Genomic DNA, 115,343 nt, shown 5'->3' with positions numbered 1-115,343 from the left:
ATGGACTACCTGCTGGGCCGCAACGCCCTGGACCGCTCCTACGTCTCGGGCTACGGGGAGCGGGCCTCCGAGAACCAGCACCACCGGTTCTGGGCGCACCAGAACGACGCCTCGCTGCCGCACCCGCCGGCCGGCTCCTTCGCGGGCGGCCCGGACGCCGCCCTGGAGGACCCGGTGGCGAAGGAGCGACTGGCGGGCTGCGCACCGGCGGCCTGCTACGTCGACGACATCGGCTCGTACTCGACCAACGAGGTCGCGATCAACTGGAACGCCTCGCTGGCCTGGCTGGCCGCGTTCGCCGCCGAGCGACGGACGTCGGCGCCCACGGCGTCCTGCTCGGTGGCGTACGCGATCGACAACGCCTGGGGCACCGGGTTCACCGCCACCGTGACCGTGCGGAACACCGGCACCTCGACCGTCTCCGGCTGGACGCTCGGCTGGAGCTTCCCGGGCGACCAGCGGATCTCCACCGCCTGGAAGGCGACGGCGAGCCAGTCCGGCACCGCCGTGACCGCGCGGGACGCCGGCTGGAACGGCACCCTGGCGCCCGGCGCGGCGACGAGTTTCGGCTTCCAGGCGACGTACTCCGGCGCCAACCCGGCACCGGCCCGGTTCACCCTGAACGGCGCCGACTGCGCCTGAGCCCGACCCGACCCGGCTGCCCGCCGCACCGTGGGGGTGCGGCGGGCAGACCGGCGCCGGGGACGGGGCCGGGTGGTGGTGGGACTCCGTCACGACCGGGCGGTCGCAGCCGGGCGCGCGGGGAGTCGCGCGCCCGGTGTCAGCCCAGCTTCCACTGCTGGTTGCCGCCGCCACTGCAGGTCCACAGCTGGACCGGCGTGCCGTCGCCGGTGGCCAGGCCGGCCACGTCCAGGCAGAGCCCCGACTGCACCCCGGTGACGGTGCCGTTCGGGTTCAGCTGCCACTGCTGGTTGGCCTGGCCGTTGCAGGACCAGACGATCGCCTTGGTGCCGGGGCTGGTGCCGTGCCCCTCGGCGTCCAGGCACAGCGTGCTGCCCCCCACCGTCACGGTCAGCTGGTTGGACGCCGTACGGGTCCAGGTCTGGTTCGCACCGCCGTTGCAGGCGTGGATCTGCTGCTGCGTGCCGAGCGTCGCGCCGTTGGCGTCGGTGAGGCACTTGCCCGCGGCCACCGCCTTCAGCGCGCCGGTGGTGCCGCCGCCGGACGTCCCCCCGTCCAGGCCCATGAAGTGGACCGCGGTGGCCGCCATGGCCGTCCCCTGCACCGGCAGTTGGTGCCCGGCCCCGGCGATGCTGTAGGCCTCGACACGGGTGACTCCGGCGCTGTCGGCGTACCGGGTGCGGTTCCAGTTCGCGGCGGGGGTGTCGGTGGCCGAGGGGGTCTGGCTCACGCCGAGGACGTCGGTCCACTCCTTGATCTCCTCACCGAGGTTGTGGGGGCTGAGGATGGTGTCGGCCGTCCCGTGCCACAGCTGCACCCGGGGGCGCGGACCGGTGTAGCCGCGGTCGGCCGCGCGCACCAGGCCGCCCCACTGCTGCGGGCTCATGGAGACCTGGCCCTGGGCGCAGGGGCCGTTCCAGCCGCGGACGGTGCCGGTGTAGAAGCAGTGGTACGGCACGCCCATGAACGCCGCGCCCGCCTTGAACACGTCGGGGTAGTCGGCGAGCATCACGTTCGTCATCATCCCGCCCGACGACTCCCCGGTCACGTACACGGCGTCGGGGTTGCCGCCGTAGTGCTGCTCCGTGTACGTGATCATCGACATCAGCCCGACCGGGTCACTGCCGCCGTTGCGGGTCAGCGCCTGGTCGGAGGAGACGTCCCAGCAGCTCCCGCCGGGGTTCGTCGAGGGGTAGATGACGAGGAACCCGTAGCGGTCGGCCAGCGACCCGAAGTCGGTGCTGGAGTACATGTACGGTCCGCTCCCCTGGCACCCGTGCAGGGCCAGCAGGATCGGCGGGTTGGGCCTGACGTTGTTCGGCACGTACAGGTGCATCAGCAGACCCGTCGGGTTGGTGCCGAAGTTCGTGATCTGGGTCAGCGACGCGGCGGCGGCCTGCGGGGCCGCCTGCAGGCCGAGGCCGAGGGTGAGGCCGAGCGCGGCGAGCAGTCCCAGTAAGCGGGACGTGAACGAGCGGAAGCGGAACACGGGCTCTCCGTTCGGGTGTGTCGTGGGTGGGAAGGTGCGTACGGTGCCATCACCTGCGGTGCGCACCCCCGGGGGTGCGCACCCCCGGGGGTGTCCGGGTCAGGCGGGGTGGAACGTCGGGTGCAGGCGCCGGGTGTGGTCGAGGACGCGGACCGGCCCCTCCAGCCGGACGGTCGCGGTGAGCCGGATGTCGGTGCTGGAGGCGGCGACGCGCAGCTCCAACTCCCCCGGCTCGACGATCCGTCGCCCGTCGCGCCCGGTGAAGGACGCGAGGTCCGCCGGGACGCCGACCCGGAGCCGGGTCCGCGAGCCCGCGGGGAGGGTGATCCGCCGGTAGCCGATCAGCCGCTGCACCGGCTGGACCACGCTGGCGACCGGGTCGTGCAGGTAGAGCTGGACGGTCTCGCTGCCGGTCCGGCCGCCGGTGTTGCGCAGGGTGAAGGCGAGGCCGACCGCCCCGTCGGTCGTGGTGACGGCCTGCTCCACCTCCAGGTCGGTCCAGGCGAACGTCGTGTAGCCGATGCCGTGCCCGAATCCGAACGCGGGGGTGGGGTCGGTGCTGGACACCTCGCTCGGACCGGCCAGCCGGGCGGCGAGGTAGGTGGAGGGCTGGACGCCCGGACGGGCCGGGATGCTGACGGGCAGTCGGCCCGAGGGGTCGGTCCGTCCGCTGAGCACGGCGGCGACCGCCTCGGTGCCGGCCTCGCCGGGGAAGAAGGTCTGCACCAGGGCCGCCGCCTCGGTCACCGCGCGCCCCAGCGCGTACGGCCGGCCGGCCAGCAGGACCGGCACCACCGGCCTGCCGGTGTCCAGCAGGGCGTCGAGCAACTGCTGCTGCACGCCGGGCAGTTGCAGGGACTCGGCGTCGCAGCCCTCGCCGCTGGTGCCGCGCCCGAACAGGCCGGCCCGGTCGCCCAGGGCGACGATCACGACATCGGCGCGCCGGGCCGCCTCGACGGCCTCGGCGAAGCCGGAGGTGTCGGGCCCGTCGATGCTCGCCCCGGCCACGGTCCGCAGCTCGCTGCCGGGGAACTCGGCCGCCAACGCCTGTCGCAGCGTCGGCAGTTCGATGCCGATCGGGACCTCGGGGTGCTGACTGCCGACGTGCACGGGGAAGGCGTAGCAGCCGAGCACCGAGGTCGGGGTGTCGGCGTTGGGGCCGATCAGCGCGATCCGTCGGGGGTGGCGCAGCGGCAGGGTGCCGTCGTTGCGCAGCAGCACCACGGCCTGCTCGGCGATCTCCCGGGCCAGGGCGCGGTTCTCCGGGCCGTCCAGGTCGACCGAGCCGCGCAGCCTGGCCGGGTCGTCGAGCGGGCGGCCGGAGAGCGCCGCCGGGACGGCGTCCCAGTCCTCGTCCAGCAGGCCGAGTTGGGCCTTCTGCACCAGCACCCGGCGCAGCGCCCGGTCGACCAGCGCCTCGGGCACCGTCCCGTCCTCGACGGCGCGCAGCAGCGGGTCGCCGAAGGTCTTGACCGTGGGCAGCTCCACGTCCACGCCACTGGCCAGGGCGAGGGCCGCCGCCTCGGCCCAGTCCCCGGCGACGCCGTGCAGCAGTTTGAGGAAGGCGATGCCGAAGTAGTCGGCGACCAGCGTCCCCTCGAAGCCCCAGGTGTCGCGCAGCAGCCCGGTGAGCAGCGCCTCGTCGGCGGCCGAGGGGAGGCCGTCGGTGTCGGTGTAGGCGTGCATGACTGAGCGGGGGCGGCCCTCGCGCACCGCCATCTCGAACGGCGGGAGGATCACGTCGGCGCGTTCGCGGGTGCCCATGCCGACGGGGGCGAGGTTGCGTCCGGCGCGCGAGGCGGAGTAGCCGGCGAAGTGCTTGAGGGTGGCCACGATGCCCGCGGACTCCAGGCCCTGGACGTAGGCGGTGGCCACCGTGCCGACCAGGTAGGGGTCTTCGCCGATGGTCTCCTCGACCCGGCCCCAGCGGGCGTCGCGGACGACGTCGAGGACCGGGGCGAGGCCCTGGTGGACGCCGACCGCGCGCAGGTCGCGGCCGATGGCCGCGGCCATCCGCCGGATCAGGTCCGGATCGAAGGTGGCGCCCCAGGAGAGCGGCACCGGGTAGGCGGTGGCGCCCCAGGCGGCGAACCCGGCCAGGCACTCCTCGTGGGCGAGGGCGGGGATGCCGAACCGGTTGGCGGCGGCGATGCGCTGCTGGCTGCGGGCGAGCGAGAGCGCGCCCAGCGCCGGGTCGACCGGTGCGGTGCCGAAGGGCCGGGTCAACTGGCCCAGTCCGGACGGGAGCAGGTCGTCGAGGTCGGGTGCCTCCTCCATGTCGTGCTGGTGCGGGGCGACGTCGCCGCCCTCGTCGGAGGCGCCGACCCAGACGCCGACGAGCTGGGCCAGTTTCTCCGGCAGCGTCATCTCGGCGATCAGGGCGTGCGCGCGCTCCTCGGGGCTGAGCGTGCGGTCGCGCCAGCGGTCGGTCGGGTCGGCGGGCGGGGCGGCGAGGTTCATGTGGCCGGTCACTTTCCTCGGACGCCCATGAGGCCCTGGACCAAGGCACGTCGGGCGAACAGGTAGACGACGAAGACGGGGAGCATCGACAGCACGACGGCGCTGAGCAGGCCGGGCACGTCGACGCCGTGCTCGGTCTGGAAGTCGTACAGGCCGAGGGTGATGACCTTGGTGCCCTCCGACTGGGTGAGGATCAGCGGGAACAGGAAGCCGTTCCACGCCTGCAGGGCGGCGAACACCACGACGGACGACAGACCGCCCCTGGACAGCGGCAGCACCAGCTGCCAGAACACCCGCCACGGCGAGGCGCCGTCCATGGCCATGGCCTCGTAGAGCTCCCCGGAGATGTCCCGCATGGCCCCGGTGAGGACCAGCGTGCACACCGGCAGGCAGAACGCCGCGGTGGGCAGGATGACGCCGATCAGGTGGTCGTAGAGGCCGGCCTTGCTGATGACGTAGAACATCGGCACGATCACGGCCTGCGCCGGGATCGCCAGCCCCAGCAGGAAGATCCGGAACACGGTGCCGATGGTCCTGCCCCGGGCCCGCACGATGGCGTAGGCGAGCGGGGGCACCACGAGCAGCACGATGGCGACCACGCTCACGGTGACCAGGAGCGTGTTGAGGAAGTCCTGGCCGAAGCCGTTGGAGAAGTCGTCGACGTAGTTCTGCAGGGTCAGCTCGGAGGGGAAGGTGAGCGGCCCCTGCGAGGAGTAGTTGGAGCGGGTCCGGAACGTGGAGATCAGCAGGACGTACAGCGGGAAGCCCACCACGGCCAGCCAGACCAGCGAGCCGAGCCCGGCGAGGTGGTTGGGGCGCCGGCGCATCACAGTCCCTCCGTGGTGCTGCGCATCCGGTCGTAGCCGGACAGGCGCACGACGGCGAGCGAGATCAGCGTGGCGGCCACCACGAGGACCAGCGCGATCGCCGAGCCGGCGCCGAAGTCGAAGCTCTTGAAGGCCTGTCGGTACATGTAGTAGGCGCTGTTGGTGGTGTCGGTGCCGGGACCGCCCTGGGTGAGGATGAGGACGGTGTCGAAGGTGGTGAGCCCGCCGACCACCATGAGGATCATCGAGGTGATGGCGGTGTTGCGCAGCTGCGGCAGGGTGATGTGGAGGAACTGCCGCACCTTGCCCGCGCCGTCGATCGCCGCGGCCTGGTAGAGCACCGGCGGGATCGCCCGGGCGCCGCCCTGGTAGAGCAGGGCGTGCATGGGCGTCCACTGCCACATGCCGACGAAGGTGAGCACCGCGAGGCCACCGGCCTGACTGCCCATCAGGTTCCCGTCGCCGAACAGCCAGTCCAGCTCGGAGGGCACCCCGAAGTTGGGGTCCAGGATGGCGCGCCACACCACCGACACCGCGGTCGCGGACAGCAGCAGCGGGACGAAGAAGATCGCGGACAGCACGGCGCGGTTGCGCTGGTGACCGGCCGCCCACACACCCAGCAGGATGCTCACCGGGGTCTGCACGACCACGCCGGCCACGGTCAGCACCAGGGTCAGCCAGATGCTCTGCGTCATCACCGGGTCGTGCAGCAGCTTGGTCCAGTTGGCGAGGCCGTTGAACCGGGGGGCGTCGACGCCGTTCCAGTCGGTGAACGAGAGGACCGCCACCAGCACCAGCGGCACGATCGCGAACACCAGGAAGAACACCGTCGCGGGGACCGCCCAGAGGAGGCCCGGACGGGTCACCCCGACGCCGGCCCGGCTCGCCGCCCGGGGGCGGGGAACCCGGCCGGCGCCCCGTCGGCGGCGGCCGGACGCGGACACGAAGGAGGAAGCACTCATGGCGGTTCCCCTCAGGAGGCCGGCAGGGCCTGCATGGCCTTGACGAAGCCGTCCACGTCGAGCTTGCCGTTGAAGAACTGCTGGACGGCGGTGTGGATCGGCGTGTTGGCGGCCGGCGGGTACGCCTGGTCCCAGGACAGCTGGAACGAGGGGGCGGCCTTGACCAGGTCGTACTGGTACTTCGAGTAGTCGGGGTTGGCCGCGGTGCCGAGGAACTGCTCGGTGTTGGTGGTGGTCGGCAGGTTGCCGATCGCCAGCTGCGCCTTCACGAACTCGTCGGAGTACATGAGCTTCAGGAAGGCGGCCGCCGCCTCGGGGTGCTTGGTCTTCTTCAGCACCGAGTAGAAGTTGTTGGTGTTGCCGACCACGTCGGCCGGGTCGCCCTTGCCGCCGGCGATGCCGGGGAAGCCGCTGTACCCGAGGTTGCCCTTGGCGAAGTCGGGGTTGGCGTCCTGCTGGGTGGCGTACTCCCAGGAACCCATCAGCTCGAAGGCCGCCTTGCCCTTGGCGAGCAGGGCCGGAGAGCCCCCGTCGGTGAACTTGACCGAGTCGAAGTTCGAGCCGAACGCGCCGGCGTCGACCAGCTGCTTGAGCATGCCCAGGGCCTTCTTCGCGTCCTCGCTCTCCCAGGCGCTCTTGTCGCCGGACAGCGCCTTCTGGAACAGCTCGGGGCCCGCCACGCGGTCGAAGACGTACTCGTACCACATCAGGGTCGGCCACTGGTCACCACCGCCGAGGGCGAAGGGGGTGACGCCCTTGGCCTTGAGCACCCGGACGGCGTCGAGCAGGTCGTCCCAGGTCTTCGGAACGCTCACGCCCGCGTCGGCCAGCACCTTCTTGTTGTGGAACAGCAGCACGGGCTGGGTGCCGCGCATGGGGACGCCGTAGGACTTGCCGTCGATCACCGCGGTGTTGAACACCGAGGGCAGGAAGTTGCCCTTCAGCCCCGGGTCCGCGGCGATCATGTCGTCCAGGGGGAGCAAGAGGCCGGACTTCACGTAGGGCTGGATGCTGCCGCCGCCCCAGTTGAAGAAGACGTCCGGCGCCTGCGGGGTGTTGATGACGGTGTTCAGCTTGGCCTGGTAGTCCGCACCGGGGATGGTGTCCAGGACGGCCTTGACCTTCGAGGTCTTGTTGAAGGTCTCGACCAGTTGCTTCTCGACCTTGTTGCTGGCGTCCCCGTAGACCAGCACGTGGATCGTGCCGGAGTCCCCGCCGGCGGAGGACCCTCCACTGCCGCAGGCGGTCATCCCCACCAGGGCCACGGTCAGGCCGAGCGCACCGACTAACGCGCGTCGCTTCATCAGCAGTCTCCTAAAGTTTCGATCCGCTTCTCGAAATCCACGCTGCGCCGGACGCTAGGTTGCGAAGACGTTTCGGGTCAATCCCCCGTACCGAGGGTTACTGAAGCGTGATGCGTCAACTGCCGTGCGTCGCCCGTGGCCTATGCTGCGTCCATGGACAAGGGCGATGAACTGGGGCGGGTGACGCTGGCCGACATCGCGCGTGAGGCCGAGGTCTCCGTTTCGACGGTTTCGAAGGTTCTCAACGGCCGCACCGACGTCTCGGCGCCCACCCGCGTCCGGGTCGAGCGGATCCTGCGCGCCCACGACTACCGGCGCGCCGCGCGCAGCAGCGCCGAAGCACCCCTCGTCGAGATCGTCTTCCACGAGCTCGACAGCCTCTGGGCGATGGAACTCCTGCGCGGCGTCGAGGCCGTGGCCAGCGAGCACGGGGCCGCGATGGTGGTCACCCGCAGCGGTTCGCGCCACGCCCCGGGGCCGGAGTGGATCGAGGCGGTGCTGCGCCGGCGCCCCCTCGGGGTGGTCCTGGTCTTCTCCAGCCTGCCGCCCGAGCTGAAGCGCCAACTGCGCGCGCGGTCCATCCCGTTCGTGATCATCGACCCGGCCGGCAACCCCGATCCGGACGTGCCCTCGGTGGGCTCGGCGAACTGGGCCGGCGGTCTCGCCGCCACCCGGCACCTGATCGACCTCGGCCACCGGCGCATCGCCATCGTCACCGGCCCCGCGGACACCCTCTGCTCGCTGGCCCGGCTGGACGGCTACCGCTCGGCGATGTCCATGGCCGGCCTCGGGGTCGACCCCGCCCTGACCGCGTTCGGCGACTTCCACGCGGAGGGCGGATTCGCCCGCGCCAAGCGGCTGTTGGAGCTCCCGAAGCCGCCCACCGCGATCTTCGCCGGCAGCGACCTGCAGGCGCTCGGCGTCATGGAGGCCGCCCGGGTCTGCGGCCTGCGCGTGCCCGAGGACCTGTCCGTGGTCGGCTACGACGACCTGGACATCGCCCAGTGGAGCAGCCCCGCGCTGACCACCGTCCGCCAACCCCTGCGCGAGATGGGCGAACAGGCCACCCGCCTGATCCTCGCCCTGCGCACCGGGGAGGCCCCGGCGAGGCCCACCCGGCTCGAACTCTCGACCACCCTGGTGGTGCGCTCCAGCACCGTCCCGCCCGGCCGGCGCTGAGCCGGGCGCGGTCCGGCCCGGACTTTCCCGGCTACCGCTCTCGAAACTTTCGAAACTGGGGCTGGGATGCCGGATCCGTCCCCGGCCCCCTCGCGCCCGCTGCGACCAGGGCCGACGCCGGCCCAACGTCCCGGTTCACCGGCGCGAGAGCGGGCGAACCCTGTCGAAGTTCCGACCGAAAGCGTTGACAGCCTCTCGGACCCGGGCCAACACTGTCGCCGTCGACAAGTCCGAACTGCGGCCCCGGATCGGGGTCGTGTTCGCCAGCCGACGTCGGGTCAGCGGCGTCGGTGACCGGTCGACTCCGTGCACCGCCTTCGCGACGCCGTCAGGCTCCTCCTGACGACGCGCATCGCCTTGCCTGAGGGTCCGCCTGGACATGTCGGTCAGGGCGCGCCTCCGCGTGAATTGTTAGCGCTCACAGGCGCGTCGACACGTCAGGACGATCCCTCCCGCCGGGACGAGGCGCCGGCCCCCACCGGCGCGGAGGCCACTCCCCACCCGAAGGAGCACGATCCGTCATGTCATGGCTCACTCAAAGGAAGCGTCCCCGCAAGGTCCTGACGGCAGCCGCGTGCCTCGCCGTCAGCTCGGTCACGGTCATCACCGCGAGCCCCGCCGCCCACGGCGCCGGGGCGGGCACGCTGGGTGCGGCGGCGGCCGGCAGCGGCCGCTACTTCGGCACCGCGGTGGCCGCGGGCCGGCTCGGCGACGCCACGTACTCCACCATCCTCGACCGGGAGTTCGGCACGATCACCCCGGAGAACGAGATGAAGTGGGACACCACCGAGCCCTCCCGCGGCTCGTTCAACTTCGGCCCCGCCGACACGATCGTCAACCACGCCGCCGCACACGGCCAGAAGATGCGCGGCCACACCCTGGTGTGGCACTCCCAACTGCCCGGCTGGGTCAAGTCCATCAACGACGCCAACACCCTGCGCGGCGTGATGGACAACCACATCACCCAGGAGGCCACCCACTACAAGGGCAAGATCTACGCCTGGGACGTGGTCAACGAGGCCTTCAGCGACGACGGCAGCGGCCGCCACCGCAGCTCGGTCTTCCAGGACGTGCTGGGCGACGGCTTCATCGAGCAGGCCTTCCGCACCGCCCGGAACGCCGACCCCGCGGCCAAGCTCTGCTACAACGACTACAACATCGAGAACTGGTCCGACGCCAAGACCCAGGGCGTCTACCGCATGGTCAAGGACTTCAAGTCCCGCGGCGTCCCGATCGACTGCGTCGGCTTCCAGAGCCACTTCGGCGCCGGCGGCGCCCCGGCGAGCTTCCGCACCACCCTGACCAACTTCGCCGCCCTCGGCGTGGACGTCCAGCTCACCGAGCTCGACATCGCCCAGGCCCCCGCCAACGCCTACACCGACACCGTCAAGGCCTGCCTCGACACCCCCCGCTGCACCGGCATCACCGTCTGGGGCATCCGCGACAGCGACTCCTGGCGCACCGGTGAGAACCCCCTGCTGTTCGACGGCAACGGCAACAAGAAGGCCGCCTACGGCTCGGTGCTCACCGCCCTCAACGGCGCCGGCGGCGGCACCCCGAGCGGGGACATCGTCTCCGGCGCCGTCTACGCGCTCTCCTCCGCCGCTGCCGGGCGCGTCCTCGACGAGCCCGCCGGCCAGAACGGCAACGGCACCCCGCTCCAGGTCTGGGACGCCAGCGGGGCCGCCAACCAGCAGTGGCGGGCCGACCGCAACGGTGACGGCAGCTACACCCTGACCAACCTCGCCAGCGGCAGGGTCCTGGACCAGCCGGGCAACCAGACGGGCAACGGGACGAGGATGCAGGTCTGGGACGCCAACGGCGGTGCCAACCAGCACTGGAGGGCCGCCCGCAACGGCGACGGCACCTACACCCTCACCAACGTCGCCAGCGGCCGCGCCCTGGAGACCCCCGGCGGCCAGACCGGCAACGGCACCGCCGTCCAGATCTGGGACGCCACCGGCGGCGCCAACCAGCACTGGAGCTTCAAGTGAGCCGCCCGCGGGTGTCCCGCCCGCGTTCGTCCGTGGTGCTCACCGCCGTGGTGGCGGCCGTGGCGGCGCTGGCGGCGATGCTCGTCGCCGGTCCGGCGGCCCAGGCGGCCACCAGCGGTGCCTTGCGCGGTGTCGGCTCCGGCCGCTGTCTCGACGTGCAGAACGCCAGCCAGAGCGACGGCGCGTCCGTGCAGATCTACGACTGCTCCAACGGGGCCAACCAGCTGTGGACGGCCGCGTCCGGCAACCAGCTCACCGTCTACGGCAACAAGTGCCTCGACGTCCCCGGCCACGCCACCACGGCCGGCACCCGGGTGCAGATCTGGACCTGCAGCGGCGGCGCCAACCAGCAGTGGCGGGTGAACGCCGACGGCACGGTGGTCGGCGTGGAGTCCGGGCTGTGCCTGGACGTCAGCGGCGCCGGCACGGCCAACGGCACGGCGGTGCAGATCTGGACGTGCAACGGCGGCGGCAACCAGAAGTGGGCCGGCCTGTCCTCCACTCCGCCGGGCGGCGCCTGCCCTCTGCCGTCGACCTACCGCTGGTCCTCGACCGGCGCACTGGCCGAGCCCAAGAACGGCTGGGCGTCGGTGAAGGACTTCACCGACGTGGTGTACCAGGGCAAGCACCTGGTCTACGCCTCGAACGTGAACGGCTCCTCGTACGGCTCGATGATGTTCAGCCCGTTCACCGACTGGTCGTCCATGGCCTCGGCCGGTCAGACCGGCATGAACCAGAACGCGGTGGCGCCCACCCTGTTCTACTTCGCCCCCAAGAAGATCTGGGTGCTCGCCTACCAGTGGGGCCAGTGGCCGTTCAGCTACCGCACCTCCAGCGACCCGACCAACCCCAACGGCTGGTCCGCGCCGCAGCCCCTGTTCACCGGCAGCATCCCGGGATCCGGCACCGGCCCGATCGACCAGACCCTGATCGGCGACGACCAGAACATGTACCTGTTCTTCGCGGGTGACAACGGGAGCATCTACCGGGCGAGCATGCCGATCGGGAACTTCCCCGGCAACTTCGGCTCCTCGTACACCACCGTCATGACCGACAGCGTGAAGAACCTCTTCGAGGCGCCCCAGGTCTACAAGGTCAAGGACCAGAACCAGTACCTGATGATCGTCGAGGCCCGAGGCGCCAGCGAGCAGCGCTACTTCCGCTCCTTCACCGCCACCAGCCTCGGCGGCCCCTGGACCCCGCAGGCCGCCACCGAGAACAACCCCTTCGCCGGCAAGGCCAACAGCGGCGCCGGCTGGACCAACGACATCAGCCACGGCGACCTGGTCCGCGACAACCCGGACCAGACCATGACCATCGACCCCTGCCACCTCCAGCTCCTCTACCAGGGCAAGTCCCCCGCCGCGACCGGCCCCTACGACCAGCTCCCCTGGCGCCCGGGCCTCCTCACCCTCCAGCGCTGAGCCGTTCCTGAGCCACCACGGGGAACCCCAGCCGATCACGGCTGGGGCTCCCTCCCCGTGAGCCTGCCCGGCATCACCGAGGGTCCGCCCTCGCTCGATCGAACCGTTTCAACCGGACGGCAGAAGTTCCGCCGTCCGGCGCCCTGACCTCCTGTCCACCCACAGCGAAGGAAGAGCACATTGAAACGCAGGTCCTCGTTCACGCCCCTACGGTCCGCGGTGGTCGTCCTCGCGGCCGCGCTCAGCATGGCGCTGGGCCTCGGCTACAGCGCGAACGCCGCTCCGGTCCGCGCCGCCGCTCCGATCAGCACCGCCGCTCCGATCAGCACCGCCGCGGGCACCGGCGGTTGCGGCAAGGCGCCGTCGCTGGCGAGCGGCGCCCACACGATCACCAGCAACGGCCGGAACCGCGGCTACGTCCTGAGGCTCCCCACCACGTACGACCAGAACCACCCCTACCGGCTGGTCTTCGGGTTCCACTGGCGGGGCGGCACCGCCCATGACGTCGACTCCGGCGGCACCGACGGGTACGACTGGTCCTACTACGGCCTCCGGCGCCTGGCGGACAACGCCGGCAACGGCACCATCTTCGTCGCGCCCCAGGGTCTCGACAACGGCTGGGCCAACTCCAACGGCCAGGACGTCACCTTCGTCGACGACCTGACCAGGCAGCTAGAGGCCGGCCTGTGCGTCGACCCGACCCAGCTCTTCTCCGCCGGTTTCAGCTACGGCGCCGCGATGAGCTACGCGCTCGCCTGCGCCCGGCCGACGGTCTTCCGGGCGGTCGCGGTCTACGCGGGGGCGAACCTCAGCGGATGCAGCGGCGGCGCGCAGCCGGTCGCCTACATGGGGCTCCACGGCCTGCGGGACAACGTCCTGGCCATCTCGTCCGGGCGGGAGCTGCGCGATCAGTTCGTCAGGAACAACGGCTGCACCCCGCAGAACCCGCCGGAGCCGGCCTCCGGCAGCCTGACGCACGTCGTCACCGCCTACTCCGGGTGCAAGTCCGGCTATCCGGTGGTCTGGGCCGCGTTCGACGGGGCAGGCCACGACCCCGGGCCGATCGACGGGTGCACCTGCGACGGCTGGCGCACCTGGACCTCCGGTGAGGTGTGGAAGTTCTTCGGGCAGTTCGGCTCCGGCACTCCCACCCCCACGCCCGGCGGCGACCAGGAGATCGTGGGCCGGGCGTCGGGCCGCTGCGTGGACGTCCCCGGCTCCGCCACGACCAACGGCACCCAGGCGCAGCTGTGGGACTGCCACGGCGGAACCAACCAGCGGTGGACCGCCACCGCGGGCAGGCACCTCATGGTCTACGGGACCAAGTGCCTGGACGCCTCGGCCGGGGGGACCGGCAACGGCACCGCGGTGGTGGTCTGGGACTGCAACGGCCAGGCCAACCAGCAGTGGAACGTCAACTCCGACGGCACGATCACCGGAGTGCAGTCGGGCCTGTGCCTGGACGCGGCCGGCACGGGCACGGCGAACGGGACGAAGATCCAGCTGTGGTCCTGCTCGGGCGCGGGCAACCAGCAGTGGAGTCTGCGCAGCTGAACAACCAGTGGGAGCGCTCCCACTGTGCGGGATGCCCCCGGGTCGGTCAAGGGGCGTGAAGCGTCGAACACCTTGGCCGAGGAATCCGCGCAACTCCCCTTCTCCTGGGTGGTAGTTGGCGCTACCGTCGGTGCCCACCAGTGGGAGCGATTCCGTCAGTCGACGCGCCGGGAGCGGCGCGTCCTCGCTGCGAGGAGTCGCTCATGCGACACCCCCCACGTCTCTCGGCGCTGCTCGGCGGCGCGGTCCTCACCCTGGCGAGCGCCGTGTCCGCCGTGTCCGCCGCGGCGGGTGCGGGCACGGACACCGCCCCACCATCCGCCTGTTCGGTGGTCTACTCGACGGTCAACCAGTGGGACGGCGGCTTCCAGGCCTCCGTGTCCGTGACCAACAACGGTGCGCCCACCACCGGTTGGCACCTCGGCTTCGCCTTCGCCGGCGGCCAGCGCCTCACCCAGGGCTGGAACGCCACCTGGTCCCAGTCCGGCGCCACCGTCACGGCGGTGAACGAGAGTTGGAACGCCTCGCTCGGCACCGGCGCCGGCGTCACCCTCGGACTCCTCGGCTCCTGGTCCGGCAGCAACCCCGCGCCGACCGACTTCACCCTCAACGGCCTTGCCTGCACGGGTGGTTCATCCACACCGCCCACGCCCAGCCCCACCCCCACGACATCCCCGACCACACCGTCCCCGACCGGCACACCTACCGGCACACCCGCCGGCGCGCCCGAGCTCGGCGTCAGCGGCAACCGGCTGACCGACCCGAGCGGCACCACCCGCCGACTGCTCGGCGTCAACCGCTCCGGCGGCGAGTACATGTGCGTCCAGGGCCACGGGATCTTCGACGGCCCGGTGGACGACGCCGCGGTCCAGGCGATCGCGGACTGGCGGGCCAACACCGTCCGCATCACGCTCAACGAGGAGTGCTGGCTCGGCCTGGACGACATCCGGCCCGAGTACCGGGGCACCGCGTACGTCGACGCCGTCAAGGCGCTGGTGGGCCGGGTCCTCGCGCACGGCATGACCCCCGTGGTCGAACTCCACTGGACGTACGGGCAGTACACCGGCGCGTCGGCGGGCTGCTCGGACGTGCACGCCTCCTGCCAGAAGCCGATGCCGGACGCCCAGTACGCGCCGGCCTTCTGGACCTCGGTGGCGAACACCTTCAAGGACGACCGCCGGGTGGTCTTCGACCTGTTCAACGAGCCCTACCCGGACCGGGCCACCGCCACCACCGACCAGGCCTGGGCCTGCTGGCGCGACGGCGGCACCTGCCCGGGCATCGGCTACGAGGTGGCCGGCATGCAGGACCTGGTGGACGCCGTCCGGGCCACCGGCTCCCGCAACGTCGTACTCGTCCCCGGCATCGCCTACGCGAACGACCTGAGCGGCTGGCTCGCCCACGCCCCGACGGATCCGACCGGCCAACTCGCCGCCGCCTGGCACGTGTACAACTTCAACTCCTGTGCCAGCGAGACCTGCTGGACCTCCACCCTGGCTCCGATCGCCGCCCGGGTCCCGCTCGTGGCGGGCGAGATCGGTGAGAACACCTGCGGGCACGCGTTCGTCGACCGCGTCATGACGTGGTCCGACGACCGCGGGCTCTCCTACCTGGGCTGGACCTGGAACACCTGGGACTGCTCCTCCGGTCCTGCCCTGATCAGCGGTTACGACGGCACCCCCACCGCGTACGGCACCGGGCTGCGCGACCACCTGCGCAGCCTGACCGGACGCTGAACGGCCACCGGGGACGCCGCGGCACCGGAACACCGGAACACCGACCCACAGGGACACCACCACACACCAGGACGACCATTCACCGAAAGGGACCCCCCACACCATGAGCCGCACCACACGCCCCACGCCCCCCACCGGCCCCACCCTCGACAGGCTGCGCAGCAGCCGGACGGCCCTGCTCGCCGCCCTCGCCCTGATCACCGCGAGCGGTGCCACCGCCACCGTGCTGTCCGCCTCCGCGGGCGCCGCCACGGCCGGCTGCCGGGTCGACTACCAGGTCTCCAACCAGTGGAACACCGGCTTCGGCGCCAACGTCGTCGTCACCAACACCGGTGACCCGGTGGCCTCCTGGACGCTGGAGTGGAGCTTCGCCGGCGGACAGCAGGTCACCCAGGGCTGGAACGCGACCATCAGCCAGTCGGGGGCCGACGTGACCGCCCGGAGCATGTCGTACAACGGCAGCCTGGCGACCGGCGGTTCCACCTCCTTCGGCTTCAACGCCTCGTACAGCGGCGCCAACCCGGTGCCCACCGCCTTCAAGCTCAACGGCGTGCTCTGCGACGGCTCCACCACGACACCCACCCCCAGCCCCACCCCCACCGGCACGCCCACCTCCACGCCCACCGCCACCCCCACGGCCACCCCCACCGGCACGCCCACCACGCAGCCCGGCGGCCGCGTCGACAACCCGTACGCCGGCGCGAAGGTCTACGTGAACCCCGAGTGGTCCGCGCACGCCGCCGCCGAGCCGGGCGGCAGCAAGGTCGCCAACCAGCCCACCGGCATCTGGATCGACCGGATCGCCGCCATCGCCGGCGCCAACGGCAGGATGGGGCTGCGCGCCCACCTCGACGAGGCGCTGCGCCAGAAGGGCAGCGGCGAGCTCGTCGTCCAGCTCGTCATCTACGACCTGCCCGGCCGGGACTGCTCGGCGCTCGCCTCCAACGGCGAGCTCGGCCCGACCGAGATCGGCCGGTACAAGACGGAGTTCATCGACCCGATCGCGGCGATCCTCGCCGATCCGAAGTACGCGGGGCTGCGCATCGTCACGGCGGTGGAGATCGACTCGCTGCCGAACCTGGCCACCAACACCACGCCGCGCGCCACCGCGACCCCCGCGTGCGACGTGATGAAGGCCAACGGCAACTACATCACCGGCGTCGGCTACGCGCTCAAGAAGCTGGGGGCCGTGCCCAACGTGTACAACTACGTCGACGCGGGCCACCACGGCTGGCTCGGCTGGGACGACAACTTCGGCGCGTCCGCGGACCTGTTCAAGCAGGCCGCGACGGCCGAGGGTTCGACCCTCGCCAACGTGGCCGGCTTCATCGTCAACACGGCGAACTACAGCGCGCTCAAGGAGAGCAACTTCAGCATCGACGACAGCGTCAACGGCACCTCCGTGCGCCAGTCCAAGTGGGTCGACTGGAACCGGTACACCGACGAGCTGTCCTACGCGCAGGCGATGCGGGCCAAGCTGGTCTCGATCGGCTTCGACCCCAAGCTCGGCATGCTGATCGACACCTCGCGCAACGGCTGGGGCGGCACCGCCCGGCCGTCCGGGCCCGGGCCGAAGACGAGCGTCGACACGTACGTGGACGGCGGGCGCTACGACCGGCGCTTCCAGACCGGCAACTGGTGCAACCAGGCCGGCGCGGGCCTCGGGGAGCGGCCGCAGGCGGCTCCCGCTGCGGGCATCGACGCCTACGTCTGGATGAAGCCCCCGGGTGAGTCGGACGGGGCGAGCAAGGAGATCCCGAACAACGACGGCAAGGGCTTCGACCGGATGTGCGACCCGACGTACACCGGCAACCCGCGGAACAACTACAGCATGTCCGGTGCGCTGCCGGACGCGCCGCTGGCCGGGGAGTGGTTCTCCGCCCAGTTCCAGCAGCTGCTGAAGAACGCCTACCCGGCGCTGTAGCGGCGAACGCCGCCGACCGTCCGGAGCGCCGTCGGCGCTCCGGACGGTCGGCGGGTACCCCAGGCGAATCCCTCCGGGCCCCCCGTCAGGAGGACCCGACAGCAGACCCCGTCAGGAGCCGCCGTCAGAAGACCCCGTCAGGAGGACCTCCGCACCACCAGCTCGGTCGGCAGCACCAGACGGGACGGCTCCGGGCCGTCCTCACCGGCGATCTGCCGCAGCAGGAGCCCGGCCATCGTGCGGCCCATCTCCTCGATCGGCTGGCGGACGGTGGTCAGCGGCGGGTCGAGGTGGCGGGCCACCGGCGAGTCGTCGACGCCCACCAGCGCGACGTCGCCGGGCACGTCCAGGCCCCTGGCCCGCAGGACGGCGAGGGCGCCCACCGCCATCAGGTCGGAGGCGGCGAACACCGCGTCCAGGTCGGGGCACCGCTCCAGCAGCTCGCGCATCGCCCGGCGGCCGCCGTCCTCCGTGAAGTCCCCGGCGGCGACGAGGCGTTCGTCCACGGGCAGCCCGGCCGCCGCCAGTCCCTCGCGGTAGCCGGAGAGCCGCCCGTGGGCGGCGTCCATGTCGGGCGGGCCGGTGATGGTGGCGATTCGGCACCGGCCGCGTCCGGCCAGGTGGTCCACGGCCGAACGGCCGGCCCCCACGTTGTCGGAGTCGACGTACGCCACCGGCTCCCGCGCCGAGCGCCGCCCGTTGAGCACGGCCGGCAGGCCCAGCGCGCGCACCTGGTCCGGCAGCGGGTCGTCCCGGTGGACGGAGACCAGCAGCACGCCGTCCACCCGCTGGGCGGCGAGGTACTGCTCGAAGCGCTGCCGCTCCTGCTCGGTGCGGATCAGCGTGAGCAGCAACTGCTTGTCCGCCGCGCCCAGTTCGGCACTCACGCCACGGATGATGTCCAGGAAGTACGGTTCCGCGAACAGCCGCGCCTCGGTCTCGGGCACGACCAGCGCGACCGCGTCGGTCCGGCTGCCGGCCAGGGCCCGGGCGGCCCGGTCGGGCACGTAACCGAGCTCCGCGACGGCTCGCGTCACCGCTTCCTTCGCGCGGTCGCTCACCCGCTCCGAGCCGTTGATCACCCGGGACACCGTGCCGCGCCCGACACCGGCCCGGGCCGCGACTTCCTCCAGGGTCGGTCTTCCGGTCTGCCGTCCGCCCACCGCCCACGCGCCTTCCGCCGCCGTCGCCGGCCTCCCGCCGCTTGGCTGCGCATCCTAGATCAGCGACACGCGGCGCCGCCATGGCGTATCCGTGATCGGGACATCGCGCTCGGGATTCCAACGCCTCGAAGCCCGAGGGCAATTCGGCGCCGGCCCTTGACACCGGATCAGCTGAGGCAGGAACCTTCCGCGTGGGATGTGGGAGCGCTCCCACGTCACGCCGTCCGCCCGTCGTGAGGAGCAGCCGTGCCCCTTCCCCCCGCCCGCCCGCTCCCCCAGGCGCCGGCTCCGGCCGACCCGCCGCCCCGCTTCCCGGCCGGCTTCCTCTGGGGCGCGGCCACCTCCGCCTACCAGGTGGAGGGCGCCACCGCCGAGGACGGCCGCACCGCCTCGATCTGGGACACCTTCTGCCGCACCCCCGGCAAGGTCTTCCAGGACCACACCGGCGAGGTCGCGGTCGACCACTACCACCGCTTCCGCGAGGACGTCCGGCTGATGGCCGGGCTCGGACTGACCGCCTACCGCTTCTCCGTCTCCTGGCCGCGCGTCCAGCCCACCGGCCGCGGCCCGGCCTCCCAGCGGGGCCTGGACTTCTACCGCCGCCTCGCCGACGAGCTGCTCGCCGCCGGGATCACGCCCGTCGCCACGCTCTACCACTGGGACCTCCCGCAGGAGCTGGAGGCGGCCGGCGGCTGGCCCGAGCGCGCGACCGCCGAGCGGTTCGCCGAGTACGCCGCGCTGACGGGCGAGGCCCTCGGGGACCGGATCGGCCGGTGGACCACCCTCAACGAGCCCTGGTGCAGCGCCTTCCTCGGCTACGGCTCCGGTGTCCACGCCCCCGGCCGGACCGACCCGGTGGACGCCCTGCGGGCCGCCCACCACCTCAACCTCGGCCACGGCCTGGCCGTCACCGCGCTGCGCGGCGTCCTGCCCGCCGACGCGCAGCTGTCCGCCTCGCTCAACCTGCACGTCCTGCGCCCGCTCACCCCGTCCGACGCCGACCAGGACGCGGTGCGCCGGATCGACGCCGTCGGCAACCGGGTGTTCCTCGGCCCGATGCTGGAGGGCGGCTACCCCGAGGACCTGCTGGCGGACACCGCCCACCTGACCGACTGGGCCTTCCTCCGGGCCGGGGACGAGAAGGAGATCCACCAGCCGCTGGACTGGCTGGGCGTCAACTACTACACGCCCACCGTCGTCTCCGCGACCGCCGCGGGCAGCGCCGCCGCCCGCGAGGACGGCCACGGCGGCGGCGCCGCCTCGCCCTGGCCGGGCGCGGACCGGGTCGGCTTCCACCCGGCACCGGGCGAGCGGACCGCGATGGGCTGGCCCGTCGACCCCTCCGGCCTCCACCAGCTGCTGACCGACCTCGCCCGCCGCCACCCGGGCCTGCCGCTGATCGTCACCGAGAACGGCGCCGCGTACGAGGACGAGATCGGCGCGGACGGCACGGTCGACGACCGGGACCGCACCGCCTACCTCCACGGCCACCTGACGGCCGTCCACCGCGCCCTGGCCGACGGCGCGGACGTGCGCGGCTACTTCGCCTGGTCGCTGCTGGACAACTTCGAGTGGGCGTACGGCTACGCCAAGCGCTTCGGCCTGGTCCACGTCGACTACTCCACCCTGGCCCGCACCCCCAAGGCCAGCGCCCGCTGGTACGCCCGGGTGGCGCGCAGCGGCGAGCTGCACCCGCCGTCGGCACCACCGGCCGGCGGTGCCCCCCGACCCACGGAGCGCGACCACCCGTGAACCACCCCCCGACCACGGCCGCCGGCGGCACGCTGATCATCGGCAGTGCCGCCCCGGCCGGCAGCCGCGGAGCCGGCCTGTCCACCGTCCGCTACGACGACGCCGGCGCCATGGAGCTCGTCGGGACGGTGCCGGTCGACCGGCCCTCCTACGCCGCCCTCGACCCGACCCGGCCGGTCCTGCACGCCGTCCTGGAGGAGGAGTCCGGGCAGGTCCTGTCCCTGCGGATCGACCCCGGCACCGGCCTCCTCAGCCTGCCCGCCACCACCCCCAGCGGTGGCGCCGGCCCCTGCCACCTCGCGGTCCACCCCGGCGGCTCGCACCTGTTCGCAGCCCACTACGGCGACGGCGTCCTGTCCGTGCTGCCCACCGGCGCCGGGGACACGATCGCCGCCGCCGAGCCGGTGCAGACGATCCGTCACTCCGGCCGGGAGGCCTCCGGCGAGCTGCGCACCACGCCGCACGCCCACATGGCCGCCCCCTCGCCGGACGGGCGCTTCCTGCTGTGCACCGACCTCGGCACCGACCGGGTCCACATCTACGCCTTCGCTCCGGCCACCGGCCGGCTCAGCGCGCACGGGACGACCGTGCTGCCGGACGGCAGCGGCCCCCGGCACCTCGCCTTCCACCCTTCGGCCGGGTACGCCTACGTCCTCAACGAGCTGTCGTCCACCCTCACCGTCTGCACCTGGGACACGCTCTCCGGCCGCCTCGAACCGGTCGCCGAGCTGGCGACGCGCCGGGATCCGGGCGCACCGAACGCCAACTACGCGGCCGCCGTGCGGGTGTCCGCGGACGGCCGGTTCCTCTACACGACCAACCGGGGCGACGACGCGATCACCGTGCAGGCCCTCCAGGACGGCGGGGCGAGCGTCGAGCCGGTCGAGATCGTCCCGTGCGGCGGCTCCTGGCCCCGCGACATCGCCCTGACCCCCGACGGGCGGCTGCTGTTCTGCGCCAACCAGGATTCCGACACCCTGACGGCCTTCCACCGCGACCCGGCGTCCGGGCGCCTCTCCCCCGCCGGGGAGCCCTTCGCGATCGCCGAACCCACCTCCGTCCTGCCGGTCGGCGCCTGACCGGAGCGGGCCCGGCAGCCCCGGCCGTGGGGGGGGCGGGGGGGGGGGGGCCCCCCGGGGGGGGGCCCGCGGGGGGGGGGGGGGGCCGGCGGGGGGGGGGGGGGGGCCCGCGGGGGGGGCCGGGGCGGGGGGGGGGCCCCCCCCCCCCCCCCCCCCCCCCCCCCCCCCCCCCCGGGGGGGGCCCCCGCCGGGGCGGCCCCCCCCCCCCCCGGCGGCCCCCCCCGGGGGGGCCCCCCCCGGGGCCCCCCCACGCCGTGGTCCGGTCGGCCGTCCGCTCGGAGCGCCTTGCGTCCACCGGGTGGGCACCGCGTACGGTTGGCCCGCACCGACCGGCCGTGACCTGGTCTTTCCGGTTGGATTGCGTGTGCTGTCACCGTCGCCTGCAAGGAGCAGTCCCCTGAGTACGTCGTTCGCGGAAGCGCTGTCGATCGGTCTGCTGGCGCTGGTGCTGGTCTGTGCGGTGGTGCGGCCGTGGGGGTGGCCGGAGGCGGTGGTCGCGGTGCCCGCCGCGGGACTGGTGATCGCCACCGGCGCGATCTCCCCGGCCCACGCGGCGGCCGAGGCCGAGCGGCTGGGGCCGGTGATCGGCTTCCTCGCGGCGGTCCTGGTGCTGGCGCAGCTCTGTGACGACGAGGGCCTGTTCCGGGCCTGCGGGGCGTGGATGGCCCGGACCTCCGCCGGGAGTCCGCGGCGGCTGCTGGCGCAGGTGTTCGTGGTCGCCTCGGTGGTCACGGCGGTGCTCAGTCTGGACGCGACCGTGGTGCTGCTCACCCCGGTGGTGTTCGTGACCGCGGCCCGTCTCGGCGCCCGGCCCAAGCCGCACGTCTACGCCTGCACCCACCTGTCCAACACGGCTTCGCTGCTGCTGCCGGTCTCCAACCTCACCAACCTGCTGGCCTTCGCCGCCAGCGGGCTGAGCTTCACCCGGTTCGCCGCGCTGATGGCGCTGCCGTGGCTGGCCGCCATCGCCGTGGAGTACGTGGTGCTGCGCCGGTTCTTCGCCGCCGACCTGGACGCGGGCGCCCCGGCCGGAGAGGAGGTGACGGCACCGGAGATGCCGCTGTTCGCCCTGGTCACCGTCGTCTGCACGCTCGCCGGATTCGTCCTCACCTCGATCATCGGTGTCGATCCGGCCTGGGCGGCGCTGGCCGGAGCCCTCGCGCTGGCCGGGCGGGCGCTGGTCCGGCGGAGCACCACCCCGGCGGCGATCGTCCGTTCGGCCGCGGTGCCGTTCCTGGCCTTCGTGCTGGCCCTCGGCATCGTGGTGCGGGCCGTGGTCGACAACGGGCTGGCCTCCGCGCTGGGACACCTCGTCCCGCACGGCACCTCGCTGGCCGCGCTGCTCGGCACGGCGGCGCTGGCGGCGGTGCTGGCGAACGTCATCAACAACCTGCCGGCCACTCTGGTGCTGCTGCCGTTGGCCGTCCCGTCCGGTGCCGGGGCGGTGCTCGCGGTGCTGCTCGGGGTGAACATCGGCCCCAACCTCACCTACGCCGGCTCGCTGGCCACCCTGCTGTGGCGGCGCATCGTCCGCGAGCACGACACCGACATCGGCCTGGGCGAGTTCACCCGGCTCGGGCTGCTCGTCGTGCCCGCCGCCCTGGTCGCGGCCGTGGTGGCACTGTGGGGGTCGCTGCAGCTCTTCTGAGCGGGGCCCCCGAACAGGAGACTCCCGAACAGGACTTCCGAGCAGGACTTCCGAACAGGACGTCGAGCACGAGCAGCACCCGGACCATGAGGAGGATGAGCCCGTGACCGTCGTCGTCTGGATCACCGAGGGCACCTGGCCCGCCTGCGTGGACGCCGCCCGCGCGCACGCGCCGCAGGGCGCGGAGGTCGTCCTGCTCCACGTCAGCGGCCAGGAGGTGCCGGGCGTCGCGCACGGCGCGTTCGCCGGGCTGCTCGGCCGCGGCCACCGCGAGCGGGACCCGGGCACCCGGGTGGAGACCCTGGCGGCCGCCTCCGCCCAGCACCTCCTGGAGGCCGCGGCCGAGCGCCTGGGCCGGCCGTGCGCCCGCACGGAGCGCACCGGACGCGTCGAGCGCGAGGTCGTCGCGGCCGCCGAGGGCGCCGAGCTGCTCGTGCTCGCGCGCGACGGCGACCGCACCCGCCTCGGGCCGCACAGCCTCGGCCCCGCGACCCGTTTCGTGGTCGACCACGCGCCGTGTCCCGTGCTGCTGGTCTGGCCGGAACCGGCCCCCGGTACCGCGACCATCCCTCCCCCGCCCGACGCGCGGTAGCGGTTCGCCCGCTCAGTGCCCCACGCCCGGGTCCGGGTAGGAGAGCCGGTACCGCCCGCCCGCCACGAGGCGGACCCTCCGGCACCGCGGGTCGCCGGGGACCGCGGCAGCCTCGACCAACCGGCCGTCCTGGTCGCTGAGAACGGCCAGGCCCGCGCGCGGCGGCAGGTGCAGATCGACGGTCGTGTCCCGGGCGGCCCGCAGCTCGGCGCCGGTCAGCAGGCCGCGGCGCCAGCTCAGCCCGACGGTGAGGCCGCCCCGGGCGCGCAGGCCGTGGACGTCGCCGGCGGGCCAGGACGGCGGCAGGGCGGGCAGCAGCCGCAGGACGCCGTTGTGGCTCTGCAGCAGGGCCTCGGCGATGGCGGCGGTGATGCCGAAGTTGCCGTCGATCTGGAAGAGCCGCGGGGGGTGCAGGTCGAGGAGGTTGGGGGCGATCGAGGTTTCGATCAGGCGCTCGACGGCCCGTCCGGCGAGGGCACCGTCGCCCAGGCGGGCGGCGAGCGCGGCGACCCAGGCGAGGCTCCAGCCGGTGCCGCCGCCACCGTGGTCCAGCCGGCGGTCCAGCGCGCGGCGGGCCGGGCGGAGGTAGGTGTCGTCGCCGAGCGGGTCGACGGCGCTGCCCGGGTAGAGGCCGTAGAGGTGGGAGAGGTGGCGGTGGCCCGGGTCCTCCTCGGGGAGGTCGGCCCGCCACTCCAGCAGGCGGCCGTCCGCTCCCAGGGCGGGCGGGCGCAGCCGGGCGCGGACGCGGGTCAGTTCCTCCGCGAAGGCCTGGTCGATCCCGAGTTCGCGCGCCGCGGCGGCGGTGTTGTCGAGCAGTTCGGCGGCCAGCCAGTGGTCCATGGCGCAGCCGGCGTCGACGGCGGCCAGGGCGCCGTCGGGCAGCCGGAAGTGGTGCTCGGGGGAGGTGGACGGACAGGTCACCAGGGTGCCGTCGGTGTCCTCGACCAGGAGGTGGGTGAGGAACCGGGCGGCCTCGCGCATGACGGGGTAGGCGCGGTCGGCGAGGAAGGCGCGGTCGCCGTGGAAGAGGTGGTGCTCCCACAGGTGGGCGGCCAGCCAGGGGCCCGCCATGGGCCAGTGGGCCCAGACCGGGTCCCCCTGGACGGGGTTGGTGGCGCGCCAGACGTCCACGTTGTGGTGGCAGCACCAGCCGGGCGCGCCGTAGGAGGCCTTCGCGGTGGAGCGCCCGGCCTCGGCGAGGTCGGTGACCAGGGCGAACAGCGGTTCGTGGCACTCCGCCAGATTGGTCGTCTCGGCGGGCCAGTAGTTCATCTGGAGGTTGATGTTCGACGTCCAGCCGGAGTTCCAGGGCGGGGCGACCTCGGTGTTCCAGATCCCCTGGAGGTTCGCGGGCTGGGTGCCGGGCCTGGAGGACGCGATGAGCAGGTAGCGGCCGTAGGCGAAGAGCAGGGCGGCGAGTCCGGGGTCCGGGGCGCCCGCGCCGGCGGCGGCGAGGCGTTCGTCGGTCGGCCGGGCCGCCGCGTCCCGCGGTCCGTGCAGGCGGAGTGCCGCCGCGTCGAAGAGCCGCCGGTGGTCGGCCACGTGGGCCGCCCGCAGCTCCTCCCAGCCCTGTCCGTCGAGGAGGTCCAGGCAGCGGTGCGCCTCGTCCAGCGCCGCCTCCGGGCCTTCGGGGCGCCGGCGCCAGTCCCGGTAGCCGGTGCCGACGGCGAGCAGGAGCACCGCCTCGTCGGCGCCGGTGACGTGGAGCCCGCCGTCGGCGGCGCCGAGGTGGCCGTTCACCAGGTGCACCCGGAGAACTGCCGCGAAGCCCGTGCCCTCGTCCGGCCGGTACACCGGGTGCTCGTCGGGCCCGTGCGGGAGCTCCACGGGGGCGCGGCCGTGGATCGACAGGGTGGCGGTGCCGGGTGCGACGGCCGGGGCCGCGGCGGGGTGGGGCGTGCTGAGGCCTGTGCGGAAGGCGAGGGCGCCGGGCGTGTCGGCGCTGAGGCGGACGGCCAGCACGCCGGCCGGGGCGGAGACGAAGCCCTCCCTCCGGTACCGCACTCCCCCGGCCGTGAACGACACGCTGTGCACGGCCCGGTCGAGGTCCAACGCCCGCCGGTAGTCGGCGGGTTGCTGCTCGCCGAGGGACGGGAAGGTGAGCAGGAGGGCGGCCAGCGGCTGGTACGCCTCGGTGTCGGGCCCCGCGAAGTGGGTGGCGGCGATCGCGTGGGCGCGGGCGTGGTCGCGGTCGCGCAGCACGGCCGCGCGCAGGGCGGGGAGGTGGGCGGCGGCGCCCGCGCGGTCCCGGGGGCCGCGGCCGCCGGACCACAGGGTGTCCGCGTTGAGCTCGATCCGTTCGGTGCGCACGCCTCCGTACGTCAGGGCGCCGAGGCGGCCGTTGCCGAGCGGGAGCGCCTCCAGGAGGCCCTGGGCGGGCTGCCGGTACCAGAGCGGGTCCGTACGGAGCCGAGGGGTGTCCGTCGGCACGGCGGCCTCCCGGTCGGGGGCTCGGCCGGGGCCGGCGTCCGGGTCACCGGGCCGGAAGAAGGGGGTCAGGGGGCGGTACCGGCGGTCACGTGCCGGCCGGTGTCCGGAAGGGTCGGTGCGCATCTCGGGTCTCCTCGGTGGCGGGCCGCTCCTGGTCGGGGGTGGTCGGGTTGCCGCCCGGGGACGGTGGGAGCCTGACCGCCGTGGGCCAGGTGGTCGCGCAGCCAGCGTTCGGTGGTGCTGATGTGCATCAGGGCCGCGGCCTGGGCGAGGTTCGGGTCACGGGCGGCGAGGGCCTGGTGGATCGCCTCGTGCTCGGCGATGGTGCGCTCGGCGGCGTCCGTGTCGGCCAGCCCCCGCCAGGCCCGGGCGCTCAGGGTGCGTCCGGAGATGTGCTCCAGCAGCGTGGCCAGGGTCTCGTTGCGGGTGGCGCGGATCACCGCCCGGTGGAAGGCCGCGTCGTGCTGGATCAGCAGCTCCGCGTCGTCCCGGGCCTCCCTCATGGCCGCCAGGTGCCGTTCCACCTCGGCGAGGTCCTCGTCCGTGGCGCGGGTGGCGGCCAGCGCGGTGGCGGCCGGCTCGAAGAGCCTGCGTACCTCGGTGAGTTCCAGGACGGTGTCCCCCTGCAGCAACTCGACCGCGCCGCCGAGCCCTTCCAGCAGCAGGCCGGGCGCCAGGCTCGTCACATAGGTGCCGTCGCCGCGCCGGATCTCCAGGACGCGGGCGACGACCAGCGACTTGACCGCCTCGCGCATCAGGTTCCGGGACAGACCGAGCTCGGCCGCGAGCTGCTGCTCCGGGGGCAGCTTCGACCCCGGGAGCAGCTCGCCGTCACGGATCATCCGACGGATGCGGGCGATGGCTTTGTCAGTCAGGGACACGGCGTCAACCTAGCAGGTGGTCCCATGTCTCGAAAGGCGCCCGATCACCGGCCTCCCGCTGACTGGCGGATGGCACCTGGCCGTTCGTCAGGCCGCAGCCGCGGACCTTCACCCTGGCACCGCTCCGCCCGCAGATCCATCCCATGTATCGCGAAGGTCCGCCCCGGCGACCCGGTCGGTGGCCGTCAGTAGCCGTAGATCATCTTGTAGGCGACCTCGGGCAGGAACTGTCCGGCGCTCGACCCGGCGCCGGTGCCGCAGTTGCCGTCGGACTCGCCCGGCGCCTTGATCCACAGCAGCATCTCGGCGCCGCCGCCCCACTGGGAGGGCGTGCCGATCCGCCGCCCGGACGGGTTGCACCAGGTGCCGTCGGAGCCGTTGCCGTTGCGGCTGGTGTCGACGACGAACGGCTTGGTGAACCCCTTCATCGCGCTCAGGGCCGCGTTGACGGCGTTGCCGTACGCCGTGTTCTGCCCGGTGGAGACGAAGTTGGACACGTTCAGCGAGAACCCGTGGGCCCCGCTCACCCCGGCGTCGACCAGGTGCCGGGCCATGGTGTCGGCGCTCAGCCAGGCGGGGTTGCCGGCGTCCAGGTACAGCCGGGTGTTCGGGGCCTTGGCGTTGAACTGCGCGATGGCGTTGCGCAGCATCGCGTTGCGCTCGGCGATCTGGGCGGACGTCATGCAGGTCTCGTCGCCGAGCGAGTCGGGTTCCAGGACGACCACCGCCGGCCGGCTGCCGATGCCACTGGCGAAGGCGGCGATCCAGGTCGCGTAGGCGGCGGGGCTGCCCGCACCGCCGCCGGACTGACCGGCGCAGATGTCCCGGTTCGGGATGTTGTAGGCGACCAGGACCGGCAGCTTGCCCTTGGCGGCGGCCGCACCGACGTAGGCGCCGGTCGCCGTGCCGATGGCACCGCTCCAGTTGCCGAACCAGCGCGCCGTCGGCACGTTGGCGATCGACGACTGGATCGCGGCGGCGCGGCCGTCGGAGCGGTTGGCGTTGACCCACTGCTGCGCGCTGGAGTCGGGGTCCACGTAGAAGCCGTCGGTCAGGGTCTCGACCGGCCCGGCGGCGTGGGCGGTCAGGGGCTGGGCCACGACGGCCAGGGCGGTCAGCGCGGGCGCCAGGAACAGGGACAGTCGGCGGATCGATCGGCTCATGGAAGGGGTCCCTTCGGTGCGGGGGGTGGGGGGCGGAGGGAGGTCGCGGGGTGACGGTGGGGGGGCGGCCGGCGGGGTCGACCGCGTGACTCGAATGTTTCGATACCGTTTCCGAATGCCGTGGGCAACCTAGAACCGAGCTGATGGTCAGTCAAGAGTTCCCGGGGGATCCGCTCCCGGCCCGTCGGCGGGCTAGCATCCGTGCGGTACGGACCGCCCGCGGCCGTACCGCGACACCCATGACGGAGTCCGCCCAGCAGGGGCAGTGCAGGAGGAACCCGTGAACGGAGCGGCCACGCTCGCCGAGATCGCGCAGGAAGCAGGGGTCTCCGCCCCGACCGTTTCGAAAGTGCTGAACGGCCGGGCCGACGTCGCCCCGGCCACCCGGGAGCGGGTGGAGGAACTGCTGCACCGGCACGGCTACCGGCGGCGGCACGGCAACCGCAAGACGAGCCCGCTGCTGGAGCTGGTCTTCCACGAGTTGGAGAGCGCCTGGGCGGTGGAGGTGATCCGGGGGGTCGAGAACGCGGTCCGCGCGGAGGGGCTGAGCATCGTGCTCTCCGAATCCGCCGAGCGGCGCGGCCCCGGCCAGTCCTGGGTGGACGGGGTGCTCGCCCGCCGCCCCACCGGCGTGGTGCTGGTGCTCTCCGACCTGGACCGCTCGCTGCGCGAACAACTCGCCCACCGGGACATCCCGTTCGTGGTGATGGACCCGGCCGGCGACCCCGGCCAGGAGGTGCCCGCCGTCGGCACCACCAACTGGGACGGCGGCCTCGCCGCCACCCGGCACCTGCTCGACCTCGGCCACCGCCGGATCGGCCTGATCGGCGGCCCCGCGCGGATGATGTGCAGCCGGGCCCGGGCCGACGGGTACCGGGCGGCGCTCGACATCGCGGGCATCCCGTACGACCCGGCGCTGGTCCGCGAGGGCGACTTCCACCACGAGTCCGGACACCGGCTCGGCCTGGAGCTGCTGCGACTGCCCGACCGGCCGACCGCCGTGTTCGCCGGGAACGACCTGCAGGCGCTCGGCCTGTACGAGGCCGCCCGGGAACGGGGCCTGCGCATCCCGGAGGACCTGAGCGTGGTCGGCTTCGACGACCTGCCGCTGGCCCGCTGGGTGGGACCGCCGCTGACCACCGTGCGCCAGCCGCTGACCGAGATGGCCGAGGTGGCGGCCCGCCTGGTGATCGACCTGTCGCGCGGGGTGCGCCCCGGCACGCTCCGGGTGGACCTGGCCACCAGCCTGGTCGAACGCAGCAGCACGGCCCCGCCGGCGACCGACTCTTTCGTTGACTCTGCCGAAAGCGTTGACAGCCCGTCATGAGCAGACCAACACTGGGCGCCGTCGACACGTGCGAATGCCCCGGATCCGGATCCGGATCCGGGGCACGTGTCGCCGGCTCGCTCCCGGGGCGGAGCGGTGGTGGCGACACGCCCGGTTCCCTGTACCACCGTACGGTGCCGTTCGGCCTACCCATCCGTTCACGACCGGCGGTGGCACCGGGTTCCGTCCCACCCCCCACCCATCGGCAGAACGGATCCCCCCATGACCCCTCCCCACGCCCGGAGCCGCAGGGTCGGCCGCCTGCGTCGGATCGCCGGCCGGGCGCCCGTCCTCGCGCCGGCCCTCGCGGTCGTCCTGCTCCTGCCCGGCACCGCCGACGCCGCCACCGTGACCACCAATCAGACCGGCACCGACGGCGGATACTTCTACTCCTTCTGGACCGAGGGCCGCGGTGCGGTCTCGATGTCCCTGAACGGCGGCGGGAACTACGGCACCTCCTGGGGCAACGCGGGCAACTTCGTCGCCGGCAAGGGCTGGCGGACCGGCTCGCGCAGCCCGGTGACGTACTCGGGCACGTGGAGCACCAACGGCAACGCCTACCTGTCGCTCTACGGCTGGAGCACCAACCCGCTCGTCGAGTACTACGTGGTCGACAACTACGGCTCCTACAAGCCCACCGGCGCGTACAAGGGCACCGTCACCACCGACGGCAGCACCTACGACATCTACGAGACGACGCGCTACAACGCCCCCTCGATCGAGGGCATCAGGACCTTCAACCAGTACTGGAGCGTCCGCCGGGCCAAGCGGACCGGCGGAACCATCACGGTCGGGAACCACTTCGACGCCTGGGCCAGGTCCGGGATGAACCTCGGCACCATGAACTACGAGATCCTGGCGACCGAGGGCTACCAGAGCAGCGGCACCTCGAACCTCACGGTGAGCTCCCCCCGCGGTTGAGCCGCGCCACAGGGCGCGCGGCCTTCCTCGCCCGCCTGTCGTGTTAGCGCTCACATATCCGTGTCCCGACGGCTTCATCCGCTCATGAAGGAGCTCCCCGTGCGCCCCAGGCGCTGACCCCCACCCTCACAGGGAGCCCCGGCCGTGGAGCCCGGCCGGGGCTCCCTCCCCGTGATCAGCGTCGGCCGGCGCTCGCCCGGCCCGGAGGGCGTGGGTCATGCGGCGCGCCCCTTGCCCTCGTCCTCCTCCACGATCTCGGCGTCCACGACCTCCTCGTCCTCACCGTGCGGACCGGCCGGGCCGGCCGGGCCGCCACCCGGCGTAGCGGCGGCACTCTCGGTGTAGAGAGCTTGGCCGAGCCTCTGGCTCACCTGGGCGACCGTCTCGCCGGCCGCGCGGATCGCGGCGGTGTCCTCTCTCTTGAGCGCGTCCTTCAGGTTCGCCAGGGCGCTTTCGACCTCGTTCTTCACGTCGGCCGGGACCTTGTCCCGGTTGTCGGCGAGGAACTTCTCCGTGCTGTAGAGGATTTGCTCGCCCTGGTTGCGGGCCTCGGCGGCCTCCTTGCGGCGGCGGTCGTCCTCGGCGTGCTGTTCGGCTTCCCTGATCATGCGGTCGATGTCGTCCTTCGGCAGGGCGGAGCCGCCGGTGACGGTCATCTTCTGCTCCTTGCCGGTGCCGAGGTCCTTCGCGCCGACGTGCATGATGCCGTTGGCGTCGATGTCGAAGGTGACCTCGATCTGCGGCAGGCCGCGCGGGGCCGGTGGGATGCCGGTGAGTTCGAACATGCCGAGCTTCTTGTTGTACGCGGCGATGTCGCGCTCGCCCTGGTAGACCTGCACGGTGACCGCGGGCTGGTTGTCCTCGGCGGTGGTGAAGACCTCCGAGCGCCGGGTGGGGATGGTCGTGTTCCGCTCGATGAGCTTGGTCATGATGCCGCCCTTGGTCTCGATGCCCAGGGACAGCGGGGTGACGTCCAGCAGCAGGACGTCCTTGACCTCGCCCTTGAGGACGCCGGCCTGCAGGGCGGCTCCGACGGCGACGACCTCGTCCGGGTTGACGCCCTTGTGGGGGTCCTTGCCGGTGAGCTTCTTCACCAGCTCGGTGACGGCCGGCATCCGGGTCGAGCCGCCGACCAGGATGACGTGGTCGATGTCCGAGACCTCGATCCTCGCGTCCTTGACGGCCTGGTGGAACGGGCCTTCGCAGCGCTCCAGCAGGTCCGCGGTGAGCTCCTCGAACCGGGCCCGGGTGAGCTTCTCGTCCAGGTGGAGAGCGCCCTCCGCGGAGGCCGTGACGTAAGGCAGGTTGATCGTCGTCTCGGACGCGGCGGACAGCTCGATCTTGGCCTTCTCCGCGGCCTCGCGCAGGCGCTGGGCGGCCATCGTGTCCTTGGACAGGTCGATGCCGTAACCGTTCTTGAACTCCTTGACCAGGTGGTCGACGATCCGCTGGTCCCAGTCGTCACCGCCGAGGTGGGTGTCGCCGGAGGTGGCCTTCACCTCCACCACGCCCTCGCCGATCTCCAGCAGCGACACGTCGAAGGTGCCGCCGCCGAGGTCGAAGACCAGCACTGTCTGGTCGCTCTCCTTGTCCAGGCCGTACGCGAGGGCGGCGGAGGTCGGCTCGTTGACGATCCGTGCCACCTTCAGGCCCGCGATCTCCCCGGCCTCCTTGGTCGCGGTGCGCTGGGAGTCGTTGAAGTACGCCGGCACGGTGATCACCGCGTCGGTGACCTCCTCGCCGAGGTACGCCTCCGCGTCGCGCTTCAGCTTCTGCAGCACCCGCGCGGAGATCTCCTGCGCGGTGTACCGCTTGCCGTCCACGTCCCCCCTCTCCGGGAACCGCCAGCCGCTCTCGCCCACATGGCGCTTCACCGAGCGGGCGGTGCGGTCCACGTTGGTGACGGCCTGGCGCTTGGCGACCTCACCGACCAGCACCTCGCCGCCCTTGCCGAACGCCACCACCGAGGGGGTGGTCCGGGCGCCCTCGGCGTTCGTGACGACGGCGGGCTCGCCGCCCTCCAGGACGCAGACCACCGAGTTCGTCGTTCCGAGATCGATACCGACTGCGCGGGTCATCTCCGGCCTCCTTCGTCGCACGTCAACGCAGAGGACTTCGCTCTATCGACACATAAAACTTGAGCCGCTCCCTGTCAAGTCTGATGGCCGACCCGACGGGCGCGCGGGCCGCCGGCACGGGAACCCGGCAGCGAGCCGCGCCACTGACCGGCAGTTCGGGCGTCTTGACAGGCACTGGAGGAGGTTCTATCCAGGTCGATGAGGAGGTTTGCCGGGGGCGCCCGGGAGGTGGACCGCCATGACGGGATCGCGGAACCGACGCGATCACTACGCGGTGCTGGGAGTGGAGCCCACAGCGTCCGCGCGGCAGGTCACCTCTGCCTTCCGCACCCTGGTCCGGCTGCTGCACCCCGACGCCCGCCCAGTCGAGCCCGGTTCGGCGGAACGACTCGGCGCGGTGGTCGCCGCCTACGCCGTCCTGCACGATCCCGAGCTGCGGGCCGCCTACGACGCCGAACGGGAGCCCGCCCGGCCCCACCCGGGAAGCGGCAGCGCCTCGGCCCGTTCCCCGGCCTCGGGCCGCCGGGTGGCCGTACGCATCGTCCGGGACACCGGTGGCGCAGCGCCGGTGCGCGCCACGCCGCCGCCCACCGGTGCGGCGACGCCGCAGGGGTCCGAACCGCTCGTTCGGGTGGGCCCGGTGCGGGGCGCACCGCCGGGTGCGTCGGCGTGGGCACGGGAAGATCCCGGCGACCTGTGGCAGTGGCTGGTGCATCGGCTGTGGGAGGTGGAGCCATGGCTGTGAACGGCGACGACTTCCGCACCTCCGTCGCCCGGTGGGACGGCCAGGTCACGGTCGCGGTCACGGGCGAGATCGACCTCGCCACCGCGGCGGAGCTCGAGAGCCGCGTCAAGGAGTGCCTGGCGCGTCGGCCCAGGCGCGTCGACCTCGACTTCGCGCAGGTGAGGTTCTGCGACTGCTCGGGCGCGGACGCCCTGGAACGGCTCCACCGCCGGGCGCGGGAGGAAGGCGTCCTTCTGACGGTCACGAATGTGCGGGCTCCGATCGTGGCCCGGCTGTTCGGCCTTCTCCGTCTCGACGATCTGGTCGAACCCCGGCCGTCCGGCTGACCCCCGACGAGGACGACACCGGGCCGCGGCACACGGCCCGGTGTCCGGGGAGACCGCCTCACGCGGTCCGTCCGACTCAGCCGGCAGCGGTTCCGTTCGGCGAAGGCGGCCACGAACCGTTCAGACGTGGGCCGGAACGCCCACCGGTCGGCCTCGGCCGCCGGGCCGGGCCGGCAACGGCTTCTGGGGCTCCGGCATCGCCTCGGGGGCCTGCTCATCGCGCCCGTCCGCAGCGACGGCGGACCGGCTCGCCGCCGTACGCAGGTCGGCCACCGTTTGCGGCGCCCGGGTCGAGTGGACCGCGATGCGCGCGAACGGCGAGGGCCGGCGCAGGTCGACGCTGACCACGACGCCGGTGAACGGGTGCAGGGCCACGAAGTCCCGGCCGCCGGGGTGGCGCCACACCCCGAGGCACAGCCTGCCGGGAAGCAGCACGCCGCTCTCGCGGGCACCGCGCAGGACCCGCCACGGTTCCCTGGTGACCGCGACCTTCTCCACCGCCGTCAGCGGCACCCGCACCGGTCCCGAGCGCGTCGCCAGCCGCTCCCACCAGCGCAGCCGCACCACCAGGTCCGTGCCTTCGATCGTCAGCCTCGCCATCGCCCCGCACCCCCCTCACCGGCGCCGACCTCGGCCTCCGTCGTCGGTACGGACGGGGTCGTCGCCATCGCACTGGTCCCGCCGGCGTCGGAAGCGGGCGGGCCGAGCTGGTCCGGCTGCCGGTGAGCCCGCGCGGCGAGCAGCGGCGCGCCGTGCCGCTCCGGCCGGTGACCCACCTGATCCATGATCGGCTGGCGGGGCGTGTCGAGCGCCCCCGGTGGGGTGGGGATCAGACGACGGGCCGCGCAGCGCCCCACCCAGTGGCGCCCGCACTCCGGACACGGCGGCGCCCCCGCGGGGGTGTAGGGCGAGTCCACGGCGATGCCGTCGCGGGAGAAGTACTCCCAGTCACGTCCCTCGGCGTCGCGGTAGTGCTGGACGTCGTAGTCGGTGCTCCACTGGTGCCAGCAGTGGCCGCAGGTGAACTCCACACGCTCCAGTGCCAGTTCCGTGATCACTACCCACACCTCCTCGGTCGGCCCCCTCGCCCTCCTCGGCTCCCGGCGCGACGTGACGGCGTCCCGTCGGCACGGCGTCCCGGCGGCATCCGGAGACGCCCCCCTCCAGTCCGTATACCTCCGAACGGCCCATCGGAGCAACCCGGGCTCCGGGTCCTCCCGGGACCGATCCGGACGGATCACGTGCGGCTGCCGGGCGTCGCGAGCACCGGAGGGAGCGCCTTGCCGACGGCGGGCCGGGGGCCTGGGAGCGGCCCCAGGGCCGCTCCGGAGCGCAGCTGCTCAACCGGTGCCGAACTGGAGGGCGACGAACTCGTTGCGGAACGTCCCCGCCGGATCGAACTCGCCCAGCAGCCTCCGGAAGTCCTCGCAGCGCGGGTACGACTCCCGGATCAGCTCGGGCGCCATGGCGAAGACCTTGCCCCAGTGCGGCCGGGCGGCGAAGGCGGACAGCGCCTCCTCGACCGCCGCGACCGCGTCCGCCACGGCTCGCGCATCGGGGTGCCAGGTGAAGTGGAAGGCCACGCAGTCGCGGTGGTAGGCGGGGCTGAGCCACAACGCGTCGGCCGCCACCGTGCAGATCTCGCTGATCTGCAGGGCGGGCACGATCCGCTCCCGGACGGCGTCCAGCGCGTCGAACGCGGCGACGGCGTCGGTGCGGGCGACGAAGTACTCCGACTGCAGCTCGTCGCCGCTGCTCGGCGTGAAGTCGAGGCGGAAGTGCGGGAGCCGGTCGTGCCACCGCCCCGGCACGCCCAGCTGCCGGGTGCAGGGCTCGGGCGGACAGCCCGGTACGGGGTGGCGCGGACCGTCGGCGAGCACCGCGCCGAGCCAGCTCGCGGGGGCGTCCGGGCCGCCCCGCCGTTTGAGCCACACCTGATCGATCCGGTCCGTGCTCCAGCTCGTGAAGAGGCTGACGCTGTACGCCGCCGACACGATCTCGTCGAACCGTTCCCGCAGCACGGCCGTCGGCAGGCCCTCGTAGACCCACTGCCGGACCTCGAAGGCCGGCACCACGTCCAGCGTCAGCTCGGTGACCACGCCGAGGGCTCCCAGGGCCACGACCGAACCGGGGAAGTGCGCCGCAGCCCGGTCGATCGTCACCAGGGAGCCGTCCGCCGTGACCAGTTCGACGGCTCGCACCGCCGTGGCGAGGCAGCCGTTGGCGACCCCCGAGCCGTGCGTCCCGGTGGCGCACGCGCCCGCGACCGAGATGTGCGGCAGCGATCCGAGGTTGTGCAGCGCGAGCCCCGCCCGGTCCAGCACCCCGGCGAGTTCGCCGAACCGTGTCCCGGCGCTCACCCTGACCGTGCCGGCCGGCCCGTCCGGCTCGATCACCCGGGGCAGACCGGCCACGGACACCAGGTCGCCCGTGGTGTCGGCGATCGCGTTGAACGAGTGCCCGGTCCCGAGGACCCGCACCGACCGGCCGGCCGCGACGGTCCGCCGCAACTCGTCCACGGTGCGGGGCTCATGGAAGCGCTCGGCCCGGAACGCGATGTTCCCGGCCCAGTTGGTCGCGGCCACGGTCATGGGCGTTGCTCCTCCTCCGTCCCGGGAACGTACGGCCCGCTCAGCAGCGGGTCAGTCGCACCGAGAGGCCGTCGTGGGTGTACAGCGGCGTCACCTCGTACCCGTCCGCGTCGACGGTGACGCGGCTGAACTCGCCCTGCAGCGTCCGTCCGTCGAGCACCGGCAGCACCAGCTCGTCGTCCGGCTCGACGGTGTCCGCCAGCTCCAGGGCGAGCCGGACGTCCCGACCGAGCGTCACTCGCCCGGCGACCGTCAGCGCCGGGGCGTGGCAGTGCCGGAGCGTCAGCTCCAGGCTCGTCCCGGCCGACTGGAGGAGGCTGCCGTGCACCCGGACGGCGCCGCGCTCGGCGTCCACCCGCAGCGTGCCGCCGCGAACCCGGACGTCGCCGCGTCCGAGGGCGTCGCGGGAGCCGGCCTCCAGGACCCCGCCCGCCACCACGGTGGCACCGGCGTAGCGGTTGGTGCCGGTCAGGGTCAGCGTCCCGGTGCCGCGCTTGGTGAGGCCGCCCGGGCCGGCGATGTCGTTGCGCCAGGCGTCGGCCGAGGAGAACCCGCCGTCCGCGGCGTCCAGTTCGACCGTCACGTCCCGCTCGAACGCGCCGTAGCCGTCGGCCGCCGCGAACAGGTTGAGCCGGCCCCACATCTCCGGCCCGTCCAGCAGGACGTAGCCGGAGGGCAGGGCGGTGGTGCGCAGCACCTCGCGGCGCTGGGCGGCGTCCAGGTAGGGCAGGCGGGTCTCCAGTAGGACCTCGGCGCCCTTGGGCACGGTCATGGGGACGTCCCGGCCGCTGCGGCGCAGGACGTAGGTCAGCTTGGGCGTGACCTGTTCGGCGTTGGCCTCGCGGTCGGCGTACGGGTCCTCGGCCGTGCCGGCCCGGTGGGCGTAGGCGTACAGGGTGTCGGCGGTGGAGCCGGTCTTCGCGCGGAAGTACGCGGCCGCCTGGCTCCGGGCGGCGGCCTTGAGGGCGGCGTTGCGCGGGTCGGCGAGGGCGGCGGCGGCGAGCGCGGTGGCGAGCGTCCGGCCGCCGATGACGTCGAGCGGGGAGTGCATCCCGGCCACGATGCGGGTGTGGCTGAGCTCGAACGCCCGGGCGATCAGCTCCTGGAAGCGCTCGGGCACCGCGTAGGCGAGGGCCAGCGCGGACAGGTGGAAGGCGTTGGTGTGGCCGCTCACGAAGCCGCCGTCGTCCACCGGGGAGGTGCTGCGCTGGCGCAGCAGCTGCGGGGCGACGACCACCTCGGACTCGTACACCGGGAAGCCGAGGGCGTCGGTGGTGCCGGTGTCGACCACCGCGCTGTCCGCGTTCATCCGCCAGGGGCGCGGGTAGCGGTAGGCGTACTTGGCCGGGTTGCCGGAGGCGTACGGTCCGCGCAGCGTGTTGACCAGGGTGACCACCTGCCCCAGCTCCGAGTCGACGGCCCCGGGGCCGATCGCGGACCCGGCGGGCGCACCGGCCGGGACGGCGTCGTCGATCTTCGCGGGCGGGGTGGAGTCGGGCGCCGTGGTGATCGAGGTGACGGCCCGGGCACCCGTGCGGTACAGCTCGGCGAGCGGGCCGAGACCGGCGATGACGGCGTAGCCCTGGTGCCGGCGGTCGTAGAGGAACGCCTCCTTGGCCTGCGCCGCGGTGCGCCGGGTGGTGACCTGCACGCAGTAGCGCACATTGGCGCGCAGCACGTCGGCCGTGATCGGCGAGCCGTCGTTCCAGGACGCACCGGTGTGCCAGATCCGGTTCATCCCGGTGAGGATGCGCACCGCGGCGTTCCCCTCCGGGGTGAGGTCGGCCATCGTGTTGGTCGTGTAGGAGTCCACGAAGGCGGCGCCCGGGACGGGGCCGGCGGGTGCGGCGGCGGCCCGCTGCGGGGCGGTCAGCAGGCTCAGGGCGGTGGGCGCGGTGAGCAGGCCGACCGAGCCGGCTGCGGAACCGCGCAGGAAGCGGCGGCGGTTCAGGGTGGGCTGGTCGTTCATTGCTGTTCTTCCTGCTGGGGTGTGCCGGGCGGGGGGAGCGGGGTGCGGACGAGGAGGATCCCCGGCCCGGGTGGCGGCGCGGGCCGGGGACGTGCGGGGATCAGCGGTGGGTGAACAGGAAGCCGAGCTTGTCGACCTCGTCGCCGGCGCGGCCCTGGAACCCGGCGATCTGCCAGCCGTCGGGCGCGGTGCGGGTCACGCAGTCGCCGGTGGTGGTGCCGCCGGCCAGCGTGCGGCCCAGGTTGGTGCCGAAGGAGGCGGAGAAGATCCGGGTGTGCCCGTTGTACGAACCCTGGCAGAGGGTGGCCGAGTTCAGGTACTCACCGCTGCCCAGGGTGAGCGAGGAGGCGGTGCCGCCGGTGCCGCCGTGGGTGAGGGAGGTGCCGTCGGCGAGCGTCAGTCCGACCTGGTCGACCCGGCTGCCGGCCCGCAGGCTGGCCGTGGTGGCCCGGGCGCCGGGCGCGACGCGGTCGATGTCGTCGTAGAAGTCGCCGTGCGGGCCGCCGAACTGTTCGCTCGCCAGGTAGGCCGTGTTGCGGCTCCAGGTGAAGCCCACGGCGACCGGGTCGTGGTCGGAGAGCATCGTGCCGGAGGCGTCCAGGAAGTCGGCGTGCTTGTTGGCGTACGAGGTCGCGGTCAGCGAGACCAGCGCGCTGCTGCGGTAGAGGACCTTGTCGACGATCTCGCAGGTGTCGGTGGGCGCGTTCTGGTCGCACAGCAGCGGGTCGGTGCCGCGGGCCGGTGCCACGCCGCCGCGCTCCAGCCGCACCCACGCGTCGGTCAGCCGGTTGTCGGCCGCGAAGGCGGCGATGGTGTCCTCGGCCCGGGTGTAGCGGGTGTTGGTGTCGCCCATCACGACGACGGCGTTCCCGGCCGAGTGGGCCCGGATGTAGCCGGTGAGCTGGGCCAGGTTGGCGGCGCGGGCGGCCTCGTCGCCGGGGTTCGTGCCCGCGTTGGCGTGGAGGTTGTAGAAGTCCACGTACACGCCCTCGGCCAGCCGGGTCCGCAGGAAGGTGAAGCCCTTGGGCGTGAGGCAGTCACCGGAGTCCAGCTGGCAGTCCTTCCACTTCACCCGCTCGAAGTCGTCGGTGTCGTAGGCGAGGCCGGACAGGGTGTTGAGGCCGCTGCCGATGCCCGCCCCGCCGCTGGTCGCCGTGCGGTAGGGGTGGGTGTCGGCGGCGTACAGCGCGGCGTGGTAGTTGAAGTCCTCCTGGACGTTCACGACGTCGTACGGCGCCAGCCGGCCCCCGATGGCGGTGGTGCTGCTCTGCCGGTCGGTCGAGGCGCTGGACAGCACCTGAGGGAGGCCGGCGACGTTGTACGTCAGCACGGAGAACGACCCGCCCCCGGCGGCGGCTTGCGCGGCCGGCGCGCCCTCGGCGGCTTGGACGGCGGGCGCGGCGACCAGGCCGCCCAGCGTGACGGCGGTGCCGAGCGCGCCCACGAGGGCGGTGCTGAGGAGGGAACGGCGGGGGCGGGGCTTGGACATCGGCGCTCCGATCGGAGTACGGCCACGGGATCCGGCGCCACGGAGCGTATGAGCGAACCACGAGCGCGTCAACGCCGCCGACGCTCCCTCAAAACCCTTTTGACCTGCGGCTTTACGAGGTCACGCCAGGTTCCGCACAAAGGTTCTGTTAGCGTTAACAGACTGTTCTCCACGAACCCGCACCCGACCCCCTCCCCCGCCCCCTCCCGCGGCCCTGTCCCGCGCCCCCCGGGCCCCTCCCCCGGCCCGCCCCGGAGCCGGCGGTCAGCCGTCACCCCGTGCCAGCCGGCCGCGGACGGCGTCCAGGGTGGTCGCGATGAAGAGCGACTGCGTGAGCGGGACGAGGTGGGCGGCGGTGTCGCCCCGCACGGCGGCGTCCATCGACTCGACCATGAGGCGGTAGGGGTCCTGGGCCGGGTAGTCGCGCCGCTCACCGCTTGTGCTGGTGAGCGTGCTGGGGGCGGAGCCGGCGCAGAAGGCCGGCGGGGTGAGGGTGATCGATCCGTCCGTGCCGGTGGTGGTGAAGGTCTCGGACGTGCCGCCGACGAGCGAGCAGCCGATCTCGGCCGTGCCCCGGCCCGGGAAGTCGAGCACGAAGCGGGTGGCGGAGTCGGCGGAGCCGGGTCCCCAGTGGTCCTGTTCGGCCCGCACGACCTTCGGCGCGCGCCAGCCGAAGGCGGCGAGCGCGGCGGCGACGGCGTAGTAGCCGACGTCGTAGAGGGCGCCGCCGCCGAGGGCCGCGTCCAGGCGGTAGTTGCCGGGGGCGGGGGCGAGGCCGTCGAACCGGGCGGTGACGGTGTGGACGGTGCCGATCGCGCCACTGGTGATCATGGTTTCGAGGTCCCGGGTGCGCGGGTGCCAGCGGTTCCAGGCCGCCTCGACCAGCAGCCGTCCGGTGGCCCGGGCGGTGGCGGTCATGGCGGCGACCTCGACGGCCGTCAGCCCGAGCGGCTTCTCGCACAGGACGTGCTTGCCCGCGCGCAGGGCGCGCTCCACCCAGGGGCGGTGGGCGCTGTTGTGGAGCGCGACGTAGACGATGTCCACGTCGGGGTCGTCCAGCAGTTCCTCGTAGCGGGTGTACACCCGGGCCGGGTCGAGGGCGCGGGCACGCCGCGGATCGGTGGCGGCGACGGCGTGCAGGCGAGGTCCGTCGGCCGCGTGGACGGCGGGGGCGAGGCTGGAGGCGGCGATCGAACCGGCGCCCAGGAATCCCCATTCGGCCATGGTCAGAACCCTTCCGTCAGCTCGGTCGTCGTGGCGGCGGCCAGGTCCAGGACGAGGGAGCTCCAGCCGAAGGAGCGCGCGCCGTGCCCGGCCGCGTCCTCCGGGCCGTAGCACTCCCGGGTGGTGTCCGAGGCCGCGACGAGGGCGCAGGTGCGCGCCGCCAGGGTCTCGGCCTCCGCGTGGTAGCCGCGTCGGCGCAGGCCCCAGTACAGGTACCAGTTGAGGTTGATCCAGCTGGAGCCGCGGAAGATGGCCCCGGTGCGGAAGGTGGGGTCGTAGGAGGGCTCGGTGGCGGCGACGCTGGGCACCGGGTGGGGCCGCCAGAACTCCCGCTCGTTCAGCAGGTGTTCCTCGATGACCCGGCGGGCGGCGGGTTCCGGCACCGAGTCGAGGAGGACGGGCAGCAGCGAGCTGGCGGTGAGCACCTCGTTGCGCTTGCCGGCGACGAGGTCGAGGTCGTGGAAGACGCCGGTGGTCTCGTCCCAGCAGTGCCGCATCAGGGCGGCGCCGATCGCGCGGGACTCCTCGGCCAGCCGCTCCGCGGTGCGCTCGTTCGCTCCGGCCGTGCGCACCAGGCGCGCCAGGCAGGACAGTCCGTCGGCGTAGACCGTGTTGACGAGCACGTCGTTCCAGACGAACAGCCGCCGCTCGCGCAGCGCGGACTCGGGCGTGCGGGCCGGAGAGGAGTAGGCCGTGATCAGCGACCGCATCGCGCCGTGCCAGGCGCCGTGCACGTCGCCCTCGGCGGCCGACTCGATGCCGAGGGCTCCGTCGTACTTGGGGCTGCTGTCCAGCCCGGACTCGTCGGGCTGGTAGATCTCCAGCAGCCCGGTGCCGGGGCTGGTGCGGTGGTCCCGGAGCCAGCCGAAGAAGGCGAGCGTCGGCGGCAGGACGCGGCGCAGCCAGAGGTCGTCGCCGGTGGCCCGGTGGACCCGCTCGACGGCCCGGGCCACCACGGGCGGCGCGATGGTGACGGACCGCCACCCCTCCCAGAGGTCGATCCGGAAGTCCGCGGTGGCGCGCGGCCTGAGGTCGTCCTGCCAGAGCACCATGTGCGGCAGGAAGCCGCCGGGTGTGACGGCGCCGAGCAGGGAGCGCAGTTCGGCCCGGGCCCGGCGGGTGTCCAGGTGGGTGAGGGCGATGGCGTGGAAGCTGCTGTCCCAGGCCCACTGGAAGGGGTAGCTGTCCGGGGAGGGGCAGGTGAAGTCGTAGCCGCGCTGGGCCGCGCGGGAGTAGCCGGTGCGGTGGTTGCGGGCCAGGGTGTCGCGGGCCCGGGCGGAGCTCTCAATGACGGACATGCGGGGTGACTCCCGGGGAAGGCGCGTCGGCGGTGGCCGGGCGGCGGCGCCCGGCGACGAGCAGCAGCGCGGCGAGGGGAAGCAGGAAGCCGGCGAGGCCGAAGGCCGAGCGCACACCGAGGCGGTCGGACAGCGTGCCCAGCAGCAGCGGCGCGAGCATGATGCAGGTGCTGACCGCGAGTTGGACCCGGGCCGTGGCCTGGTCGGTGCGGCCGGGCGCCGCGCTCACCGCGAGTGAGAGGGTCAGGGGGAAGAGGTTGGCGACGCCGAGTCCGCCGAGGGCCAGACCCAGCAGGGCGAGCCAGGTGGTGGAGGCGAGCCACAGGGCGAGGAACCCGGCGGCGGCCACGGTCAGCGAGCCGGCCACCAGCGCGGCCGACCGGGCCGCTCGGGCGCCGGCCGTCAGCCGGCTCCCCGCCAGTCGGCCGGCCAGCTCGCCCCCGTAGAACAGGGCCAGGGCCGCCGAGGCCTGGCCGTCCGTCAGATCGGCGGTGCTGGTCAGCAGGGGCACCGCGTAGTAGGCGAGGCAGAACTCGAAGCCCACGACCAGACCGCACAGGGCCGCGCGGAGCGGGAACGAGCCCCCCGCCGCCTCCGGGGCGCTCCCGGCGGAGGCGCCGGCCCCCGTGGCGGAGGCGGCCCCCGCGGAAGGGGCGGTGCGCGGGCGCAGCGGCTCCCCGCGCAGCGCCGGGTACATCGCGGCGAGCGCGAGGGCCGGCAGGACCAGGCACCAGTTCCAGGCGGCCCCGGCACTCTCCAGGCCGCTGATGAGCAGCGGCGCGGCGAGGGCGCTGACGCTCGCGGCGGCATTGGCCTCGACCAGGGCCCGCGCCCGCAGGGACTCGTGCTCGCCGTGGTGCTCGGCCAGCACCGCCAGGGCCGTGGTCTGCAGCAGCGCTCCGCCGGTGCCGCCGAGCACCGCCGCCGTGAGGGTGACGGTGGCCGAGAGTCCGGTCGCCAGCAGGAGCGCTCCCAGGGCCAGGGCCGCGAGGGCGGACCAGAAGAGCAGCCGGTGGTCCAGGCGCGTCCGCAGTCGGCGGAACAGGAGGTTGGTGAGCATCGCGCCGGCCGCGAAGGCGGTGGAGTGCAGGCTCATCACCGCGTAGGACAGCCGCAGGTCCTGGCGCAGGAGCGGCAGCAGCGGTCCGAGCGCGTAGAGGACGTAGGCGTACACGGCCAGGCCGCCGTACGCCGTGGTGGTCAGCCGGTCCCGGACGAAGGCCGGGGCTCCGAGGCCCCGGGCGGCCGGCGCTGAGGCGCCGGTCACCCGGGTATCCCGGCCTGCTCGGCGAATCCCCCGGCGGCGGCGCCGGCGACGGGGACGGTCGCGGCGGCGGTGCGGCGCACGTGGTCGAGGAGGACGGACGGGGCGAGCAGCGAGGTCTTCATCGAGGCGCCCCGGCCGTAGCCCGTGAACGCCTCGCGGACGGCGGCCTCGTCGTCGAGGCAGGCCCGGGTGGTGATCAACGGGGCGGGATCGACCAGGCCCGTTTCGACCAGCCGCAGGGCCACGGCGGTGACGTGCGCGGAGCGGGCCATCGGGAACGAGCGGACGTCGAAGGGGGTGGAGAGCAGCTTCAGCCCCTTGGCCAGGATCATCCAGGTGTTCAGCCGCTGCGGGACGGCCGTCGCACCGTAGATGACGTACGAGCCGCCCGGGCGCAGCAGGCCCATCGCGATCTCCCGGATGTCCTTGTCCGGGGTGTCGGCGGGCCCCGCCGGGCGGGCCGGCGCCGCGATGTGGGGCAGCGCGTCGAACACGTAGTCCGCGTACTGGTCGTGGTGCTCGCGCACGTACGCTTCGAGTTCCCCCGCCTGGGTGTCCGTGTTGAAGGCGTGGGAGGCGCCGTGCCGCAGCGCGACGTCCATCCGGTCGCCGTTGCGGTCCAGCACGGTGATCGAGCCGGCGCCGAGGTGGCGGTGCAGGACCTGGACGGCCAGCTGGGCGCTGGGGCCGCAGCCGAGGACGACGCAGGTGTCACCGGGCTTCGGGGGGTTGAGCAGTAAGGAGCGCAGGACGGAGGTCAGCGGCTCGATCACGGAGGCCAGGTCCGAGGGCACGTGCGGCGGCAGGACGACGGCCGCGGCCTGGTCGGCGTCGTAGAAGTTCCGCCCGGTGTACCAGGCCGTCTCCACGCCGAGCCGGCCCGGGAAGAGCGGCCGCAGTGCCCGGTACTCGGCCATCCCGCCGAAGTCGGTCTGCCCCCAGTAGGTGACCCGGTCGCCGGGCCGCACGTCGTCCCGGAGCCGTTTCCCGACCTCGACGACCCTTCCCACGTATTCGTGCCCGGGAATGATCGGCCAGTCCTCGGCGAAGAGGTGGCCGCGGAAGTAGGAGACGTCGGTCGAGCAGATCGAAACCGCTTCGGTCTGTAGCAGGATTTCGTCCTCGCGGCATTCCGGATCGGGCACCGCGGTGCGCTCGATTTCTCCGGGTGCGGTCATGAGGTACGCGTACACGGTTTTCCCTCCACGCATTCATGTCGTTCCACCGCTGGCATCGGCGGGCCGCATCGCCCGCCGGTTTTCGCAGTCCCCCGTCGGAAAGTCCTTCCGCGCGGTCGGGTCCGTGCCCTTCGCCCGGCCGTGGGCAGTGGGGGCGACCCACGGCCGGGGAGGTCCGCTCCGGATTCGACTCAGGATTCGACCTCGAAGGCGACGTCCAGTGCGTACCTGTCCCCCACGTACCGGGTTTCGGTGAGCTCCAGGGGGTGCTCGTCCTGGTCCGTGATCAGGCGCTCCTCGACGAGCAGGGCGGCGCCCGGGGCCACCGCGAGCAGCTCCGCCTCCCGCTCGCCGGCCGTCGCGGCCCGGACGGACGAGTGTCCGCGGGTCGGTGTCCGGCCGAGCCCGGCGAGCGTCTCGTGCATCGAGGCCGTCCGGAAGTCGGCCTCCAGCAGCGCGGCGAGGGCCTCGGGGAACACCGCCCGCTCCAGTGCGGTCGGGATCCCGTCGGCCAGGCGGACCCGGGCGATCTCGACGACCTGGGCCTCCCTGCGCAGCCGGAGCCGGTGGACCTCCTCCGGCAGGGCCGGCCGGAGGACCGCCGAAATCAGTCGCGAGGAGGGCTTCCGGCCCTGTCTGCGCATTTCCTCGCTGAATCGGACCAGGTTTTCCGCGCGACGGTGCGTCGGCGGTTCCGCGACGAATGTCCCGCGCCCGGAGACCCGGTACACCAGACCTTCCGCGACGAGTCGTTGGACGGCTGCCCGTGCGGTCATGCGGCTCACCCCGAATTCCTCGCACAACTCCGACTCCGAAGGGAGCGGATCATGCGGCCGGTGTTTGGCGATCCGGTTTCGGAGGGCCTGTTCGATCCGGTGGTACCTGGGCGCGAAATCGGTTTCCAAAAGGGGCCCTCCGAGAATTGAGAGTACGCCGTCTAGCTGTCTAGTCAACCAGCGTAGACCAGCACAGAGCCGGACATTCCGCGGCGAAAGAGGCCAAGGGCAAGAGGCGTGCACCGTGATTTACGTCACATCGACACGGCGCCGGGGGCCTGCGCGCGGCTGTATAGACAGCTAGACAGGCGGGGGTTACCGTCGGAACTGTCCGCGCGGCCGCGCCGAGTGCTGCGCCGCGAAACCGCCTCACCCCCAAGGACAGGCCCATGGACCCCACCACGATCGACGCCCGGCAGCTCGCCAAGATGATCGACCACTCGCTCCTGCGCCCCGAACTCACCACCACGGAGGTCCTGCGCGGCTGCGAGCTCGCCGCGGCCTACGACGTCGCCTCCGTCTGCGTGCGCCCCGCGGACGTCGCCCTCGCGGTCAAGGCACTCGCCGGGACCGCCGTCGCGGTCGGCACCGTCATCGGCTTCCCGCACGGCGGCACCACCACGGCCGCCAAGACGGCCGAGGCCGTCGACGCCCTGGCGGCGGGCGCCACCGAACTCGACGTGGTGCTCAACATCGGCCTGCTGCGCGGCGGCGAGGACGACGCGGTGCGCCAGGACGTCACGGCGGTCGTCGACGCGGCCGGAGGCGCCGCCCTCACCAAAGTGATCTTCGAGAACGCCTACCTCGACGACGACGCCAAACTGCGCGCCTGCCGGATCAGCGCACGGGCGGGCGCGGACTTCGTCAAGACCTCGACCGGATTCGCGCCCGGCGGCGCCACCCTGGAGGACGTCCGGCTGATGCGGGCGAACGTCCCCTCGCACATGAAGGTCAAGGCCGCGGGCGGGGTGCGCACCCTGGACAGCATGCTGGAATACGTGGAGGCCGGCGCCGAACGCTTCGGCGCGACCGCCACCGCCACCATCCTGGACGACCTGACGGCCCGCCGCTCCGCCGCCTGACCCCCGGCCCGGAGCGGTCGACGCGGGCGGGGGAGGCAGTGGGAAAACCGGTCGACAGGCCGGCCCGCGACGCACTGTGATGGCCTCGACCGCCCGCCGCACCAGACGGGCCTGCTCCAGGAGTTGCTGTTGGCGACCGGGACGACCACGCACACCCCACCCGCGATCGATGCCGCACTGGTCCGGCGTCTGGTCGATGCCCAGTTCCCGCAGTGGGCCGGCCTGCCCCTGGAACCGGTCGATCCGGCCGGCTCCGACCATGTGATCCACCGCTTGGGCGAGGAACTGTCCGTCCGCCTGCCCCGTCACATCGGCGCCGTCGGGCAGGCCCGGAAGGAGTCCGAGTGGCTGCCCCGACTCGCCCCGCACCTGCCCCTGGCGGTCCCGGCGCCCGTGGGGGTGGGGGAACCCGCCTTCGGCTACCCGTGGCCGTGGGCGGTGTCCCGCTGGCTGGAGGGCGAGGTGGCGACCGTCGAGGCGCTGGCCGACTCCTCCGAGGCCGCCGTCGAACTGGCCCGGTTCCTGCACGCCCTCCAGCGGTTCGAACCCGAGCGGATTCCCGCTCCGGGCGCCCGTGAGGACCTCACCTCCCAGCCCCTGGGCGCACGGGACCGGGCGACGCGGGCCGCCATCGCGGCACTCGACGGCACGTTCGACGGCACGGCCATGACCGAGCTGTGGGACGCGGCTCTCAGCGCCCCCGGATGGGCGGGTCCTCCGGTCTGGTTCCACGGCGACTTCCACACCGGCAACCTGCTGACCGTCGACGGCCGGCTCAGCGCCGTCATCGACTTCGGCGGGCTCGGCATCGGCGACCCGGCCTGCGACCTGACGATCGCGTTCACCCTGATGTCGGCCGGGAGCCGGGCCGCCTTCCGCGCCGCGCTCGGCGTGGACGGCGCCACCTGGCTCCGCGGTCGCGGCTGGGCCCTGGCCACGGCCCTCAACGCCCACACCCACCACGCCGCCGTCAACCCCCGGGTCGCCGCGCAGACCACCCGCCAGATCACCGAGGCCCTGATCGGCTAGGTTCCCGCCGGGCGGTCACCGATGGCATGCTCCGGCCGCTACTCGACGGCCGAGCTCGTCCTGCGACGCGAGTTCGCCGCGGGAATCCGGGCCGCGCGGTCGAACGGCCGGACGCTCCGCTCCGACGGCTCGCCGTTCGAGCCGCGCCTTTCCGCCGCCGGCTGGCCGGACGGAGCGCCGGAGGGTCCAGGAATTGGTTTGCCGTCCCGGTGGCGGTGTGTCATCGTCCGGCCTGGACCGGCAGTTGATCACCGAAGGTCGGTCGATGTCGGCGGTCTCCCGGGTCCACCGGAGAGGCGACGCAACAATGGGAAGCGGTGCCGTGGGGAACAGTTACGAGGACGAGTGTCGCCGGTCGTTGGCCGAGGAGCAGGCGAAGAGCCTTGCCGAGACCAACGACTGGGAACATGTGGACAGGGAGCGGGTGCACCAGGACTGGGACGTCCTGTACCGGGAGATCACGGCTTTCCTGGACGGCGGCTCCCAGCCCGGGGACCAGCACATCCAGGAGCTCGTCCGCAGGCACTTCGACATCGTCTGCCGGTTCTACACCCCCTCCAGGCAGGCTTACGTCGGCATGTCGCTCTTCTACGCCGAGGACGAGGCCATGAGGGCGTTCCACGACTCCTACCACCCCGAGTTGGTGGGGTTCCTGGGCGCCGCGATCGCCGTGTTCGCCGAGCAGGGGAGCGGTTTCGCGCCCAGCGCAGACGCCGAGGTTTCGGCGTAGTCGGGCGACACGGGCCAGGACATGCGTGGGCGGGTGCGCCCGGACGGGGATCCGGGCGCACCCGCCGAGGGACCGGGGGCAGGCCCAGGGGCTGAGACGCCCGCTGGGCACCCTCGGGACCGGCTGCATCGTCCCGCTCGTCACGAGAATCCGACCGTGGTCGCCAGGCCAGCGGCCGGCCAGGCGGCCTCGTGGATCTTGTCGGGCCTGCGCGCGCCGTCGGGCGCCGGCCGGGGCCGGACCGCTCCGACGGCGGTGCGGGGGTGCCGGACGCCCGCCCCCGGCATAGCGTGGCCGAGGCGCCCGCCCGCCCCGTGGCGGTGCGCGAGGCCGCACCACCGGTTCCTCGGAGGTCGATCCATGCGCGCGGTGACGTACGACGCGTACGCCCCGGACAACTCCCGACTGCGGTACGGCGAGGTGCCCGACCCGAAGGTCGGCCCCGGCCAGGTGCTGATCGAGGTCCGGGCGGCCTCCGTCAACCCGGTCGACTGGAAGGTCATGGCGGGCGGCCTGGACGGCATGATGGACGCGGTCTTCCCCGTCGTCCCCGGCTGGGACGTGGCCGGCGTGGTCACCCGCACCGGCCCGGACACGCCCGAGTTCGCCCCGGGGGACGAGGTGATGGCGTACGCCCGCAAGGACGTGGTGCAGGCCGGCACCTTCGCCGAGTACGTCGCGGTCCCCGCGCCCGCGGTGGCCCGCAAACCCGCCGGGCTCGACTGGGCGCAGGCGGCCGGGCTGCCACTGGCCGGCCTCACCGCGCTGCGCTCTCTGGAGAGGCTCGCCGTCGGCCCCGCCGACGTGCTCCTGGTGCACGGCGCTGCCGGCGGGGTGGGCAGCCTCGCGGTGCAGCTCGGCCGCGACCTCGGCGCCCGGGTGATCGGCACCGCCTCGGAACGCAACCACGCGTTCGTCCGCGAGCTGGGCGCCGAACCGGTGGACTACCGGGACGGCCTGGCCGAGCGGGTCCGGGCGCTGGCCCCCGACGGCGTGTCCGCGGTCGCGGACTTCGTCGGCGGCCAGCTGGAGACGACCCTGGCCCTGCTCGCGGCCGGCGGGCGGCACGTCTCCGTCGCCGATCCGACCGTCGAACAGCACGGCGGCCACTGGATCTGGGTCCGCCCGGACGGCGCCAGGCTCGCCGAACTCGCGGCGGCCGCCGACCGCGGAGCCCTGACCGTCGAGGTCGCCCGGATCTTCCCGCTGGAACGGACGGGCGAGGCCTTCGACGCCAGCCGTACCGGGCACACCCGCGGGAAGCTGGTCGTCACACCGTGACCTCCCCGCCCCTGGGGCGGCGGCACTCTGCCGGGAGGGCGCGCCCCCGAGGCCCGACCTAGTCTGTAGCCAGGCGCCGGAATCACCTTCCGGCCGACACGGCTGCCCGGACGGAGGCGCGCGTGGAGACGACAGGCGAGCACGACGCGCCCACCGCCGTCGTCGTGGTCGATCCGGACGGCGTGGTGACGGGCTGGAGCGAGGGCGGACTGCTGCTGCTGGGCCGGACCGCGGCGGAGACCGTCGGCCGGCCGGTGACCGACCTGCTGGTCGACCCCCCGCCCGGGTTCCCCGGCGGTGACGCCGCCCCCGGCCTCGTCACACTGCGCCACCGGGACGGCTCCACGCTCGACGCCGTGGTGACGGCGCACCCGCTGGGCGGCTCCGACGGGCGGCCGCTGGGCCGCGCCCTGACCTTCCAGCGGTGGGGGCGCCGTCCCGTGATCGCCGACCGGGCCTTCGAACAGTGCCCCTTCGCCCTGGGGGTGTACGACCCCGAGCTGCGGTTCCTGTGGGTCAACGCCGCCGCGTGCCGGGTGATGGCGCACTCCGAGCAGCAGGTGCTGGGCGAGAAGTACCGCGAGCTTTTCACCGAACTGGACGACGCCGCGTACGTCGACAAGGTCACCGAGGTGGCGAGGACGGGCGTGCCCGCCCGGCTGATCACGATCTTCCGCCCGCTCGGCAGCGCCTACGCCAACGCCTGGGCCACCAGCATCTGGCCCGTCCGGGACGCCGGGGGGACGGTGCGCGCGGTCGCCAACTGGGGATTCGACATGAGCGCCGAGTACTGGGCCCGGCAGCGCCTGCTCATCCTCAACGCGGCCAGCAGCGGTATCGGCCGGACCCTCGACGTGCTCAGCACCGCCCGGGAACTGGCCGAGACCGCGGTGCCGGGCTTCACCGACGTGGTCACCGTCGACCTCTTCGACGAGGTGCTGCACGGGGAGGAGCCGCCCTCGGCCGCCGAGGTCACCGCCGGCGGGACCATCACGCTCAGCCGGGCCGCACACCACGGCGGGAAGGAGGGCCCCGGGCCGAGCGACGGATCCACGGCACCGGTCGGCTACGCCTCCGGATCGGTCGCCGCCCGGTGCATGGCCGCCGGCACCCCCCTGGTCCAGCTCGCCGCCGAGCCCGACCAGGGCGGTGAGTGGGCGTTCGGCCCGGGCCTCGCGGCCGACCCGGCGCACTGGCCGCCGGGAAACCCGGTGATCGACCGGACCATCGCCGCCAAGGGGCTGACCGGCCGGATCACCGTGCCGCTGCTGGCGCGCGGCGCCGTGCTCGGCGTGGTGGCGTTCGCCCGCCGTGACCGGCCCGAGGCCTTCACCGCCGACGATCTGATCCTCGCCGAGGAGCTGGCCGCCAAGGCCGCCGTCGCCATCGACAACGCCCGCCGGTACTCGCGCGAGCACACCACCGCACTGACCCTGCAGCGCAGCCTGCTGCCCCGGCGGCTGCCGCGGCAGGAGTCCATCGAGGTCGCCTCCGGCTACCTGCCCGCCGGGGCCGGCGCCGGGGTCGGCGGCGACTGGTTCGACGTCATCCCGCTGTCCGGCGCCCGGGTCGCCCTGGTCGTCGGCGACGTCGTCGGGCACGGCCTGCACGCCTCCGCCAGCATGGGCCGGCTGCGCACGGCCGTCCGCACGCTGGCCGACGTGGACCTGCCGCCGGACGAGCTGCTGACCCACCTGGACGACCTGGTGCTCCACCTTCCCGACGACCTCCAGCCCGAGGACGGTTTCGAGTCGACCGGTGAGTCCGGGGCCACCTGCCTGTACGCCGTGTACGACCCGGTCTCCCGCCGCTGCGTGCTGGCGAGCGCCGGCCATCCACTGCCGCTGGTGATCGCGCCGGACGGCACCAGGACCGAGGTGTCCGTCCAGCCCGGCCCGCCGCTCGGCATCGGCGGACTGCCGTTCGAGGCGACCGAGCTCGAACTGCCCGAGGGCAGCCTGCTCGCCCTGTTCACCGACGGACTGGTGGAGGACCGCGACTGCGACGCCGAGCAGGGCACCGCCGAACTGCTCCGCGTCCTGAGCGAGCCGGCCGCCTCGCTGGAGGCGCTCTGCGACACGGCGATGAAGGCCCTGCTGTCCGAGCACCGCACCGACGACGCGGCCCTGCTGCTCGCCCGCACCCATGCGCTGACCCCCGACCGCGTCGCCGACTGGCACGGCGAGCCGGACGTCTCGCAGGTGCCGCACGCCCGGCGGTTCGCCGTCGAGCGACTGGCCGCCTGGGGGTTGGAGGACCTCTCCTTCGTCACCGAACTCGTCGTCAGCGAGCTGGTGACCAACGCCGTCAAGTACGGCGCGCCGCCGATCAGGCTGCGGCTGATCCGCGACACCGCGCTGATCTGCGAGGTGTCCGACGCCAGCGAGACGAGCCCCCACCTGCGCCGGGCGCGCGCCTTCGACGAGGGCGGCCGCGGCCTGATGCTGGTCGCCCAGCTCACCCAGGGCTGGGGCACCCGGCACACCGCCGAGGGCAAGACCATCTGGTGCGCGCAGACCATCGAGTCGACGTAGCGGGTCGTACGCGGGTTCGTACGCGGGCGGTCGTACGCGGGCGGCCGTGCGTCCTGCCGCCCGGGAGGGCCGGAGTCCGCCGGCGACGGGGGTGTCCCGCTCCGCGGGGCCTTTCTCGGCATCACGAGCCATCCGATCTCTTCTGCGGATACGCTGCGACGATCAGATGACCAGGAAAGGCAAGGCCGTGCCAGTCACCGATGAGGCGATCGAGAAGATCAAGGCCATGATCGTGAGCGGCGAGCTCCGTCCCGGCGCGCGCCTCCCCAAGGAGGCCGACCTCGCGGAGCGGCTCGGCCTGTCCCGCAACTCCCTGCGGGAGGCCGTCAAGGCCCTGTCGCTGATCCGCGTGCTCGACGTGCGCCAGGGTGACGGCACGTACGTCACCAGCCTGGAGCCCGAAATCCTCCTGGACACCCTGGGGTTCGTCGTCGACTTCCACCAGGACGACACGGTGCTGGAGTTCCTGGAGGTCCGGCGCATCCTGGAGCCCGCCGCCGCCGCGATGGCCGCCCGGGTCATGCCGGACGAGGAGATCGCCGCCCTGGGCGAGCTGCTGGCGAGCCTGGACGCGGGCGCGTCGCCGGAGGAACTCATCGCCAACGACCTGGAGTTCCACCGCAGGATCGCGGCCGGATCGGGCAACACCGTGCTCTGCTCACTGATCGACGGCCTGTCCGGACCCACCCTGCGGGCCCGGGTCTGGCGCGGACTGACCGAGGAGAACGCGGTGGCCGACACCCACCGGCAGCACCGCGCGATCCTCGACGCGATCGCCGGCCGCCGCCCGGAACTCGCCCACTCCTGGGCCGCCGTGCACGTCGCCGGGGTCGAGCAGTGGCTCCGCGGCACCCTCGGCGAAGCGGGATCGCCGCTCGGCTGACGGGAGCGGTGTGCGCACCCGCTCCCTCCCGGGAGGCTTCGGTTCTTCGCAACAGCCATGATGAGTCGTACTCATTTCGTCCCGGACATCCCCGCGCGGAGCAGAAGCTCCACGCCTGGGCCACCCATGGCCACCCTCGCATCCCTCGCCACCTGCTCATTTCCTTCTGGCGAGGGTGCGTTGGGCTCGCCGGAGTCTGACCCACTCCCGTTTCGCCGGCGTTGCGACGAGGAAAAATAGGGCTGCCTATCACCTTGACATGGTGAGTCATGTGCCCTGATAAATACCACTCATAGGAGCAGGGTTTTCAGGAGGGATACCACACATGAGACCCCCATGGAGCGGCGCCTCGACGGTCAGGGCGCTCGCGGTGGCGACCGCCGTCTTCGCGGCCGTCCTGCCGGCGCACCCCGCCTTCGCGGCCACGACGAACTTCTACGTCGACCCCGTCAACGGCAGTGACGGCAACGCGGGAACCAGCACCGCGACCGCCTTCAGGACCATCCAGGCCGCCCAGGCCGCGGTCCGTGCCGTGAACGCGAACATGTCCGACGACATCGTCGTGAACCTGCGTGGCGGGACCTACCCGCTCACCGCCCCGGTCGGCTTCGGCGCGGCCGACTCGGGCACCCACGGGCACACGGTCGTCTACCAGGCCTACAACGGAGAGACCCCGGTGGTCACCGGCGGCAAGGCCGTCACCGGCTGGACCCCGGCCGCCAACGGCGAGTACAAGGCGTCCGTCGGGACCCTCAACTTCCGTCAGCTGTACGTCAACGGGGTCCGCGCCACCCGCGCACGCTACCCCGACATCGGGACGGACCTCCAGCTGCAGGGCAGCGACAAGGCCAACAAGCTGCTGAAGCTGGCCGCCTCGCAGGTCTCGACCTGGTCGAACCTCAACCAGGTCGAGATGATGCTGGAGACGCAGTGGGGCGAGAGCTACCTGCGGCTGAAGTCGATCAGCACCGCGGGCGGCACCGCCGACGTGTCGATCCAGGACCACGAGGCGGGCATCCTGTTCCAGCGCCCGTGGCCGCAGCTCGCCGACGGCTCCCCCCTGCACTTCGAGAACGCCCACGAGTTCCTCAACGAGCCGGGCGAGTTCTACGTCGACACGACCGCGCAGACCGTCTACTACAAGCCCCGCCCCGGCGAGGACCTGTCCACGGCCACCGTGCAGGCGCCGGCGCTGGAGACGCTCTTCGACATCAAGGGCAGCAACCTCGGCAGTCCCGCCCACGACCTGCGGTTCTCCGGGATCACCTTCACCCGGACCACCTGGATGGAGCCGACCGACCACGGCTACCTGAACGGCCAGGGCGGCAACTACAACATCTCCGCCGACAACGCCAACAACCAGTTCGTCGGCCGTCCGCCGGCCGCGGTCCAGGCCGCGAACGCCGACCGCGTCTCCTTCACGGGCAACATCTTCACCAGGCTGGGCTCCAGCGCGCTCGACCTCTCGCACGGTGTCCACGACAGCAGCGCGATCGGCAACTACGTCTACGACACCGCCGGCAACGGCATCATGGTCGGCAAGTTCTCCGACCCGACGGTCGAGTACCACACCGTCTACAACCCGCCGACCAGCCCGGCCGGCGAGGACGCCCGGGAGGTGGTCAAGAACGTCACCGTCAAGAACAACCTGATCACCCGGACCGGTCAGGACTACCTCGGAACCGCGGGCATCAACGCGGGCTTCGTCAACAGCACCACCATCGACCACAACGACATCTCCGACGCCCCGTGGGCCGGCATCTCGCTCGGCTGGGGCTGGCAGTCCGCGGCCAACGCCGAAGGCAACAACAGCATCAGCTACAACCGCATCGGCAACGTGATGAACCGGCTCTGCGACTCCGCCGGCATCTACCACCTCTCGAACGACCCGGGCACCGTCCTCACCGGCAACTACATCCACGACGTGGTGCGGAGCCCCGCCGCCTGCGGTTCGCCGGTGCACGGCATCTACCTGGACGAGGGGTCGGACAACATGACCGTCTCGCACAACGTGCTGTCGCACACCGACGGGTTCATCAACCAGAACCGCAACGGCTCCAACGTCACGCTCACCGACAACCAGACCTCCGGCGACGCGGTGATCAAGGCCTCCGGCCTCGAGTCCGCGTACCGGTGGATGACCCTGTGGCCCAACCTCGCCTGGAACAAGACCGCGACCGCGTCGTCGGTCTTCGGCACCGGTACGGAGCCCTCGAAGGCCGTGGACGACAACGGCGGGACCGGCTGGTCGCCGACCGGGAGCGACACCTCGGCCTGGTGGCAGGTCGACCTGGGCCAGTCCTACCAGCTCGGCCAGTTCTCGCTGACCACCCGCCAGGACCTCGACCAGTCCTCGACCCGCGGCAACTTCGAAGTGCGGGGCTCCAACGACCCGAACTTCGGCAGCTACACCGTCCTGGGACGTCAGACGAGCACCCTGCCGTTCGCCTCGACGCTCACCGGCGACATCGACGTCCGGCAGGCCTTCCGCTACGTGCGGGTCGCCAAAACCGACGGCACGTACTTCTACATCACGGACTTCAGCGTGCAGCAGGCGGGCGGCGCGTCGGCGGGCTCGACCGGCGGCCCGAACACCGACCCGTCGGCCTCCTACACGATCAGGAACGTCAACAGCGGGCAGGTCATGGACGTGTCCGGCTGGTCCTCGGCCGACGGCGCGAGCGTCGTCCAGTGGCCGGGAACCGGCGGCGCCAACCAGCAGTGGACCATCGTCCCGGTCAGCGGCCAGCTCTTCACGATCGTGAACCGGAACAGCGGCAAGGTCCTCGACATGAACTTCTCCAGCCACTGGCGGGGGACGGCGCTGCAGCAGTACGCCTACGGCGGCGGCAACAACCAGCTCTGGTACTTCGAACCGACCGGCGGTGGCTACCTGATCCGCAACTTCGAGAGCCGGCAGGTCCTGGAAGTGGCCGGCGGGTCGACGACGAACGGCGCCACCATCGACCAGTCGATGCCCCTGAACCAGTCGCACCAGGCCTGGACCGTCCAGTGACAGGCTGACACCCCACTGACCACGAGGCCGGAGAGCACTGCTCGAGCAATGCTCTCCGGCCTCCCCGTTTCCGGCACCGAGTTCCCGGCACCGACTCACGGAAGAGGACACCTGCGTCATGCGAAAGTTCTGGGCCCCACCTCTGATCGCACTCGTCGCCGCCGCGCTGGGCGTGACGACGACCGGCACGACCCCCGCCTCCGCCGCCTCCAGCACGCCCTTGCGGGTCATGCCGCTCGGCGACTCGATCACCTGGGGGGTGGGAAGCAGCACGGGAAACGGCTACCGGGGCCCGCTGTGGGACGGGCTCGCGGCGGACGGCCACCCGCTGGACTTCGTCGGCACCCTGCGGGGCGGTTCGATGTCCGACTCCGACAACGAGGGCCACTCCGGCTACCGCATCGACCAGATCGCCGCACTCGCCGACGATCCGCTGACCCGATACCGGCCCAACGTCGTGATGCTGGAGATCGGCACCAACGACTTCAACGGGAACTACCAGCCCGCCACCGCCGGCGCCCGGCTGAAGTCGCTGGTCGACCGGATCACCGCCGACGTCCCCGACGCGACCGTCCTCCTGGCCTCCCTGATCGTGTCCACCAGCAGCACGGTGGAGCAGTACCGGCCCGCGTACAACCAGGCCGTCAGCCAGATCGTGAGCGCCGAGCAGGCTGCGGGCAAGCACGTCGCGTACGTCGACATGAGCGGCCTGACCACGGCCGACCTGGCCGACACCCTGCACCCCAACGACTCGGGCTACCGGAAGATGGCCGACGCCTTCCGCCACGGCGTCCAGGCCGCGGACAGCGCCGGCTGGCTCAAGGCTCCCGCCCCCGCCGCGGCCCGCGTGCAGTCCGGAATCGCCGGCAAGTGCCTGGACGTCAACGGCGCGAACACCACGGACGGGACGGCCGTCCAGACCTGGGGTTGCAGCGGCGGCGCCAACCAGCTGTGGTCCGCCTACACCGACGGCACCCTTCGCTCCTTGGGCAAGTGCCTCGACGCCGCGGGCTGGGGGACGGCCAACGGCACCAAGGTGCAGCTCTGGGCCTGCACCGGCGGCGCCAACCAGGTCTGGCAGCCCTACAACGGCGGCTACCGTAACCCCGCCTCCGGACGCTGCCTGGACGTTCCGGGCTCCTCCACGGCCGACGGGACGCAGCTCCAGCTGTGGGACTGCAACGGCGGCTCGAACCAGAACTGGACCGCCCTGACCGCAGGATGACGCCCGTTTCCGGGGCCTGAGCGCTTCCGGTGTCCCGGAACGCCGAGCGGCCCCCGCGCCGACCGTCCACTGGGGGCGGTGGCTCGCGGGGGCCGCTGGGCTCGCCCGGGTCGGACGTCAGGGCGGTTCCGACGTCCCGGCGTCGACGACGATGACGTCCAGGGTGCGGGGGCCGTGCACGCCCTCCACGCGGTCGAGCTCGATGTCGCTGGTGGCGGACGGACCGGAGACGAAGGTGAGCGGGCGGGTCGGGTCGAGGCGGGCGAGGGCGTCGGGGACGTCGTCGGCGATCTGCTCGGCGCGGACGACGCACAGGTGGTAGTCCGGCACGAGGGTGAGGGCGCGTCGGCCCTGACCGGGCCCGGTGTCCAGGACGATGGTGCCGGTGACGGCGATGCCGACGGCGGCGAGGGTGAGGGAGCCGTCCAGGGCGTCCAGGGCGGGGACGTCGAGGGGTTCCCGGTGCCACTGCCAGGCGCCGGACGGCAGCACGTCGTCCGGGAAGCCCTCGGGGACGGCGAGGCGGGTGGCACCGCGTGCGCTGAGCGCGGCGGCGATCGCGTCGGACAGCCCGGCCGGGTCGGTCCGGGTGACGGTCGCGCGGTAGTCGGCGACCCGCTCGGCGAACAGGGCGACGGTGTCCTGGCCGTCGGCGGTGTGGCGGCGCCGGTAGTCGCGGGGCACGGGGACGTCCTCGGGCGACTCCTCGGCGGGGACGTCGGCGAGCGCGGCCCGGATCCGGGCGAGGACGGTCTCGCGGGTGGTCATGCGCCCTCCCGGTTCCTGCGCCACCAGCTGCGGAAGGACTCGGCGGGCGGCGCGGGGGTGTCGCGGCTGTCGGACCAGCGGTGCAGCGGCCCGGGCAGTCGGCCGATCCGGCCGCCCCGGGCCAGCGCCCGACCGCCGAGCGCCGCGGCCTTCTGCGCCGCGCCCAGCAGTCGCGGGGAGTCGAGGACGGCGGCGGCGGCCTTCATCGCCAGGGCCTCCGCCCGCGGCTTCTTCGCCTCGACCGCCTTGGCCCGCAGGTGGACCAGCAGCCTCGGGATGTCGATCTTCACCGGGCAGGCGTCGTAGCAGGCCCCGCAGAGGGTGGAGGCGAAGGGCAGGTCGGCGGCCCGGTCGACGCCGACGAGCTGCGGGGTGAGGACGGCGCCGATCGGGCCGGGGTAGACCGAGCCGTAGGCGTGGCCGCCGGTGCGTTCGAAGACCGGGCAGACGTTGAGGCAGGCGGAGCACCGGATGCAGGCGAGGGCCTGGCGGCCGACGGTGTCGGCGAGGGTGTCGGTGCGGCCGTTGTCGAGCAGCACGAGGTGGAAGTCCCGCGGCCCGTCGCCCTCGGTGGTGCCGGTCCAGGTGGAGGTGTACGGGTTCATCCGCTCGCCGGTGGACGACCGCGGCAGGAGCTGGAGGAAGACCTCCAGGTCGCTCCAGGTCGGGACGACCTTCTCGATGCCCATGACGGTGATCAGGGTCTCCGGCAGGGTCAGGCACATCCGGCCGTTGCCCTCGGATTCGACCACGACGACGGTGCCGGTGTCGGCGCAGGCGAAGTTGGCGCCGGAGACGGCGACCCTGGCACCGAGGAACTTCTCCCGCAGGTGCCGCCGGGCCGCCTCGGCGAGTTCGGCGGGCTCGTCGGTGAGACCCTCGGGTGCGGGCTCGCCCCAGCGGCCCATCTCGGCGGCGAAGAGCGCGCGGATCTCGGTGCGGTTCCGGTGGATGGCGGGGACCAGGATGTGCGAGGGCCGGTCGTCGCCCAGCTGGACGATCAGCTCGGCGAGGTCGGTCTCGTACGCGGTGATGCCGGCCTCCGCGAGGTGCTCGTTGAGGCCGATCTCCTGGGTCGCCATCGACTTGACCTTCACCACCTCCGACTCCCCCGTGGCGCGGACGAGTTCGGTGACGATCCGGTTGGCCTCCGCGGCGTCCGAGGCCCAGTGCACCGTGCCGCCGGCCGCGGTGACGGACTCCTCCAACGCGACCAGGTAGCGGTCGAGGTGACGGGCCGTGCGCTTCTTGACCGCCTCGGCGGCGGCCCGCAGTTCCTCCCAGTCGTCCAGCTCCGAGGCGACCGCGAGCCGCTTGTCGCGGATCGTGGTGGTGGCGCGCTTCAGGTTGGCGCGCAGTTGCCCGTCCTTCAGCGCCTCGCGCGCCGCCTCGGGGAAGGGGGGGCGAGCCGAGCCAGACGACTCCTCGGGTACTCACCGCCGGCCGCCTTCCGTACCGGCCAGGATCTCGGCCAGGTGCAGGGTGCGAACCGGGGAGCCCTGCCGGGAGAGTCCGCCGCCGATGTGCACCAGGCAGGAGTTGTCGGCCGCGCACAGCACCTCGGCGCCGCTCTCCAGGACGCGGCGCGTCTTGTCGGCGAGCATCGCGGCGGAGGTGTCCGCGTTCTTGACGGCGAAGGTGCCGCCGAAGCCGCAGCAGGAGTCTGCGCCCGGGAGCTCCACCAGGTCCAGGTCCTTCACCGCCCGCAGCAGCCGCTCCGGGCGGTCCCCCAGCCGCAGTCCCCGCAGGGAGTGGCAGGTGGGGTGGTAGGCGACCCGGTGCGGGAAGCGGGCTCCGACGTCGGTGACGCCCAGGACGTCGGTCAGGAACTCGGTGAACTCGTGGATCCGCGGCCCCAGTTCGGCGACCTGCCGGCGCAGCTGCGGCGGACTGTACTCCTCGGCGAGCACGGGGTGCTGCTCCCGGACGAGCCCGGCGCAGGAGGCGGACGGGGTGACCACCGCGTCGTAGTCGGCGAAGACGCGGGTGAACCGGGCCATCAGCGGGACGGCGTCCGTACGGTAGCCGGTGTTGACGTGCATCTGTCCGCAGCAGCTCTGCTCCTGCGGGAACTCGACCGTGTGGCCGAGCCGTTCGAGGACGCTCACCACGGCGCGGCCGGTCCCGGGGAACATGGTGTCGTTGAAGCAGGTGATGAACAGCGCGACGCGCATCAGCGCTCCTCCCTCGGGGTGGGGACGCCCGGCGGCAGCAGCCCGCGTTCCTTGAGCTCCGTCCAGAGCGTGTCCGGGACGCGGTGGCGGAGCATCGCGGCGGCGTCCCGGACCTCGGTGGCGTTGCGGGTGCCGACGAGGACCGAGGCGACGGCGGGGTGCCCGAAGGGGAAGCGGAGCGCTGCGGCACGCAGCGGCACGCCGTGGTTCTCGCACACCTCCTTCAACCGCAGGGCCCGGTCGAGGAGTTCGTCGGGTGCGGTGGCGTAGTCGAAGGTGGCGCCGGGCTTCGGGTCGGCGAGCAGGCCGGAGTTGAAGACCCCGCCCACGACGACGCCCACGCCGTGTTCGGCGGCGAGCGGCAGCAGTTCGGCGAGGCCGCGTTGGTCCAGCAGGCTGTAGCGGCCGGCCAGCAGGACGGCGTCGACGTCGGTCTCGCGGACGAACCGGGCGGGCAGGTCGGCCTGGTTCATGCCGACGCCGATCGCGCCGAGCAGGCCCTCGGCGCGCAGGCGTTCCAGTTCCGGGTAGGCCTCGGTGAGGGCCTGCTCCGCGTGGTCGTCGGGGTCGTGCAGGTAGGCGATGTCGATCCGGTCCAGGCCGAGCCGTTCCAGGCTTTCCTCGATCGAGCGACGCACGCCCGCGGCGCTGAAGTCCCAGACCCGTCGGTGGGTGGCGGGCACCGCGAAGCCGTCGGCGAGGTCGTCGCCGTGGGGTGCGGGGGCCGGGCGCAGCAGTCGGCCGACCTTGGTGGAGAGCGTGTACTCGTCGCGGGGGCGGCCCCGCAGGGCCTGTCCGAGCCGCCGCTCGGACAGGCCGAGTCCGTAGTGCGGGGCGGTGTCGAAGGAGCGGACGCCCGCGTCCCAGGCGGCGTCGACGGCCTCCAGGGCCTGCTCGTCCGTCACCGGTGTGAACAGGTTGCCGATGCCCGCCGCGCCGAAGGCGAGTTCGCTGACCGCCACCTCGCTCCGGCCCAGCGGCCGCGGGCGCGGGCTCACCGCGCGGCCTCCGCCCGCAGGCGCAGGTTGGCCATGCCGCCGTCGACCTGCAGGACCGTCCCGGTGGTGCTCGCGGCGGCCGGGGAGGCGAGGTAGGCGATGGCGGCGGCCACCTCCTCGGGGGTGACCAGGCGCCCGTGGGGCTGACGGGCGTCGAGGGCGGCGCGTTCGGCGGCGGGGTCGTCGGCGGCGTCGAGCAGCCGGCCGACCCACGGGGTGTCCACGGTGCCGGGGCTGACGCAGTTGAACCGGATGCCCTCGCGCACGTGGTCGGCGGCCATGGACAGGGTCAGGGCGAGGACCGCGCCCTTGCTGGCCGCGTACAGCGCGCGCTGCGGCAGACCCGTCGTGATCACGATCGAGCCGAGGTTGACCACCGAGGCGTGGGCGGAGCGGCGCAGGTACGGCAGTGCGGTACGGGTGGTGCGGACCACGCCGAGCAGGTTGACGTCCAGGACGCGCTGCCACTGCTCGTCCGGGTTGTCCGCCACCGTGCCGATGGCGCCGATCCCGGCGTTGTTGACCAGGATGTCGATCCCGCCGAGGACTCGGGCGGCCGCCTGGACGGCGGTGCGCACGGAGGCGTCGTCGGTGACGTCGGTGGAGAAGCCCAGCAGGGGCTCCGGCACGGAACCGGGGTGGAGGTCGAGCACGGCCACCCCCGCGCCGCGCTCCGCGAGCAGGGACGCGGTGGCCAGGCCGATCCCGGACGCGCCGCCGGTGACCACGGCCGAGAGGCCTTCGAGGTCCTTCGTCGTCATACCGGTGCCCCTCACGCGTGGACGAAGGTCTGGCGCTGGGTGCCGAGGCCGTCGATGGACAGCTCGACGGTGTCGCCCTCGCGCAGGTAGGGGGTGCCCGGCAGGCCGAGGGCCACACCGGCCGGGGTGCCGGTGTTGATGACGTCGCCCGGGTGCAGCACCATGAACCGGCTGAGGTACCAGACCAGGTAGGCGACGTCGAAGACCATGTTCTCGGTGTCGCCGCTCTGCCTCGTCCGACCGTTCACGGCCAGGTGCAGGCCGAGGGCCCTCGGGTCGCCGGCCTCGTCGGGGGTGACCAGCCAGGGGCCGAGCGGGTTGAAGGTCTCGCAGGACTTGCCGAGGTCCCACTGCGCGGAGTACTCCAGCTGGAACTCCCGCTCCGAGACGTCGTTGCTGATCGCGTAACCCGCGATGTGCGCCGGTGCGTCGCCCGGGCTCGCCAGGTAGCGGGCCTCGCGGCCGATCACCACGGCGAGTTCCACCTCCCAGTCGGTCTTGACCGAGCCGCGTGGGATCAGCACCGGGTCGTACGGGCCGACCACCGTGGACGGGTCCTTCAGGAACACCACCGGCCGCTCGGGCACGGCGGCGCCGGTCTCCTCGGCGTGGTCGCGGTAGTTGAGGCCGATGCACACCACCTTGCCCGGACGGGCGACGGGCGCCCCGACCCGCAGTCCCGCCGTGTCCACCGCGGGCAGGGAGCCCTCGGCCAGGGCGGCCCGGACCCGGTCGATCCCTCCGGAGGCGAGGAACTCCCCGTCGATGTCGCCGGTCAGCTCCGACAGCGCGAACACCCGGCCGTCCTCGGCGAGGACCGCCGGGATCTCCGATCCCGGGTCTCCGATCCGAAGCAGTTTCATGGGGACTCCCAACTCGATAGCGGAACTGAGGAGGCCGTCAGCGTCTGACGGCGGCGGAGGCGCCCGCGAGCAGTGCCTCGACCTCGGCGAGCGAGGCCATGGCGACGTCGCCCGGCGTGGTCATGGTGAGGGCGCCGAGGGCCGTGCCGTACGCGAGGGCGCGCTCCAGACCGGCGTCGGCGAGCAGGCCGTGGACGAGGCCGGCGGCGAAGCCGTCGCCGGAGCCGATCCGGTCCAGGACGTGCAGTCCGGGCATCGAGGGTCCGGTGACGTGACCGGTCGCGGACGACCAGGCGGCCGAGGTCCAGTCGTTCACCCCGGCCGAGGGGACCTCGCGCAGGGTCGTCGCCAGCACCCGCGCCCCGGGGAGCAGACCGGCCACCGAGGCCAGGGCGTCGGGCACCTCGTCGGCGCCGAATCGGTCGGCCCCGGGGTGGCTGCCCGCGAGCCCGAGGGCGCCGACGATGACGTCGGCGTGGCGGGCGAGCCGCAGGTCGGTCTCGCGGGCGCGCTGCGGCCCGCCGCGGCCGGCCCAGAGGCTCGGGCGGTAGTTGGGGTCGTAGGAGACGGTGAGTCCGTGCCGGCGGGCCGCCGTCATCGCCTCCTCGGCGACGTCGGCGGTGGTGTCGGACAGGCCGGCGAAGATGCCGCCGGTGTGGAACCAGCGCACCCCCGCGGCGAAGACCGTGTCCCAGTCGACCTCCCCGGTGCGCAGCTGGGAGGCGGCCGTGTGGGCACGGTCGCTGACCCCGAGGGCGCCGCGGATGCCGAAGCCCCGCTCGACGAAGTTGAGACCGTTCCGGGCGCTGCGGCCGATGCCGTCGTCGGCCACCCAGCGGATCAGGGAGGTGTCGACCCCGCCCTGCAGGATCAGGTCCTCGACGAGCCGTCCCACCGCGTTGTCGGCGAGCGCGGTGACGACGGCCGTGCGCCGTCCGAAGCAGCGGCGCAGCGCGCGGGCGACGTTGTACTCGCCGCCGCCCTCCCACACCCGGAAGGTCCGGGCGGTACTGATCCGCCCCTCCTCCGGGTCGAACCGCAGCATGACCTCGCCGAGCGCCACCACCTCGGTCACGGCGCACCCACTTCCACGGCCTGGGCCGTCAGTCGGCGGATCTCCGCGTAGGCGCCGGTGTCCAGGTGCGCGGGCGTGGCCATCCAGCTGCCGCCGACGGCGAGGACCGCGGGCTCGGCGAGGTAGCCGGTCAGACCGCCGGGGCCGATCCCGCCGGTCGGGACGAACCGCACGTCCGGGAAGGGCGCGGCGAGCGCGCGGAGGGCGGGCAGGCCGCCGAGGGGCTCGGCGGGGAAGAGCTTGACGGTGGTGATGCCGGCCCGCAGGGCCCGCATCAGCTCGGTGGCGGTGGCGATGCCGGGCACCACCGGCACGCCCAGCTGCCGGCACCTGGCCACCACGTCCTCGTCCAGGCCGGGCGAGACGACGAACCGGGCCCCGGCCGCCACCGCGCGTTCCGCCTGCTCGGCGGTGAGCACGGTGCCGGCGCCGACGGTCAGGCCGCCGTGCGCCGCCATCGCCTTGAGCACCTGCTCGGCGGCCGGGGTGCGGAAGGTGACCTCCGCGCAGCGGGCGCCGCCCGCGCTGAGCGCCTCGGCCAGCGGCTCCGCCGCGCCGGGTTCGCGCACGGTCAGCACCGGCAGGACGCGGGCGCCGGCCAGGACGGCGGCGAGGTCTGCGGTCGGGTCCGGGGTCGGGTCCGGGGTCGGGTCTGCGCTCGGGTCGCCGGTCAACGGCCCAGCCATCCGCCGTCGACGGGCAGGACGGTGCCGTGCACGTAGGCGGCGGCGTCCGAGGCCAGGAAGACGGTGGCGCCGGCCAGGTCGTCCGCCCGGCCCCAGCGACCGGCCGGGATCCGCTCCAGGATCGCCGTGTTGCGCACCGGATCGGCCTGCAGCGCGGCGGTGTTGTCGGTGGCGATGTAGCCCGGCGCGATGGCGTTGACGTTGACGCCGCGCCCGGCCCATTCGTTGGCCAGCGCCTTGGTCAGACCGGCGACCCCGTGCTTGGCCGCGGTGTACCCGGGCACCGTGATGCCGCCCTGGAAGCTGAGCAGTGAGGCGGTGAAGATGATCTTCCCTTGGCCGCGGGCGACCATCGCCGCACCGACTGCCCGGGCCAGCGCGAACTGGGCGCTCAGGTTGACCTGGAGCACCAGGTCCCAGTCCTCGTCGGGGTGTTCGGCGGCGGGGGCGCGGCGGATGGTGCCGGCGTTGTTGACCAGGATGTCCACCGGCCGCTCGCGGCCCGCGAGGTCCGCGCCCAGGGCGCGCACCGCGTCCGGGTCGGCGAAGTCGGCGCGCAGCGCCTCGAAGGTGCGGCCGGCGGCCAGGACGTCCTTCTCCACCTCGCTGCCGCTCTCCTCCAGGGTGGCGCTGACGCCGATGACGTCCGCGCCGGCCTCCGCCAGGGCGCGGGCCATGGCCCGGCCGATGCCCCGCCGGGCGCCGGTGACGACGGCGAGCCTCCCGGTCAGCTCGAAGGCGTTCACGCGGTCGCTCCCCGGGTGTCGTCGGTGCAGTCCACCAGGATCTTCATCACGTCGCCGCCGCCTTCCAGGGCCTCGAAGGCCGCGGGCGCCTCGATGAGCGGCACGACCCTGCTGATCAGCCGCTCGGCCGGGATCGTGCCGTCGGCGACCAGCGCCACCGCCCGCTCGAAGTCCGAGCGGTCGTACAACCGGGCTCCCACCAGGGTGAGTTCGCGCCAGAAGAAGCGGTGCAGGTTCACCTCGCGGGGCCGGGGGTGGATCGCCACCAGGCAGAGCCGGCCGCGCACGCCCAGCACCTCCACCGCGGTGTCGACCCCGGCCGCCGCGCCGGACACCTCGAACGCGACGTCCGCGCCCGCGCCGCCGGTCCACTCCTGCACGGCCTCGACGACGTTCTCGGCCGCCGGGTCCCAGGCCGCGAGGCCCGACTCCTCGGCCAGCTTCCGCCGGTGGGCACTCGGCTCCACCACGCGCACGTCGGCCCCGGCCGCCCGCGCGACCAGCGCGATCAGGACGCCGACCGGGCCGCCGCCCACGACGACGACCCGCTCCCCCGCCAGCACCTGGGCCCGGCCGACGTCGTGCACGGCCACGGCGGTGGGCTCCACCAGCGCGGCCCGGTCCAGCGGGAGGGACTCCGGCAGGCGGACCAGCGTGTCGGCCGGGACCGTCCAGCGCTGCTGCATCGCACCCGGCGAGTCGATGCCGATGAAGTCCAGGTTCCGGCAGACGTGCCGGTAGCCGCTCAGACAGGCCGGGCAGGTGTCGTCCCAGCGCAGCGGCATCACCGTCACCGCGTCCCCGGGCCGCCAGCCCTCCACCCCGGGCCCGACCCGGACCACCCGGCCGGACATCTCATGGCCCAGGACGGCGGGGGCGGCGACCCGGGCGTCCATGTCGCCGTGGAAGATGTGCAGATCGGTGCCGCAGATCCCGACGTACGCGGGAGCGAGCAGCACCTCCCCGGGGCCGGGCTCGGCCGGTTCGACCGGAGCGGTGTCCAGCGTGCGGGCGGCCGTGTAGCGCACAGCGAGCGTCATCGTGGTTCCCGGGTCTCTTCGGTACGGGCGGATGCGGTACGGGTCAGGCGGTAGAACGTGGTCGCGGTGCCCACGAGGATGGCCGCGGTCTCGTCGGCGGAGCACCCGTCGAGCAGTTCGTCCACGGTGGCGGCCCAGCGGTTCCAGCCGCCCGCGAGGTTCGCCACCGGCCAGTCCGAGCCGAACATCAGCCGGTCGGCACCGAAGGCGCTCAGCAGGACGTCCCAGACCGGGCGGAGGTCGGCGGTGGTCCAGGTGTCGTGGTCGGCCTCGGTGATCAGTCCGGACACCTTGCAGACCACCTGGGGGTGCCCGGCCAGCCGGCGCAACCGGCTCTCCCAGTCCGCCAGTTCACCGCCGGCGATGTCCGGCTTGCCGGCGTGGTCGAGCACCTGGGGCAGCTCCGGGAAGCGTTCGGCCAGCCGGATCGCCTGGTCGAGCTGGTGGCTGCGGACGAGCACGTCGTAGCCCAGCCCGCGCTTGCCGAGCGCCGCCAAGCCGCTTTCGACGTCCGGGCGTTGCAGCCAGTGCGGGTCAGACTCGCCCTGGACCAGGTGGCGCAGGGAGCGGAGGTGGCCGCCGCCCGGTCCGGCGAGCAGCCGGTCGAGCTCGTCACCGATCGCGGGGGACGTGAGGTCCGCCCAGCCGACCACGGCCTCGATCAGCGGGTCCCGTGCGGCGAGCGCGAGCAGGTCCTCGGTCTCGGGCACGTCCGGGATGCACTGCACGACGACCGTGCCCCGCAGCCGGCGGCCGGCCACCTCCCGGGTGGCGGTGGAGCGCAGGTCGTCGGGCGTGAACGTGCGGCGGATCGGGGCGAGATCGGGGTCGTCGAGCCAGGTCTGCGGGCGGCGGTCGAGGTCCCACAGGTGGTGGTGGGCGTCGATGAGTCCCGGGGGTGGCGGGAAGATCACGGGCGGCTCCGGTTCGGGTGGGTCGGTCCGGTGCGGGTCGGGTCAGTCGGCGGTGGGGGTGCCGGGCTCGCTCAGGTGCCAGACCTCGGGGAGTTCGGTCCACTGGCGGGAGTCGCCCCGGTCGGGCCAGGGCTCCTGGCAGGGGTCGGTGTGCGTCCACCACTCCTGGGTCACCGGGTCGGCTTCGAGCTCCGCCATGTCGGCGTCGAAGTCCTCGCCGTGGTACTCGAAGTAGGCGAACAGCACGTCACCGTGGAGGTAGATGCTGTAGTTGCGGATCCGCGCCCGGTGGAGGGCCGCCTCGACGCCCGGCCAGACGGCGGAGTGCAGTTCCAGGTACTTCTCCCGGTACTCCGGGCGGAGCCTGATGGTCTGGGCGAAGCGCCTCATGCAGAGTCCTCCGATGTTTCGGCGTTCGGCGCCTCGGCCGAGGTGCCGAAGGGCGAACGATAGCTGGGGGTACGGGTGCGCAGCTCCAGCCGGAGCGTCAACCGGATCCTGGTGGAAGGGGGCATCCGCACCGTCAGGTAGGGTCCGTCGCAGGCCGTTTCCGACTCGCCGACCACCGGCTCGGTGTGCCCGTAGTCGTACATGTCGCCGATCCAGCCCTCGTCCGCGCACGTCGTGTACCGGACCGAGGTGATGCTGTGCTCGGCGAGGGCACCCGCCTGAAGGATAATGGTCCGATCTTTTTCTGGCGAGAGGTTCACCAGCTCGACGGTGGTCGCCCCGGGGTCGATGGCGGTGACCAGGGCGGCCACGTCCGGCGGCAGCCCCGCCCGGCGGGCCTCGGCGTCGTGGTAGCGCAGCCGGGCCTGCTGGAGGCCGCCGTTGTAGAGCACCTGGGGCCCGCCCCAGGTCAGCTGGACGAGGGCCTCGGTGGCCACCGGGTTGCACTGCTGCCAGACGTGGATGTCGGCCTCCTCCACCTCCAGGTCGCGGTAGCGCTCGATCCGCCGCAGCCGGTGGCGGACCTGCGCCTGGGCGGCGGCGAGGATCCGCTCGGGGTAGTCCGGGTCGTCGCCGGCGAGGAACGCGAACCACGCCTTCTCGTGCCCGGACTCCTCCTTGGCCCGGAACGACCGCACGGTGGTCCAGTCGAGCTCGTCCGCCTCGCGCAGCCGCTCGATGCGGGCGCGGTCGGTGTCGGAGGCGCTGTGGTGCCACAGCGCCATCGGCACCGGCAGGGTGACGGGGTTGTAGTCGAACCAGCCGGTGTCGTTGCGCCGGAACGGGAGGTGGAGCGTCGGCCGGTCGCGGTCCGGGCCGAGTTCGACCGCCCACTTGGACGGCAGACTGGAGTCCGCCTCGGCGAAGGGCATCACCTTCGCCCGGGAGACGAGCTCGTCGAGCGAGGTCCCGACCATCGCGAGGTAGTCGTCCTCCCCGGTGCTCACCGCGGCGGCGAGCGCCGCCACGCAGGCCGCGTGGCCCACGCTGTGCCAGCCGTGCGGCCAGGACCAGCCGTAGTGGCCGCCGTACCAGCGGCCTTCGAGCCGGCTGCCGACGACACCGTCCGGGCCGACGTTGTCAGGGATCAGACCGCCGTTCGCCTCGGTGCGCTCCCGCCAGGCGCCGACGTAGTCGACGATCCAGTCGCGGTAGCGCCGCTCGCCGGACAGGATCCACGCGTTGAGGACCAGCCCGGCCACGGCGAGGTTGACCGCGGTGTCGCCGACGCCGATCCGCTCCCGCATCTGGGCGCCGAGCCGCGGATCCGCCGAGAGCGGGTACGGGCCGTCCTGCGCCTCGGGGAGCCACTCGAGCGGGTAGCCGTAGGTGTCCGCCTCCTTCGGCAGCCACGGGTAGACGTCACCGTCGGACACTCCCCGCCGGTCGGGGTCGCTGCCGTTGTGCGGGCGGGTGACGATCCTGTGCTCGGGGTCGTAGTTGCCGTGCACCGGGTCGACGTACAGCTCGGCGAACCGCAGGGCGCGCTCCGACCAGCGCTCCGGGGCGGCCATGCACAGGAAGTAGAACAGGAGCAGGCTCTCGCCCTGGTGGAACCAGTCGTAGCCGCGCTCGTACTCGTCGCGGAGCATGTCCAGTTCGGTGAGGTGCCTGGTCACGCCCTCCCAGTGCTTCTCACTGGCTGCCAGCAGGTCGTCGGCGCCGCCGAGCAGGTAGAGCTGCGGCCAGTTGAAGAACACCTCGTAGAAGTCGTCCACGCCGTCGCGGGTGGTCAGCCGGCCGGTGTAGTTCAGCCGGCCGTCCGGGCCGGTGAAGTCACGGGCGAAGCGGCGCCAGCCGTGGTCGAGCAGGTCGAACAGCGCGCGCTGCGCGGGCGCCCAGCCGGGCGGTTCGAGCAGCGGCACCGAGGCCGCGATCTCGACCGGGGAGACCGTGGCGCCCTCGCCCGGGGAAGGGTCGGTGGAGCTGGGGGACATGGGGAGGATCTCCGATCGGGGTGACGGCACGGGCGTCATTCCTTGGTGGCGCCGGCGAGCATCCCGCTGACCAGGAAGCGCTGGGCGAAGAGGAAGACGACCAGGACGGGCGTGATGGCCACCAGCGTCGCGAGGGCGAGCTGCGGGCGCTCTATCGCGAGCGAACCGGCGGTCGGGTTGAACTGCGGCACGCTGCTGAGCAGGTTGCCGACGCCCACCTGGACGGGCATCTGGTCGTCCTGGGGGAGCATCACGTAGGGCAGGAAGTAGTTGGTCCAGTTGGCGACGAAGCTGAAGAAGCCCACGAGCGCGATGACCGGCGTGGCCAGCGGCAGCGCCACGTGGCGGAACACGCCGAACTCGGAGCAGCCGTCCATCCGGGCGGCCGCCAGCAGGTCCTTCGGTACGGCGGTGGTGAAGTAGATGTACGTCAGGTACACCCCGAACGGGTAGAACGCGTACGGCAGGACGATCGACCACAGGGTGCCGATCAGGTGCGCCGCGTTGACCTCCAGGAACAGCGGCACCACCAGCGTGGCGCTCGGCATCAGCATCACGACCAGGGTCGAGACCAGCAGCAGGCGCCGTCCGCGGAACTCGGTCATGGCCAGCGCGTACCCCGCCGGCACCGAGACGCACAGCGTGATGACCAGGGAGATCACCGCGTACAGGGCGGAGTTGCCGAGCCACTGCAGGATCGCGCCGTCCTGGAAGGCCGACAGGGCGTCCCAGTTGGCCTTGAGCGCGTGCCAGGAGCCGAAGGAGAGCGGGTGGCCGTGGACCAGTTGCTGATCGGTCTTGGTCGCCGCGAGGACGAGCCAGAGCACCGGCAGCACGAAGAACACCACGAACACCGCGAGGACGGAGCCGGCCAGCAGCCGGTACGAGGCGTTCCGTACGGCACCGGGTGCCCGCCGCGGAGCCCGGTGTGGAGCTCGGCTCATGTCGTTCGGCTCCCGTTCCGTGGGGGCGTGGGCGGTGGCCGGGGTGCCGGCGGTGTCAGTCGGCATCGAAGAACCCCGACCGTGCGACGAACACGCCGGCGACCGCCACGCTGACCACCAGGAGCTCCATCGAGACCGCGGCGGCGCCGTTGACGTCGTTCATCTGGAAGGCGAAGTCGTAGGTCAGCTGGTTGAGCGAGTAGTCGCGACCGGCCACGCCCACGCTGGCGAGGGAGAGCAGCTGCGGCTCGACGAAGAGTTGCGCTCCGCCCGCGAAGGCGAGGATCACCATGTAGACGATCCACTTGCGGAGCATGGGGATCTGCACGTGCCACGCGGTCTGCCAGGCACTCGCGCCGTCGATCCGCGCGGCCTCCAGGACGTCCTGAGGGATGTTGTCGAGCGCGCCGTACATCACGACGATCCAGCCGCCCGCCCCGGTCCAGAAGGCGATGGCGGTGAACAGCACCGGCAGGTCGCCGGGCGCGATGACCTCGCCGAAGGTGTCGAACCCCAGCAGCCCCAGCAGCGAACTGACCGGACTCACCGTCGGATCGAGCATGAACAGCCACACCAGCACGCTCGCGGCGCCCGCCAGCGCCCCGGGGATGTAGTAGAGGAAGCGCAGCGTCCGGCTGATCGGCCCGGAGGACAGGCGGTGCAGCAGCAGCGCCAGCCCGACCACGAACACCACCAGCGAGACCAGCCAGAACAGCAGGTAGAGCGCCACGTGGCCGAGCGCGTCCACGAAGCGGAAGTCCTGCGCCGTGGAGACGAAGTTGGCGAAGCCGGTGAACGAGCCCCCGGCGTCGGTGAAGGCGAAGTAGACCGCGTAGCCGGTCGGGAGGACGCCGAAGGCGACCAGCAGCAGCGCGTAGCCGGCGACGAAGGCGAGGCCGGCCCGGCTCCGGCCGGCACCGCTGCGGCGCCGGCCGGAGCCGACCGAGGAGGAGGTGACGGTCACTGCGAGACCTTGTACCCGAACGACTGGGCGTGCTTGACGATCGAGTCCTGCCAGGCGGGGAGCAGCGAGGCGATGGTCTGTCCCTGGGTCAGGCCGGGCTTGACCGTGGCGGCCCAGACGCTCTCCTGGCTGAACTGGCCCGATCCCCAGCCCGGCCACACCTGGGAGGAGGCGTCCTTGAGGGCGCCGAGGTCACCGGCGTAGTACCCGGAGGCCGCCTGCGCCTTGAGCCACTCCTCCGCGGCGGGTGCGTAGGCCGGGAAGCCCGGGGACTTCCGGGCCTGGTAGGCGTTGTCGGTGGTGACCCACGTCAGGAAGTCGGTGGCCGCCTTGAGGTGGGCGGAGTGCTGCGAGACCAGCCAGGTGCCGCCGCCGACGTTGCCGGTGGCCGGCTCGGTGTCGCCCTGCCACTGAGGCATCGGGGCCACGCCGATCGTCTTCTCCGGCACCTTGAGGGTGTCCTTGAACACCGCGCCGCCGAACCACGCCGGGCCGGGCATCAGCAGGATCCTGTCGGCCTCGTTCTTGGCGAAGTCGGTGCTGAACACCCCGCTGATGGACATGGACTTGTTCTTGATCAGGCCGTCCAGGAGCGTGGCCATCTTGGTGCAGCTCTCGCCGGTGGTGTTCACCGAGACGGCCTTGGGACCGGTGATGTGGTTGGCCCCGCACTTGCTCGCCCAGAGGTAGATCTCGGGGGCGAAGGAGTCCCCGGCGTCGCCCACCAGGTAGCCCGGGTGCTCGGCGGCCACCTTCTCGCCCAGCTTCTGGTACTCCTCCCAGGTCGTGGGGACGGTGTAGCCGAACTGCTGCATCAGCGGCGCGTTGTACCAGAGCACCGTCTGCGAGAGGTCGTTGCGCAGGCAGTAGACGGTGCCGTTCACGGTGCAGACGTCGTTGGCGCCCTTGGCGAAGCCGGACAGGGTGTCCGCCGGGATCAGGCCCTTGTCGAGCGGCGCGGCGAAGCCCGCGTCGACCGCCCAGCTCGCCTCGTTGTTCTGGGAGCTGAAGACGACGTCGGGCCAGCCCTTGCCGGTCCGGTTGAAGAGCTGGACCTTGGTCTGGAGGTAGTTGGAGCCGTTGGCGTCACCGTCGTAGGAGACGATGTCCAACTTCACCTCCGGGTGCAGCTCCTGGTACTGCTTGGCGGCGGCCAGCCGGGTCGCGTCGACCCAGACGGTGAGGGCCCCGCCGGTCTGCGCCGCCTGGGCGAAGCCGTCCTTGCTGGTCTTGCCGGGAGAGCTGCTGCTGCAGGCCGTCAAGGCCAGGGCCAGGGTGGCCGTGCAGGCGGCCAGCAGCACGGATCGTCTCTTGCCGGGCGTGGTGTCCTCGCCGGTCGGAGGCGTGTTGACGGTCATGAGCGACTCCACTGCAGAGGCCCCGAACAGGTCGGGAGGGGGGTGGGGCGACGCCGGCCGTCCCGCTCTGGCGTCGTTGCCGAGGGCCGTCGTTCACTGCCGCCCTCGGGGGATAAATTAGCCGCCCTATCGAAAGGTTCGTCAAGAGTTCTCACAACCTCATTCAGAACGGTTTCGGACGACTGGCCGCCGATGGTGGCGTTCACATAAGCCATTTTCTGGGGTTCGCCCCGTTTCATTCCCCGACTCAAGTCCGCACCCTCTGAAGAATGAGTACTACTCATACTCCCCTGCGGTACGATGGCTCAGCTCACAAGCCAGTCGCCCCCTCGCGCCAGCCACACCGGAGGCAGGACAGATGAACGACACGCCCGCGACCGACACGGCCTCGCCCGCGCAGGCCCCTCCCGCTGCCGCGGCAGCGGTGAACGGAGCGGCCGGTGAGCGTCGTGACTACCGCCCCGGGTACGAGATCGTGTCCGAGCAGATCCTGGAGTACATCGCCGAGATGCGCCTGGTCCCGGGCGACCGGCTGCCCACCGAGCACGATCTGGCCCAGACGCTGAACACCAGCAGGGCGGTGGTCCGGGAGGCCGTGAAGATCCTCTCCGCACTCGGCCGCGTCCGGGCGCACAAGGGGCGGGGCCTGTTCGTCGCGGACGACGAGGGCATGCTCATCACCAGCCGCTGGGGCGGGTTCTTCCGCCCCGTCGACCTCGACCACGTCCTCATGCTCTTCGAGTTCCGCAAGGTCCAGGAGACGGCCGCCAGCAGTCTCGCGGCCACCCGCGCCACCCCGGCCGAGCTGCGCACGATCGAGGTCGCCATGCAGCAGTGCCGGCACGGGTTCGTCCAGGGCCAGGTCGACGTGTTCAACCAGGCCGACGACGACTTCCACAGCGCCGTCGCCACCGCCGCCCACAACACCTTCCTGCTCAGCGCCGTGCGCGACGCGCGTCGACTGCAGCGCCAGTCCAGCGCCATCGGCATCCACGACATGCTCAGCGAAGGCACCAGGGCCGCGGTCGAGGAGCACGAGGCGATCTACCGCGCCATCCGCGACGGCCGGCCCGACGAGGCCGCCGCGGCCACGGCCGCACACCTCGACCGGACCCTGGAGGACTACCGGCGGGAGATCCAGCGGCGCCTGTTCGGATAGCCGCACCGACACCGGAAGAGATCCCATGTCTCGGCGACGGCGGGATCACCCGATCCTCGGGTCGGGCGCCGCGGCCCTCGCGGACTCAGCGACCTGACAGGCGATTTCGCGGATCGTCCCGCGGACCTTCTGGACGCCACGACTGCTTCTCCGATAGACCCGTCCCATGACTCTCGGAGATGTTAGCGTTCACACGAGCGACCGCTTCCCCCGGCGAACCGTGCACCTGGACTTCCACACCGGTCCCGACATCCCCGACGTGGGAAGGGACTTCGATCCGGTGACCTTCGCCCGGACCTTCCAGGACGCCCACGTCGACAGCGTCACCCTCTTCGCCAAGTGCCACCACGGCCACCTCTACTACGGGACCGACCGGCCGGAGCGCCACCCTGGCCTCGCCCCGGACCAGGACCTGCTCACCGAACAGGTCCGGGCCCTGAACGCCGTGGGCATCCGCACGCCGATCTACCTCTCCCTCCAGGTCGACGAGTACGCGGCCCGGGAGCACCCCGAGTGGATCGCCCTCGGCGAGGACCTGAAGCTCGCCCGCTGGAGCGCCTCGGCCTTCGAGGCGGCCTGGAACGTCCTCGACATGTCCAGCCCCTACGCCGACCACTTCGCCGACCAGCTGGACGAGGTGCTGCGCCGCTTCGCCCCGGTCGACGGGATCTTCATCGACATGTGCTGGAACCAGCCGAGCGTCAGCCGCTGGGCGGTGGACGGGATGCGCCGCGAGGGCCTCGACCCGGCCGACGCGGACCACCGCGACCGCTACGCCGACCTGGTGGCCAAGCGCTACATGGCCCGCTACTCCGCGATGGTGGAGAAGGCGCTGCCCGCGGACGCCGTCCAGGGCGTCTGGTTCAACAGCCGCCCCAAGACCGGGCTGCCCGAGGAGCGGCAGTTCCTGCGGCACGTCGAGGTCGAGGGCCTGCCGACCGGCGGCTGGGGCTACGCCTTCCTGCCGTACGTGGCCCGGTTCGTCCGCCCGCTGGGGCTGCCCGTGCTCAGCCACACCGGGCGCTTCCACGAGAGCTGGGGGGACAACGCCGCCCTCAAGCCCGGGGCCGCGCTGCTCTACGAGTGCAGTCAGATGCTGGCCCAAGGCCTGACCAGCGGCGTGGGCGACGTGCTGCACCCGCGCGGGGTGCCCGCCCGGGCCGCGTACGAGCTGATCGGCTCGGTCTACCGGCACATCGCGCGGTGCGAACCGTTCCTCGACGGCGGACGGGTCGTCAGCGAGGTCGCCCTCGTCGTCGACCCCGCGCTCGGCGACAACCCCGGCGCGGGCAACATCGGTGCGGTCCGGGCACTGCAGCAGCTGCGGGTCCAGTTCGACGTGGTCCCGCCGACCGCCGACCTGGGCGGCTACCGGGCCGTCGTGGTACCGGAGAGCACTCCCGTCGACGACGAGCTGGCCGAGCGGCTGGACGCCTACCGGCGGGGCGGCGGCGCCGTGCTGCTGGTCGGTCCGGCCCTGCTCAGGAACGGCACCGGGGCCGGCGTGCCCGCCCTGCCCGCGCTGCCCGGCCTCCCGGTCGAGGGTCTGGCACCGGCCCCGGTCGGCGAGTCCTTCCTCGCCTGCCAGAACGTGCCCGGCGTCCCCGAGGACTTCCCGGTCATCGGCCACGGCTCCCGGCTGACCGCCCGGGCGCTGCCCGGCGCCGAGGTCCTGGCCCGGGTGGTGGCCCCCTACTTCCCGCGCTCCTGGGACCGGTTCTGCGGCCACTCCTACACACCCCCGGCCGACCCGACCGACGAGGCGGCCGTGGTCGTCGGCGACGGGGTGGCCGTGGTGACCGTCCCGCTGCTGGAGGCCTTCCACGAGCACGGCCTGGAGGCGTACCGCCGTCTGCTCGGCGCGGCGCTGGACCGGCTCCTGCCGGATCCGGTCCTGCGGGCCGGCGGGCCGGTCCACCTGGAGACCACCGTGCAGCGCACCGCCACCGGCACGGTGGTGCACCTGATCAGCTTCGTCCCGTCCCGCGAGACGCCGGAGCTCGACCTGGTGCACGACCCCTTCCCGCTGCTCGACGTCCCGGTCGCCCTCCGGCTCGCGGACGCGCCGCGCTCGGTGCGGCTGCAGCCCGCGGGGCAGGACCTGCCCTGGCGGCACGACGGCGCGTACGTCCACGTGCGGGTCACCACCCCGGACGGGCACGCGATGGTCGTGGTCGACCACGACTGACCGGCGGGTCCCGGGGCGCTCCCCCGGCCGTCAGCGGACGGGCAGCAGCGTGGGGTCCGCCATGATCCGGCGGACGCCGGTCCGCGCCGCGCCCAGCACGGGGCCGCGCCGCCCCAGGGCGGACGGACGCAGCGCCTCCGCGGTCCACGGCCGGACGGTGACCCGGTCGGCGAGCTCGGCCCGGACGGAGGGCAGCAGCCACTCGGCCAGTTCGGCGTAGGTGCCGCCGAGGACGAGACCGTCCGGGTCGATGAGGTCGACGGCGGAGGTGAGGGCGAGGCCGAGGGCGCGGCCGGCCCGGTCCAGCGCCGCCAGGGTCGGTGCGTGCCCGGCGGAGGCCCGCTCCGCCAGCAGGACGACCGGGTCGCCGGCCTCCGCGGCACCCGGCGCGCCCGGGCCGTACTGCGGGAGGCCGGCCTCGCGCAGTACGGCCGCCTGGCCCGCGTACTGCTCCAGGCAGCCGCGCGCGCCGCAGGGGCACGGCAGGCCGTCCGGGTGGACGGGGACGTGGCCGAGTTCGCCGGCGAAGCCGCGGGCGCCGCGGAACAGCCGCCCGTCGATGACCAGGGCGGCTCCGATCCCGGCGTCCGCGGAGACGTGCACGAAGGTCTGCTCGGCCTGCTCGGCGCTCCAGTACTCGGCCAGCGCCCCGAGGTTGGCCTCGTTCTCCGGCTCGGGCACGGTGGCCGGGTCGGGCCAGTGGTCGGCGACGTCGAGGGCGCACCAGCCGAGGTTGGGCGCGCGCTCGACCCGCCCGACCGGTCCGTTCGGGACCACGCCGGGCACGGCCAGCACCCGGCCCTCCACGCGCAGCCCGAGGCCGTGGGCCTCGGCCTCCGCCTCGGCGGCCAGCGCGGCGAGCTCCGCCAGCACCTGCCCCGCCGGTCGGCCGGCGTTCGCCCGGTCCGCCCGGCGCCACACCCGGGGTTCGCCGCGCAGGTCCACGACGCACGCGCCGAGGTGGGTGACACCGATCTCCAGACCGAGGCCGGCCGGGCCCTCGTCGCTCACCGACAGCGCGCGCCCGGGGCGGCCGACCCGACCGTCGGGTGCGGTCTCCGCCTCGGTCAGGGCGCCCCGTCCGATCAGTTCGTCGACCAGCGAGGAGACGGCGGCCCTGGTCAGGCCGACGCGTCCGGCGACGTCGGCGCGCGACAGCGGTCGGGCGAGCGGGCTGTGCGCGGCGACCGCGCCGAGGACCACCGAGAGGTTCCGCCGGCGCATGTCCTGTTGCGACGCGGGTCCGCTCCCCCGGCTGGTCCCCGCTCTGCCGACCACTGTCACGCGCCGCCCCTCCTACCGGTCCCCGGCCGGGGCTCCCTGCAAGGCCCCGGCCCGACGCAGGGTATCGCCGATCCGTTCGAGTGCGTCCACGTCCCGTGCCACGGGCTCCAGCAGTGGCCCTTCGGCGGTGCGCCAGCGGCGGGCCACCGCGTCGGCGGGCTCGCCGGTGAGCAGCGCGGCGGCCTGGGCGGCCGCGCCGAGCGCGACCAGCTCCCGGGCCTCGGGCACCCGGACGGCCCGGCCCGACAGCCGCAGGACGGTCCGCTGCCAGGCGCGGCCGCGGGCGCCGCCGCCGATCAGCAGCAGCGGCTCGTCGCCCGGCCCGGCCCCGCCGCCGGCGCGCAGCACGTCGTCCAGGGCGGTGAGCAGGGCGTGGGCGGCGCCGTCGTAGGCGGCCTGGAGCAGCTGCCCCGGGGTGGTGTCGTGGCGCAGCCCGTGGACCAGGCCGGAGGCGGTCGGGAGGTCCGGTGTGCGCTCGCCGTCCAGGTAGGGCAGCACCACCGCGGTGCCGCCGGCCTCGACCTCCTCGCGCCCGCGTCCGAGCAGGGTGGCGAAGCGGTCGACGGCGAGGGTGCAGTTGAGCGTGCAGGCCAGCGGCAGCCAGCCGCCGAGGGCGTCGGCGAAGCCCGCGACCGTCCCGCTCGGGTCCACCGGCCGCTCCCGGCCGACGGCGTAGACCGTCCCGGAGGTGCCGAGGCTGAGCACCGGCTGTCCGGGCCGCAGGCCCAGCCCGAGGGCGGCGGCCATGTTGTCCCCGGTACCGGCGGCGACGAGGGCGCCCTCGCGCAGCACCGTCCCCGGGCGGACCGCGCCGGCCCGCGCGCCGGGGCTGAGGACCCGGGGCAGCAGGGCGGGGTCGAGGCCGATGCGGTCGAGCAGGTCCTTGTCGTAGCCGTCCGGCCCCCACCAGCCGGTGCCGGAGGCGTCACCGCGGTCGGTCACCGCCTCCCCGGTCAGCCGCTCGGTCAGGAAGTCGTGCGGGAGGCGGACGGCGGCGACACGGTCGGCCGCGGCGGGCTCGTGGGCGCGCAGCCAGGCCCACTTGGGGGCGGTGAAGGCGGCGGTCGGCAGGCTCCCGGCGCGCCGGACGAGCTCCGCGGCCCCGATCGCGGCCCGCAGCTCGGCCGCCTGGGGGGCGGAGCGGACGTCGTTCCACAGCAGGGCGGGGCGCACCGGCGCTCCGGCCGCGTCCAGGGTGACCAGGCCGTGCTGCTGGCCGGCGATCGAGACGGCGGCGGCGCGCTCGGCCCAGCCCGTTGCGGCGGCGGCCTCCTCGAACGCCCGCCACCACTGCTCGGGGTCGCTCTCCCGCCCGGCGCCCTCGCTCACCTGGTGCGGGGCGCGGCCCTCGCCCAGCACGGTGCCCGTGTCGATGTCGACGGCGAGGGCCTTGGTGGACTGGGTCGAGCTGTCGACGCCGATCACGACACGCTGCTCAGCCATGCGTTCCTCCGATGGGGGGTTCCTTCTCAGGTTCCGGCATACTAATTTGTTGAGAGCCCTGACAAACACCCCTCCGCACTGTTCCGGAGCCGCTCCATGTCCAGCGACAGCCTCACCCCCACCCCCGCGCACAAGTTCACCTTCGGCCTGTGGACCGTCGGCTGGCAGGGGCGCGACCCCTTCGGCGACGCGACCCGCCCCGCCCTCGACCCGGTCGAGACCGTGCAGCGACTGGCCGAACTCGGCGCCCACGGCGTCACCTTCCACGACGACGACCTGATCCCCTTCGGCGCGGGCGACGCCACCCGCGAGGAGACGGTCAAGCGCTTCCGCGCCGCACTGGACGCCGCCGGGCTGAAGGTCCCGATGGCGACCACCAACCTGTTCACCCACCCCGTCTTCAAGGACGGCGCGTTCACCGCCAACGACCGCGACGTCCGGCGCTACGCGCTGCGCAAGACGATCCGCAACATCGACCTGGCCGTGGAGCTCGGCGCCTCGGTCTACGTCGCCTGGGGCGGCCGCGAGGGCGCGGAGTCGGGCGCGGCCAAGGACGTGCGCACCGCGCTGGACCGGCTGAAGGAGGCCTTCGACCTGCTGGGCGAGTACGTCGAACAGCAGGGCTACGACCTGCGGTTCGCGATCGAGCCCAAGCCCAACGAGCCGCGCGGCGACATCCTGCTGCCCACCGTCGGCCACGCCCTGGCGTTCATCAACGCGCTGGAGCGCCCCGAGCGGGTCGGCCTCAACCCGGAGGTCGGCCACGAGCAGATGGCCGGGCTGAACTTCCCGCACGGCATCGCCCAGGCCCTGTGGCACGACAAGCTGTTCCACATCGACCTCAACGGCCAGTCCGGCATCAAGTACGACCAGGACCTGCGCTTCGGCGCCGGCGACCTCCGGCAGGCCTTCTGGCTGGTCGACCTGCTGGAGTCGGCGGGCTACGACGGCCCGCGGCACTTCGACTTCAAGCCGCCGCGCACCGAGGACTTCGACGGCGTCTGGGCCTCGGCGGCCGGCTGCATGCGCAACTACCTGCTGCTGGCCGAGCGTTCCCGCGCCTTCCGGGCCGACCCGGAGGTGCAGGCCGCGCTCGCCGCCTCCCGGCTGCCCGAGCTGGCCCTGCCCACCGCCGGGGACGGCCTGGCCGGACTGCTGGCGGACCGCTCCGCCTTCGAGGAGTTCGACGTCGAGGCCGCCGCCCGGCGCGGCATGGCCTTCGAGCAGCTGGACCAGCTCGCGCTCGAACACCTCCTCGGCGCACGCTAGGACGACAGGTGCACGGGCCGGGTCGCGCCACCGGCGCGGCCCGGCCCGTCGCATGCCCCCCCCGGCGGGCGTCCGAGGTCCTCGGCACGGTCCGGGCGACGACGTGAAGGGGCGGCGGGCCCCTGCCGGCCCGCCGCCCCCGTTCCCCTCGACGGACCGTCCGCTAGTCCGCCGAGAAGCAGTACACCGTCGTCGAGCGGAACTCCTCGTCCGGGCGCAGGACGGTGGAGGGGTACTCGGGACGGTTCGGCGAGTCCGGGAAGTGCTGCGTTTCCAGCGCGATGCCCGCGTACGCGTGGTAGGGGCGGCCGGAGCGACCGGTCAGCGAGCCGTCGAAGTGGTTGCCGGTGTAGACCTGGATGCCCGGTTCCGTCGTCAGGCACTCGACGCGCCGGCCGCTCGCCGGGTGGCTCAGCACGGCGGCCCTGCGGAACCCGTTCCCGGCGAGCACCCAGTTGTGGTCGAAGCCCCCGCCGGCCCCGCGGATCTGCGGGTCCGGGTCGGCGACGCGCTCGCCGAGCACCGCCGCCTCGCGCAGGTCGAAGGGCGTGCCGGCGACCCGGGCGACCGGGCCGAGCGGGATCAGGTCCGCGTCGACCGGCAGGTACCCCGGGGCGTTCACCCGGAGCAGGTGGTCGAGCACGGTTCCGCTGCCCTCGCCGGCCAGGTTGAAGTACGCGTGGTTGGTGAGGTTGACGACCGTGGGGGCGTCGGTGGTCGCCCGGTAGCCGATCCAGAGCGCGCCGGCCGGGTCGAGCAGGTACGTCACCTCGGCGTCGACCGCCCCCGGGAACCCCTGGTCGCCGTCGGGGCTGTGCAGCCGGAGCCGCACGCCGGCCCGCCGTCCCTCCCGAACCGGGACCCCCTCCCAGAGCCGGGTGGCGAAGCCGTCCGTTCCCCCGTGCAGGGTGTGGCCGCCGGGCTGGGTCGTCAGCCGGTGCGTGGTGCCGCCGAGCGGCAGCCGGCCGTCGGCGATCCGGTTGGCGTACCGGCCGACGGTGGCGCCGAAGTAGGCGGCCCCGCCGAGCAGGTCCTCGACGTCCTCGCAGCCCAGCACGACGTTCGCCCGCCGGCCGTGCCGGTCCGGGGCGTGCAGGGCGTGGAGGCGGGCACCCAGGCTGAGCACCTCCGCCGTGGGGCCCTCCGCCGAACCGATGGTCCACTGGGTGACCGGCCGGCCGTCCGGCAGGACGGCGGCGACCTTCTGGCAGACCGTCAGCTCACCCGGGGACACCAGGGCTTCTTCCGGCACGGGCTTGCTCCGTTCTCGCGGGACCGGGGGAAAGCGGTGACGCCCGCCGGACGGGCGGGCGTCACCGGTACCGGACAGGGGTCTCACAGCCCCTGGGCCAGGCGGTGGTAGGCCTGGTTCCAGCGCAGCTCCTTGGTGAACCGGCGGATGGTGGTGTCGTCGTCGATCATCACCAGCTCCACGCCGAGCATGTCGGCGAGGTCCTCCAGCTCCTCGGTCCCGAGTGCGCCGGAGAGCACGGTGTGGTGCGGCCCGCCGGCCGTCAGCCAGGCCTCGGTGGAGGTGTGCAGGTCCGGGCGCGGCCGCCAGACGGCGCGGGCGACGGGCAGGTTGGGCAGCGGCGCCGGCGGCGCGACCACGTCGACCTCGTTGGCGACCAGCCGGAAGCGGTCGCCGAGGTCGGCGAGGCCGATCACCACCGCGGGGCCGGGTTCGGCGTCGAAGACCAGCCGGACCGGGTCCTCGCGCCCGCCGATGGAGAGCGGGTGGATCTCGCAGGAGGGGATGGCCGCCGCGATGCTCGGGCAGACCTCCAGCATGTGGGCGCCGAGGATCAGCTCCTGGCCGAACTCCAGGTGGTACGTGTAGTCCTCCATGAAGGAGGTGCCGCCGGGCAGTCCGGTGGCGGCCGCCTTGAGGGTGCGCAGCAGGGTGGCGGTCTTCCAGTCGCCCTCGCCGCCGAAGCCGTAGCCGTCGGCCATCAGCCGCTGCACGGCGAGGCCGGGCAGCTGGCGCAGTCCGCCGAGGTCCTCGAAGTTGGTGGTGAAGGCCCGGAAGCCGCCCTGCTCCAGGAAACCGCGCAGACCGAGTTCGATCCTCGCCGCGTACCGCAGCGACTCGTGGCGCTCCCCGCCGGCCCGCAGCTCGGGGGCGAGGAGGTAGGCGTCCTGGTACTCCTTGACCAGCGCGGTGACGGCGCCGTCGTCCGTCGCGTCCACGGCGGCGACGAGGTCGTTGACGCCGTAGGTGTTGACCGAGACGCCGAAGCGCCGCTGGGCCTCGACCTTGTCGCCCTCGGTGACCGCGACGTCGCGCATGTTGTCGCCGAAGCGGGCGAGCTTGAGGCTGCGCAGTTCGGCGCGGCCGGCGGCGGCGCGGGCCCAGGCGGCGATCCTGGCGGACACGGTCGGGTCGCTGACGTGGCCGGCGACGGTCTTGCGCGGCACCCCGAGGCGGGACTGGATGTAGCCGAACTCCCGGTCGCCGTGGGCGGCCTGGTTCAGGTTCATGAAGTCCATGTCGATGGTCTGCCAGGGCAGATCGACGTTGGCCTGGGTGTGCAGGTGGAGCAGCGGCTTCTGCAGGGCGTCCAGCCCGGCGATCCACATCTTCGCCGGGGAGAAGGTGTGCATCCAGGCGATCAGGCCGATGCAGTCGTCCGCGGAGTTGGCGTCCAGGCAGATCCGGCGGATCGCCTCGGCGTCGGTGAGGACGGGCTTCCAGACGATCTCGACCGGCAGCACGAGGTCACGGTTCAACTCCTCGGCGATCCGCCGGGACTGCTCCGCCACCTGGCGCAGCGTGTCCTCGCCGTAGAGCCCCTGACTTCCGGTCAGGAACCAGACCTGACGGCCCTCCAGTGGCTTCTTCATGGGGTGGCTCCTCACCGGGCCTGGGTCTGGCCGTAGACGTTCTGGTAGCGGAAGTTGAGGCTGTCGATGTCCGCCTGGGCGATCGGCAGCGGTTCGCCGAGCTGGCGGGAGAGGTGGACGGTGCGGGCGACGTCCTCGCACATCACGGCGGCCTTCACGGCGGCCTTGGCGTCCTCGCCGATGGTGAACACACCGTGGTTCTGCATCAGGACGGCGGGCGAGCGGTGGCCCTTGAGGGTGTCCACGATGCCGCGGCCGATGGAGTCGTCGCCGATCAGGGCGAACGGGCCGACCGGGATCTCGGCGCCGAACTCGTCGGCCATCGCGGTGAGCACGCAGGGGACGGCCTCGCCGCGGGCCGCCCAGGCGCAGGCGTAGGTGGAGTGGGTGTGGACCACCCCGCCGACCTCGGGCAGGTGGCGGTAGACGTAGGCGTGCGCGGCGGTGTCGGAGGAGGGCGCGTGGTCGCCCTCGACGACGTTGCCGTCCAGGTCGCAGACGATCATGTTCTGCGGCGTCAGCTCGTCGTAGGAGACGCCGCTGGGCTTGATGACCAGCAGGTCCTCGCCGGGGACGCGGGCGGAGACGTTGCCGGCGGTCCAGACCACCAGGTTGTAGCGGACCAGCTCCTGGTGCAGGTCGCTGACCTGGCGGCGGATCAGGTCGACGGTGCCGTTGGTCGGGTTGGTCGGGTTGGTCCCGTTGGTTGCTTTGGCGGCGTTCACAAGGCCTCGCTCGGTGTGGTGAGGGCGGCGTTCCGGATGTCGCGCAGGCGGTGCAGGAGCTTGTCGGCGCCGAGGCCGAAGTGGTCGTGCAGCGCGCGGTACTCGGCGAAGAGCAGGTCGTAGGTGTCGGCGGCGGCCGGGTCCGGCCGGTAGGCACCCTGCTGCACGCGGCCCATGGCCTCGGCCGCGGTCCGCACGTCCGGGTACGCCCCGGCGGCGACGGCGGCGTGGATCGCGGAGCCGAGCGCCGGGCCCTGCTCCGACTCGGCGACGGAGACCGGGCGGCGCAGCACGTCGGCGTAGATCTGCATCAGCAGGGCGTTCTTCTTGAGGCCGCCGGTGACGATGAACTCGGTGACCGGGACCCCGCCCCGCTCCAGGGCCTCGACGATGACCCGGGTGCCGAAGGCGGTGGCCTCCAGCAGGGCCCGGTAGATCTCCTCGGGGCGGGTGGCGAGGGTGAGCCCGACGATCACGCCGGACAGGTGGTGGTCGACCAGGGTGGAACGGTTGCCGTTCATCCAGTCGAGCGCCACCAGGCCGTGCGCGCCGACGGGCTGGGCGGCGGCCTTGCGGGTGAGCAGCCGGTGCAGGTCCTCGCCGTTGGCCTCGGCCTCGGCGAGGTAGTCGGCCGGTACGCCCTGGCGCAGCCACCAGGCGAAGATGTCGCCGACGGCGCTCTGGCCGGCCTCGTAGCCGCAGGAGCCGGTGACGATGCCGTCCTCCACCACGCCGCAGATGCCGGGGACGTCGGCGAGCGTCGCGCCGTTGACGACGTGGCAGGTGGACGTCCCCATGATCGCGAGGAGTCGGCCGTTGTCGACGGCGCGGGCGGCCGGAGCGGCGACGTGGGCGTCGACGTTGCCGGCGGCGACCGCGATGCCCTCCGGCAGACCGGTCCACTCGGCGGCCCGTGCGGTGAGCGAGCCGACCCGGGAACCGAGCGGGGAGAGCGGGTGCTCCAGGCGGGTCCGGGCGAAGTCGGCGAAGTCCGGGTGGAGCGCGGCGAGGTAGTCCTCGCTCGGGTAGCTCCCGTCCTGGTGGATGCCCTTGTAGCCGGCCGTGCAGGTGTTGCGGCTCTCGGCGCCGGTGAGCTGCCAGACGATCCAGTCGGCGGCCTCGATCCAGCGGGCGGTCGCGGCGTAGACCTCCGGGTCCTCCTCCAGGACCTGGAGGGCCTTGGCGTACTGCCACTCGGCGGAGATCCGGCCGCCGTACCGGGAGATCCACTTCTCGCCCCGGGCGTGGGCCAGGGCGTTGATCCGGTCGGCCTGTCCCTGGGCGGCGTGGTGCTTCCAGAGCTTGGGCCAGGCGTGCGGGCGGGGCGCCCACTCGGGCGTCTCGGCGAGCGGGGTGCCGTCGGCGAGTGCCGGCAGGACGGTGCAGGCCGTGAAGTCGGTGGCGATCCCGATGACGTCCGCCGGGTCGACGCCGGAGGCGGCGAGCGCGGACGGGACGGCGGTGCGCAGCACCTCACGCCAGTCCGCCGGGTGCTGCAGCGCCCAGTCGGGCGGCAACGGCTTTCCGGTGCCGGGCAGTTCGCGCTCGATGACGGCGTGCGAGTACTCGTGGACGGCGGTGCCCACCTCCTCGCCGTCCCGGACCCGGACCACGACGGCGCGGCCGGAGAGGGTGCCGAAGTCGATGCCGACCACGTAGCGGTCCGTCTCGGGGGCGGCGGGAGTGACGGTCACGTGCTCATCCTTCGTACGGGGGAACGGCGTTGGTGCCGTGAGCAAGAGGGTGTCGCCTGTCGCCGGTGCGGTCCGTGACCGGGGCAGGGTGGAGCGCACCGGCGACAGGCTCCGTTCCGCTACCTCTCCCTCATGAAGGGCGGAACGAGTGGCCGCCGACCGGGCGCTCGGAAGCGGGCGGTGCGAACGCCCGGTCGGCGGAGTTGGGAGGGCGTCTTTGTTAACGCTCACGGAGATTGTTAACGCTCACAACGCCGGTGTCAAGGTAAGTTGCCTGGTCGGGAAGCTCCCTGCGGAAGGCGGGGTTCAGGGGCGCGGCAGCGGACCCGGACGGCGGCCGAAAGCCCGCGCCGGTGGGCGGTCGGATGCCCGCGCCGGCGGGCGGTCGGACGTCCGCGCCCGGCAGTGGTTCACCGCCGGGGGGCGGGCCCCACGCTGCGGCGCATCACCAGCTCGGGGGTGATCTGCAGATGGGTCGGCGAGGGCCTGGCGCCCTCCAGCTCCCCCACCAGCAACTCCAGGGCCCGCCTGCCGAGTTCACCGAAGTCCTGCCGCACGGTGGTCAGCGGCGGGGTGAAGTAGGCGGCCTCCGGGATGTCGTCGAAGCCGACCACGCTGATCTCCTCCGGCACCGCCCGGCCGGCCTCGTGCAGGGCCCGCAGCAGACCGAGGGCCATGTGGTCGTTGGCGCAGAACACCGCGGTGACCTCGGGCAGCCGGGCGATCCGCAGGCCCGCCTGGTAGCCCGAGCGGGCGCTCCAGTCGCCCCGCTCCACCTCCGGCACGGGGGCGCCGGCCGCCTGCAACGTCAGCCGCCACCCCTCCTCGCGGTCCTGGCTCTCCAGCCAGTTGGCCGGGCCGGCCACGTGGTGCACGGTGCGGTGGCCCAGGTCGAGCAGGTGCCCGGTGGCCTCGCCGGCACCGGAGCGGTTGCCCACCGACACCATGGGCACCCTGGTCTGGTTGCCCGATCCGACCGCGACGATCGGCACCGAGCTGGAGAGCCGGGCCACCGCGCTGACGGCGGAGGTCTGCGGCGCGATCACCACGACGCCCTCCACCCCCTGGTCGCGCAGCCGGTCGACGGCCTCCTGGACCGAGCGGCCGTCCAGCGAGCGCAGGCTGGTCACGCTCACGAAGTACCCCGCGCTGCGCGCCGCCTGCTCGATGCCGTCCAGCATCGAGGCGGGACCGTAGAGCGTCGAGTCGAAGCTGACCACGCCGAGGGTCTGGGAGCGACGGGTGACCAGGGCGCGGGCGGCCGAGTTGGGCCGGTAGTCCAACTCCCGGATGGCGGCCAGCACCCGGTCCCGGGTGTCCGGCCGCACGTGCGGCGCGCCGTTGAGCACCCGGGACACCGTCTGGTGGGACACGCCCGCCAGTTTCGCCACGTCCGCCATCACGGGCTGGCGCTGTTCCGTCCCGGCACTCTCGGTTCCCACGCGTAGTCCCCTCCTCGACTGCGGACCACAGTACGCGACCGGGTCCGGGCCGATCCGTCACCCTCGGTCCATCGGGCGGCTACCTTCTTACCAGTCCCACGGGCCGACCACATGTGGCCATTGCGGCAGGTGAGCGTTCACGGGTGTGCCCCAACCACCAAAAACGGGCCGGATCGGACGTCGCGGACCCGGACGCGGTCCCGACAACTCCGACGTCTTCCCCTTCAGCGGCCGGGTCACACCACGACGGCCGGGGCCGGGCGAGCGCGCACCGCGGCCGGCGGCGCCGTCCGGATCCCGCGGCAGGGCGAAGGACAGCCACGGCGCGGGACAGCGGCCACCGGTCCCGTACGCGCCCGGGCACCGCGTGGCGCCGGAGAGGAAGGGGTACCCCGGCGCCCTCGTCGTTGACGCCACCGAGGCCGAGGGTGATCGCGTCCTCCGCGTGCACCGGGTCGCAACCCGACGCAGTCGAAGCACGTCGGCGCGGGTGCCGCCGCACCCTGGCGGCCGCACCCCGTCGAGACGTCCGCCGGCCTCTCCTGACCCGCCGCCAGCACGTCCGGTCGGTACCTGGCGTAGCGTCAGAGTCGGTGCCCCATCGGCTCGCTGACGGTTCGTCGTGCGCACCGCGCGCCGGCACTCCTGGCATGGCTCTGGAGCCGCGAGGAGGTCGCGCTGCGCACCCTCATCAGCGCCCCGCCCGCCCGCCCCCGCCTGACGGTGACGATGCCGCGGTGGGCCGACCGGAAGGGGCCCGCCCCCGTGGGCCCGCGCGGCGGGCCCACGGTCAGGTGCGCGGTGCGGCGCCGGACTGCGTCCGCCAGCGGGTGCCGATCGCGCACAGGAGGCTGTCGTAGACGCCGAGGTAGCGGAAGGGCCTGATGCCGGCCATGTAGAGGCGGCCGGAAGGACCGTACCTGGGAGCGGGAAGCCGCGGAAGCGGTGACCGAGGAGGTCGAGGACGGCGGCGGGGACGCCAGGGCCCGGCTCGACCGGCTCTTCACCATCACCGCGGCCGCCGACGGGCCGGCCCGCGGCGTCGCCCTGGAACTCGCCGTCCGCGACCGGGCACGACGCGAGGACGCCGTGGCGGAGCGGCTACGGCGGGTGGACAACCGGCGGATGGAGTACCTGCGCTCCCTGTTCGGCTCGTTCTGCTCGGACGAGCAGGAAGTCGAGCCGCGCTGCATGCTGACCTCCTCCATCCGCCTCGGCAGCCATCTCCTCGCCGCCGGCCACGGGGCACTGAGCCGCGTCGAAGTGATGGAGCCGGCCAGGAAACGCCTCCTGCCCTAGCCACAGCCCTCCGGGCGTCAGGAGACGGCCCACTGACCGGTGCCGGGAGGGACCCGCCGTCCACGGTGAGCCGGGATCCTCACGGCCCTCGGAAAGGCCGGGACCGCTCATCGCCGATCCGTCGTGGCTCGCGCGCCGGCGCTTGCGTCCTCGCCGGCCCCGGTGCACGATCGGCCGATGTTCGAGTTGCTGCCCGGCACCGGGGTCGCCCTGCCCGGCGACACGGGCACCCTCCGCTTCGGGGCGGACGCGCAGACGGCGGCCGAGGTTCTGACGGGGCTCGGTCACGTCCGGCCGCTGTCCGAAGCCCCCTGGATCCTCACCGCCCGCTGGGGCGACGTCGAAGTGACCGCCCACGCGGGCCAGGCGGACCGGCCCGCGGGCGGGCCCGGCGAACTGCCCCTGCGCTCCATCGTGTTCAGTCGCGGCCGGTCGGCCTCGCGCGTCCCGGGCGGCATACCCGTCGTCCTCGGAGAAGTCGACCTGTTCGGCTACCCGGCCGCAGAGGTGCTGGAGGCCGTCGGTGACCACTGGCCTGCGGAGCTGGAGATCCGGTGCGCTGACGAGCGCGGCTACCTGACGAGCGTCGCCCTGTGCGCCACGGCGCCGAACGAGCCGGCCGGCCGCCGTGCCCGGGCTGCGGCCGAGGCGGCCGAGGTCGAGCGCGCCCTGGTCGAGCTGGAGCCGCTGTGGACCACGGAACGCGACCAGTGGCAGCTGCTGGAGGCCGGCGGCGGTCACCTGCCCCGCCACCGGGGCGATCAGACCGTGCTGCTGATCTGCGACGAGGCCGTGGCCCGACGGGTCACCGCCGCGATGCTCGCGGCCGGCGTGGAGGTCGTCCCGGAGCAGTCCTGAGACGCTGCGGGACCGGGCGATCGATCCACCTCCGAGCTGGTGACCCGGGTGCTCGACGGGCGCCTGGACCTCCTGTTCTCCGGAGGCTGCGGGGCCCGGAAGGCGACCGGCGACGACCCGACCAGCGCCGGCCCGGCCGACGCCGACCCGAACCCGGCCACCCGACCGACCGGGCCGGCGCCGCCCGCGCGCCGGGCGCCACCTCCCGGATCGACACCTGATGTTCACCAGGAATTCGCCGAACGCCCACCCGGCGGACCCCGACCGGCGCCGCACCCCCGATCGGCCGTGTCCAGGCGGGCCGAACGCCCGCGCGCCGCTATCCAACAGTGATCTAAGGGCCCTTGACGCCACGGTTGTTAGCGTTAACACTCATGTCACGCCAGGCCAGGACGTCTGTAACATCGACGACTCCCGACTCGAGGACCGACTCCCGGCCGGCCCCGCCCGACCGCTACCAGTCGCCCAGTCAGGGTCGCTCTGCGTCGGTCGCGGAACATCACTGGAGGAACTGTGCGGAAGATTTCGGCGGGCCTCGTCGCCGCGGGCCTGGTGCTCTCGCTGGCGGCCTGCGGCCAGAGCGCCAACGGCGCCGGTGACGGCCCGGCCAAGGGAGACGCCAAGGGCGGCCTGGTCGGCATCGCGATGCCGACCAAGTCGTCGGAACGCTGGATCAACGACGGCAACAACATGGTCAAGGAGTTCCAGGCCAAGGGCTACAAGACCGACCTGCAGTACGGCGACAACGTGGTGGAGAACCAGGTCTCCCAGGTGGAGAACATGATCACCAAGGGCGCCAAGCTGCTGGTGATCGCCGCCATCGACGGCTCCTCCCTCACCAACGTGCTGCAGAAGGCCGCCGACAACCACATCCCGGTGATCTCCTACGACCGGCTGATCCGCGGCACCGCGAACGTCGACTACTACGCGACCTTCGACAACTACAAGGTCGGCGTCCTCCAGGGCAGCTACATCGCCGACAAGCTCGGTCTCAAGGACGGCAAGGGGCCGTTCAACATCGAGCTGTTCGCCGGCTCGCCGGACGACAACAACGCCACCTTCTTCTTCAACGGCGCGATGAGCGTGCTCAAGCCGTACATCGACCAGAAGAAGCTGGTCGTGCAGAGCGGCCAGACCGAGTTCAACCAGGTCGCCACGCTGCGCTGGGACGGCGGTGTCGCCCAGTCCCGGATGGACAACCTGCTGAGCAAGGCCTACACCTCCGCCCACGTCGACGCCGTGCTCTCGCCGTACGACGGCATCTCGATCGGCATCCTCTCCTCGCTGAAGGGCGTCGGGTACGGCACCGCCAAGTCGCTGCCCGTCGTCACCGGCCAGGACGGCGAGCTGGCCTCGGTGAAGTCGATCATCGCGGGCGAGCAGACCCAGACCGTCTACAAGGACACCCGCCAGCTCGCCAAGGCCGCCGTCCAGATGGGCGACGCGGTGCTCACCGGCGGAAAGCCCGAGGTCAACGACACCAGCCAGTACAACAACGGTGTGAAGACCGTCCCGGCCCAGCTGCTCCAGCCGGTCAGCGTCGACAAGGACAACTACCAGCAGGTCCTGGTCGACAGCGGTCAGTACACCGCGGACCAGCTCAAGTAGCCCGCGGGGCCCGGCCGACGGGCCCCGAGCCGAAACCGGCGGTGCGGAACCCGGGCTCCCCGTGAGCCCGGGCCCCCTCCCCCACCGCACCGCCCCGAACGATACGGACGCACACCCATGGCTGGACCCGTTCTCGAAATGCGGTCGATCAGCAAGTCGTTCCCCGGCGTCAAGGCGCTCTCCGAGGTCAACCTCAGCGTCGCCGCCGGCGAGGTGCACGCCATCTGCGGCGAGAACGGCGCCGGCAAGTCCACGCTGATGAAGGTGCTCAGCGGTGTCTACCCGCACGGAAGTTACGAGGGCGAGATCCTCTTCGAGGGCGAGCCCTGCCGGTTCAAGGACATCCGGGCCAGCGAGCAGCGCGGCATCGTCATCATCCACCAGGAACTGGCGCTGGTGCCGTACCTGTCCATCGCCGAGAACATCTTCCTCGGCAACGAGCACGCCTCCCGCGGCATCATCAGCTGGCACCGGACGCTCACCCACGCCGCCGAGCTGCTCCGCCAGGTCGGCCTCGACGAGAGCCCGCACACCCGGATCGCCGACCTCGGCGTGGGCAAGCAGCAGCTGGTGGAGATCGCCAAGGCGCTGGCCAAGAAGGTCAAGCTGCTCATCCTGGACGAGCCGACCGCCGCGCTGAACGACGAGGACAGCCGCAAGCTGCTCGACCTGATCCTCGAACTCAAGGCGCAGGGCATCTCCTGCATCATCATCTCGCACAAGCTGAACGAGATCGCCCGGGTCGCGGACTCCGTGACCATCCTGCGCGACGGGCGGACCATCGAGACCATCGCGATCGGCGCCGGCGGCATCTCCGAGGACCGGATCATCCGCGGCATGGTCGGCCGCGACCTGGAGCACCGCTACCCCGAGCGCACCCCGGACATCGGCGAGGTCGCCTTCGAGGTCGAGGACTGGAGCGTCCGGCACCCCATCGACCAGCAGCGCATGGTGGTGGACGGCGCCTCGCTGAACGTGCGGCGCGGTGAGATCGTCGGCATCGCCGGCCTGATGGGCGCCGGCCGCACCGAACTCGCGATGAGCGTCTTCGGCCGCTCGTACGGGCGCTGGGCGGCCGGCCGGGTACGGCTGCACGGCCGGGAGATCCGCACCCGGACGGTGCCCGAGGCGATCGGGCACGGCATCGCCTACGTCACCGAGGACCGCAAGCAGCTCGGCCTCAACCTGATCGACGACATCAGCCGCAACATCTCGCTGAGCGCCCTCGGCAAGGTCGCCCGGTACGGCCGGGTCGACCGGCACGAGGAGACCAGGGTCGCCGAGTCCTTCCGGCGGACCATGAACATCAAGGCCCCGACGGTGTTCACCCGGACCGGCACGCTCAGCGGCGGCAACCAGCAGAAGGTCGTCCTCAGTAAGTGGATCTTCGCCGAGCCGGAGGTCCTGATCCTCGACGAGCCCACCCGCGGCATCGACATCGGCGCGAAGGCCGAGATCTACACGGTCATCGCCGAGTTGGCCGCCCAGGGCAAGGCGGTGCTCGTCATCTCGTCCGAACTCCCCGAACTCCTGGGCCTGTGCGACCGGATCTACACCATGGCCGAAGGCCGGATCACCGGTGAGGTGGACCGTGCCGACGCCACCCAGGAATCCCTCATGCGGCTCATGACCATGAGCGCCGCATCCAGCAACGAGCAGGTGTGAGGCATGGCCCAGACCGAGATCATCCCGGATTCGTCCCCGAAGGCACCGCAGTCCGGTCCCAGCCCCTCCCTCGGCGGCGTGCTGGCCCGCGCGCTGCGCGGCAACGTGCGCCAGTACGGCATGCTGGTCGCCCTCGCGCTGATCGTGGTGCTGTTCCAGATCTGGACGGACGGCATCCTCCTCCAGCCGCTCAACATCACCAACCTGATCCAGCAGAACGGCTACATCCTCATCCTGGCGATCGGGATGATGATCGTCATCATCGCCGGGCACATCGACCTCTCGGTCGGCTCGCTGGCCGCCTTCGTCGGGGCCGCCGCCGCGGTGATGATGGTCAAGCACCACCTGCCCTGGCCGGTGGCCGTGGTGGCGGCGCTGGTGATCGGCGCCCTCGCCGGCGCCTGGCAGGGCTTCTGGATCGCCTACCTCGGCATCCCGTCCTTCATCGTCACCCTCGCGGGCATGCTGCTGTTCCGCGGCGGCACCCAGATCCTGCTGCAGGGCCAGTCGGTGGCGCCGTTCCCCAAGGGCTTCCAGAGCATCAGCAGCGGCTTCCTCCCCGAGGTCGGGCCGCACACCAACTACCACAACCTCACCCTGCTGCTGGGCCTCGCGGTGCTGGCCGTCGCCGTCCTGCAGGAGGTGCGCGGCCGGCGGCAGACCGCCTCGTACGGGCTGGAGGTGCTCCCGCTCCCGCTGTTCCTCACCAAGCTCGCCGTGATCACGGCGGCCGTGGTCACCTTCACCCTGCTGCTGGCCAGCTACCACGGCGTGCCGATCGTGCTGCTGATCCTCGGCGTGCTGCTGGTCGGCTTCGGCTACCTGATGCGCAACTCGATCATCGGCCGGCACACCTACGCCATCGGCGGCAACGAGCCGGCGGCCAAGCTCTCCGGCGTGAAGAGCAAGCGGGTCGTCTTCCTCGCCTTCACCAACATGGGCGTCCTCGCGGCGCTGGCCGGGCTGGTCTTCGCCGCGCGGCTCAACGCCGGCACCCCGCAGGCCGGCATCAACTTCGAGCTGGAGGCGATCGCCGCCGCCTTCATCGGCGGGGCCTCCGCCAGCGGCGGCGTCGGCACCGTCATGGGCGCGATCATCGGCGGCCTGGTGCTGGGCGTGCTGAACAACGGCATGTCGCTGGTCGGCGTCGGCACCGACTACCAGCAGGTCATCAAGGGCCTGGTGCTGCTCGCGGCGGTCGGCTTCGACGTCTACAACAAGCGCCGGGCCGGTTCCTGACCCGGACCGGTGGGACGAGGGCGGGCGCGGTGTTCCCACACCGCGCCCGCCCTGCCGTGTTTCCGGGGGGTGCCCCTCGGGAGGGAGGCACCCGCGGCGGGTGGCCCCGGGCGAGGCGTGGAACTCGCGGTCGTCCGCGACCACCGCACCGGCTCCGCGCGACTGCCGCCGTGGCCTCGGACACACGCTCGGAAACCTCCTCGGAACGCGCGGCAACCCTTCCGCCGGCGGCGGCAACTGACGGGTGACGCACCGGGGGCGAGGCGCCCGCGGGGCCGAGGAAAAAACCTGCGCCGGAGCGGCAACCTTTCCGGCGCCGGCGACCACCGGTCAGCGCAACGTCGAGTCGACCCCCCGAGGTCGACCCGCTGAAGTCGACCTACCGAATGGACGGGAATGAAGGCAACGAAGCACGCCGCCCCACCGCCGAACCGCAGGCGCGGGTGGGTCCTGGGCATACCGTTGGCGCTGGTCGCGGTCGGGGTCCTGGTCTGCCTGGCCTTCGCGCTCCTGCCGGGCGGCGGGGGTGGCACCGGCGCCGCGGAGCCCGCGGCGGCCTCCGTCGCGGCGACCGAGCCGAGCACCCCGACCGCCACCGGCGCGCCGACCGATCCCACGCCCTCGGCGGCCTCGCCGTCGGCCACCGTCAGCCCCACGCCCACGGCCACGCCCTCGGCCACCGCCACCCCGTCGCCGTCGGCCACCACCACGCCGAAGCCGTCGGCCTCCGGCGTCACGACCGCCGCCAAGGCAGCCCCGTCGGCCGCCCAGGCCGCCGCCGACGGTGCCGGCTCCGCCCCGGCCCCGGCGTCCCTGGCCGGGCGGATCAAGCCCGGGACCAGCTACCAGGGCGTCGCGACCTCCTACGACGCCGCCGACGGCAGCGGCGCCTGCTCGTTCGGCCCGGCCGCCGACCTCATGGTCGCGGCGATGAACCACACCGACTACGAGACTTCCAGGGCGTGCGGGGCGACCGTCCTCGTCCGCGCCGCCAACGGGGCGAGCATCACGGTGCGGATCGTCAACGAGTGCCCGCTGCCCTGCGCGCCCGGGCAACTCGACCTCAGCCACGAGGCCTTCAGCAAGCTCGCGGACCTCTCGGTGGGCCGCCTCCCGATCAGCTGGACGGAGCTGAGCCCCGGCTCGGCGCCCGCCACCATGTCGGTCCGGTACAAGTCCGGCTCCTCCCAGTGGTGGTGCGGGATCCAGGTGATCGGCCACCGGAACCCGGTGGCGACCCTGGAGGTCCGGGCCGGGGGCGGCTGGCGGCAGCTGGCCCGCACCGACTACAACTACTTCCTCTCCCCCGACGGCACCGGGTGCGGTGGGTCGATCAGGGTCACCGACGTCTACGGGGAGCAACTGACCGTCGACGGGCTGCCGGTGAAGCCGGACGTGGTCCAGCCCACCCTCGTCCAGTTCACCCGGCATTGACCGCGCCGCTCGCCCGCCGCCCGGCGATGATCCCCCACCGGGGCGACCACCGCCCCGGCCCGGCTTCCGGCACTGCTACGCTCACGCCTGTTGTTAACGATCACATTGCAGGGAGAGGGCGACCGGGGGAAATGCTCCTCGATGACGCGTCCGTGGAGTTCCACGACTTCTTCGAACGCCACTACGCCGAACTCGCCCGCTTCGCCCACCTCCTGACCGGCGAAGCGGACGCGGCCGACGACATCGCCGCGGACGCCCTGGTCGCCCTGTGGCAACGCTGGGACAGGCTCCGCGCGGCCGACCACCCGCTCGCCTACGCGCGCGGGGTGGTCGCCAACATGGCCCGGGCCCGGATCCGCAGCGCGATCCGCGAACGGCGCCGGGTGCTGGCCTTCTGGTCCCGCGCCCCCGAGAGAACCGACGGCCCCGACGTCCCGGCCGTGCTGGACGTCCGTGCGGCGCTCGACCGGCTGCCGTTCCGCAAGCGGGCGTGCGTGCTGCTGCGCCACGCCTTCGACCTCTCGGAGAAGGACACCGCCGCGGCGCTGGGCATATCAGTCGGTACGGTGAAGAGCCAGACCTCGAAGGGCATGGCCGAGCTGCAGCGCACCCTCGGCGCGCACGCGGTCGGCGTACTGACGACAGGAAGGAGGAACGCACGGTGAACGAGCACATCACCCGGCAGCTGCGCGAGGCCGCCGAAGCCCACCAGCCCGACCGCGCGCGGATCCTGGCCCGCGTCGAACGCGGCGTGGCCGGCCCGCCCGTCCGCCACCGGAGCTCGCCGTTCGCGAGGTCCTGGCCCAAGGCCGCCCTCGCGGGCCTCGCCACCGCCGGCATCCTGGCGACCGGCGGACTCGCCGTCGCCGGAATCGTCGGGACGCCACCGCCGGCGGACACCGTCGTCACCGCTCCGGCCACCCTGAGCCCGACGGCCACCCAGCCGGCCACGCCGTCGCCGGCCAGGCCGACGCCCCCCGCCTCCGGCGCCCCGGTCCCGGCGCCCACCGCCGCGCCGACCAGCACGGCTCCGACCACTGCGGCTCCGACCAGCCCGCGGCCGACACCCACGGCGAGCGGCCGGCCCCAGAACGGTCCGCTGTCGTCGGACGGTTCGGTCGACCCGCACACCACGGTCTACTGGGGCCAGGACAACCTGGTGCTGAAGACCACCCAGCCGCTCACCTCGCTCACCGTCGAGATGCGCGTCGTCCAGACCGGCGAGGTGCGGGACACCGGCAAGTGGCACACGCTCCCGGGCGACGACTTCACCGTCACCGTCCAGGAGTCGGGCGGCGCCCTGGTGTACCGATGGGTCCTCAAGCCGGGCCGCACGGTGCCCGTCGGGCAGTACGAGTTCGCCGACCAGTTCAACCACGCCACCGGCGCGCGCAACACGACCGGCGACACCTACCGCGTCGACGCCCAGTCGGCCGGCGGCCCGGCCTCGGTCTGGGGGGACTTCGCCCCGACGAGGTGACGCCCGTAGGCGCCCGTCGGGGGTGCCCGGGGAATCCAGGACGGATTCCCCGGGCACCCCCGACGGAAGACCCTCCTCCGGAGGGCTCCCGGACGCCACACCGAGCCGGTCAGTGGAGCGGGATCACGTGCCCCGTCAGCGCGACGGCGTCGCAGCCCTGCAACCGCTTGGTGTCCCCGTGGCCGACGCCGTAGTCGATCCAGTCGTAGCGTTCGCGCGCGGCGCGCCGCATCGGCTCGTGGTAGGTCACCGCCAGATGCGCGTACGGCGTGTTGCGGCCCGCCTCCGTGGTGCCGACGTACACGTTCTGCAGGGTCCTCCGGTCGGAGACGAAGAGGGCGTAGGCGATCAGCCGGCCGCCGTGGTGCGCGGTGCAGAGCAGCAGGTCCTCACCGAAGGTGTCGATCAGGGTGCGCAGCCGGCGCCGCTCGGAGGATTCGTCCGCGGGCTGCCCGTACCAGCGCAGCAGTTCGCACCTGGCCCCGACGACCTCGTCGAACAGTTCGTCGGGGTCTGCCGTCCCGACGGTGCAGCCGTGTTCCGCGAGCCGGCGCAGCTGCCGCCGCACCTCGGCGCGCTGCCCCTTCGACCGGCCGGCGGCGAGGCCCTCCTCGTCGTCCCAGGTCACCCGCATCATCGAGCGCGTCGTCAGCTCGAAGCTCTCGCCGCCCAGGGCGCCGACGGCGGGTGCCAGGGCCCGCGCGGCGGGCGGTGTGGTGTACAGCACCGACACGGTGGCCAGGCCCGCGCCGCTCGCCCAGGCGCAGGCGTCGGCGAGGCACTGCTTCAGGCTCTCGGGCCGGTCCGCGGCGGGCCCCACCGGATCGCCGAGGTAGCCGGGCGCCACCAGGAGCAGGGACGGCAGGATCTCCTCGGGCCTGTCGCCGAGCTGCGGCAGGACGCGCCGGCGCGCACACTCCGACTCGGGGAAGACGGGGTCCTCGCGGCGCAGGATCGCCCACGGGTTGTACGCCTCGTACGCGTCGCCGTCGCTGATCACGGCACCGGTGAAGGCGAGCGCGCCGTCCGGGCCGTGGTGCAGGACCGTGACCGGCTCGCCGGGGAGTCGGCTGATCATCGCCCGCAGCCAGCGGCCGCCCTGGACCGCGGCGCCCGGCCCCAGGTGGTCCCAGCCGGCGCCGTCGAACGGGCCGGACAACGGGGTCACTTCTGTCCTGTACATCAGCTGCACATGACCTTCCTGTCTTCGTGGGTCGGGTCGGGCCCCCGGCAACCGCGCCTAGAGCTGTGCGACGGCGTCCTTGTCGCCGTCGGCGGGGTCGGGAGCCGCGCCCGTGTCCGGCTCCGGGCTCCGGGCGGTGAGTCGGCGGACGTCCCCGGACAGCAGAGCGGCGAGGCTCGCCAGCGCGGCCGCGAGACCCGCCCAGACGGCCGCGCCCCGGGCGTCGAAGGTGGTCACCAGCGGTCCCATCAGCAGGGCGCCCAGGGGCATCAGGCCGTTGAAGCCGAGGAACGCCAGGCCGCCCACGCGGCTGAGCAGGGACTCCGGCACCCGTTCCTGCAACAGGCTGGGGAAGATCGAGTTGAAGAAGTGCAGGCCGATCCCGTAGGTGAAGGCCATGGCGAGCGCGCCCACGCCGTTGCCGATGAGGCCGGTCGCCGCGAGGGACAGGGCCATGAGGGCGAGCATGGCGAACAGGGCGGGCCCCATCCTGCGGACCGTCAGCCTGACCAGCACCGCCGCCCCGGCCAGCGCGCCGATGCCCTGGAGCGCGTAGAACGTGCCCAGCGCCCTGCCCTCGGACGTCCCCTCCGGTGCCATGATCAGCGGCACCGAGACGTCGAGGACGCCCGCGTACACGGCGTTGGTGCAGGCGCCGACGACCAGGGAGACCAGCAGCCAGCGCAGGCCGGCCACGTACCGGCCCGCCACGGCGACGTCCGCACCGACCTGCCGCAGCCGGTCGATGCCGGACACCGGTTCCGCGGGAGCGCCGTCCTCGGCCGCGGCGTCCGCTTCCACGGCGCCGGGGCCGTTCTCCTCGCCGGCGTTCCGGCGCGTGCGGATGAGCAGCAGCAGGATCGCCGAGAGCAGGAAGGTTGCGGCGTCGAACGCGAAGGTCGCGGAGGCGCCCGCGAGGCTCACCATGAACCCGCCGACGAGCGGGCCGCCGATGAGTCCGATCTGCTGGCCCACGGAGAGCGCCGAGTTGGCGGCGACCAGCTTCTCCTTGGGCGTGATCTCCAGCATGTACGCGAAGGACACGGGCTGGAAGAAACCGTCCGCCACCCCGATCAGCACCGCGAGGACGACGAGCAGCGCCACGCTGGACGTCCAGTAGGTCACCCCCGCGATGAGCAGGAGGACCACGAACCGGGTGAGGTCGGCCCCGATCATGACGGCCCGCCGGGACCGGGTGCGGTCTCCGACGGCGCCGCCCACCAGGTAGAACACCAGGGAGGGCACCAGCAGCACGGCCGTTGCCGCGGCCAGCGTGGACGCCGAGCCGCTGACGCTGATGATGTGCGTGGCGAAGGCGGTCCGGAAGGCGTAGTCCCCGACCAGGGACAGGGCGCGCGCCGTCCAGTAGTACCGGAAGCCCCGCTCCCGCAGGATGCCGCGCCCCGCGGGGGCGTCGGCGGCGTCGGTGGCCATCACTCTCTCGTCACTCTCCCGTTGTCCTGTGCGTTTCCGTGCCGGGACGAGCGAGCCCCCCGGCGAGGGCCTGCGCCGCACGGCGCGCCGGCTCCAGGCCGCCGTCGCTCAGCGGGAGCACGAAGCCGCTCACCTCGTCCAGGCGGCAGCCCCGTTCGAGCTTGGCGTTCTCCGCGCCGTAGCTGTAGGACAGCTCCTTGCGGCCGGTGTGGTAGGCGTCCTCGACCGGCCGGTAGTAACACACCTCGAAGAAGGTGTCCTTGGACCGGCTGTCGGTGTAGTCGGCGCCGTTCGTCCAGGAGTGCCGTACGTCGCCGGCGTCCAGGAACAGGCAGAACGCGATGATCCGCTCGTCGGCCAGCGCGGCCACCACCTCGCACCGGTCGCCGAAGTGCCGGCGCAGCGCCCCGAGTTGGTCCCGCTCGCCGGTGGCGTCGGGACGCCGTCCGTACTTGGCGCGGTGCTGGAGCCGCAGTTCGACGAGCCGCTCGACCCCGGCGTCGTCCAGCTCGCTCAGCGGGAACCGGGCGATGGACACGCCCCGTTCGGCCATGCGGCGGCGGACGCGGTCCATGCCGTGGACCGCGCTGCGGCCCAGGGTGGCCCGGTAGTCGGCGAACGAGGTGCCGGGCGGGCGCAGGTTGCAGCGCAGGGCCAGCGGGAACTCCACGAACCCCGCCCGGCGCAACGCCTCGGCGAGCGCCCGCTCCTCCGGCTGCACGTACAGGAAGGCCACCGACTCCAGGCCCTCGTCCCGGGCCCGGCCGACGACGTCCGCGACGGCGTGGTCCAGCGCGGCGGGGTGGTGACGGCCCGGACCGGTCGGGAAGCACTCCAGGCCCGGGTACATCAGCACCAGCGAGGGGAACCAGGCCTCGCGGGACGGTCCCCCGGCACGGGCCTCGGCCTGCGCCGCCGTCGCCCCGGGCGTCAGCGTCCGCAGGCTGCACGGCTCGAACAGCAGCTGCCAGGGGTTCTTGCTCTCGGAGACCCCGCTGTCGCCGACGACCGTGCCGAAGAAGCCGGTGGCGAGGGGTGTGCCGGGCGCGCTGACGAAGCGGCGGTGGCCGCCCTCGATCCGGCCGGCGAACAGCTCCAGCCACCCCTCGGAGGCGAACAGCGGCGGGTCGGGGTCGAGCAGCCGCCACGCCTCGTCCGCCGCCCGGTCGGCGGCGGGGCCCGGGCCCGTCACGCGCCCTGCCCCGGGCCGGGCCGTCCCGTCTCCGCGCGGCCGTGTCCCGGCGCCGTCCACGCGCGTCCGGTCCACGCCCAGGTCGGGACGAACGGGTCGAGCATGGGGAGGACGCGGGAGGGGCAGCGCGGATCGGTGAACGACCGGTACAGGTCCTCGGCCAGGTCCAGGACCAGGCCGAGCGCTTCCTCGTGCGGCAGCCGGTCCGCGAACAGCAGCGTCTCGATCCGTCCGAACAGCCGCGGAGCCTGCGGGAGTTCGGCGATGCGGGCCGCCCGGGTGAGCAGGTGCTTGCCGTCGTGGGTGAGCGGGCCGAACCCGTTCACCGCCGACATCAGCAGGGACTCCGCGGCGCCCCGGCACATCAGCTCACGGGTCGGGCTGGTCAGGACGGTGGTGTCCTCCAGCAGGCTGAGCGTGCCGACGAAGGCGAGGGCGGTGGCCGCCGAGCGGGCCGCGTCGAGGTCGAGGCCCGCGCGGAGCCGCTCCAGCTCCCCGGCGCCGCTCAGCGGGATGCCCTTGTGCACGCGCTGCACGAGCCGTATCTCCAGCCCTTGCAGGTTCGGCAGGTCGACCGCGCCGCCGTCCCCGTCGGCGCTCTCCAGCACCCGGGCGAGGTCGTGCAGGCGCTCGGCGGAGACGTACTCGACGTTGACCGGGAGGTCGCCCGCCTGCCCGTCGAAGCTGTCCCCGAGGATCGAGGGGTGGTTGGTGGTGCCGGGCGCGCGGCGCGGGCGGTTCCGCTTGGTCAGGACCAGCAGGTCGAGGTCGGAGGTGGGGTTCCACTCCCCGGTCGCGTAGGAGCCGGCGAGCAGGACGGGTTCGTCGTCGTCGGCCTCCACCAGGGCCGCCATCGCGGGCAGCGGTGCCCGCCGGCGGTCGAGTTCGGCCCGTACCGGGGCGGGCAGCCGGTCAAGCACGGAGACATCCACGAAAGGCTTCCTCTCACAACGGGTCGTATCGGGTGACCGTCAGCGGACGGGCTGCCGGCTCGCGCGCAGCGGCTGGAAGTGCAGCGAGGACTCCAGCACCACCCGCTCCCAGCCGTCGAGGACCACACCGGTGCCGCGCAGCGCCTGCTCGGCCACCGACATGCGCATCACGTCGGCCGCCGAGGGCTCGAACTCGCAGGCGAGGAAGGCCAGCAGGGGTTCCGGGGCGTGGCCGGCGAGCAGCGCCGCCAGTTCGGCCCCCGCGCCCACGTCGCCCAGCCGGGCGGTCTCCGGGAACCGCTCCCGCAGGCCGTCACGGACCTCGCCGGGCAGGCCCTCCCACAGGGAGGCCACCACACGGGTGCGGACGGTGGCGAGCACCTGGTCGAAGTCCCGGCGCTCGGGCGTGTGCGGGGTGACCACCTGGCACAGGTAGTCGATCTCGGCCGCCGCGGCCTCGGGATCGGCGGCGGCGTCCGCCGCGGTCAGACCGAAGATGGCGGCCTCGCGCTCGGACTCCATCGGCCCGTCGGAGCTGTGCATCAGCCCGACGATGCTGTTGACCGCGCCGAAGTCCCGGCGCAGGGTGCCGTGTTCGGCCTGCTCGGGGTGCTGGTAGCCCTTGCGCAGGGCCAGGAGGTCGTGGGCGCCGCCGCCCGACCCGGCCCCGGTGGCGCCCTCGTACCGGCAGATCAGGGCCATGGCCGGGCCCAGCGTGAGGACCGCGTCCACCAGCCGGTACCGCCAGGTCTGCCACTGGCCGGCGATGAGGTCCGCGTACAGGTCGTCGATCAGCTCGGGGTCGGCGTGCAGGGCGCGGGCGGCGACGGGCGGGAACCCCTCCTTGCGCAGCCGCGCGACCATGTCCGTGTGGACGCCCCGGTGGATCGCGTCGGAGCTGAAGAGCACGAAGACGTGGCGGGACCAGAAGTCGGGGTCGGCCACGGCGGGCGCGGGGTCGGACACGGAGGAGGACACGGAATCGGACACGGAGGAGTCACCTTTCGACCGGTCGGACCGGAGGGGTCGGAGAGGGGCACGCGGACGGGTCGCGCCTCGCGTGCGAGTCAGGCGGCAGGGCGGCCGCGCGCGGGACGGTGCGTCAGCCGGTGAAGGGGCACTTCTCGGGGCTGCCCACCGACTGGTCGTCCGGCAGCGCGTACTGGCGCCACTTGTGGACGGAGGAGTACGCGGGGTCGCCGAGATAGGGATGGGGCGGCACGGTGTCGTAGCGCTCCAGGTCCGCCCGGATGCGCCGCTTGGCGGCCTGCCCGGCGACCGAGGAGCCGCTGAGGCCTTCGAAGACGCGCCGGGTCTGGAAGACCAGCGTCAGGCAGGGTCCCAGGTTGCGGCTGTCGCGGTGGTGGTAGCCGGGGCTGGTCATGAAGGTGAACCACGGCTCCCCCGCGAAGCACCACTGCCAGGCGGGGTCCGCGGTGTCCGTGGTGAAGCCCTCCGGCCAGGGCGTGGTGTCGATGGCGCTCAGGTCCTCCAGCAGCCTCCAGAACGCCGTCTGGTGGTCCGCCAGGCTCGCCTGCGGCTCGGGCGGTCCCGCGAACACGATCAGCGTCTGCCGCTTGGGGCCGCGCCGCGCCTGCTCGCGGAATTCCAGCAGGGCGTCACCCAGAGCGTGCGCACCGTGCTGTTCCGGAAGGGAGGGGTCGAATACCGCGAACCAGTTGTTTCCGCGCTGTTGACCCTGGACCCCGAAGTAGCAGGGATATGCGCGATCCCGGTCGAGCATTTTTTCCACAAAGGCTTCATAAACGCCGGGAACCCAGCCGGGAAGCTCCGCCGGCGCATCTGTCCGAGGTTGCTCGAGGGCAGACCAGAGACGTCCCATGTGAACCACTTTCCCCCTTCTCCGTCATGCCCGGAAGAAGACCCGGTCAAGGCCCCCGTACACCGCGGCGAGAAGCCGCGAGTTTTCCTTGTGTCCAGCAGAGATTCACCGATCGAACCATTCGAACAAGCGGTCGTCAAGGCTGATTGATCATGGTCCGACAACTGACTCAAAATGTTCGCTTCGCCGACGAAGAACCGCGCAGATCGCCGCTGCAGAAGCGGACAAACAGCAGCAATGCCACCGGAACCCGCCGACGAATTTCCGCCTTCGACCGTCAGGGCTGGACGCTGGCCGAGCCCCCTGCCTAGGGTGGCTCCGGGATTCGACGTCATGCCTCCCCACCTCTCCGTCCGCCTCTTCGGCCGACGGTCCGGACCCACGGTCCGCGCCGACCGTCCGGCCGACGGCCCGGTCGGCGGAAGTGAACTCCGCGAGGCATCCGAAATCCCCCGCGCAGGACATGCCTGGCACATCCGGCCGCATGCGCACTCGAACCGGGGGCAGTGACAAACATGAGTGATCAACCACGCAAGATTCCCGTCCTTCTGCTCGACCGGATCGGCTATTCCTTCTACCGGGACGGGGACGGGCGGGCATTCCTGCCGGAGGACCGCTATTCGGTACGTCTGGTCACCCCCCTCGACCGGGTCGGCGAAGCCACCGGAAAAGAACTGGAATCCGTCATCGCGGTCGACGTCTACGACGACCGCGCGCTCACCGACGCGGTCCGTCACCAGGCCGCCTTCACGGGGCGCGGAGCGGAACGTCTGGTGGCCATCACCGAGCGGCTGCTGCTGCGCGCCGCCGAACTGCGCGAGGAACTCGGCCTGCCGGGGCAGACCGCGCGGGAGGCGGTGCTCTTCCGCGACAAGGTCCGGATGAAGGAGCACCTGAGCGCGTTCGGCATCCGCGTCCCGGAGTTCGCGCCGTTCGACGAGACCACCGCCCTGGACCTGCTGTCCCGGACCGGCGCCGTGGTCGTCAAGCCCCGGCTGGGCAGCGGCGCGCGGGACATCTTCGTCCTGCGGTCGCCGGCCGAGGTCACCTCCCTCACCGCGGAACAGGGCCACCGCCTGGCCGAGTTCGAGGTCGAGGAGTTCATCGACGGCGAGCTCTTCCACGTCGACAGCGTCGTTCAGGACTCCGAGGTGCTCGCCGCCGTCGCCGCCCGGTACATCGACGAGCCCACCTCCTACACCCGGCTGCACCCCTGCCGGGACGTCGCCCTGGGCCCCGGCCCCCTGCTCGACGCGCTGCTGGAGTTCAACCGGCGCGTCCTCGCGGCCCACCCGGGCTTCACCGGCGTCACCCACCACGAGATGTTCGTGCGCGACGGAGAGATCGTCTTCTGCGAGATCGGCGCCCGGGCGGGCGGCGGCGGGGTCATCGCCGGCTTCCTCTCCCGGACCGGCGTCAACCTGGACGAGGCCGTCATCCAGGCCCAGGTGGAGGGGACCGTGCCGGTACCCGCCGCCCCCGCCGACCATCTCACCGGATTCACCGTCATCTACGCGGACGCCGGTGTGCTCCAGCGGCCCCTGACGCCCCCGGACGAGCCCTGGGTCCTGGAGTGCCAGGTGCTCGCCCGTCCCGGCGACCGCCTGGCCCGGCCCGAGAACTGCAACGACGCCGTGGCGATCGTCTCCGTCCGCGGTGACACCGAGGAGGAGGTCATCCGGCGCCTCGACCAGGTGGGCCGGCACATGGCCCCCGAGGTGGCGACCGGCGGCTGACCGCGTCGCGCGCCCAAGCCGGAAACACGCGCACAAGCCAGAAACAACGGACTGCTCAGAACAGAACGGGGAACGTCATGTCTTCACCGAGCGAAACCGCGCCGGCGCCGGCCGACTGGGTCCGCGGACCGGTCGCCGACCTCTACTCGTCCTACGTCGCGGCCGCGGCCCTGTCCGCCGCCCAGCAGCTCGGCATCCTCGACCGGCTCGCCGAGGACGGCCAGGCGCCCTTCGGCAACGGTGGCGACGAGAGCCTCTCCGACACGGTGGTCCGCTCCGTGCACCGCGCCCTGCACTGGGCCCGGGTCGTCGAGGTCAAGGACGAGGAGGTGGTGATCCCGGGCGCGCTCTTCGCCGAGGCGTACGCCGCCCGCGGCTACTTCTACTGGCTGGTCAAGGGCTGCGGCGAACTCTTCAGCATCGCCCCGGACGTGACCCTCGCGGAGCGCAGGACCGGCGACTTCTACCACCGCGACATGCGCGCCGTGGCCGTCGGCTCGCGGCTGATCGGGGACGAGGAGGTCGAGCCGCTGTTCGACCGCCTCCTGGCCGACCCGCCCGTCGGCAAGGTCGCCGACCTCGGCTGCGGCTCCGGCCAGCGGCTCATCCGGATCCTCGGCAACCACCCCGGCGCACGCGGCGTCGGCGTCGACCTCTCCGCCGCGGCGGTGCAGCTGGCCGGCGAGTCCGTCGAGTCCGCCGGCCTCGGCGACCGCATCACCCTGCTCCAGGGCGACGTCCTCGACCTCGAACCGCGACCCGAGTTCGCCGACGTGGACACCGTCACGTGCGTCTTCATGGGGCACGACTTCTGGCCGTACGACAGCTGCGTGCGGACGCTGCGCAGGCTGCGGACCGCGTTCCCGGCCGCCCGCCGGCTGTTCATCTGCGACGTCGTCCGGACCAGCGAACTCCCGGGCCCGGACACCACCGTCTTCACCCTCGGCTTCGAGGCCGTCCACGCGCTGATGGGCGACTACCTCCCCACCCTCGAGCAGTGGCAGGAGGCGTTCCAGGAGTCCGGCTGGGAGTGCCGGACCGTCCGGCCGACCACCACTCCGCCCAACGGCTACCTGTTCGAGCTGACGCCCGTGGCCGGCTGAGCCTCGGCGGCGGAGTCGGCGGGGAGACCGGTGTGCTCCAGGTGATGACGGAACACACCGGTCTCCCGCCGTACGAAACCGGCCTTTTCGTACAGGCGGTGCGCGGCCACGCGGCTCGGCCGGGACGTCAGATCGACCTGCCGGGCCCCGTGGGACCGCGCCAGCTCCAGCCCCCGCCGGACCAGCGCCTGCCCGATGCCCGCCCCGCGCGCCGACTCGTCCACCACCACGTCCTCGAACCGGGCGGTGGTCCCGGTCGGCAGGGCGAGCACCACCAGGGTGAGCAGCCCGACCACGCGCCCGCCGGATCGGGCCGCGAGGACCAGGTTCGCCGGGTGGGTGACCACGCCCCGGACGAACTCCGCCGTCAATTCGGGCGGCTGCTTGCCCAGTTGGGGCAACAACCGGCGGAACGCCTCGACCACGGCCTCGTCGGCGTCCGCGAGGACGTCGATTTCGGGCTCGGACATACCCCTCCTTGACCGCAGCGGTCCGGACCTGACTTGATCTCCGCCATGCTACCCGCGACACCGGTGCGCCACTGGATACTTGGGATCATGCTGAAGCGCGTAGCAGTCCTCTCCGACATCCACGGTGTGCTCCCGGCCGTCGAGGCGGTCCTCGCCGAACCCGAGGTCAAGGACGCGGACCTCATCGTCCTCACCGGTGACATCGCGTGCGGCCCCCAACCCGCAGCGGTACTGGACCTGCTGACCGGTCTCGGCGACCGGGCGGTCTGGATCCGGGGCAACGCCGACCGGGAACTGGTCGAGTACCGGCGCGGACTTCGGGACTCCATCCCCGACCCGATCGGCCCCTCGGCCGCACGCGGCCTGCGCGAGGACCAGGTCGACCTCCTCGAAGGGCTGCCGACCTCCGTCACCCTCCCGGTCGCGGGGCTCGGCACGGTGTTGTTCTGCCACGCCAGCCCGCGCGACGACGAGGAGGTGCTCCTGGTCGAAAGCCCCGCCGAACGGTGGGCCCAGGCCTTCGCCGACGTCGACCCCGAGGTCACCACGGTCGTCTGCGGCCACACCCACATGCCCTTCACCCGCCTCGCGGCCGGCCGCCTCGTGGTCAACCCCGGCAGCATCGGCATGCCCTTCGGCAGGCCGGGCGCCCACTGGGCCCTGCTCGGCCCGGACGTCCAGCTACGCCGCACCCTCCTGGACGTCCCCGCCGCCACCGCCCGCATCGCCGGCGACTCCGCCTTCGAGCAGGCCGCCGAGTGGGCCGACTACTGCCTCAACGCCCGCTGCACGGAGCACGAGGCCCTGGAGATGTTCAGCCGCGTGCCCGAGCCTCCGAGCCCGTGACCGCCGCCCGCACCCGCACCCGCACCCGTCAAAGGTCGCATCGCAAACAATTCACCGTTCTCCCGCATTCGGAACGACCTGCAGAAGATCGTCAACGGTTCCACCAAGACAGTTAACATATTGTTTACGGAGTTTCGGAACTCCCCGACATGACAGCTCGTCAGGATTCATGAGAGTCCCAAGGAGACGTCAAAGCGGGGAAAGGAACCGGCAAATGACCGTGGTCACGAGGATGGTCGGCGTCGTCGCCGTGACCCTCGTGGCCGTGCTGGGCCTGCTGGCGCTGTCCCAGTCGGTGGCCGCGTTCACCCGGGAGGGCAACGGCCGGTCGGTGGTCGCGGAGGCGAAGCTGGCCGAGGAGGCGATGCCTCCCAAGCTCGCGCCCGGCCTCTGCTCTCCGCGCGGCCGGGCCGTCGAAGTCCCGCGCCGACGGCCCGAGTTGCTCCCGGCCCTGCTCGATGACGCTCCGGCCGTCAGCCACCCGTCCCCGGCCGGTGACCCCGAGGCACCGCACGGGGCGCTCAGACGGTCCAGAGCGGCGGCCCTCCAGGTGTTCCGCTGCTGATCGGCGCCGACCGCGCCCGCTTGCTCGTCGACGGCAGCGACACCCCTGCGGTGACACCCCCACGCCCCGCGATGCACGACGGCTCACGGCAGTGATTCCCCTGCCACCGCCGCCGCGCTCCGCGCTGCCCTCTTCCGCATCGAGCGGACGCGGCTTCGAAGTCTCCCTTCACCAGACGACTTCCGAAAGGCCCCGAGGCACGACATGCAGCAATTCATCGACCACGCCCGTACCTTCCACCACCGCGCCGCGCGGAATTCCGACGACTTCGGGCGACTGGCCGACGGCCAGTCCCCGCAGGCGCTGTTCATCACCTGCTCGGACTCCCGCGTCATCCCCGCCGCCGTCACCGGCGCGCGGCCCGGGGACCTCTTCGAGATGCGGACCGCCGGCAACATCGTCCCGCCGTACCGGCCGGACGTCCCGTCCGCCGAAGCCGCGACCATCGAGTACGCCGTCGAGGTCCTGGAGATCGCCGACATCGTGGTGTGCGGCCACTCGCACTGCGGGGCCGTCGGCGCCGTCGTCCGCGGCGACGACCTCACCGGCGTGCCCGCGGTGCGCGACTGGCTCGCCGACGGCACCGCGCTGACGCCGGACGGGAAGCCGGACCACGACCTGGCCGGGCCGGTCCAACGCCACGTCCTGGACCAGTTGGAGAAGCTGCGCACCCACCCGAGCGTCGCGCGCCGGGTCGACGAGGGCCTGCTCGGCCTGCACGGCTGGTTCTACGAGGTGCACACCGGCGCGGTCCTCACCCACCGCCCCGGCGCCGACGCCTTCCTGCCGCTGTGACGCCGCGGCCCACCGCGACCCCGCGGCCGACCACTCCCGAAGCTCCCCGGATGAGGGCTCCCATGCGCTTTCCCGCACTCAAGTACGACCTGACCGCCTCGCTCGTCGTCTTCCTCGTCGCACTCCCGCTGTGCGTCGGCGTCGCCGTCGCCTCGGGCGTACCCGCCGAACTCGGCCTGATCACCGGCATCGTCGGCGGCCTGGTGACCGGCGCCCTGCCCGGCAGCAGCCTCCAGGTCAGTGGCCCGGCCGCCGGGTTGACCGTCCTGGTCGCCGAGACCGTGCAGCGGTTCGGGCTGCCCGCGCTCGGTGTCGTGGTCGTCGCCACCGGCCTGCTCCAACTGCTGCTCGGCGCGCTGCGCTGGGGCCGGTGGTTCCGCGCGATCTCCGTCGCCGTGGTCGAGGGCATGCTGGCCGGGATCGGCCTGGTCATCATCGCCGGCCAGCTCTACGCGATGGCCGGCCGGCCGGCGCCCGCGAGCGGAATCGACAAGCTCCTCGGCCTGCCCGGCCTCGCCGCCCGGCTGGTCTCCTCGCCCGGCGCCGGCTACTCCTTCGCGATCGGCGCCGGCACCATCGCCGTGATCGTGCTGTGGCAGCGGCTCCCGGCCAGGGTGCGGGTCGTCCCGGGCGCGCTGGTGGCCGTCCTGCTCGCCACCGCCGCGGCCTGGCTCCTCCACCGTCCGGTGAAGAAGGTCGAGGTCCAGGGCCTGCTGGACGCCATCCAGCCCCCGGGCGCGGAGGTGCTCGGCCAGTTCACGCCCGCGCTGCTCGTCACGATCGTGGCCTTCACCCTCGTCGCCTCGGCCGAGAGCCTCTTCAGCGCGGCGGCCGTCGACCGCCTCCACGACGGGCCGCGCACCGACTACGACAAGGAGCTGATGGCCCAGGGGGCGGGCAACACCCTCTGCGGCGTCCTCGGCGCCCTGCCGATGACCGCGGTCATCGTCCGCAGCGCCGCCAACGTCCAGGCCGGTGCCAGGACCAAGGCGTCCCGCGTGCTGCACGGCGCGTGGCTGCTGCTGTTCGCCGCGCTGCTCCCGGCCGCCCTCGGCGTCATCCCCGTCGCGGCGCTCGCCGGGGTGCTCGTGCACGCCGGGTTCAAGCTCCTGCCGTTCAAGCAGCTCGGCCCGCTGTGGCGCGAGCACCGCTCCGAAGCGCTCGTCCTGGTGGCCACGGCCGTCGCCATCGTCACGGTCAACATGTTCGAGGGCGTACTGATCGGCCTGGCCCTGTCGGTCGTCAAGACCGCCTGGGAGACGTCCCGCCTGCACGTGGAGACGGAGGAGGCCCCCACCGGCACCATCCGGGTCCGGCTGACGGGCAACGCCACCTTCCTCCGCCTGCCCAAGCTGCTCGACGCCATGGAGGCCCTGCCGACCGACCGCGTCCTGGAGCTGGACCTCTCGGAACTGCGCCACCTCGACCACGCCTGCCAGACCGCACTGACCACCTGGGTCGAGCGCCACAACACGGCCGCCCCCGAGGACGTACGGCTGATACCGGCCCTGGCCGGCCGGACCTGATCCTCCCCGCCGGACACGACCGGGGCGCCCGCTCGTTCGAGCGGGCGCCCCGGACCGGTTCGGGCGGCAGGGGTCAGACGGCGGCCGGCCGCTTCGCGACGGCGAGGGCGTCGGCGGGCGCGTCGGCGGGCGCGTCGACGGCCGCTACGGCGGCGGGCTTCCGCAGCCCCTTGAGCAGCACCACGACTGCCGTGGTGACCACCGTGCCCGCCGCGACCGCGACCAGGTACAGGAACGGGCTGCCGATCAGCGGGAGCACCCAGATCCCTCCGTGCGGGGCACGCAGGGTGGAGCCGAAGGCCATCGTCAGGCCGCCGGCGGTCATGCTCCCGACGATGCCCGCCGGGATGACCCGCAGCGGGTCGGCCGCCGCGAACGGGATCGCGCCCTCGGTGATGAACGACGCCCCGAGCACCCAGGCGGCCTTGCCGTTCTCCCGCTCCTCGGCGGTGAACAGGCTGCGCCGCACGACGGTCGCCAGGGCCATGCCCAGCGGCGGGGTCATGCCGGCGGCCATCACCGCGGCCATCACCTTGAGGCTCCCCGCGTCCGGGGTCGTCCCCGCGGTGGTGAGCGCACCGGCCGCGAAGGTGTAGGCGACCTTGTTGAGCGGACCGCCCATGTCGAAGGCCATCATCGCGCCGAGCAGGGCGCCGAGCAGGATCGCGTTGGAGCCGGAGAGACCGTTCAGCCAGTCGGTCAGGCCGTTCATGGCCGAGGCGATCGGCGAGCCGACCACCACGAACATCAGGAAGCCGACCGCCGCCACCGACAGCAGCGGGATCACCACGACCGGCATGATGCCCTTGATCGCCCGGGGCACGTTCCAGCGGATCATCCACAGCACCAGGAAGCCCGCGGCCAGGCCCGACACGATGCCGCCGAGGAAGCCGGCGCCGACCGCCACCGAGACGGCGCCACCGGCGATGCCCGCGGCGAGTGCCGCCCGGTCCGCGATCGCCCACGCGATGTACCCGGAGAGGATCGGGACGAGGAAGCCGAACGCGGTCTTGCCGGTCTGGAACAGCATCGCCGCCCAGCTGTGCGAGGAGGTCCAGTCGAAGTGGCCCAGCACGGACGGTGCGGAGGCGATCTGGTAGCCGCCTATCGCGAAGGCGAGCGCGATCAGCAGACCGCCGGCCGCGACGAACGGGATCATGTGGCTGACCCCGGTCATCAGGTACGTGCGCAGCCGCTGGGCCCAGTGCTCGCCGGCCGCTGCCGGCCGGCTGCCCGCGGGGGCGACCGGGGCGGCGGCGGGACGGGCGCCGCCGGCCGCGGCGACCAGCTCCGCGGCCTGCGCGATCAGCTCGTCGGCGCGGTTGACGCCGGCCTTGACGCCCACGTCCACGGTCGGCTTGCCGGCGAAGCGGGCCCGGTCCCGGATCTCGACGTCATGGGCGAAGATCACCGCGTCCGCCGCCGCGATCACCTCGGGGGCGAGCGGCGTCGTCCCGGCCGAGCCCTGGGTCTCGACCTGGATGCGCGCGCCCGCCCGCTCGGCCGCCAGCTCCAGGGCCTTGGCGGCCATGTAGGTGTGGGCGATGCCGGTCGGGCAGGACGTCACCGCGACCAGGCGCAGCCCGGCGTCGGGGGCGCTCGGCTCCGGAGCGGCCTCCGACCCCACGGCCGTCGCCGGAGCCGCCTCCGGCACCTCCTCCCCGTTGATCAGCGCCGCGACCGCGCGCGGGCTCTCGGACTCGCGCAGGGCGCCGGTGAAGGCGGGGTCCATGAGCCGGCGGGCCAGCTCGGCGAGGATCTGCAGGTGGGTGTCGTCCGCACCGGCCGGTGCCGCGATCATGAAGACCAGGTCGGCGGGCCGTCCGTCCGGGGCGTCGAAGTCCACGCCCCCGGCGCTGCGGCCGAAGGCCAGGCTCGGCCGCGTGACGTGGGCCGATCTGCAGTGCGGGATGCCGATCCCGTCGCCCATCCCGGTCGGGGCCTGGGCCTCGCGGGCGGCGATGTCGGCGAGGAAGCCGTCGAGGTCGGTGACCCGGCCCCCGGCGACCAGCCGCTGGGCGAGGGCGCGGAGGGCTTCGCTCTTCTCCTCGGGGGCGAGGTAGAGGTCTACGAGTGCGGGTGTGATCAGTCCGCTGGTGTCGCTCATCGTGTCGGTCCTTCGGCTGGTGCCTGACAGTGTCCCTTGCCCCCGGGTACGCGCGCCCTTCCCGTCCCACACGGTCGGGCGTGGTGCCTCCGGCGACGGACGCCGGAGGCCGTTCTCAACCGCAGAGCGGCCGTTCTCAACCGCGCAGCGGCCGTTTCTCAACCGAGCAGCGGGCGTTCGAGCGGGAGGTCCGCCGTCACGACCACCGCGGCCGGGTCCAGATCGGCCGGGGTCGGCATCACGCTCCCCGGCAGTTGTACGGCGGCGGCGCCGTGCGCCAGGGCCGCCGCGAGCGCCCCGGGGCCGGTGCCGCCGGCGCCCAGGAAGCCGGCGAGCGAGGCGTCGCCCGCGCCCACGTCGCTGCGGACGGCGGCCACCGGCGCGTTGCCGTACCAGCTGCCCTCCTCGGCGATCAGCAGCATCCCGTCCGCACCGAGGCTGGCCAGGACCTGCTGGGCGCCGCGTTCGCGCAGTTCCGCGGCGGCGGCCACGGCGTCCCCGACGGTGTGGACCGGGCGGCCCACCGCCTCCGCGAGCTCCTCCCGGTTGGGCTTGACCACGTCGGGGCGGGCCGGGAGCGCGGCCAGCAGCGCGGGGCCGGAGGTGTCCAGGGCGATCCGGGCGCCGCCCGAGTGCACCTGGGCGACCACCTCGGCGTACCACTCGGGTGCCAGTCCGCGCGGCAGGCTGCCGCAGCAGGCGAGCCAGTCCACGTCGTTCCCGGTGTCCCGTCCGGTCTTCTGCGCGTCGCGGACGAGCGCCAGCAGTGCCGCCGACTCGGCGGCGGTGAGCTCGGGGCCGACCGCGTTGATCTTCGTCAGGCTCCCGCCGGCCTCGGCGATCGAGACGTTGATCCGGGTGTCGCCCGCGATCGCGATCGCCGCGACCTCGATGCCCTGACGGCGCAGCAGGTCGGCGAGCAGCTGCCCGGAGAGGCCGCCCAAGGGGAGGAGCGCGCTGGTGCGGTGGCCGGCGGCGGTCAGCGCGCGGGAGACGTTGACGCCCTTGCCGCCCGGGTCGAGCCGGTCGTGCGAGGCCCGGTTGACCTCGCCCGGCAGGAGGGCCGCCAGTTCGTAGGTGCGGTCGAGGCTGGGGTTGGGGGTGATGGTGACGATCATGCGCGGATGACTTCCGGTCCGTGGTTCTCGATCTCGGCGGTCTGCTGGTCGGTCAGGCCGGTGTCCGTGACCAGCACGTCCACCTGGGCCAGCGAGCCGAAGCGGGCGAAGTGGCGGGCGCCGTACTTGGAGGAGTCGGCCACCAGGACCACCCGCCGGGCACCGGCGAGCATGGCCCGCTTGACGGCCGCCTCGGCGAGGTCCGGCGTGGACAGGCCGCCTTCGACGGAGAAGCCGTTGGTGGCGATCACCGCGACGTCCGCGTGGACGTCGGCCAGGTCCCGCAGCGCCCAGGCGTCCACGGCGGCCTGGGTGCGGTGGCGCAGCCGGCCTCCGACCAGGTGGAGGGCGAGCCCGCGGTGGTCGGCCAGCCGGGCGGCGACCGGGAGGGCGTTGGTGACGACGGTGAGCGCGCTGTCGGCGGGCAGCAGTCCGGCGAGGCGGGAGACGGTCGTCCCGGCGTCCAGGATGACGCTGCCCTGCTCGGGCAGCAGGGCCAGGGCCGCCTTGGCGATGCGTTCCTTCTCGGCCGCGGCCGTGGAGTCCCGTTCGGCCAGGCCGGGTTCCAGGTGCAGCGCGCCGGCGGGCAGCGCGCCGCCGTGCACCCGGTGCAGCAGACCGGCCCGGTCGAGGGCGCTCAGGTCACGCCGGATGGTCTCCTGCGTGACGCCGAACTCCTCGGCCAGCGTCGGCACGTCCACCCTGCCCTGTTCCTGGGCGAGGCGGAGGATCTCTTGCTGCCGCTCGGGTGCGTACATGTGGGATTGGGTCCGTTTCATGTCTGTTCACGCTTGGTTCAGGCCGACCATACGCCTTCCGGCCGGAAAAGCAAGAGGTCGGACGGGCTTCGGCGGCCATCTGTGAACTTGCCCGAATGTGTTGACACCGCTCGCGGTTCGGGCGTAGAACCAATCGAAACACCACGGAAACGGACGTGAAACCCACGGCCGGCCCGGCCTCGGCCACCGCCCCCGTACCGCCGGGGCCGGGTTCCACCGCGGCGGCCCGCGCCGCCCCCCCCCCGGGGGGGCGGCCGCCCCCACCCCGCCACCACCCACCCCGACCAGCCAACCGCCAGACACGAGCAGCCGGCACGGCCCCGCCAGGCCACGCACCACGCACCACACCCCGGCCACCACCCCGACCAGCCAACTGCCAGGCACCAGCATCCGGTTAACACCCTGGCAAGCCAACTGCCAGGCAGCAGCAGCCGGTCACGGCCCCGCACCGGCCAACTGCCGGGCACGAGCCGCCGATTACCACCCAGACAGGCCAGGCACCGCACACCACACCCCGCCACCACCCACCCCGACCAGCCAACTGCCAGGCGCAAGCAGCCGGCACGGCCCCGCCAGGCCACGCACCACGCACCACACCCCGGCCACCACCCCGACCAGCCAACTGCCAGGCACGAGCGGCCGGTCACGGCCTCGCACCGGCCAACTGCCGAGCACGAGCCGCCGATTACCACCCAGACAGGACAGGCACCGCGCACCACACCCCGGCCACCACCCCGACAGGCCAACCGCCAGGCACGAGCGGCCGGTCACGGCCCCGCACCGGCCACGCACCACGCACCACACCCCGGCCACCACCCCGACAGGCCAACCGCCAGACACCAGCAGCCGGTTACGGCCCCGCCAGGCCAAGCACCACGCACCACACCCCGGCCACCACCGCGACGAGCCAACTGCCAGTCCAGAGCCGCCGGCTACCACCCCGACACGCCAACTGCCAGACACGAGCAGCCGGTCACGGCCCCGCCAGGCCACACACCACGCACCACACCCCGGCCACCACCCCGACAGGCCAACCGCCAGACACCAAAAGCCGGTTACGGCCCCGCCAGGCCAAGCACCACGCACCACACCCCGGCCACCACCGCGACCAGCCAACTGCCAGTCCAGAGCCGCCGGTTACCACCCCGACACGCCAACTGCCAGACACGAGCAGCCGGTCACGGCCCCGCCAGGCCACGCACCACGCACCACACCCCGGCCACCACCCCGACA

93 protein-coding genes and 1 pseudogene (1 of these 94 running past the window's edge) are annotated in these 115,343 nt (G+C 73.0%); 40 read left to right on the top strand and 54 right to left on the bottom strand.

Annotation, left to right across the window (positions count from 1 at the left end; translation table 11 throughout):
- A protein-coding gene (locus tag ACIRD3_RS19515; RefSeq protein WP_402217955.1) for a glycoside hydrolase family 9 protein crosses the window boundary here: on the top strand, positions 1-642 show its end. Its footprint begins 1,527 nt before the window's first position; only the last 642 of its 2,169 coding nucleotides appear in the window; its start codon lies off the left edge, out of view; it ends in the stop codon at positions 640-642.
- A gap of 139 nt (positions 643-781) precedes the next feature.
- Here ACIRD3_RS19515 and ACIRD3_RS19510 read toward each other — a convergent pair whose 3' ends face one another.
- The 5 genes from ACIRD3_RS19510 to ACIRD3_RS19490 form a co-directional block, all read right to left on the bottom strand.
- A complete protein-coding gene (locus ACIRD3_RS19510) occupies positions 782-2,131 on the bottom strand; it encodes a PHB depolymerase family esterase (protein WP_402217953.1) in 1,350 nt (449 codons plus the stop codon).
- 99 nt (positions 2,132-2,230) lie between these two features.
- Positions 2,231-4,591, bottom strand: coding sequence for a glycoside hydrolase family 3 N-terminal domain-containing protein (locus ACIRD3_RS19505; RefSeq protein WP_402217951.1), 2,361 nt, complete (start codon positions 4,589-4,591; stop codon positions 2,231-2,233).
- An 8-nt stretch (positions 4,592-4,599) separates the two neighbouring features.
- On the bottom strand, positions 4,600-5,418 hold the full coding sequence (locus ACIRD3_RS19500; RefSeq protein WP_402217948.1) for a carbohydrate ABC transporter permease: 819 nt from the start codon (positions 5,416-5,418) through the stop codon (positions 4,600-4,602).
- Positions 5,418-6,380, bottom strand: coding sequence for a carbohydrate ABC transporter permease (locus tag ACIRD3_RS19495; protein ID WP_402217945.1), 963 nt, complete (start codon positions 6,378-6,380; stop codon positions 5,418-5,420). The genes ACIRD3_RS19500 and ACIRD3_RS19495 overlap by 1 nt, the downstream gene beginning before the upstream one ends.
- An 11-nt stretch (positions 6,381-6,391) precedes the next feature.
- A complete protein-coding gene (locus ACIRD3_RS19490; RefSeq protein WP_402217943.1) occupies positions 6,392-7,684 on the bottom strand; it encodes an ABC transporter substrate-binding protein in 1,293 nt (430 codons plus the stop codon).
- Between the two features lie 153 nt (positions 7,685-7,837).
- On the opposite strand from ACIRD3_RS19490, the gene ACIRD3_RS19485 reads away from it, so the two are divergent.
- The 6 genes from ACIRD3_RS19485 to ACIRD3_RS19460 all read left to right on the top strand — a co-directional run bounded on the left by ACIRD3_RS19485 (position 7,838) and on the right by ACIRD3_RS19460 (position 17,495).
- Entirely contained in the window at positions 7,838-8,863 is a 1,026-nt protein-coding gene (locus tag ACIRD3_RS19485) for a LacI family DNA-binding transcriptional regulator (protein WP_402217940.1), read from the top strand.
- Positions 8,864-9,384: 521 nt separating this feature from the next.
- Positions 9,385-10,857, top strand: a complete 1,473-nt coding sequence (locus ACIRD3_RS19480; RefSeq protein WP_402217937.1) for an endo-1,4-beta-xylanase — start codon at positions 9,385-9,387, stop codon at positions 10,855-10,857.
- Between the two features lie 77 nt (positions 10,858-10,934).
- The gene (locus ACIRD3_RS19475; RefSeq protein WP_402218280.1) at positions 10,935-12,281 is read left to right on the top strand and encodes a non-reducing end alpha-L-arabinofuranosidase family hydrolase; all 1,347 of its coding nucleotides are present in this window, start codon (positions 10,935-10,937) and stop codon (positions 12,279-12,281) included.
- A gap of 246 nt (positions 12,282-12,527) precedes the next feature.
- Entirely contained in the window at positions 12,528-13,835 is a 1,308-nt protein-coding gene (locus tag ACIRD3_RS19470; RefSeq protein ID WP_402218278.1) for an RICIN domain-containing protein, read from the top strand.
- 203 nt (positions 13,836-14,038) lie between these two features.
- Positions 14,039-15,571, top strand: coding sequence for a cellulose binding domain-containing protein (locus ACIRD3_RS19465; protein ID WP_402217934.1), 1,533 nt, complete (start codon positions 14,039-14,041; stop codon positions 15,569-15,571).
- 103 nt (positions 15,572-15,674) lie between these two features.
- A complete protein-coding gene (locus tag ACIRD3_RS19460) occupies positions 15,675-17,495 on the top strand; it encodes a glycoside hydrolase family 6 protein (protein ID WP_402217931.1) in 1,821 nt (606 codons plus the stop codon).
- Positions 17,496-17,632: 137 nt separating this feature from the next.
- Here ACIRD3_RS19460 and ACIRD3_RS19455 read toward each other — a convergent pair whose 3' ends face one another.
- A complete protein-coding gene (locus ACIRD3_RS19455) occupies positions 17,633-18,658 on the bottom strand; it encodes a LacI family DNA-binding transcriptional regulator (protein WP_402217928.1) in 1,026 nt (341 codons plus the stop codon).
- 246 nt (positions 18,659-18,904) lie between these two features.
- Here ACIRD3_RS19455 and ACIRD3_RS19450 point away from each other — a divergent pair, with 246 nt between their 5' ends.
- The 4 genes from ACIRD3_RS19450 (at position 18,905) to ACIRD3_RS19435 (ending at position 23,729) form a co-directional block, all read left to right on the top strand.
- A complete protein-coding gene (locus ACIRD3_RS19450; RefSeq protein WP_402217926.1) occupies positions 18,905-20,410 on the top strand; it encodes a GH1 family beta-glucosidase in 1,506 nt (501 codons plus the stop codon).
- A complete protein-coding gene (locus ACIRD3_RS19445) occupies positions 20,407-21,489 on the top strand; it encodes a lactonase family protein (RefSeq protein ID WP_402217923.1) in 1,083 nt (360 codons plus the stop codon). Before ACIRD3_RS19450 ends, ACIRD3_RS19445 begins: the two co-directional genes overlap by 4 nt.
- Before the next feature lie 397 nt (positions 21,490-21,886).
- Positions 21,887-23,137 carry an SLC13 family permease gene (locus ACIRD3_RS19440; RefSeq protein ID WP_402218277.1) on the top strand — a complete coding sequence of 417 codons (1,251 nt, stop codon included), beginning with the start codon at positions 21,887-21,889 and terminating at the stop codon, positions 23,135-23,137.
- A 103-nt stretch (positions 23,138-23,240) separates the two neighbouring features.
- Positions 23,241-23,729, top strand: a complete 489-nt coding sequence (locus ACIRD3_RS19435; protein ID WP_402217921.1) for a universal stress protein — start codon at positions 23,241-23,243, stop codon at positions 23,727-23,729.
- Positions 23,730-23,741: 12 nt separating this feature from the next.
- On the opposite strand, the gene ACIRD3_RS19430 is transcribed toward ACIRD3_RS19435, so the two are convergent.
- From ACIRD3_RS19430 to ACIRD3_RS19420, 3 genes are all read right to left on the bottom strand, one after another.
- A complete protein-coding gene (locus ACIRD3_RS19430; RefSeq protein WP_402217919.1) occupies positions 23,742-26,282 on the bottom strand; it encodes a glycosyl hydrolase family 95 catalytic domain-containing protein in 2,541 nt (846 codons plus the stop codon).
- A complete protein-coding gene (locus tag ACIRD3_RS19425; RefSeq protein ID WP_402217916.1) occupies positions 26,225-27,040 on the bottom strand; it encodes a FadR/GntR family transcriptional regulator in 816 nt (271 codons plus the stop codon). Before ACIRD3_RS19425 ends, ACIRD3_RS19430 begins: the two co-directional genes overlap by 58 nt.
- 185 nt (positions 27,041-27,225) lie before the next feature.
- Positions 27,226-28,203 carry a glycoside hydrolase family 6 protein gene (locus ACIRD3_RS19420; protein WP_402217913.1) on the bottom strand — a complete coding sequence of 326 codons (978 nt, stop codon included), beginning with the start codon at positions 28,201-28,203 and terminating at the stop codon, positions 27,226-27,228.
- 280 nt (positions 28,204-28,483) lie between these two features.
- Here ACIRD3_RS19420 and ACIRD3_RS19415 point away from each other — a divergent pair, with 280 nt between their 5' ends.
- Positions 28,484-29,530: a LacI family DNA-binding transcriptional regulator gene (locus ACIRD3_RS19415; protein ID WP_402217911.1), complete on the top strand. Its 1,047-nt coding sequence runs from the start codon at positions 28,484-28,486 to the stop codon at positions 29,528-29,530.
- A 222-nt stretch (positions 29,531-29,752) separates the two neighbouring features.
- Positions 29,753-30,451, top strand: a complete 699-nt coding sequence (locus ACIRD3_RS19410) for a glycoside hydrolase family 11 protein (protein ID WP_402217908.1) — start codon at positions 29,753-29,755, stop codon at positions 30,449-30,451.
- A 215-nt stretch (positions 30,452-30,666) separates the two neighbouring features.
- On the opposite strand, the gene dnaK is transcribed toward ACIRD3_RS19410, so the two are convergent.
- Positions 30,667-32,529 (bottom strand): molecular chaperone DnaK, encoded by a 1,863-nt coding sequence (gene dnaK, locus ACIRD3_RS19405; RefSeq protein WP_402217906.1) that lies wholly within the window; start codon positions 32,527-32,529, stop codon positions 30,667-30,669.
- Positions 32,530-32,767: 238 nt separating this feature from the next.
- On the opposite strand from dnaK, the gene ACIRD3_RS19400 reads away from it, so the two are divergent.
- On the top strand, positions 32,768-33,274 hold the full coding sequence (locus ACIRD3_RS19400) for a J domain-containing protein (RefSeq protein ID WP_402217903.1): 507 nt from the start codon (positions 32,768-32,770) through the stop codon (positions 33,272-33,274).
- Positions 33,265-33,600 (top strand): STAS domain-containing protein, encoded by a 336-nt coding sequence (locus ACIRD3_RS19395; protein WP_402217900.1) that lies wholly within the window; start codon positions 33,265-33,267, stop codon positions 33,598-33,600. The genes ACIRD3_RS19400 and ACIRD3_RS19395 overlap by 10 nt, the downstream gene beginning before the upstream one ends.
- A 120-nt stretch (positions 33,601-33,720) precedes the next feature.
- Here ACIRD3_RS19395 and ACIRD3_RS19390 read toward each other — a convergent pair whose 3' ends face one another.
- The 11 genes and pseudogenes from ACIRD3_RS19390 to ACIRD3_RS19340 form a co-directional block, all read right to left on the bottom strand.
- Positions 33,721-34,200: a hypothetical protein gene (locus ACIRD3_RS19390; RefSeq protein ID WP_402217898.1), complete on the bottom strand. Its 480-nt coding sequence runs from the start codon at positions 34,198-34,200 to the stop codon at positions 33,721-33,723.
- Positions 34,188-34,658, bottom strand: a complete 471-nt coding sequence (locus ACIRD3_RS19385; RefSeq protein ID WP_402217895.1) for a hypothetical protein — start codon at positions 34,656-34,658, stop codon at positions 34,188-34,190. The genes ACIRD3_RS19390 and ACIRD3_RS19385 overlap by 13 nt, the downstream gene beginning before the upstream one ends.
- A 282-nt stretch (positions 34,659-34,940) precedes the next feature.
- Positions 34,941-36,191 carry an FAD-binding protein gene (locus ACIRD3_RS19380; protein WP_402217892.1) on the bottom strand — a complete coding sequence of 417 codons (1,251 nt, stop codon included), beginning with the start codon at positions 36,189-36,191 and terminating at the stop codon, positions 34,941-34,943.
- Between the two features lie 40 nt (positions 36,192-36,231).
- Entirely contained in the window at positions 36,232-38,160 is a 1,929-nt protein-coding gene (locus tag ACIRD3_RS19375; RefSeq protein ID WP_402217890.1) for a phosphatase PAP2 family protein, read from the bottom strand.
- Between the two features lie 100 nt (positions 38,161-38,260).
- A complete protein-coding gene (locus ACIRD3_RS19370; RefSeq protein ID WP_402217887.1) occupies positions 38,261-39,649 on the bottom strand; it encodes a jacalin-like lectin in 1,389 nt (462 codons plus the stop codon).
- A 264-nt stretch (positions 39,650-39,913) separates the two neighbouring features.
- Positions 39,914-40,873: a Gfo/Idh/MocA family protein gene (locus ACIRD3_RS19365; protein ID WP_402217884.1), complete on the bottom strand. Its 960-nt coding sequence runs from the start codon at positions 40,871-40,873 to the stop codon at positions 39,914-39,916.
- A gap of 2 nt (positions 40,874-40,875) precedes the next feature.
- A complete protein-coding gene (locus ACIRD3_RS19360) occupies positions 40,876-42,171 on the bottom strand; it encodes an amylo-alpha-1,6-glucosidase (RefSeq protein ID WP_402217881.1) in 1,296 nt (431 codons plus the stop codon).
- Positions 42,158-43,438, bottom strand: coding sequence for an MFS transporter (locus ACIRD3_RS19355; RefSeq protein WP_402217878.1), 1,281 nt, complete (start codon positions 43,436-43,438; stop codon positions 42,158-42,160). Before ACIRD3_RS19355 ends, ACIRD3_RS19360 begins: the two co-directional genes overlap by 14 nt.
- Positions 43,435-44,616 carry a zinc-binding dehydrogenase gene (locus ACIRD3_RS19350; RefSeq protein WP_402217875.1) on the bottom strand — a complete coding sequence of 394 codons (1,182 nt, stop codon included), beginning with the start codon at positions 44,614-44,616 and terminating at the stop codon, positions 43,435-43,437. The genes ACIRD3_RS19355 and ACIRD3_RS19350 overlap by 4 nt, the downstream gene beginning before the upstream one ends.
- Before the next feature lie 191 nt (positions 44,617-44,807).
- Entirely contained in the window at positions 44,808-45,260 is a 453-nt protein-coding gene (locus ACIRD3_RS19345; protein ID WP_402218276.1) for a GntR family transcriptional regulator, read from the bottom strand.
- 66 nt (positions 45,261-45,326) lie between these two features.
- Positions 45,327-45,635 (bottom strand): annotated as a pseudogene (locus ACIRD3_RS19340) (GntR family transcriptional regulator); the annotation flags it as partial.
- 146 nt (positions 45,636-45,781) lie between these two features.
- On the opposite strand from ACIRD3_RS19340, the gene deoC reads away from it, so the two are divergent.
- From deoC to ACIRD3_RS19300, 8 genes are all read left to right on the top strand, one after another.
- The gene (gene deoC / locus ACIRD3_RS19335; protein ID WP_402217872.1) at positions 45,782-46,474 is read left to right on the top strand and encodes a deoxyribose-phosphate aldolase; all 693 of its coding nucleotides are present in this window, start codon (positions 45,782-45,784) and stop codon (positions 46,472-46,474) included.
- Positions 46,475-46,603: 129 nt separating this feature from the next.
- Positions 46,604-47,503 carry an aminoglycoside phosphotransferase family protein gene (locus ACIRD3_RS19330; RefSeq protein ID WP_402217870.1) on the top strand — a complete coding sequence of 300 codons (900 nt, stop codon included), beginning with the start codon at positions 46,604-46,606 and terminating at the stop codon, positions 47,501-47,503.
- Positions 47,504-47,825: 322 nt separating this feature from the next.
- A complete protein-coding gene (locus ACIRD3_RS19325) occupies positions 47,826-48,233 on the top strand; it encodes a TipAS antibiotic-recognition domain-containing protein (RefSeq protein ID WP_402217867.1) in 408 nt (135 codons plus the stop codon).
- A gap of 360 nt (positions 48,234-48,593) precedes the next feature.
- Entirely contained in the window at positions 48,594-49,514 is a 921-nt protein-coding gene (locus ACIRD3_RS19320; protein ID WP_402217865.1) for an NADP-dependent oxidoreductase, read from the top strand.
- 122 nt (positions 49,515-49,636) lie between these two features.
- Complete coding sequence (locus ACIRD3_RS19315; protein WP_402217862.1) at positions 49,637-52,048, top strand: SpoIIE family protein phosphatase; 2,412 nt, start codon at positions 49,637-49,639, stop codon at positions 52,046-52,048.
- A gap of 187 nt (positions 52,049-52,235) precedes the next feature.
- A complete protein-coding gene (locus tag ACIRD3_RS19310; protein ID WP_402217859.1) occupies positions 52,236-52,931 on the top strand; it encodes a FadR/GntR family transcriptional regulator in 696 nt (231 codons plus the stop codon).
- A gap of 325 nt (positions 52,932-53,256) precedes the next feature.
- The gene (locus tag ACIRD3_RS19305) at positions 53,257-55,947 is read left to right on the top strand and encodes an RICIN domain-containing protein (protein WP_402217857.1); all 2,691 of its coding nucleotides are present in this window, start codon (positions 53,257-53,259) and stop codon (positions 55,945-55,947) included.
- A 118-nt stretch (positions 55,948-56,065) separates the two neighbouring features.
- A complete protein-coding gene (locus ACIRD3_RS19300; protein ID WP_402217854.1) occupies positions 56,066-57,172 on the top strand; it encodes a ricin-type beta-trefoil lectin domain protein in 1,107 nt (368 codons plus the stop codon).
- A gap of 117 nt (positions 57,173-57,289) precedes the next feature.
- Here the strand turns inward: ACIRD3_RS19300 and ACIRD3_RS19295 are convergent, their stop codons facing one another.
- From ACIRD3_RS19295 to ACIRD3_RS19220, 16 genes are read right to left on the bottom strand one after another with little or no spacing between them, the layout of a single operon-like run.
- Positions 57,290-57,940, bottom strand: coding sequence for a lactate utilization protein C (locus ACIRD3_RS19295; RefSeq protein WP_402217852.1), 651 nt, complete (start codon positions 57,938-57,940; stop codon positions 57,290-57,292).
- Complete coding sequence (locus ACIRD3_RS19290; RefSeq protein WP_402218273.1) at positions 57,937-59,313, bottom strand: LutB/LldF family L-lactate oxidation iron-sulfur protein; 1,377 nt, start codon at positions 59,311-59,313, stop codon at positions 57,937-57,939. Before ACIRD3_RS19290 ends, ACIRD3_RS19295 begins: the two co-directional genes overlap by 4 nt.
- 60 nt (positions 59,314-59,373) lie before the next feature.
- Complete coding sequence (locus ACIRD3_RS19285; protein ID WP_402217849.1) at positions 59,374-60,114, bottom strand: (Fe-S)-binding protein; 741 nt, start codon at positions 60,112-60,114, stop codon at positions 59,374-59,376.
- A complete protein-coding gene (locus ACIRD3_RS19280) occupies positions 60,114-61,112 on the bottom strand; it encodes an aldo/keto reductase (RefSeq protein ID WP_402217846.1) in 999 nt (332 codons plus the stop codon). Before ACIRD3_RS19280 ends, ACIRD3_RS19285 begins: the two co-directional genes overlap by 1 nt.
- Positions 61,109-61,873 (bottom strand): SDR family NAD(P)-dependent oxidoreductase, encoded by a 765-nt coding sequence (locus ACIRD3_RS19275; RefSeq protein WP_402217845.1) that lies wholly within the window; start codon positions 61,871-61,873, stop codon positions 61,109-61,111. Before ACIRD3_RS19275 ends, ACIRD3_RS19280 begins: the two co-directional genes overlap by 4 nt.
- Positions 61,874-61,884: 11 nt before the next feature.
- Complete coding sequence (locus ACIRD3_RS19270) at positions 61,885-62,736, bottom strand: fumarylacetoacetate hydrolase family protein (RefSeq protein WP_402217843.1); 852 nt, start codon at positions 62,734-62,736, stop codon at positions 61,885-61,887.
- A 37-nt stretch (positions 62,737-62,773) separates the two neighbouring features.
- Positions 62,774-63,811 (bottom strand): PfkB family carbohydrate kinase, encoded by a 1,038-nt coding sequence (locus tag ACIRD3_RS19265; RefSeq protein WP_402217840.1) that lies wholly within the window; start codon positions 63,809-63,811, stop codon positions 62,774-62,776.
- Positions 63,808-64,485 (bottom strand): bifunctional 4-hydroxy-2-oxoglutarate aldolase/2-dehydro-3-deoxy-phosphogluconate aldolase, encoded by a 678-nt coding sequence (gene eda / locus ACIRD3_RS19260; RefSeq protein ID WP_402217837.1) that lies wholly within the window; start codon positions 64,483-64,485, stop codon positions 63,808-63,810. The genes ACIRD3_RS19265 and eda overlap by 4 nt, the downstream gene beginning before the upstream one ends.
- Positions 64,482-65,243, bottom strand: coding sequence for an SDR family oxidoreductase (locus tag ACIRD3_RS19255; RefSeq protein ID WP_402217835.1), 762 nt, complete (start codon positions 65,241-65,243; stop codon positions 64,482-64,484). Before ACIRD3_RS19255 ends, eda begins: the two co-directional genes overlap by 4 nt.
- Positions 65,240-66,283, bottom strand: coding sequence for a zinc-binding dehydrogenase (locus tag ACIRD3_RS19250; protein WP_402217833.1), 1,044 nt, complete (start codon positions 66,281-66,283; stop codon positions 65,240-65,242). The genes ACIRD3_RS19255 and ACIRD3_RS19250 overlap by 4 nt, the downstream gene beginning before the upstream one ends.
- The gene (locus ACIRD3_RS19245; RefSeq protein ID WP_402217830.1) at positions 66,280-67,197 is read right to left on the bottom strand and encodes an amidohydrolase family protein; all 918 of its coding nucleotides are present in this window, start codon (positions 67,195-67,197) and stop codon (positions 66,280-66,282) included. Before ACIRD3_RS19245 ends, ACIRD3_RS19250 begins: the two co-directional genes overlap by 4 nt.
- A 42-nt stretch (positions 67,198-67,239) precedes the next feature.
- A complete protein-coding gene (locus ACIRD3_RS19240; protein WP_402217827.1) occupies positions 67,240-67,587 on the bottom strand; it encodes an L-rhamnose mutarotase in 348 nt (115 codons plus the stop codon).
- Positions 67,584-69,584: a hypothetical protein gene (locus ACIRD3_RS19235; RefSeq protein ID WP_402217825.1), complete on the bottom strand. Its 2,001-nt coding sequence runs from the start codon at positions 69,582-69,584 to the stop codon at positions 67,584-67,586. The genes ACIRD3_RS19240 and ACIRD3_RS19235 overlap by 4 nt, the downstream gene beginning before the upstream one ends.
- A 35-nt stretch (positions 69,585-69,619) precedes the next feature.
- Positions 69,620-70,528, bottom strand: coding sequence for a carbohydrate ABC transporter permease (locus ACIRD3_RS19230; RefSeq protein ID WP_402217822.1), 909 nt, complete (start codon positions 70,526-70,528; stop codon positions 69,620-69,622).
- 55 nt (positions 70,529-70,583) lie between these two features.
- Positions 70,584-71,492 (bottom strand): carbohydrate ABC transporter permease, encoded by a 909-nt coding sequence (locus ACIRD3_RS19225; protein WP_402217819.1) that lies wholly within the window; start codon positions 71,490-71,492, stop codon positions 70,584-70,586.
- Complete coding sequence (locus tag ACIRD3_RS19220; protein WP_402217816.1) at positions 71,489-72,850, bottom strand: ABC transporter substrate-binding protein; 1,362 nt, start codon at positions 72,848-72,850, stop codon at positions 71,489-71,491. The genes ACIRD3_RS19225 and ACIRD3_RS19220 overlap by 4 nt, the downstream gene beginning before the upstream one ends.
- A 358-nt stretch (positions 72,851-73,208) precedes the next feature.
- Between ACIRD3_RS19220 and ACIRD3_RS19215 the strand changes: the two genes are divergently transcribed.
- A complete protein-coding gene (locus tag ACIRD3_RS19215) occupies positions 73,209-74,009 on the top strand; it encodes a FadR/GntR family transcriptional regulator (RefSeq protein WP_402217813.1) in 801 nt (266 codons plus the stop codon).
- Positions 74,010-74,175: 166 nt separating this feature from the next.
- Positions 74,176-76,197, top strand: coding sequence for an alpha-amylase family protein (locus tag ACIRD3_RS19210; RefSeq protein ID WP_402217810.1), 2,022 nt, complete (start codon positions 74,176-74,178; stop codon positions 76,195-76,197).
- 30 nt (positions 76,198-76,227) lie between these two features.
- Here ACIRD3_RS19210 and ACIRD3_RS19205 read toward each other — a convergent pair whose 3' ends face one another.
- Both ACIRD3_RS19205 and xylB read right to left on the bottom strand, forming a co-directional pair.
- Complete coding sequence (locus tag ACIRD3_RS19205; protein ID WP_402217807.1) at positions 76,228-77,421, bottom strand: ROK family protein; 1,194 nt, start codon at positions 77,419-77,421, stop codon at positions 76,228-76,230.
- A 72-nt stretch (positions 77,422-77,493) separates the two neighbouring features.
- Positions 77,494-78,924, bottom strand: a complete 1,431-nt coding sequence (gene xylB, locus ACIRD3_RS19200; protein WP_402217804.1) for a xylulokinase — start codon at positions 78,922-78,924, stop codon at positions 77,494-77,496.
- A gap of 96 nt (positions 78,925-79,020) precedes the next feature.
- On the opposite strand from xylB, the gene xylA reads away from it, so the two are divergent.
- Complete coding sequence (gene xylA, locus ACIRD3_RS19195; RefSeq protein ID WP_402217801.1) at positions 79,021-80,193, top strand: xylose isomerase; 1,173 nt, start codon at positions 79,021-79,023, stop codon at positions 80,191-80,193.
- A gap of 163 nt (positions 80,194-80,356) precedes the next feature.
- Here xylA and ACIRD3_RS19190 read toward each other — a convergent pair whose 3' ends face one another.
- The 5 genes from ACIRD3_RS19190 to ACIRD3_RS19170 all read right to left on the bottom strand — a co-directional run bounded on the left by ACIRD3_RS19190 (position 80,357) and on the right by ACIRD3_RS19170 (position 86,898).
- Positions 80,357-81,445, bottom strand: coding sequence for an aldose epimerase family protein (locus tag ACIRD3_RS19190; protein ID WP_402217798.1), 1,089 nt, complete (start codon positions 81,443-81,445; stop codon positions 80,357-80,359).
- An 83-nt stretch (positions 81,446-81,528) separates the two neighbouring features.
- Positions 81,529-83,037: an L-arabinose isomerase gene (araA, locus tag ACIRD3_RS19185; protein ID WP_402217796.1), complete on the bottom strand. Its 1,509-nt coding sequence runs from the start codon at positions 83,035-83,037 to the stop codon at positions 81,529-81,531.
- An 11-nt stretch (positions 83,038-83,048) separates the two neighbouring features.
- Positions 83,049-83,762, bottom strand: a complete 714-nt coding sequence (locus ACIRD3_RS19180; RefSeq protein ID WP_402217793.1) for an L-ribulose-5-phosphate 4-epimerase — start codon at positions 83,760-83,762, stop codon at positions 83,049-83,051.
- Positions 83,759-85,456: a ribulokinase gene (locus tag ACIRD3_RS19175; RefSeq protein ID WP_402217790.1), complete on the bottom strand. Its 1,698-nt coding sequence runs from the start codon at positions 85,454-85,456 to the stop codon at positions 83,759-83,761. The genes ACIRD3_RS19180 and ACIRD3_RS19175 overlap by 4 nt, the downstream gene beginning before the upstream one ends.
- 410 nt (positions 85,457-85,866) lie before the next feature.
- The gene (locus tag ACIRD3_RS19170; protein WP_402217787.1) at positions 85,867-86,898 is read right to left on the bottom strand and encodes a LacI family DNA-binding transcriptional regulator; all 1,032 of its coding nucleotides are present in this window, start codon (positions 86,896-86,898) and stop codon (positions 85,867-85,869) included.
- Between the two features lie 945 nt (positions 86,899-87,843).
- Here ACIRD3_RS19170 and ACIRD3_RS19165 point away from each other — a divergent pair.
- From ACIRD3_RS19165 to ACIRD3_RS19130, 8 genes are all read left to right on the top strand, one after another.
- Positions 87,844-88,197: a hypothetical protein gene (locus tag ACIRD3_RS19165; protein WP_402217784.1), complete on the top strand. Its 354-nt coding sequence runs from the start codon at positions 87,844-87,846 to the stop codon at positions 88,195-88,197.
- 177 nt (positions 88,198-88,374) lie between these two features.
- Positions 88,375-89,055 carry a hypothetical protein gene (locus ACIRD3_RS19160; RefSeq protein WP_402217782.1) on the top strand — a complete coding sequence of 227 codons (681 nt, stop codon included), beginning with the start codon at positions 88,375-88,377 and terminating at the stop codon, positions 89,053-89,055.
- 513 nt (positions 89,056-89,568) lie between these two features.
- A complete protein-coding gene (gene chvE / locus ACIRD3_RS19155) occupies positions 89,569-90,663 on the top strand; it encodes a multiple monosaccharide ABC transporter substrate-binding protein (RefSeq protein WP_402217779.1) in 1,095 nt (364 codons plus the stop codon).
- A gap of 117 nt (positions 90,664-90,780) precedes the next feature.
- Positions 90,781-92,328 carry a multiple monosaccharide ABC transporter ATP-binding protein gene (mmsA, locus tag ACIRD3_RS19150; RefSeq protein WP_402217776.1) on the top strand — a complete coding sequence of 516 codons (1,548 nt, stop codon included), beginning with the start codon at positions 90,781-90,783 and terminating at the stop codon, positions 92,326-92,328.
- A 3-nt stretch (positions 92,329-92,331) separates the two neighbouring features.
- Positions 92,332-93,567: a multiple monosaccharide ABC transporter permease gene (gene mmsB / locus ACIRD3_RS19145; protein ID WP_402217773.1), complete on the top strand. Its 1,236-nt coding sequence runs from the start codon at positions 92,332-92,334 to the stop codon at positions 93,565-93,567.
- A 396-nt stretch (positions 93,568-93,963) separates the two neighbouring features.
- A complete protein-coding gene (locus tag ACIRD3_RS19140; protein WP_402217771.1) occupies positions 93,964-95,001 on the top strand; it encodes an expansin EXLX1 family cellulose-binding protein in 1,038 nt (345 codons plus the stop codon).
- A gap of 131 nt (positions 95,002-95,132) precedes the next feature.
- Entirely contained in the window at positions 95,133-95,666 is a 534-nt protein-coding gene (locus tag ACIRD3_RS19135) for a SigE family RNA polymerase sigma factor (RefSeq protein WP_402217769.1), read from the top strand.
- Positions 95,663-96,481, top strand: a complete 819-nt coding sequence (locus tag ACIRD3_RS19130; protein ID WP_402217766.1) for a hypothetical protein — start codon at positions 95,663-95,665, stop codon at positions 96,479-96,481. Before ACIRD3_RS19135 ends, ACIRD3_RS19130 begins: the two co-directional genes overlap by 4 nt.
- Positions 96,482-96,590: 109 nt before the next feature.
- On the opposite strand, the gene ACIRD3_RS19125 is transcribed toward ACIRD3_RS19130, so the two are convergent.
- The 6 genes from ACIRD3_RS19125 to ACIRD3_RS19100 all read right to left on the bottom strand — a co-directional run bounded on the left by ACIRD3_RS19125 (position 96,591) and on the right by ACIRD3_RS19100 (position 102,966).
- Complete coding sequence (locus tag ACIRD3_RS19125; RefSeq protein WP_402217763.1) at positions 96,591-97,649, bottom strand: GNAT family N-acetyltransferase; 1,059 nt, start codon at positions 97,647-97,649, stop codon at positions 96,591-96,593.
- 72 nt (positions 97,650-97,721) lie between these two features.
- Positions 97,722-99,098 (bottom strand): MFS transporter, encoded by a 1,377-nt coding sequence (locus ACIRD3_RS19120; protein ID WP_402217761.1) that lies wholly within the window; start codon positions 99,096-99,098, stop codon positions 97,722-97,724.
- 10 nt (positions 99,099-99,108) lie between these two features.
- Positions 99,109-100,290 (bottom strand): GNAT family N-acetyltransferase, encoded by a 1,182-nt coding sequence (locus tag ACIRD3_RS19115; RefSeq protein ID WP_402217759.1) that lies wholly within the window; start codon positions 100,288-100,290, stop codon positions 99,109-99,111.
- Positions 100,287-101,222, bottom strand: coding sequence for a nucleotidyltransferase domain-containing protein (locus ACIRD3_RS19110; RefSeq protein WP_402217757.1), 936 nt, complete (start codon positions 101,220-101,222; stop codon positions 100,287-100,289). The genes ACIRD3_RS19115 and ACIRD3_RS19110 overlap by 4 nt, the downstream gene beginning before the upstream one ends.
- A gap of 39 nt (positions 101,223-101,261) precedes the next feature.
- Complete coding sequence (locus tag ACIRD3_RS19105) at positions 101,262-102,212, bottom strand: nucleoside-diphosphate kinase (RefSeq protein ID WP_402217756.1); 951 nt, start codon at positions 102,210-102,212, stop codon at positions 101,262-101,264.
- A gap of 112 nt (positions 102,213-102,324) precedes the next feature.
- The gene (locus ACIRD3_RS19100; protein ID WP_402217754.1) at positions 102,325-102,966 is read right to left on the bottom strand and encodes a YqcI/YcgG family protein; all 642 of its coding nucleotides are present in this window, start codon (positions 102,964-102,966) and stop codon (positions 102,325-102,327) included.
- A 614-nt stretch (positions 102,967-103,580) separates the two neighbouring features.
- On the opposite strand from ACIRD3_RS19100, the gene ACIRD3_RS19095 reads away from it, so the two are divergent.
- Together ACIRD3_RS19095 and ACIRD3_RS19090 are read left to right on the top strand one after the other, a co-directional pair.
- Entirely contained in the window at positions 103,581-104,801 is a 1,221-nt protein-coding gene (locus ACIRD3_RS19095) for an ATP-grasp domain-containing protein (protein WP_402217752.1), read from the top strand.
- A gap of 77 nt (positions 104,802-104,878) precedes the next feature.
- Positions 104,879-105,904 (top strand): SAM-dependent methyltransferase, encoded by a 1,026-nt coding sequence (locus tag ACIRD3_RS19090; protein WP_402217749.1) that lies wholly within the window; start codon positions 104,879-104,881, stop codon positions 105,902-105,904.
- On the opposite strand, the gene ACIRD3_RS19085 is transcribed toward ACIRD3_RS19090, so the two are convergent.
- Positions 105,871-106,374 carry a GNAT family N-acetyltransferase gene (locus ACIRD3_RS19085; RefSeq protein WP_402217746.1) on the bottom strand — a complete coding sequence of 168 codons (504 nt, stop codon included), beginning with the start codon at positions 106,372-106,374 and terminating at the stop codon, positions 105,871-105,873. The two genes, ACIRD3_RS19090 and ACIRD3_RS19085, sit on opposite strands and share 34 nt — an antisense overlap.
- 87 nt (positions 106,375-106,461) lie before the next feature.
- Between ACIRD3_RS19085 and ACIRD3_RS19080 the strand changes: the two genes are divergently transcribed.
- The 4 genes from ACIRD3_RS19080 to ACIRD3_RS19065 all read left to right on the top strand — a co-directional run bounded on the left by ACIRD3_RS19080 (position 106,462) and on the right by ACIRD3_RS19065 (position 110,106).
- The gene (locus ACIRD3_RS19080) at positions 106,462-107,220 is read left to right on the top strand and encodes a metallophosphoesterase family protein (protein ID WP_402217744.1); all 759 of its coding nucleotides are present in this window, start codon (positions 106,462-106,464) and stop codon (positions 107,218-107,220) included.
- A gap of 214 nt (positions 107,221-107,434) precedes the next feature.
- Positions 107,435-107,785, top strand: a complete 351-nt coding sequence (locus tag ACIRD3_RS19075; RefSeq protein ID WP_402217741.1) for a hypothetical protein — start codon at positions 107,435-107,437, stop codon at positions 107,783-107,785.
- 204 nt (positions 107,786-107,989) lie between these two features.
- Entirely contained in the window at positions 107,990-108,580 is a 591-nt protein-coding gene (locus ACIRD3_RS19070) for a carbonic anhydrase (RefSeq protein ID WP_402217740.1), read from the top strand.
- A gap of 62 nt (positions 108,581-108,642) precedes the next feature.
- On the top strand, positions 108,643-110,106 hold the full coding sequence (locus ACIRD3_RS19065) for a SulP family inorganic anion transporter (RefSeq protein WP_402217737.1): 1,464 nt from the start codon (positions 108,643-108,645) through the stop codon (positions 110,104-110,106).
- A 73-nt stretch (positions 110,107-110,179) separates the two neighbouring features.
- On the opposite strand, the gene ACIRD3_RS19060 is transcribed toward ACIRD3_RS19065, so the two are convergent.
- From ACIRD3_RS19060 to ACIRD3_RS19050, 3 genes are all read right to left on the bottom strand, one after another.
- Positions 110,180-112,213: a fructose-specific PTS transporter subunit EIIC gene (locus tag ACIRD3_RS19060; RefSeq protein ID WP_402217734.1), complete on the bottom strand. Its 2,034-nt coding sequence runs from the start codon at positions 112,211-112,213 to the stop codon at positions 110,180-110,182.
- Between the two features lie 158 nt (positions 112,214-112,371).
- Positions 112,372-113,331 carry a 1-phosphofructokinase gene (pfkB, locus tag ACIRD3_RS19055; RefSeq protein WP_402217731.1) on the bottom strand — a complete coding sequence of 320 codons (960 nt, stop codon included), beginning with the start codon at positions 113,329-113,331 and terminating at the stop codon, positions 112,372-112,374.
- On the bottom strand, positions 113,328-114,089 hold the full coding sequence (locus ACIRD3_RS19050) for a DeoR/GlpR family DNA-binding transcription regulator (protein WP_402218271.1): 762 nt from the start codon (positions 114,087-114,089) through the stop codon (positions 113,328-113,330). The genes pfkB and ACIRD3_RS19050 overlap by 4 nt, the downstream gene beginning before the upstream one ends.
- Positions 114,090-115,343 lie beyond the last annotated feature (1,254 nt).

The organism is Kitasatospora sp. NPDC093550 (assembly GCF_044764985.1).
Taxonomy (GTDB): Bacteria; Actinomycetota; Actinomycetes; order Streptomycetales; family Streptomycetaceae; genus Kitasatospora.
This window is presented reverse-complemented; position numbering and strand designations above follow the sequence as displayed.

Excerpts from the sequence above, each read along its gene's own strand:
- ACIRD3_RS19505 (WP_402217951.1), bottom strand. The coding sequence starts at position 4,591 with ATGAACCTCGCCGCCCCGCCCGCCGACCCGACCGACCGCTGGCGCGAC.
- ACIRD3_RS19500 (WP_402217948.1), bottom strand. The coding sequence starts at position 5,418 with ATGCGCCGGCGCCCCAACCACCTCGCCGGGCTCGGCTCGCTGGTCTGG.
- ACIRD3_RS19495 (WP_402217945.1), bottom strand. The coding sequence starts at position 6,380 with ATGAGTGCTTCCTCCTTCGTGTCCGCGTCCGGCCGCCGCCGACGGGGC.
- ACIRD3_RS19490 (WP_402217943.1), bottom strand. The coding sequence starts at position 7,684 with ATGAAGCGACGCGCGTTAGTCGGTGCGCTCGGCCTGACCGTGGCCCTG.
- ACIRD3_RS19485 (WP_402217940.1), top strand. The coding sequence starts at position 7,838 with ATGGACAAGGGCGATGAACTGGGGCGGGTGACGCTGGCCGACATCGCG.
- ACIRD3_RS19480 (WP_402217937.1), top strand. The coding sequence starts at position 9,385 with ATGTCATGGCTCACTCAAAGGAAGCGTCCCCGCAAGGTCCTGACGGCA.
- ACIRD3_RS19475 (WP_402218280.1), top strand. The coding sequence starts at position 10,935 with ATGCTCGTCGCCGGTCCGGCGGCCCAGGCGGCCACCAGCGGTGCCTTG.
- ACIRD3_RS19470 (WP_402218278.1), top strand. The coding sequence starts at position 12,528 with ATGGCGCTGGGCCTCGGCTACAGCGCGAACGCCGCTCCGGTCCGCGCC.
- ACIRD3_RS19465 (WP_402217934.1), top strand. The coding sequence starts at position 14,039 with ATGCGACACCCCCCACGTCTCTCGGCGCTGCTCGGCGGCGCGGTCCTC.
- ACIRD3_RS19460 (WP_402217931.1), top strand. The coding sequence starts at position 15,675 with ATGAGCCGCACCACACGCCCCACGCCCCCCACCGGCCCCACCCTCGAC.
- ACIRD3_RS19430 (WP_402217919.1), bottom strand. The coding sequence starts at position 26,282 with ATGCGCACCGACCCTTCCGGACACCGGCCGGCACGTGACCGCCGGTAC.
- ACIRD3_RS19420 (WP_402217913.1), bottom strand. The coding sequence starts at position 28,203 with ATGAGCCGATCGATCCGCCGACTGTCCCTGTTCCTGGCGCCCGCGCTG.
- ACIRD3_RS19410 (WP_402217908.1), top strand. The coding sequence starts at position 29,753 with ATGACCCCTCCCCACGCCCGGAGCCGCAGGGTCGGCCGCCTGCGTCGG.
- dnaK (WP_402217906.1), bottom strand. The coding sequence starts at position 32,529 with ATGACCCGCGCAGTCGGTATCGATCTCGGAACGACGAACTCGGTGGTC.
- ACIRD3_RS19400 (WP_402217903.1), top strand. The coding sequence starts at position 32,768 with ATGACGGGATCGCGGAACCGACGCGATCACTACGCGGTGCTGGGAGTG.
- ACIRD3_RS19395 (WP_402217900.1), top strand. The coding sequence starts at position 33,265 with ATGGCTGTGAACGGCGACGACTTCCGCACCTCCGTCGCCCGGTGGGAC.
- ACIRD3_RS19390 (WP_402217898.1), bottom strand. The coding sequence starts at position 34,200 with ATGGCGAGGCTGACGATCGAAGGCACGGACCTGGTGGTGCGGCTGCGC.
- ACIRD3_RS19380 (WP_402217892.1), bottom strand. The coding sequence starts at position 36,191 with ATGACCGTGGCCGCGACCAACTGGGCCGGGAACATCGCGTTCCGGGCC.
- ACIRD3_RS19375 (WP_402217890.1), bottom strand. The coding sequence starts at position 38,160 with ATGAACGACCAGCCCACCCTGAACCGCCGCCGCTTCCTGCGCGGTTCC.
- ACIRD3_RS19370 (WP_402217887.1), bottom strand. The coding sequence starts at position 39,649 with ATGTCCAAGCCCCGCCCCCGCCGTTCCCTCCTCAGCACCGCCCTCGTG.
- ACIRD3_RS19365 (WP_402217884.1), bottom strand. The coding sequence starts at position 40,873 with ATGGCCGAATGGGGATTCCTGGGCGCCGGTTCGATCGCCGCCTCCAGC.
- ACIRD3_RS19360 (WP_402217881.1), bottom strand. The coding sequence starts at position 42,171 with ATGTCCGTCATTGAGAGCTCCGCCCGGGCCCGCGACACCCTGGCCCGC.
- ACIRD3_RS19350 (WP_402217875.1), bottom strand. The coding sequence starts at position 44,616 with ATGACCGCACCCGGAGAAATCGAGCGCACCGCGGTGCCCGATCCGGAA.
- ACIRD3_RS19345 (WP_402218276.1), bottom strand. The coding sequence starts at position 45,260 with ATGCGCAGACAGGGCCGGAAGCCCTCCTCGCGACTGATTTCGGCGGTC.
- deoC (WP_402217872.1), top strand. The coding sequence starts at position 45,782 with ATGGACCCCACCACGATCGACGCCCGGCAGCTCGCCAAGATGATCGAC.
- ACIRD3_RS19320 (WP_402217865.1), top strand. The coding sequence starts at position 48,594 with ATGCGCGCGGTGACGTACGACGCGTACGCCCCGGACAACTCCCGACTG.
- ACIRD3_RS19305 (WP_402217857.1), top strand. The coding sequence starts at position 53,257 with ATGAGACCCCCATGGAGCGGCGCCTCGACGGTCAGGGCGCTCGCGGTG.
- ACIRD3_RS19300 (WP_402217854.1), top strand. The coding sequence starts at position 56,066 with ATGCGAAAGTTCTGGGCCCCACCTCTGATCGCACTCGTCGCCGCCGCG.
- ACIRD3_RS19295 (WP_402217852.1), bottom strand. The coding sequence starts at position 57,940 with ATGACCACCCGCGAGACCGTCCTCGCCCGGATCCGGGCCGCGCTCGCC.
- ACIRD3_RS19285 (WP_402217849.1), bottom strand. The coding sequence starts at position 60,114 with ATGCGCGTCGCGCTGTTCATCACCTGCTTCAACGACACCATGTTCCCC.
- ACIRD3_RS19275 (WP_402217845.1), bottom strand. The coding sequence starts at position 61,873 with ATGACGACGAAGGACCTCGAAGGCCTCTCGGCCGTGGTCACCGGCGGC.
- ACIRD3_RS19270 (WP_402217843.1), bottom strand. The coding sequence starts at position 62,736 with ATGAAACTGCTTCGGATCGGAGACCCGGGATCGGAGATCCCGGCGGTC.
- ACIRD3_RS19250 (WP_402217833.1), bottom strand. The coding sequence starts at position 66,283 with ATGACGCTCGCTGTGCGCTACACGGCCGCCCGCACGCTGGACACCGCT.
- ACIRD3_RS19240 (WP_402217827.1), bottom strand. The coding sequence starts at position 67,587 with ATGAGGCGCTTCGCCCAGACCATCAGGCTCCGCCCGGAGTACCGGGAG.
- ACIRD3_RS19235 (WP_402217825.1), bottom strand. The coding sequence starts at position 69,584 with ATGTCCCCCAGCTCCACCGACCCTTCCCCGGGCGAGGGCGCCACGGTC.
- ACIRD3_RS19230 (WP_402217822.1), bottom strand. The coding sequence starts at position 70,528 with ATGAGCCGAGCTCCACACCGGGCTCCGCGGCGGGCACCCGGTGCCGTA.
- ACIRD3_RS19220 (WP_402217816.1), bottom strand. The coding sequence starts at position 72,850 with ATGACCGTCAACACGCCTCCGACCGGCGAGGACACCACGCCCGGCAAG.
- ACIRD3_RS19215 (WP_402217813.1), top strand. The coding sequence starts at position 73,209 with ATGAACGACACGCCCGCGACCGACACGGCCTCGCCCGCGCAGGCCCCT.
- ACIRD3_RS19210 (WP_402217810.1), top strand. The coding sequence starts at position 74,176 with ATGACTCTCGGAGATGTTAGCGTTCACACGAGCGACCGCTTCCCCCGG.
- ACIRD3_RS19205 (WP_402217807.1), bottom strand. The coding sequence starts at position 77,421 with ATGCGCCGGCGGAACCTCTCGGTGGTCCTCGGCGCGGTCGCCGCGCAC.
- xylB (WP_402217804.1), bottom strand. The coding sequence starts at position 78,924 with ATGGCTGAGCAGCGTGTCGTGATCGGCGTCGACAGCTCGACCCAGTCC.
- xylA (WP_402217801.1), top strand. The coding sequence starts at position 79,021 with ATGTCCAGCGACAGCCTCACCCCCACCCCCGCGCACAAGTTCACCTTC.
- araA (WP_402217796.1), bottom strand. The coding sequence starts at position 83,037 with ATGAAGAAGCCACTGGAGGGCCGTCAGGTCTGGTTCCTGACCGGAAGT.
- ACIRD3_RS19160 (WP_402217782.1), top strand. The coding sequence starts at position 88,375 with ATGTTCGAGTTGCTGCCCGGCACCGGGGTCGCCCTGCCCGGCGACACG.
- mmsA (WP_402217776.1), top strand. The coding sequence starts at position 90,781 with ATGGCTGGACCCGTTCTCGAAATGCGGTCGATCAGCAAGTCGTTCCCC.
- mmsB (WP_402217773.1), top strand. The coding sequence starts at position 92,332 with ATGGCCCAGACCGAGATCATCCCGGATTCGTCCCCGAAGGCACCGCAG.
- ACIRD3_RS19140 (WP_402217771.1), top strand. The coding sequence starts at position 93,964 with ATGAAGGCAACGAAGCACGCCGCCCCACCGCCGAACCGCAGGCGCGGG.
- ACIRD3_RS19135 (WP_402217769.1), top strand. The coding sequence starts at position 95,133 with ATGCTCCTCGATGACGCGTCCGTGGAGTTCCACGACTTCTTCGAACGC.
- ACIRD3_RS19120 (WP_402217761.1), bottom strand. The coding sequence starts at position 99,098 with ATGGCCACCGACGCCGCCGACGCCCCCGCGGGGCGCGGCATCCTGCGG.
- ACIRD3_RS19100 (WP_402217754.1), bottom strand. The coding sequence starts at position 102,966 with ATGCTCGACCGGGATCGCGCATATCCCTGCTACTTCGGGGTCCAGGGT.
- ACIRD3_RS19095 (WP_402217752.1), top strand. The coding sequence starts at position 103,581 with ATGAGTGATCAACCACGCAAGATTCCCGTCCTTCTGCTCGACCGGATC.
- ACIRD3_RS19090 (WP_402217749.1), top strand. The coding sequence starts at position 104,879 with ATGTCTTCACCGAGCGAAACCGCGCCGGCGCCGGCCGACTGGGTCCGC.
- ACIRD3_RS19085 (WP_402217746.1), bottom strand. The coding sequence starts at position 106,374 with ATGTCCGAGCCCGAAATCGACGTCCTCGCGGACGCCGACGAGGCCGTG.
- ACIRD3_RS19080 (WP_402217744.1), top strand. The coding sequence starts at position 106,462 with ATGCTGAAGCGCGTAGCAGTCCTCTCCGACATCCACGGTGTGCTCCCG.
- ACIRD3_RS19075 (WP_402217741.1), top strand. The coding sequence starts at position 107,435 with ATGACCGTGGTCACGAGGATGGTCGGCGTCGTCGCCGTGACCCTCGTG.
- ACIRD3_RS19070 (WP_402217740.1), top strand. The coding sequence starts at position 107,990 with ATGCAGCAATTCATCGACCACGCCCGTACCTTCCACCACCGCGCCGCG.
- ACIRD3_RS19065 (WP_402217737.1), top strand. The coding sequence starts at position 108,643 with ATGCGCTTTCCCGCACTCAAGTACGACCTGACCGCCTCGCTCGTCGTC.
- ACIRD3_RS19060 (WP_402217734.1), bottom strand. The coding sequence starts at position 112,213 with ATGAGCGACACCAGCGGACTGATCACACCCGCACTCGTAGACCTCTAC.
- pfkB (WP_402217731.1), bottom strand. The coding sequence starts at position 113,331 with ATGATCGTCACCATCACCCCCAACCCCAGCCTCGACCGCACCTACGAA.
- ACIRD3_RS19050 (WP_402218271.1), bottom strand. The coding sequence starts at position 114,089 with ATGTACGCACCCGAGCGGCAGCAAGAGATCCTCCGCCTCGCCCAGGAA.